Origin of the sequence: Cohaesibacter marisflavi, from assembly GCF_900115225.1 — a bacterium.
Classification (GTDB): Bacteria; Pseudomonadota; Alphaproteobacteria; order Rhizobiales; family Cohaesibacteraceae; genus Cohaesibacter; species Cohaesibacter marisflavi.
Map to the genome: position 1 here is coordinate 461,373 of NZ_FOVR01000002.1, position 115,343 is coordinate 576,715.

The 115,343-nt window shown below is 55.1% G+C and carries 106 protein-coding genes, 1 tRNA gene, 1 other RNA gene, 1 pseudogene and 1 riboswitch (2 of these 110 cut by a window edge); of the genes and pseudogenes, 64 read left to right on the top strand and 45 right to left on the bottom strand.

Going from position 1 to position 115,343, the window contains the following annotated elements; translation table 11 throughout:
• On the top strand, positions 1-3,082 hold the 3' portion of the coding sequence (locus tag BM258_RS05460; protein ID WP_090069774.1) for an efflux RND transporter permease subunit. 320 nt of this gene lie to the left of the window's left edge; 3,082 of the gene's 3,402 nt are visible here — the last part of the coding sequence; its start codon lies beyond the left edge, outside the window; its stop codon occupies positions 3,080-3,082.
• 204 nt (positions 3,083-3,286) lie between these two features.
• Here the strand turns inward: BM258_RS05460 and BM258_RS05465 are convergent, their stop codons facing one another.
• Together BM258_RS05465 and BM258_RS05470 are read right to left on the bottom strand one after the other, a co-directional pair.
• Positions 3,287-4,174 carry a DUF2189 domain-containing protein gene (locus BM258_RS05465; protein WP_175527933.1) on the bottom strand — a complete coding sequence of 296 codons (888 nt, stop codon included), beginning with the start codon at positions 4,172-4,174 and terminating at the stop codon, positions 3,287-3,289.
• Between the two features lie 296 nt (positions 4,175-4,470).
• Positions 4,471-5,217: an SDR family NAD(P)-dependent oxidoreductase gene (locus BM258_RS05470; protein WP_090069778.1), complete on the bottom strand. Its 747-nt coding sequence runs from the start codon at positions 5,215-5,217 to the stop codon at positions 4,471-4,473.
• Positions 5,218-5,298: 81 nt separating this feature from the next.
• On the opposite strand from BM258_RS05470, the gene BM258_RS24230 reads away from it, so the two are divergent.
• The 19 genes and pseudogenes from BM258_RS24230 (at position 5,299) to BM258_RS05570 (ending at position 26,253) form a co-directional block, all read left to right on the top strand.
• A complete protein-coding gene (locus BM258_RS24230) occupies positions 5,299-5,625 on the top strand; it encodes a (2Fe-2S)-binding protein (RefSeq protein WP_139229206.1) in 327 nt (108 codons plus the stop codon).
• Between the two features lie 233 nt (positions 5,626-5,858).
• A complete protein-coding gene (gene bfr, locus BM258_RS05480; protein ID WP_090069782.1) occupies positions 5,859-6,347 on the top strand; it encodes a bacterioferritin in 489 nt (162 codons plus the stop codon).
• 223 nt (positions 6,348-6,570) lie between these two features.
• Positions 6,571-7,860 carry an ABC transporter substrate-binding protein gene (locus BM258_RS05485; protein WP_090069784.1) on the top strand — a complete coding sequence of 430 codons (1,290 nt, stop codon included), beginning with the start codon at positions 6,571-6,573 and terminating at the stop codon, positions 7,858-7,860.
• Positions 7,861-7,941: 81 nt separating this feature from the next.
• Positions 7,942-9,639, top strand: coding sequence for an ABC transporter permease (locus tag BM258_RS05490; protein ID WP_090069787.1), 1,698 nt, complete (start codon positions 7,942-7,944; stop codon positions 9,637-9,639).
• 59 nt (positions 9,640-9,698) lie between these two features.
• The gene (locus BM258_RS05495) at positions 9,699-10,379 is read left to right on the top strand and encodes an ATP-binding cassette domain-containing protein (RefSeq protein ID WP_244544601.1); all 681 of its coding nucleotides are present in this window, start codon (positions 9,699-9,701) and stop codon (positions 10,377-10,379) included.
• A gap of 41 nt (positions 10,380-10,420) precedes the next feature.
• Positions 10,421-12,919: an ATP-dependent helicase HrpB gene (gene hrpB, locus BM258_RS05500; RefSeq protein WP_090069790.1), complete on the top strand. Its 2,499-nt coding sequence runs from the start codon at positions 10,421-10,423 to the stop codon at positions 12,917-12,919.
• Positions 12,920-13,444: 525 nt separating this feature from the next.
• Positions 13,445-14,443 (top strand): BMP family lipoprotein, encoded by a 999-nt coding sequence (locus BM258_RS05510; RefSeq protein WP_175527934.1) that lies wholly within the window; start codon positions 13,445-13,447, stop codon positions 14,441-14,443.
• Between the two features lie 346 nt (positions 14,444-14,789).
• Positions 14,790-16,283 (top strand): annotated as a pseudogene (locus BM258_RS05515) (ABC transporter ATP-binding protein); the annotation flags it as partial.
• A 101-nt stretch (positions 16,284-16,384) separates the two neighbouring features.
• Positions 16,385-17,503 (top strand): ABC transporter permease, encoded by a 1,119-nt coding sequence (locus tag BM258_RS05520; protein WP_090069794.1) that lies wholly within the window; start codon positions 16,385-16,387, stop codon positions 17,501-17,503.
• A 12-nt stretch (positions 17,504-17,515) separates the two neighbouring features.
• A complete protein-coding gene (locus tag BM258_RS05525) occupies positions 17,516-18,487 on the top strand; it encodes an ABC transporter permease (RefSeq protein ID WP_090069796.1) in 972 nt (323 codons plus the stop codon).
• 9 nt (positions 18,488-18,496) lie between these two features.
• The gene (gene cdd / locus BM258_RS05530) at positions 18,497-18,943 is read left to right on the top strand and encodes a cytidine deaminase (RefSeq protein ID WP_342029350.1); all 447 of its coding nucleotides are present in this window, start codon (positions 18,497-18,499) and stop codon (positions 18,941-18,943) included.
• A gap of 135 nt (positions 18,944-19,078) precedes the next feature.
• On the top strand, positions 19,079-19,894 hold the full coding sequence (locus BM258_RS05535; RefSeq protein ID WP_090069800.1) for a purine-nucleoside phosphorylase: 816 nt from the start codon (positions 19,079-19,081) through the stop codon (positions 19,892-19,894).
• A 67-nt stretch (positions 19,895-19,961) separates the two neighbouring features.
• The gene (deoC, locus tag BM258_RS05540; protein ID WP_090069802.1) at positions 19,962-20,720 is read left to right on the top strand and encodes a deoxyribose-phosphate aldolase; all 759 of its coding nucleotides are present in this window, start codon (positions 19,962-19,964) and stop codon (positions 20,718-20,720) included.
• Complete coding sequence (gene deoA, locus BM258_RS05545; protein ID WP_090069804.1) at positions 20,720-22,030, top strand: thymidine phosphorylase; 1,311 nt, start codon at positions 20,720-20,722, stop codon at positions 22,028-22,030. The genes deoC and deoA overlap by 1 nt, the downstream gene beginning before the upstream one ends.
• An 86-nt stretch (positions 22,031-22,116) precedes the next feature.
• Entirely contained in the window at positions 22,117-23,355 is a 1,239-nt protein-coding gene (locus BM258_RS05550) for a phosphopentomutase (protein ID WP_090069806.1), read from the top strand.
• 27 nt (positions 23,356-23,382) lie between these two features.
• Positions 23,383-23,691, top strand: coding sequence for a hypothetical protein (locus BM258_RS05555; protein ID WP_090069808.1), 309 nt, complete (start codon positions 23,383-23,385; stop codon positions 23,689-23,691).
• Positions 23,692-23,730: 39 nt separating this feature from the next.
• Complete coding sequence (gene add / locus BM258_RS05560) at positions 23,731-24,753, top strand: adenosine deaminase (RefSeq protein WP_244544602.1); 1,023 nt, start codon at positions 23,731-23,733, stop codon at positions 24,751-24,753.
• Between the two features lie 162 nt (positions 24,754-24,915).
• Positions 24,916-25,545, top strand: a complete 630-nt coding sequence (upp, locus tag BM258_RS05565) for a uracil phosphoribosyltransferase (protein ID WP_090069810.1) — start codon at positions 24,916-24,918, stop codon at positions 25,543-25,545.
• 126 nt (positions 25,546-25,671) lie between these two features.
• The gene (locus tag BM258_RS05570) at positions 25,672-26,253 is read left to right on the top strand and encodes a retropepsin-like aspartic protease family protein (RefSeq protein ID WP_090069812.1); all 582 of its coding nucleotides are present in this window, start codon (positions 25,672-25,674) and stop codon (positions 26,251-26,253) included.
• Between the two features lie 37 nt (positions 26,254-26,290).
• Here the strand turns inward: BM258_RS05570 and BM258_RS05575 are convergent, their stop codons facing one another.
• The gene (locus tag BM258_RS05575; protein WP_090069815.1) at positions 26,291-26,905 is read right to left on the bottom strand and encodes an HAD family hydrolase; all 615 of its coding nucleotides are present in this window, start codon (positions 26,903-26,905) and stop codon (positions 26,291-26,293) included.
• A 197-nt stretch (positions 26,906-27,102) separates the two neighbouring features.
• On the opposite strand from BM258_RS05575, the gene BM258_RS05580 reads away from it, so the two are divergent.
• Complete coding sequence (locus BM258_RS05580) at positions 27,103-28,191, top strand: phosphate/phosphite/phosphonate ABC transporter substrate-binding protein (RefSeq protein WP_175527936.1); 1,089 nt, start codon at positions 27,103-27,105, stop codon at positions 28,189-28,191.
• A 59-nt stretch (positions 28,192-28,250) separates the two neighbouring features.
• Here BM258_RS05580 and BM258_RS05585 read toward each other — a convergent pair whose 3' ends face one another.
• From BM258_RS05585 to BM258_RS05595, 3 genes are all read right to left on the bottom strand, one after another.
• Positions 28,251-28,817: a TadE/TadG family type IV pilus assembly protein gene (locus BM258_RS05585; protein WP_090069819.1), complete on the bottom strand. Its 567-nt coding sequence runs from the start codon at positions 28,815-28,817 to the stop codon at positions 28,251-28,253.
• 48 nt (positions 28,818-28,865) lie between these two features.
• Complete coding sequence (locus BM258_RS05590; protein WP_090069821.1) at positions 28,866-29,441, bottom strand: TadE/TadG family type IV pilus assembly protein; 576 nt, start codon at positions 29,439-29,441, stop codon at positions 28,866-28,868.
• Positions 29,442-29,637: 196 nt separating this feature from the next.
• Positions 29,638-30,066 carry a pilus assembly protein N-terminal domain-containing protein gene (locus tag BM258_RS05595; protein ID WP_244544622.1) on the bottom strand — a complete coding sequence of 143 codons (429 nt, stop codon included), beginning with the start codon at positions 30,064-30,066 and terminating at the stop codon, positions 29,638-29,640.
• A 533-nt stretch (positions 30,067-30,599) separates the two neighbouring features.
• On the opposite strand from BM258_RS05595, the gene BM258_RS05600 reads away from it, so the two are divergent.
• The 9 genes from BM258_RS05600 (at position 30,600) to BM258_RS05640 (ending at position 39,661) form a co-directional block, all read left to right on the top strand.
• Positions 30,600-30,776 carry a Flp family type IVb pilin gene (locus BM258_RS05600; RefSeq protein WP_090069825.1) on the top strand — a complete coding sequence of 59 codons (177 nt, stop codon included), beginning with the start codon at positions 30,600-30,602 and terminating at the stop codon, positions 30,774-30,776.
• 230 nt (positions 30,777-31,006) lie between these two features.
• Positions 31,007-31,531 (top strand): A24 family peptidase, encoded by a 525-nt coding sequence (locus BM258_RS05605; protein WP_175527937.1) that lies wholly within the window; start codon positions 31,007-31,009, stop codon positions 31,529-31,531.
• 311 nt (positions 31,532-31,842) lie between these two features.
• Positions 31,843-32,616 (top strand): Flp pilus assembly protein CpaB, encoded by a 774-nt coding sequence (cpaB, locus tag BM258_RS05610; RefSeq protein ID WP_175527938.1) that lies wholly within the window; start codon positions 31,843-31,845, stop codon positions 32,614-32,616.
• Positions 32,613-34,064, top strand: a complete 1,452-nt coding sequence (locus tag BM258_RS05615; RefSeq protein ID WP_090069831.1) for a type II and III secretion system protein family protein — start codon at positions 32,613-32,615, stop codon at positions 34,062-34,064. Before cpaB ends, BM258_RS05615 begins: the two co-directional genes overlap by 4 nt.
• 4 nt (positions 34,065-34,068) lie before the next feature.
• On the top strand, positions 34,069-34,818 hold the full coding sequence (locus BM258_RS05620) for a CpaD family pilus assembly protein (protein WP_175527939.1): 750 nt from the start codon (positions 34,069-34,071) through the stop codon (positions 34,816-34,818).
• The gene (locus BM258_RS05625; RefSeq protein ID WP_139229207.1) at positions 34,815-36,122 is read left to right on the top strand and encodes a CpaE/TadZ family protein; all 1,308 of its coding nucleotides are present in this window, start codon (positions 34,815-34,817) and stop codon (positions 36,120-36,122) included. Before BM258_RS05620 ends, BM258_RS05625 begins: the two co-directional genes overlap by 4 nt.
• A 26-nt stretch (positions 36,123-36,148) precedes the next feature.
• Complete coding sequence (locus BM258_RS05630) at positions 36,149-37,618, top strand: TadA family conjugal transfer-associated ATPase (RefSeq protein ID WP_090069834.1); 1,470 nt, start codon at positions 36,149-36,151, stop codon at positions 37,616-37,618.
• A gap of 12 nt (positions 37,619-37,630) precedes the next feature.
• Positions 37,631-38,635 (top strand): type II secretion system F family protein, encoded by a 1,005-nt coding sequence (locus tag BM258_RS05635; RefSeq protein ID WP_090069835.1) that lies wholly within the window; start codon positions 37,631-37,633, stop codon positions 38,633-38,635.
• Between the two features lie 60 nt (positions 38,636-38,695).
• Positions 38,696-39,661: a type II secretion system F family protein gene (locus BM258_RS05640; protein WP_090069837.1), complete on the top strand. Its 966-nt coding sequence runs from the start codon at positions 38,696-38,698 to the stop codon at positions 39,659-39,661.
• A gap of 148 nt (positions 39,662-39,809) precedes the next feature.
• Here the strand turns inward: BM258_RS05640 and BM258_RS05645 are convergent, their stop codons facing one another.
• Positions 39,810-40,604, bottom strand: a complete 795-nt coding sequence (locus tag BM258_RS05645; RefSeq protein WP_244544603.1) for a tetratricopeptide repeat protein — start codon at positions 40,602-40,604, stop codon at positions 39,810-39,812.
• A gap of 311 nt (positions 40,605-40,915) precedes the next feature.
• On the opposite strand from BM258_RS05645, the gene BM258_RS05650 reads away from it, so the two are divergent.
• From BM258_RS05650 to BM258_RS05660, 3 genes are all read left to right on the top strand, one after another.
• Entirely contained in the window at positions 40,916-42,316 is a 1,401-nt protein-coding gene (locus tag BM258_RS05650) for a leucyl aminopeptidase family protein (protein ID WP_090069839.1), read from the top strand.
• A gap of 177 nt (positions 42,317-42,493) precedes the next feature.
• Entirely contained in the window at positions 42,494-42,844 is a 351-nt protein-coding gene (locus BM258_RS05655) for a MarR family winged helix-turn-helix transcriptional regulator (RefSeq protein WP_090069841.1), read from the top strand.
• 65 nt (positions 42,845-42,909) lie between these two features.
• A complete protein-coding gene (locus BM258_RS05660; RefSeq protein WP_090069843.1) occupies positions 42,910-43,824 on the top strand; it encodes a C40 family peptidase in 915 nt (304 codons plus the stop codon).
• A gap of 12 nt (positions 43,825-43,836) precedes the next feature.
• On the opposite strand, the gene BM258_RS05665 is transcribed toward BM258_RS05660, so the two are convergent.
• Positions 43,837-44,778, bottom strand: a complete 942-nt coding sequence (locus tag BM258_RS05665) for a 2-hydroxyacid dehydrogenase (RefSeq protein ID WP_090069845.1) — start codon at positions 44,776-44,778, stop codon at positions 43,837-43,839.
• 117 nt (positions 44,779-44,895) lie between these two features.
• On the opposite strand from BM258_RS05665, the gene BM258_RS24235 reads away from it, so the two are divergent.
• Positions 44,896-45,141, top strand: coding sequence for a hypothetical protein (locus tag BM258_RS24235; protein ID WP_139229208.1), 246 nt, complete (start codon positions 44,896-44,898; stop codon positions 45,139-45,141).
• A 142-nt stretch (positions 45,142-45,283) separates the two neighbouring features.
• Positions 45,284-46,813: a S41 family peptidase gene (locus BM258_RS05675; RefSeq protein ID WP_090069848.1), complete on the top strand. Its 1,530-nt coding sequence runs from the start codon at positions 45,284-45,286 to the stop codon at positions 46,811-46,813.
• A gap of 24 nt (positions 46,814-46,837) precedes the next feature.
• On the opposite strand, the gene BM258_RS05680 is transcribed toward BM258_RS05675, so the two are convergent.
• The 8 genes from BM258_RS05680 to BM258_RS05715 all read right to left on the bottom strand — a co-directional run bounded on the left by BM258_RS05680 (position 46,838) and on the right by BM258_RS05715 (position 56,576).
• Positions 46,838-48,481 carry an ABC transporter ATP-binding protein gene (locus BM258_RS05680; RefSeq protein WP_090069850.1) on the bottom strand — a complete coding sequence of 548 codons (1,644 nt, stop codon included), beginning with the start codon at positions 48,479-48,481 and terminating at the stop codon, positions 46,838-46,840.
• Between the two features lie 12 nt (positions 48,482-48,493).
• Positions 48,494-49,633 (bottom strand): ABC transporter permease, encoded by a 1,140-nt coding sequence (locus tag BM258_RS05685; protein WP_090069852.1) that lies wholly within the window; start codon positions 49,631-49,633, stop codon positions 48,494-48,496.
• Positions 49,634-49,635: 2 nt separating this feature from the next.
• Positions 49,636-50,745 carry a microcin C ABC transporter permease YejB gene (locus BM258_RS05690; RefSeq protein ID WP_090069854.1) on the bottom strand — a complete coding sequence of 370 codons (1,110 nt, stop codon included), beginning with the start codon at positions 50,743-50,745 and terminating at the stop codon, positions 49,636-49,638.
• A 319-nt stretch (positions 50,746-51,064) separates the two neighbouring features.
• Entirely contained in the window at positions 51,065-53,014 is a 1,950-nt protein-coding gene (locus tag BM258_RS05695; RefSeq protein WP_090069857.1) for an extracellular solute-binding protein, read from the bottom strand.
• 331 nt (positions 53,015-53,345) lie between these two features.
• Positions 53,346-53,822 carry a YbaK/EbsC family protein gene (locus tag BM258_RS05700; RefSeq protein WP_090069860.1) on the bottom strand — a complete coding sequence of 159 codons (477 nt, stop codon included), beginning with the start codon at positions 53,820-53,822 and terminating at the stop codon, positions 53,346-53,348.
• Positions 53,823-53,851: 29 nt separating this feature from the next.
• Positions 53,852-55,147: a nicotinate phosphoribosyltransferase gene (pncB, locus tag BM258_RS05705; RefSeq protein WP_210186666.1), complete on the bottom strand. Its 1,296-nt coding sequence runs from the start codon at positions 55,145-55,147 to the stop codon at positions 53,852-53,854.
• Positions 55,148-55,232: 85 nt separating this feature from the next.
• Positions 55,233-55,847, bottom strand: a complete 615-nt coding sequence (pncA, locus tag BM258_RS05710; protein ID WP_090069863.1) for a bifunctional nicotinamidase/pyrazinamidase — start codon at positions 55,845-55,847, stop codon at positions 55,233-55,235.
• A gap of 207 nt (positions 55,848-56,054) precedes the next feature.
• Positions 56,055-56,576 (bottom strand): c-type cytochrome, encoded by a 522-nt coding sequence (locus BM258_RS05715; protein WP_090069866.1) that lies wholly within the window; start codon positions 56,574-56,576, stop codon positions 56,055-56,057.
• 388 nt (positions 56,577-56,964) lie between these two features.
• Here BM258_RS05715 and BM258_RS05725 point away from each other — a divergent pair, with 388 nt between their 5' ends.
• Positions 56,965-57,852: a prephenate dehydratase gene (locus tag BM258_RS05725; RefSeq protein ID WP_175527940.1), complete on the top strand. Its 888-nt coding sequence runs from the start codon at positions 56,965-56,967 to the stop codon at positions 57,850-57,852.
• 534 nt (positions 57,853-58,386) lie between these two features.
• Positions 58,387-61,014 (top strand): bifunctional diguanylate cyclase/phosphodiesterase, encoded by a 2,628-nt coding sequence (locus tag BM258_RS05730; RefSeq protein WP_090069871.1) that lies wholly within the window; start codon positions 58,387-58,389, stop codon positions 61,012-61,014.
• A gap of 99 nt (positions 61,015-61,113) precedes the next feature.
• Here the strand turns inward: BM258_RS05730 and BM258_RS05735 are convergent, their stop codons facing one another.
• A complete protein-coding gene (locus BM258_RS05735) occupies positions 61,114-62,037 on the bottom strand; it encodes an MBL fold metallo-hydrolase (RefSeq protein ID WP_090069873.1) in 924 nt (307 codons plus the stop codon).
• Between the two features lie 314 nt (positions 62,038-62,351).
• Here BM258_RS05735 and BM258_RS05740 point away from each other — a divergent pair, with 314 nt between their 5' ends.
• Positions 62,352-63,473, top strand: coding sequence for an acyltransferase family protein (locus BM258_RS05740; protein ID WP_090069875.1), 1,122 nt, complete (start codon positions 62,352-62,354; stop codon positions 63,471-63,473).
• Between the two features lie 16 nt (positions 63,474-63,489).
• On the opposite strand, the gene nudC is transcribed toward BM258_RS05740, so the two are convergent.
• Complete coding sequence (gene nudC / locus BM258_RS05745) at positions 63,490-64,488, bottom strand: NAD(+) diphosphatase (RefSeq protein ID WP_090069878.1); 999 nt, start codon at positions 64,486-64,488, stop codon at positions 63,490-63,492.
• Positions 64,489-64,604: 116 nt separating this feature from the next.
• Entirely contained in the window at positions 64,605-65,012 is a 408-nt protein-coding gene (locus BM258_RS05750) for an HIT family protein (protein ID WP_090069881.1), read from the bottom strand.
• Between the two features lie 88 nt (positions 65,013-65,100).
• Between BM258_RS05750 and ffs the strand changes: the two genes are divergently transcribed.
• The 4 genes from ffs to recR all read left to right on the top strand — a co-directional run bounded on the left by ffs (position 65,101) and on the right by recR (position 68,547).
• Positions 65,101-65,198: signal recognition particle sRNA small type (gene ffs / locus BM258_RS05755), an RNA gene on the top strand.
• A gap of 222 nt (positions 65,199-65,420) precedes the next feature.
• Entirely contained in the window at positions 65,421-67,427 is a 2,007-nt protein-coding gene (locus BM258_RS05760) for a DNA polymerase III subunit gamma/tau (protein ID WP_090069884.1), read from the top strand.
• A gap of 94 nt (positions 67,428-67,521) precedes the next feature.
• Positions 67,522-67,842: a YbaB/EbfC family nucleoid-associated protein gene (locus BM258_RS05765; RefSeq protein ID WP_090070420.1), complete on the top strand. Its 321-nt coding sequence runs from the start codon at positions 67,522-67,524 to the stop codon at positions 67,840-67,842.
• A gap of 60 nt (positions 67,843-67,902) precedes the next feature.
• Positions 67,903-68,547: a recombination mediator RecR gene (gene recR, locus BM258_RS05770; protein WP_090069887.1), complete on the top strand. Its 645-nt coding sequence runs from the start codon at positions 67,903-67,905 to the stop codon at positions 68,545-68,547.
• Positions 68,548-68,593: 46 nt separating this feature from the next.
• Here the strand turns inward: recR and BM258_RS05775 are convergent, their stop codons facing one another.
• Positions 68,594-69,949, bottom strand: coding sequence for a DNA recombination protein RmuC (locus BM258_RS05775; RefSeq protein ID WP_090069890.1), 1,356 nt, complete (start codon positions 69,947-69,949; stop codon positions 68,594-68,596).
• Positions 69,950-70,104: 155 nt separating this feature from the next.
• Between BM258_RS05775 and def the strand changes: the two genes are divergently transcribed.
• Together def and fmt are read left to right on the top strand one after the other, a co-directional pair.
• Entirely contained in the window at positions 70,105-70,623 is a 519-nt protein-coding gene (def, locus tag BM258_RS05780) for a peptide deformylase (RefSeq protein WP_090069892.1), read from the top strand.
• 42 nt (positions 70,624-70,665) lie between these two features.
• Positions 70,666-71,592 (top strand): methionyl-tRNA formyltransferase, encoded by a 927-nt coding sequence (gene fmt, locus BM258_RS05785; protein ID WP_090070422.1) that lies wholly within the window; start codon positions 70,666-70,668, stop codon positions 71,590-71,592.
• Here fmt and BM258_RS05790 read toward each other — a convergent pair.
• Positions 71,585-71,821, bottom strand: coding sequence for a hypothetical protein (locus tag BM258_RS05790; protein WP_090069895.1), 237 nt, complete (start codon positions 71,819-71,821; stop codon positions 71,585-71,587). The genes fmt and BM258_RS05790 overlap by 8 nt on opposite strands.
• 39 nt (positions 71,822-71,860) lie before the next feature.
• Between BM258_RS05790 and truA the strand changes: the two genes are divergently transcribed.
• Entirely contained in the window at positions 71,861-72,655 is a 795-nt protein-coding gene (gene truA / locus BM258_RS05795) for a tRNA pseudouridine(38-40) synthase TruA (protein WP_090069897.1), read from the top strand.
• Between the two features lie 16 nt (positions 72,656-72,671).
• Here truA and BM258_RS05800 read toward each other — a convergent pair whose 3' ends face one another.
• The 7 genes from BM258_RS05800 to BM258_RS05830 form a co-directional block, all read right to left on the bottom strand.
• On the bottom strand, positions 72,672-73,247 hold the full coding sequence (locus BM258_RS05800; RefSeq protein WP_090069900.1) for a hypothetical protein: 576 nt from the start codon (positions 73,245-73,247) through the stop codon (positions 72,672-72,674).
• A gap of 179 nt (positions 73,248-73,426) precedes the next feature.
• Positions 73,427-74,596 (bottom strand): succinyl-diaminopimelate desuccinylase, encoded by a 1,170-nt coding sequence (dapE, locus tag BM258_RS05805; RefSeq protein WP_090069903.1) that lies wholly within the window; start codon positions 74,594-74,596, stop codon positions 73,427-73,429.
• A 157-nt stretch (positions 74,597-74,753) separates the two neighbouring features.
• Positions 74,754-75,269, bottom strand: coding sequence for a DUF805 domain-containing protein (locus BM258_RS05810; protein WP_090069907.1), 516 nt, complete (start codon positions 75,267-75,269; stop codon positions 74,754-74,756).
• 90 nt (positions 75,270-75,359) lie between these two features.
• A complete protein-coding gene (locus BM258_RS05815) occupies positions 75,360-75,785 on the bottom strand; it encodes a carboxymuconolactone decarboxylase family protein (protein WP_175527941.1) in 426 nt (141 codons plus the stop codon).
• Positions 75,730-76,158 (bottom strand): MerR family transcriptional regulator, encoded by a 429-nt coding sequence (locus BM258_RS05820; protein ID WP_090069912.1) that lies wholly within the window; start codon positions 76,156-76,158, stop codon positions 75,730-75,732. The genes BM258_RS05815 and BM258_RS05820 overlap by 56 nt, the downstream gene beginning before the upstream one ends.
• A gap of 132 nt (positions 76,159-76,290) precedes the next feature.
• Positions 76,291-77,145: a 2,3,4,5-tetrahydropyridine-2,6-dicarboxylate N-succinyltransferase gene (dapD, locus tag BM258_RS05825; RefSeq protein ID WP_090070424.1), complete on the bottom strand. Its 855-nt coding sequence runs from the start codon at positions 77,143-77,145 to the stop codon at positions 76,291-76,293.
• A 294-nt stretch (positions 77,146-77,439) separates the two neighbouring features.
• Positions 77,440-77,964: a PAS domain-containing protein gene (locus BM258_RS05830; protein WP_090069915.1), complete on the bottom strand. Its 525-nt coding sequence runs from the start codon at positions 77,962-77,964 to the stop codon at positions 77,440-77,442.
• A 645-nt stretch (positions 77,965-78,609) separates the two neighbouring features.
• Between BM258_RS05830 and BM258_RS05835 the strand changes: the two genes are divergently transcribed.
• Positions 78,610-80,130 (top strand): L,D-transpeptidase family protein, encoded by a 1,521-nt coding sequence (locus tag BM258_RS05835; protein ID WP_090069918.1) that lies wholly within the window; start codon positions 78,610-78,612, stop codon positions 80,128-80,130.
• Positions 80,131-80,268: 138 nt separating this feature from the next.
• Here the strand turns inward: BM258_RS05835 and phoB are convergent, their stop codons facing one another.
• The 8 genes from phoB to apaG form a co-directional block, all read right to left on the bottom strand.
• A complete protein-coding gene (gene phoB / locus BM258_RS05840; RefSeq protein WP_090070426.1) occupies positions 80,269-80,967 on the bottom strand; it encodes a phosphate regulon transcriptional regulator PhoB in 699 nt (232 codons plus the stop codon).
• Between the two features lie 161 nt (positions 80,968-81,128).
• The gene (phoU, locus tag BM258_RS05845) at positions 81,129-81,800 is read right to left on the bottom strand and encodes a phosphate signaling complex protein PhoU (protein WP_090070428.1); all 672 of its coding nucleotides are present in this window, start codon (positions 81,798-81,800) and stop codon (positions 81,129-81,131) included.
• A gap of 77 nt (positions 81,801-81,877) precedes the next feature.
• On the bottom strand, positions 81,878-82,684 hold the full coding sequence (gene pstB, locus BM258_RS05850) for a phosphate ABC transporter ATP-binding protein PstB (protein ID WP_090069921.1): 807 nt from the start codon (positions 82,682-82,684) through the stop codon (positions 81,878-81,880).
• Between the two features lie 91 nt (positions 82,685-82,775).
• Positions 82,776-84,098 carry a phosphate ABC transporter permease PstA gene (pstA, locus tag BM258_RS05855; protein ID WP_090069923.1) on the bottom strand — a complete coding sequence of 441 codons (1,323 nt, stop codon included), beginning with the start codon at positions 84,096-84,098 and terminating at the stop codon, positions 82,776-82,778.
• Positions 84,098-85,645, bottom strand: a complete 1,548-nt coding sequence (gene pstC, locus BM258_RS05860) for a phosphate ABC transporter permease subunit PstC (protein ID WP_090069926.1) — start codon at positions 85,643-85,645, stop codon at positions 84,098-84,100. The genes pstA and pstC overlap by 1 nt, the downstream gene beginning before the upstream one ends.
• 268 nt (positions 85,646-85,913) lie before the next feature.
• On the bottom strand, positions 85,914-86,954 hold the full coding sequence (locus BM258_RS05865) for a substrate-binding domain-containing protein (RefSeq protein ID WP_090069928.1): 1,041 nt from the start codon (positions 86,952-86,954) through the stop codon (positions 85,914-85,916).
• A 258-nt stretch (positions 86,955-87,212) separates the two neighbouring features.
• Positions 87,213-88,553: an ATP-binding protein gene (locus BM258_RS05870; RefSeq protein ID WP_175527942.1), complete on the bottom strand. Its 1,341-nt coding sequence runs from the start codon at positions 88,551-88,553 to the stop codon at positions 87,213-87,215.
• A gap of 457 nt (positions 88,554-89,010) precedes the next feature.
• Positions 89,011-89,409, bottom strand: coding sequence for a Co2+/Mg2+ efflux protein ApaG (gene apaG / locus BM258_RS05880; protein ID WP_244544604.1), 399 nt, complete (start codon positions 89,407-89,409; stop codon positions 89,011-89,013).
• Between the two features lie 287 nt (positions 89,410-89,696).
• On the opposite strand from apaG, the gene BM258_RS05885 reads away from it, so the two are divergent.
• Positions 89,697-90,308 (top strand): CDP-alcohol phosphatidyltransferase family protein, encoded by a 612-nt coding sequence (locus BM258_RS05885; protein ID WP_090069938.1) that lies wholly within the window; start codon positions 89,697-89,699, stop codon positions 90,306-90,308.
• Between the two features lie 98 nt (positions 90,309-90,406).
• Here the strand turns inward: BM258_RS05885 and BM258_RS05890 are convergent, their stop codons facing one another.
• A complete protein-coding gene (locus BM258_RS05890) occupies positions 90,407-90,835 on the bottom strand; it encodes a VOC family protein (RefSeq protein ID WP_090069940.1) in 429 nt (142 codons plus the stop codon).
• A 339-nt stretch (positions 90,836-91,174) separates the two neighbouring features.
• On the opposite strand from BM258_RS05890, the gene BM258_RS05895 reads away from it, so the two are divergent.
• From BM258_RS05895 to BM258_RS05905, 3 genes are read left to right on the top strand one after another with little or no spacing between them, the layout of a single operon-like run.
• Positions 91,175-92,119: a sulfurtransferase gene (locus BM258_RS05895; protein WP_210186667.1), complete on the top strand. Its 945-nt coding sequence runs from the start codon at positions 91,175-91,177 to the stop codon at positions 92,117-92,119.
• 4 nt (positions 92,120-92,123) lie between these two features.
• Positions 92,124-93,251: a YeeE/YedE family protein gene (locus tag BM258_RS05900; RefSeq protein ID WP_210186668.1), complete on the top strand. Its 1,128-nt coding sequence runs from the start codon at positions 92,124-92,126 to the stop codon at positions 93,249-93,251.
• A gap of 4 nt (positions 93,252-93,255) precedes the next feature.
• Positions 93,256-93,444: a hypothetical protein gene (locus BM258_RS05905; RefSeq protein WP_090069944.1), complete on the top strand. Its 189-nt coding sequence runs from the start codon at positions 93,256-93,258 to the stop codon at positions 93,442-93,444.
• A gap of 80 nt (positions 93,445-93,524) precedes the next feature.
• On the opposite strand, the gene BM258_RS05910 is transcribed toward BM258_RS05905, so the two are convergent.
• The 4 genes from BM258_RS05910 to BM258_RS05925 form a co-directional block, all read right to left on the bottom strand.
• Positions 93,525-93,965, bottom strand: coding sequence for an acyl-CoA thioesterase (locus tag BM258_RS05910; RefSeq protein ID WP_090069945.1), 441 nt, complete (start codon positions 93,963-93,965; stop codon positions 93,525-93,527).
• A 135-nt stretch (positions 93,966-94,100) separates the two neighbouring features.
• Positions 94,101-95,297, bottom strand: a complete 1,197-nt coding sequence (locus tag BM258_RS05915; protein WP_090069947.1) for an O-succinylhomoserine sulfhydrylase — start codon at positions 95,295-95,297, stop codon at positions 94,101-94,103.
• 137 nt (positions 95,298-95,434) lie between these two features.
• Positions 95,435-95,514, bottom strand: a riboswitch (SAM riboswitch).
• An 84-nt stretch (positions 95,515-95,598) separates the two neighbouring features.
• The gene (locus tag BM258_RS05920; protein ID WP_139229209.1) at positions 95,599-96,270 is read right to left on the bottom strand and encodes a hypothetical protein; all 672 of its coding nucleotides are present in this window, start codon (positions 96,268-96,270) and stop codon (positions 95,599-95,601) included.
• Positions 96,271-96,472: 202 nt separating this feature from the next.
• The gene (locus tag BM258_RS05925; RefSeq protein ID WP_090069951.1) at positions 96,473-97,141 is read right to left on the bottom strand and encodes a hypothetical protein; all 669 of its coding nucleotides are present in this window, start codon (positions 97,139-97,141) and stop codon (positions 96,473-96,475) included.
• A 338-nt stretch (positions 97,142-97,479) separates the two neighbouring features.
• Between BM258_RS05925 and BM258_RS05930 the strand changes: the two genes are divergently transcribed.
• The 3 genes from BM258_RS05930 (at position 97,480) to BM258_RS05940 (ending at position 100,453) form a co-directional block, all read left to right on the top strand.
• The gene (locus BM258_RS05930) at positions 97,480-98,580 is read left to right on the top strand and encodes a 2'-deoxycytidine 5'-triphosphate deaminase (protein ID WP_090069954.1); all 1,101 of its coding nucleotides are present in this window, start codon (positions 97,480-97,482) and stop codon (positions 98,578-98,580) included.
• Between the two features lie 4 nt (positions 98,581-98,584).
• A complete protein-coding gene (locus BM258_RS05935; RefSeq protein WP_090069956.1) occupies positions 98,585-99,160 on the top strand; it encodes an IMPACT family protein in 576 nt (191 codons plus the stop codon).
• A 204-nt stretch (positions 99,161-99,364) separates the two neighbouring features.
• Positions 99,365-100,453, top strand: a complete 1,089-nt coding sequence (locus BM258_RS05940; protein WP_090069959.1) for a GNAT family N-acetyltransferase — start codon at positions 99,365-99,367, stop codon at positions 100,451-100,453.
• Between the two features lie 40 nt (positions 100,454-100,493).
• On the opposite strand, the gene BM258_RS05945 is transcribed toward BM258_RS05940, so the two are convergent.
• Positions 100,494-101,165: a glutathione S-transferase gene (locus tag BM258_RS05945; RefSeq protein ID WP_090070431.1), complete on the bottom strand. Its 672-nt coding sequence runs from the start codon at positions 101,163-101,165 to the stop codon at positions 100,494-100,496.
• Positions 101,166-101,299: 134 nt separating this feature from the next.
• Positions 101,300-102,106, bottom strand: a complete 807-nt coding sequence (locus tag BM258_RS05950) for an ion transporter (protein WP_090070433.1) — start codon at positions 102,104-102,106, stop codon at positions 101,300-101,302.
• Positions 102,107-102,418: 312 nt separating this feature from the next.
• On the opposite strand from BM258_RS05950, the gene BM258_RS05955 reads away from it, so the two are divergent.
• Positions 102,419-102,492 (top strand) — tRNA-Gly (locus BM258_RS05955).
• 43 nt (positions 102,493-102,535) lie between these two features.
• Here BM258_RS05955 and BM258_RS05960 read toward each other — a convergent pair.
• Positions 102,536-103,495 carry a DUF2332 domain-containing protein gene (locus BM258_RS05960; RefSeq protein ID WP_244544605.1) on the bottom strand — a complete coding sequence of 320 codons (960 nt, stop codon included), beginning with the start codon at positions 103,493-103,495 and terminating at the stop codon, positions 102,536-102,538.
• Between the two features lie 146 nt (positions 103,496-103,641).
• Here BM258_RS05960 and BM258_RS05965 point away from each other — a divergent pair, with 146 nt between their 5' ends.
• Positions 103,642-104,238: a LysE family translocator gene (locus BM258_RS05965; protein WP_090069964.1), complete on the top strand. Its 597-nt coding sequence runs from the start codon at positions 103,642-103,644 to the stop codon at positions 104,236-104,238.
• 91 nt (positions 104,239-104,329) lie between these two features.
• Here the strand turns inward: BM258_RS05965 and BM258_RS05970 are convergent, their stop codons facing one another.
• Positions 104,330-105,238 carry a nucleoside hydrolase gene (locus BM258_RS05970; RefSeq protein ID WP_210186669.1) on the bottom strand — a complete coding sequence of 303 codons (909 nt, stop codon included), beginning with the start codon at positions 105,236-105,238 and terminating at the stop codon, positions 104,330-104,332.
• Positions 105,239-105,453: 215 nt separating this feature from the next.
• Between BM258_RS05970 and BM258_RS05975 the strand changes: the two genes are divergently transcribed.
• From BM258_RS05975 to BM258_RS06015, 9 genes are all read left to right on the top strand, one after another.
• Positions 105,454-106,488 (top strand): ABC transporter substrate-binding protein, encoded by a 1,035-nt coding sequence (locus BM258_RS05975; RefSeq protein ID WP_090069970.1) that lies wholly within the window; start codon positions 105,454-105,456, stop codon positions 106,486-106,488.
• A 37-nt stretch (positions 106,489-106,525) separates the two neighbouring features.
• The gene (locus BM258_RS05980; protein ID WP_090069973.1) at positions 106,526-107,359 is read left to right on the top strand and encodes an ABC transporter permease; all 834 of its coding nucleotides are present in this window, start codon (positions 106,526-106,528) and stop codon (positions 107,357-107,359) included.
• Positions 107,356-108,147: an ABC transporter permease gene (locus tag BM258_RS05985; protein WP_090069976.1), complete on the top strand. Its 792-nt coding sequence runs from the start codon at positions 107,356-107,358 to the stop codon at positions 108,145-108,147. Before BM258_RS05980 ends, BM258_RS05985 begins: the two co-directional genes overlap by 4 nt.
• 11 nt (positions 108,148-108,158) lie before the next feature.
• Positions 108,159-109,226: an ABC transporter ATP-binding protein gene (locus BM258_RS05990; protein ID WP_090069980.1), complete on the top strand. Its 1,068-nt coding sequence runs from the start codon at positions 108,159-108,161 to the stop codon at positions 109,224-109,226.
• 1 nt (position 109,227) lies between these two features.
• On the top strand, positions 109,228-110,175 hold the full coding sequence (locus BM258_RS05995) for an N-carbamoyl-D-amino-acid hydrolase (protein WP_090069983.1): 948 nt from the start codon (positions 109,228-109,230) through the stop codon (positions 110,173-110,175).
• 15 nt (positions 110,176-110,190) lie between these two features.
• The gene (locus BM258_RS06000; protein ID WP_244544606.1) at positions 110,191-110,859 is read left to right on the top strand and encodes a helix-turn-helix domain-containing protein; all 669 of its coding nucleotides are present in this window, start codon (positions 110,191-110,193) and stop codon (positions 110,857-110,859) included.
• Positions 110,856-112,697, top strand: a complete 1,842-nt coding sequence (locus tag BM258_RS06005; protein ID WP_090069986.1) for an adenine deaminase — start codon at positions 110,856-110,858, stop codon at positions 112,695-112,697. The genes BM258_RS06000 and BM258_RS06005 overlap by 4 nt, the downstream gene beginning before the upstream one ends.
• A 36-nt stretch (positions 112,698-112,733) precedes the next feature.
• Positions 112,734-113,966: a Zn-dependent hydrolase gene (locus BM258_RS06010; RefSeq protein WP_090069989.1), complete on the top strand. Its 1,233-nt coding sequence runs from the start codon at positions 112,734-112,736 to the stop codon at positions 113,964-113,966.
• 356 nt (positions 113,967-114,322) lie between these two features.
• Positions 114,323-115,343: the 5' portion of a cytochrome-c peroxidase gene (locus BM258_RS06015; protein WP_090069992.1), read on the top strand. It continues 35 nt past the right edge of the window; 1,021 of the gene's 1,056 nt are visible here — the first part of the coding sequence; its start codon is at positions 114,323-114,325; the stop codon falls past the right edge of the window.

Below are 115,343 nucleotides of genomic sequence, written 5' to 3' on the forward strand. Positions count from 1 at the left end.
CGTGGACATGCCGCAGGCCTTGCGGGATGTGGAATCCGCTGTTGATCTGATCAACACGCTGCCTGATCTTGCCGATGATCCGACGGTTTCCTATCGCCAGTTCCGCGATGATGTGGCCCGGCTGATCCTGTCAGGCCCCTTTGATGAAGCTTCACTCCGGGGATTTGCCAAGGAGATCCGTGATGATCTCATTGACAGAGGCATCGACACGGTTGATTTCACCGGCTTGCGGGATGAGGAATTCTTTGTCGGGCTTTCCGATTATGACATGCGCCGCCTCGGGCTGACCGTGCAGGATATCGGCAGCCAGATTGCCTCCAACAGTCGCGATCTGCCCTCTGGCAATGTGCAGGACGGTTTCGAGAAGCAGGTCCGCACGCTGGCCAACGAAGAGACGCCGGAAAGCCTTTCGGACATCAAGATCATCTCCGGCATTGATGGCTCCAGCGTGGCTCTGGGTGATATTGCCCGTGTCGAGCGACGGCTGGACCCGGATCAGGTGCGAGGCATTATGCGCGGCGAGTCCGCGATCCAGCTGATCGTTCGACGGGCCCCGTCTGCGGATTCGCTGGAAGCCTCGGCTATCGTCAACGATTATCTTAAATCCATCGAAGGCGTTTTCCCGCCGACCCTGAAGATTACCCAATATGACGCCTTGGCCGAAGCGCTGGTGGATCGCATCCTGCTGCTGGTCAAGAATGCCGCATCGGGTATCATTCTGGTCATGGTTATTCTGGCGCTGTTCCTCAATCTGCGCACGGCCCTTTGGGTCACGGCAGGCATTCCCATTTCCATGCTGGCTTCGTGCGTTGTACTGCTGGCGTTGGGCCAAAGCATCAACATGATGTCGCTCTTCTCCTTCATCATGATGTTGGGGGTTATCGTCGATGACGCCATCGTCGTAGGGGAGGAAACCACCACCCGCTATCAGGCCGGAGATCCCGGACCCGTTGCCGCACAAGGGGGCGGCAGTCGGATGCTGTTGCCCGTCACGGCAGCCTCGCTTACCACGGTCGCTGCCTTTGGCCCCATCCTGCTGATCGGCGGGGTAATCGGCCAGATGATGGGCGTTCTGCCCTTGGTCGTTATCGCCGTGTTGACGGCAAGCTTTGTGGAGTGTTTCTTCATACTGCCCGGCCATCTGGCGCACTCCATGACACCCAGCCATAATCGAAACTGGAGCGTGCGACGGGTCATTACCATTGGCCTTATTCTGCTGCTACCGATGGTGCTCTTCTATGGTCTTTCGCCCGAGATGGTGGGTAAATTCGGCGGTGCTACCCAGTCTCTCTGGCAATGGCTGCATGGTCTGTTTGCGGAAGGCAGTATGGTCGCGCTTTTGGTGTTCATTGCCATTGCTGCGGTTATCTCAACCCTTATCGAAGCGCTGCATGTGCGCAAACTACGCCGCACCGATTTCCGCGCCAACCATGGCCGCATGAGTGAGAGCGCTTTTCGCAGAAAGTTCGATAAGGGCTTTAATGCGCTAAGGGACGGTCCGTTCCGCAAGATTGTGACCCTGTCCTATGATTGGCGCTACACGACGCTGGCCCTCTGCATTGCCGCAATGACAATCATGGGCGGCCTTGTGGCGGGAGGACGCGTCGGCTTTGTCTTTTTTCCTTCGGCAGAGGCGGAAACTGTCACCATTTCCATGACCTTCAATGTGGGCATTCTGGAAGAAGACGCAGTAAAAATTGCCAAGCGTGTGGATGATGTCGTGTATCAAACCGAGCGGGAAATCGGCAAGGGCGAAAAACTTGTGATCGCTTCCTTCGTCACGCTGGGCCAGTCTGGTCGCACCACTGCTGACAATGTTGCTTCCCTGCGCCTGCGCTTGACGCCATCGGAGCAGCGCAGCATCCGCACGCCTGCCTTCATTCGCGCCCTTAATCGCAACATGCCTGACATGGCCGGCTTGAAGCGTGCCTCCATTCGCGGTCAGCGCGGCGGCCCTCCGGGGGCTGACCTGGATATCCGCCTGACGGGCGGCAGTCCTGATGTGCTCAAGCGTGCGTCGCTTGATTTGCAGGAACGCCTTTCCGCCTATCCCGGCGTCAGCGAGCTTGATGACAACATGCCCTACGGCAAGCCGGAACTGACGCTGGCCTTGACGCCTCGCGGCCGTAGCCTTGGCTTTACTGCCCAGACGGTGGGTGAGCAGGTGCGCGACCTGATTGAAGGTCGCACGGCCCGTAAACTGGCTATTCTGGATGAAGAGGTGGAAGTGCGTCTGAAGCGGCTTTCCCATGCCAATGTAGACAGTCTGCGCAGCCTTTGGCTAAGAAGCCCGCAAGGCACCTTTGTGCCTCTCACCGAGGTGGTTCAGATCGCCGACCGGCAAGGCTTTTCCTCCATTCAGCGCTTTGATGGCAAGACCACCATTGCTGTTACGGCCGATGTGGACGCAGAAGTGGTAACAGCAACGGAACTGGTCGCCGAGCTGGATCGGACCCTGATGCCTCAAGTCGCCAACCAATATGGCATCGATTATCATTTCTCCGGTCGGAACGAAGAGCGTATGGATGCTTTTGCCGATCTTCGCATCGGTTTGATGATTGCGTTGGCGGCGATCTATATCATTCTGGCCTGGATCTTTGCCTCCTACACGCGCCCCTTCGCGATCATGATGATCATCCCCTTCGGACTGGTTGGCGCTATCCTTGGGCATTATCTGCTCGGCTTCCAGTTGACCATCCTGTCCCTGATCGGCCTGTTGGGTCTTGCAGGCATTCTGGTCAATGACTCGATCATTCTGGTCAGCCGTCTGGATGAACGCATCGCCCATGGACAGACCCTGCGTCACGCCGCGATCGGGGCAAGTTGCGACCGTTTGCGCGCTGTCGTGCTGACCTCGCTCACCACGGTGGGAGGTTTGGCGCCGATGCTGTTTGAGACCTCGCCGCAGGCCCAGTTCCTCAAACCCATGGCGATCACCATCGTCTTCGGGTTGGCTGTGGCTACCCTGTTCGTGTTGTTTCTGGTGCCGAGCCTGTTTGGTGTCGGGGGAGACATCAAGCGTGGCCTGACCTTCCTGTTGCATGGCAGCAAAAGGCCAGCCGAGCATAGTCCGGCGGAGTAGCGTAAGGCCGGAGCAGTCTCTGCTGTGATAAGGTCATTTTACATAAAAACGCGCGAGGTCAGTGTGAGCTGACCTGCGCGCGGCTGAGTGCTCGTCCATTCTGCCGGTTGGGCTTCGGCCCTTTCACCGCCATTTTGGGGACACGGAGGCTGTGTGAAAGGCACGGACAAGCCAGCGAAGTAAGAGAACGCCATTCGTCGTTTCTTATACTTGATCGGCAAGATCCGGGGCCGCTTCATCAAAGCGGACAGCGCGCCGGTAAAGATGCCATGTGGCATGACCGAGCAATGGCAGGATGACCACCAAGCCAAGCAGGAACGAGGCCAGGCAGATCATCATCATAAAACCGATGAAGATGCCCCAGCTGATCATGACCTTCTTGTTCGACATAACGCATTTGATCGACGTGATCATGGCGGTGATGAAATCCACATCCTTATGCAACAGCATGGGAAAGGAAATCGCCGTTATCGAGAAAACCGCGAGGCTCAGAAGGGCCCCGATCAGATTGCCCGCCAGTAGAAACATGGCCCCCTGAGGTGTCAGCAGGATCGTGTCGATCAAGGCCGCCGGATTTACCGGATGCAGCCCGAAAAAGATCACATAAAGGAAAATCGCGATATCGATCCAGATGATGAAGGCAAATCCGGTGATCAGGGCCATCCAGCGAAGCTCTTTTGAGCGTTCGCCAAAGACGGCGCCGAAAATCTGGGCCGGGGCAATCTCAAGCCCTTCTTCACGGCGGCGGCTGACTTCATAAAGGCCGGCAGCCACAAAAGGCGCGATGAGGGCAAAACCAGAGGCCAGCGGATAGACCAGATAGGGCATGTTGTACGCTGATAGCATCCAGAAGAGAAACCAGCCGCCCAGAGCATAAAACCCACCAAAGAACAGACCATAGGGAGCGCTGCCGCGAAAATCCCGCAAGCCCGCGCTAAGCGCTTCGGATAGATCATCCATGCTGAGCGGCTGCAACACCGGCTTTTTGGCACGGCTGTCTGTCGGCCTGCCCGGTGTGGACGATAAAGCTGAAAAATCCTGAGCAACGTCGGTCACGTTCATCCTCTCGCAAAATGCTGGCGGTGGCGACATGCTTGGCTTCCTGCGTGTCTTGTCCGCCATTCCCTCATGTTTGAAAGAGAAGGCTAACGCGAAACAGGTGCGACAGAAAGTCGCAATTGGTTCTAATCTGAACAAGATGCAAACAAAAAAGCAACGGAACCTCGATTCCGATTGGGCTTAAGCTATTGGGTAAAAATCATAAAAAGGAGAATGCGTCGCCAGCCGCAATCTGCAACTGGCGCTTGTGACTCACAAAAAGTTTATCTTTTCGGACGAGGTTCTGCCTGTGACGCGCAGGTGAAAGAGCCCGAACCTGGCCTCAGGCTTCAAACATGCTGGCCGCCATTGATATGGATTTCCGCGCCGGAAACATAGGAACTGGCCTCCGTGCAGAGATAATAAATGGTGTCTGCCACTTCTGAAGGCTGGCCCAGCCGCCGCATGGGGATCGTTTCAACAATCTTTTCCGTACCCGGAGAAAGAATGGAGGTGTCGATTTCTCCCGGCGCAATGGCGTTGACGCGAATACCGTGAGGGCCGAAGTCGGCGGCCATTTCTCTGGTCAGAGAGGCGAGAGCTGCTTTGGAGGTGGCATAGGCAGCGCCTGCATAAGGATGCACGCGCATGCCCGCAATGCTGGTTACATTGACGATGGACCCCTGTGCCGCCTTCAGTTCGTCGATCAGGCCACGGGCCAGCATGATGGGGGCAAAGAAGTTGATGGCAAACACCTTGTGCCAGAGGTCTAGCGGTGTCTGCAACGTGTCAAGCCGCTGGCTTTCCTCATCCTTGGGGCTGATGGCGGCATTGTTGACCAGCGCGTGCAGCTTGCAGTCATGGGTCTTCAGCCGTTCCTTGATCACGCCAATGGCCTCGTCAATGGTCGCCGGATTGGCCAGATCCACCTGAATATGGTTCTCTTCGCCCATCGGCCAGGGGCACTTGTCCGAGAAGGCATGACGAGAGCAACTGAAAACGCGCCATCCAGCGTCAGAAAAGCGTTTGACCGTTGCATGCCCGATGCCGCGGCTGGCGCCAGTGAGCAGCAGGGTTCTGTTTTCGGAAGGCTCCATGATGTTTCCTCATTGATGAGTGTGCCTTCATTCTAGATATGGTTCCGCTGCCTATTTGCCAATGGCTACCATTGACCCTATATGACACTGTACGCGACACGCACATGCAATCCGCCAGCAATAAACGGGCCTTTGATGTTCATTTGCCACTGTAACAAAATTACCGATCATGAGATTCTCGAGATAGCGGACAGGCTTGCCAAAGAGGATTCTGACGCCCCGATCCATTCCAACCAGATCTATCAGGGGCGCGGCTGTAAGGCCAAATGCGGCTGTTGCCGTCCGATGATTGAAGCAATTCTTCTGCAGAATGGTCATGATGTTGCCATTGCCCGTACCGATGAGATTGCCCGCGCCAAGCAACCCAGCTTCCATGGTGCGCCGAATGATTGCCCCGGCTTCTCCTGAAATCTTTGCCAGATTCAGGAGGGAGTTTTTGACCGGATCGTCAGGGCGTGGTTTAATTTCTTCTCGGTGACTCGGGCCAGGCTTCTTTGCGCATTGGAGTGTGCGGGCTGAAGGCTGCACATGCAGCTGACCGCGTAGGCGTGAGGCAAGCAGAGACATCGACCAGACACAAGACCGGCCATTTTCGCATAATTCGACCTTGAAACCTGACAATTACATTCAAAGGGACCATCATGAAGGGCAACGAGACAGTAATTGAATATCTAAACAAGGGCTTGCGCAGCGAATTGACAGCAGTCAGCCAATATTGGCTGCATTACCGTCTACTGGAAGACTGGGGCTTTTCGAAGATGGCGGCCAAATGGCGCGAGGAATCCATCGAGGAAATGCAGCATGCTGATAAATTCATCGAACGCATCCTGTTTCTGGAAGGGCATCCGAACCTACAGATGCTCGATCCCCTGATGATCGGCCAGTCCATCAAGGAAATTCTTGAAAGTGACCTGAAGGGCGAAGTCTCTGCACGGACCCTCTATAAGGAAGGGCGCGACGCCTGCAACGATGCTGGCGACTATATCAGCATGAAGTTGTTTGAAGAGCTGATGGCAGACGAAGAGGGCCATATCGACTTCCTCGAAACCCAGCTCAATCTGCTCGAAACGCTCGGCAAGGAAAAATACGCCCAATTGCAGGCTGATAACGCCGGAGCTGCGGAGGACTAAGCGCCTTTCGCTCAAGTCCCCTTTATCGATTGACCAAATGTCATCAAGCCCCGTTGCCTGTCTGGCTGCGGGGCTTTTCATTTGGTGTTGATACCAAAGGGAGAGATCAACCGCGTTTCAACCACTTGTGAATTGACCGTGTAGTGTGGAAGCTGAAACAAACAGCAAAGCAAAACACAAGCTACCGCAAGTATAATGCGGATCAAGAACAGGAGAGATTGCCATGATCGCACGGCCTTTGACTGCGGGCTATTCCAAGGCGCTTATCACTGCCCTTCCCCCCCGCCAAACGCGTTTGACTGTCTTGAAAAAGGCTGTGCTGGCCGCTGCCTTTGCGGCCTTACCATCCATGGTGCAGGCCGGAGCCGTCAATGTAAAAGACTGGCCTGCCGTGTTGGAAAAAGCCAAGGGGCAAACGGTCTATTTCCACGCATGGGGCGGTGCTGATCGCATCAATGCCTATATCGATTGGGCCGGTGCGAAGGTGAAAGGGCGCTATGGCGTCACCATCAAGCATGTCAAGGTGGGGGACACGGCCAATGTGGTTTCCCAGATCATCGCAGAAAAAGCAGCTGGCAAGGAAGACGGTGGCTCGGTTGATCTGGTCTGGATCAATGGCGAGAATTTCGCATCTCTTAAGGAAAAGGGATTGCTATTGCCCATGAGCTGGGCGCCGGATCTGCCCAATTATCAATTTGCCGATGTCAAAGGCAAGCCAACCCTTACGACAGATTTCACCGTGCCCACCGATGGGCTGGAAAGCCCCTGGGGTATGGCGCAGCTGTCTTTCTATTATGATAGCGCCATCACTAAAGAGGTGCCAAAGTCTGCCACAGCATTGCTCGATTGGGCCAAGGCGCATCCGGGGCGTTTCGCCTATCCGAAGCCGCCGGATTTTATCGGCTCCACCTTCCTCAAGCAATTGGCGCTTGAGCTGGCTGATGATCCGTCCGTGCTCTCCCGTCCGGTGACAGAGGAAAATTACAAGACCGTGTCCGATAAGCTCTTCGCCTATCTGGATGCGTTGCATCCCTATCTCTGGCGCGAAGCCAAGGCCTTTCCGGACAATGTGTCGAGCCTTAAGAATTTGCTGGCCGATGGCGAAATCGAAATCGCCTTCACCTTCAATCCCGGTGATGCCTCTGCTGCCATTGCCAATGATGAATTGCCCGACACGGTGCGCTCCTTCACCTTTGAGGGAGGCACTATCGGCAACAGCCATTTTGTGGCCATTCCCTTTAACGCCAATGCAAAGGAAGGGGCGATGGTACTCGCCAACTTCCTGCTTTCCCCCGAGGCGCAGGCTCGCAAGCAGGACCCCTCCATCTGGGGCGACCCAACGGTTCTGGATATCACCAGCCTCCCCAATGAGGACAAGGCTCGCTTTGATGCGTTGGAGCTTGGTGTGGCGACGCTGAAGCCGGAAGACTTCGGCCCCGCTCTGCCAGAGCCCCATGCCTCATGGATGGAGCGGCTGGAGAAAGACTGGACCAGCCATTACGGCGTGCAGTGATTGCACCAGGAGAAACAAACAAGCAGGTGCAAACTTGAGGCCAGCAATCCGGCCAGTCCCTGATCAGAACGAGACCCCACCATGCGCTTTCGGCCCCTTCATAGTGCCCCGATGCTGATCAGCCTGCTGATGCTTGGGCCGGTTTTGGCCGGATTGCTGGGCGCGCTGTTGCCCACCTTTGGCTGGTTGCCGGTGCTGGGGGGCGATAGCCTGACTTTGGAGCCCGTGCGGGCGCTTCTTGCGACACCGGGCCTTGCACGCTCGATCGCACTGAGCTTGGCAAGCGGACTATTGGCGACCCTGTTGGCCATGCTGATGGTGATCGGCCTGCTCAGTGCTTGGTCCGGTACACGGCTGTTTCGCTGGATGGTGCGGATGATCTCGCCGCTGCTCTCCATTCCCCATGCGGCGACGGCGCTCGGATTTGCCTTTTTGCTGGCCCCATCGGGCTGGATCGTGCGGATGATCTCTCCAGAACTGACCGGCTGGAGCCGGCCGCCGGACTGGTTTTTCCCTCATGATCCTTATGGTCTTGCCATGATTGCGGGACTGACGATCAAGGAATTGCCGTTTTTGCTACTTGTCAGTCTTGCCGCTCTGCCACAGATTGAGCCGCGCCGGACGCAAAATCTTGTCCGCAGTCTTGGCTATGGGCCGATGGTCGGCTGGGTGCATGCTGTCTGGCCGCGTCTCTATCGACAGATCCGCCTGCCGATCTTTGCTGTCATCGCCTATGCTTCGTCCGTGGTGGATGTCGCCCTCATTCTGGGGCCAACCAACCCGCCGCCGCTGGCGGTTCAGCTGGTGCGCTGGATGAGTGACCCGAACCTATCGATGCGTTTTCTGGCGTCCGCTGGTGCCATCCTGCAATTGCTTGTTACGCTGGCCGCGCTGGGGATCTGGTGGGGCGGAGAAAGGATGGCCAGCCGGTTGCTTGGCTGCCTTGTCCAATCCGGCTTGCGCTTTCAGCGAGACGAGTGGGCCCGACGCCTTGCTGCATCGCTCAATGTAGCTGCCGTGTTGTTGATGCTGTTAAGCCTTGGGGGCCTTGTGCTTTGGTCTTTTGCGGGCTTCTGGCGATTTCCCGATGCGGTTCCCGTCAGCCTTTCCCTTAATACATGGATGCGGCAGGGGCCGATGCTTATGGAGCCGCTCTACAACGCCGTGCTCATTGGTGGACTGGCGACCGTTGTCGGCATTGTCATGACCCTTGCCACGCTGGAAGCGCAAAGCCGCATGGGCAAACGATCCGGGCGCAGCGCCATGGTGATCCTCTATCTGCCACTGATCGTGCCGCAGGTCGCCTTTCTGTTCGGATTGCAGTTGATCCTGCTGACCGTCAACGCCAGCTATGCACTCTGGGCGCTGGTGTTCGGCCACCTGATCTTCACCTTGCCCTATATCTTTTTGTCGCTGAGCGACCAGTGGCATGTCCTTGATCCGCGCTATATGCAGATGGCAACGGCCCTTGGCCGCAGCGCGTGGGCCATTTTCTGGCGGGTGCGCCTGCCGATGTTGCTTCGCCCCATTTTGACGGCGGCGGCTGTAGGCTTTGCTGTCTCTATCGGGCAGTATCTGCCAACGCTGCTGATCGGTGGCGGACGCTGGGAAACCATCACCACCGAAGCTGTGGCCTTGAGCGCGGGAGGCAATCGGCGCCTGATCGGCGTTTATGCCCTCATGCAGATGCTGCTTCCTTTTGTGGGATTTCTCATTGCCACACTGATCCCGACCCTGTTCTATAAAGACCGGCGTGGTATGACACCGGCCGACCGCTGATCTGCTGCTTTTTCTAACAAAGCAGCGCAGCAGCAAGAGAAGATTTCAAAGAGACCTGTATGACGAACACACAGACCAACAGAATGCCGCAAGAGCCGATGATGCTCGAAGAGGTGAAAATTCGTCTTGCGGGCGATTGCCTGATCCATCTTTCTCTGTCTGTTGCCGCTGGCGAAGTGGTGACCATAATGGGGCCGTCCGGCTCAGGAAAATCCACGTTGCTGGCCTATATAGGCGGATTCCTGCCTCCCGCCTTTGAGGGGGAGGGGCGGGTGTGGCTCGATGGCAAAGATGTCTCTTCCTTGTCAGCAGAGCGGCGCCATATCGGAATTCTTTTTCAGGATCCCTTGCTCTTCCCTCATCTCTCCGTCGGCGGCAATCTGGCCTTCGGACTGACCCGTGCCGTCAAGGGACGGGCTGCAAGAAAGGCCAGTGTTTGCGAGGCGCTGGAGGCCATCAATATGGCTGGCTTTGAAGGGCGCGATCCTGAGACCCTCTCTGGCGGTCAGAAGGCACGGGTCGCCTTGGCGCGCACCCTGCTTTCCCAACCGCGCGCTCTGTTGCTGGATGAACCTTTCTCCAAGCTCGATGCAGATTTGCGCGTCCGTATGCGACATCATGTGTTCGAACGGGCGCGATCAGAAGGGCTGCCTACACTGTTGGTGACCCATGACGAGGAAGACGCCAGAGCAGCGCAAGGGCGCATCATTCGCCTTGCACCAAACGGCATGGTTGGATGAATTTGCTTGCCTTCTCTCCATGGAGCGGTTAGGGCCAACATATGACCGAGAAGCCTTCCATTTCATTGCCCGCCTTTCTGCCTGATCTGCCCATCCGGGAAGCATTGCCCGGCTTTCTGGCCGCGCTTGACACGGGGACACGGGCCGTGCTGATCGCGCCACCCGGTGCCGGTAAAACCACCTGCGTACCGCTGGCCTTGCTCGATCAGCCATGGCTTGCTGCCATGACGTCAGAGGGCAATGGCAAGATTATCATGCTCGAGCCGCGCCGTCTTGCCGCAAGGGCGGCGGCCCGTCGCATGGCACAGCTGCTTGGTGAGCCGGTTGGCAAGCGCGTCGGCTATCGGGTGCGCATGGAAAGCCGCATTTCCAAGGAGACCATCATCGAAGTGGTAACGGAGGGCGTCTTCGCCCGCATGATCGTGGATGACCCCAGCCTTGAGGGAGTTGCGGCGGTTCTGTTCGATGAATTCCACGAGCGTAGTCTTGATGCGGATATGGCGCTGGCCTTCACGCTTGAAGGGCAGGCGGCCTTGCGTGAAGATTTGCGCCTCGTGGTCATGTCCGCCACGCTGGATGGGGGGCGTGTGGCTTCCATTCTCGAAGGAGCGCCGGTTATCGAGAGCATGGGGCGCGCCTATCCGGTCGAGACCCGCCATCTGCCGCGCAAACCGCACGACAGGCTGGAAAGTGCCGTCTGCGATGCCGTGCTGCAAGCGTTGAACGAGGATGAAGGCTCGCTTCTGGTCTTCCTGCCCGGACAGGCCGAAATCCATCGCGTCGAGGATCGTCTGGCCGAGCGGCTCAAGAGGGACAAAGACATCATCCTTGCCCCGCTCTATGGCGCCATGGAAGGCAAGGATCAGGATCGCGCCATTGCATCGCCGCCAGAAGGCAAACGCAAGATCGTGCTGGCCACCTCCATTGCCGAAACTTCGCTGACCATCGATGGCGTCCGTATCATCATTGATGCTGGCCTTGTGCGACGTCCTCGCTTTGAGCCCAACCTTGGCATTTCGCGGTTGGAGACAGTGCGCGTTTCCCGCGCCAGTGCCGATCAGCGACAGGGGCGCGCCGGTCGCACCGAGCCGGGTGTCTGCTATCGTCTGTGGGACAAGGGGCAAACCGCCGCGTTGCCAGCCTTCGAGCCGCCTGAAATTCTTGAGACAGATCTCTCCCGCCTTGTGTTGGATCTGGCTCTTTGGGGCGAGAGTGACCCAACCAATCTCAGATGGCTGGATGAACCGCCCGCAGCCGGTTGGGCAGAAGCGGTCAAACTGCTGCAATCCTTCGGCGCGCTGGATGACGCAGCAGCGATCACGGCCCATGGCAAGGCGCTGGCCGCCTTGCCTCTGCCGCCACGGCTCGCGCATATGCTCGTCATGGCCCGCAAGGCAGGGGCTGAGGAACTGGCTGCGATGATGGCAGCACTGCTAAGCGAGGGGGGACGCTTGCGCCACAATGATATGCGCCGTCTGTTACAGGATCTCATCGCTGGGAAATTGCCGCGGGCAAGGGATATCAAAGCGCTGGCCAAACGCTGGACTGGCAAGAGCCGCGACAAGAGGGCGAATACTGAGGACGCTGGCCGCATTCTGGCGCTTGCCTATCCGGACCGGATTGCCATGCGACGCGGCGCCGAGGGGCGCTATCTGCTGGCTTCGGGCCGTGGAGGTGTGCTCCAGCCTGATGATCCGCTCAACGCGGAGACCTTCCTCGTTGTGGCCGATCTGCAAGGCGCTGCTGCCAACGCGCGTATAACGCTGGCTGCCCCCATTGCCCGCAAGGTCATCGAAGAGGAGTTCGCCGCTCTCATCCATCAGGAAGAAGCCATCAGTTTTGACCAGAATTCAGGAGCTGTTTCCGCCAAGCTGCAAACGCGGCTGGGGCGCATTGTGTTGGCCGAACAGCGCTTGAAAGAGCCCTCAGCCGACGCGATCCAGAAGGCGCTGATAGACGCGATTCGCAAAGGGGGGCTGCGGCTCTTACCCTTCACCAAGGAGCTTGAGCGCTGGCGCGGTCGTGTGCGCTTTGTTTCCGAGCGGGAAGATGGCTGGCCGGATCTTTCCGATCAGGGGTTGCTGGACGGGCTGGAAAATTGGCTTGCCCCTTTCCTTGCCGGCAAAATGGCGCTCTCGGATATCTCTGCCGGTGACCTTTCTGCGGCACTTAAAGCCATGGTGCCCTATGATCGGTTGGCTGCGCTGGAAACGGCACTGCCAACCCATTTTACCGTGCCCACCGGCTCGCGTATTCCCATTGATTATGCAGCTGAAAATGGCCCTGTTCTTGCCGTGCGCGTGCAGGAATTGTTTGGCCTTGATGTGCATCCGGCGATTATGGGCGGAAAGCTGCCGCTGCTGTTACATCTGCTCTCTCCTGCCCAGCGCCCCATTCAGGTGACGCGTGATCTGCCAGGCTTCTGGCGTGGATCGTGGAAAGATGTCAAGGCCGATATGCGCGGGCAATATCCAAAGCATGTCTGGCCGGATGATCCGATCAACACCGAAGCAACCCGCCGCGCCAAGCCCCGCAAATGATCCTTAGTGGTGGGAAGACCTGATAGCCGCTCATAGACATCAGATTTGCGCCAAAGGGTTAGTTATCAACAAATCATTTATGGCACGCTTGATAGCAAATCGGTTCTTGCTGTTCGTAAAATGAGAGCGGGGGTGAAAAAATCCCTCAAATTTATTCGGATTCGTATCACGATTTTTCAAAATGGCTCGTGTTTTTATCGCCAATTCTCTCTTAACAAGAGGCTGGGAAACGCTTTTTGCTTGCGGGGACTGATAAATGCAACAAAAGGCCTCATCCCGGTGGTGAAAAGCGAAGATTCTGGCTGCAAAGAGCATCAGACCGTGCAAGACTGTCCGCAATGTGTTGCAAGAGGCCCTCAGTTTGCCGACAAGTTGTTACGAATGGAACCGGTCGTTTTTCGACTTTATCGGTCTTCATGCTGCTTAAGCGCAATCCGGGGTCAGGGCAAAACATGATAGAACAACAGATCGTTGAAGCGATCGATTGAGCAATCGATACAGCATACCAATTAAAAGGGGTTAGACATGTTGCGTCAATTTTTCGGTGCTGCTGCACTGGCAACCATGATGGTTGTAGCACCTGCACTCGCTGCTGAAATCAAGCCTGCTGTGGTCTATGACCTGGGCGGTAAAAACGACCAGTCCTTCAACCAGTCCGCCTATAATGGTGCGGAAGCCTACCAGAAGGATACCGGCACTGACTATCGTGACTTCGAGATCCAGAATGATGCCCAGCGCGAACAGGCTCTGCGTCGCTTTGCCCAGCGCGGATATGATCCGATCGTGGCTATCGGTTTTTCTCAGGCTGAAGCCCTGAAGAAAGTGGCTCCAGAATTCCCGGATACGAAATTTGCTATCGTTGATATGGTTGTAGACCTGCCAAACGTGCGTTCGATCGTTTTCAAGGAGCATGAAGGCTCCTTCCTCGTCGGTCTTCTGGCAGCCAAAGCATCACAGACCGGCAAGGTCGGCTTCGTTGGTGGTATGGACATCCCGCTCATCCGCGCTTTTGCTTGCGGTTACAAGCAGGGTGCCAAGGCTGCCAATCCGGACATTGAAATCTTTGAAAACATGATTGGCACCACCGGTGCTGCATGGAATGACCCTGTGAAGGGTGGCGAGCTGACAAAATCCCAGATCGACCGTGGCGCTGACGTGATCTATCACGCTGCTGGCGGTTCGGGCGCTGGCGTTCTGCAGGCCGCAGCTGATGCAGGTAAACTGGGTATCGGTGTTGACTCCAACCAGAATGCCCTGCATCCGGGCAACGTCCTGACCTCCATGGTCAAGCGCGTTGATACCGCTGTTTACAATGCCTTCAAGGATCTGGCCTCTGACGACTGGTCTTCAGGCATCTATGTTCTCGGCCTGGCTGAAGATGGCGTGGCCTGGGCTGATGATGAAAACAACAAGGACCTGATCACCGATGACATGCGCGCAGCTGTCGATCAGGCATCCAAGGAAATCATTGATGGCAAGATCGTTGTCCACGATTACCGTGCCGACAACAGCTGCCCATTCTAAGTAGTTGACCCTGAAATGAAATGTGCCCCGTCCTCATTCCCGGATGGGGCGCATTTTTATTAGCATCAATAGCCAAGTGATCCCTTGGATCGCGAACTATCTACCAGCCGGCCGCGTCAGTGGCCCCTGAGTAACAAAGCCCACCCATACCACTGTGCCTTCGAGGTGAAGAGTGGGTCCCGGTTTCCCTGTCGGGCGGTCTGGTTAAAGACGCGCCCTGTAAGACAGGAATAGTCGGGAGGGGCTGATAATTGGGGAAGAGATCTTGCATCTGGACGAGAAAACAAAGGCGCAGGGCAACGATGGAACCGGGGCAAAAAGCGCCGGTGACGGGCAAAGCGAGCGCGTGCCCGCCATCCGTCTGGTCGGAATCGAAAAGCGGTTCGGCCCGGTTTATGCCAACAAGAATATCGATCTGAATGTCGCAAAAGGCTCCATTCACGGGATCATCGGCGAGAATGGCGCAGGCAAATCGACGCTGATGTCCATCCTCTATGGCTTTTATCAGGCCGATGATGGCGAAATCTATGTGAATGGCAAGCGAGAAACCATTCCCGATAGTCAGAAGGCCATCGCCATTGGCATCGGCATGGTGCATCAGCATTTCATGCTGGTTGATAATTTCTCGGTGCTCGAGAATGTGGTGCTCGGCGTCGAAGGTGGGTCCCTGCTGCAAAAGGGCGTGGACAAGGCGCGCGCCGAACTCAAGCGTCTGGCCGATGAATATGAACTCAATATCGATCCCGATGCCCTTATACAGGATCTCCCCGTTGGCTTGCAGCAGCGGGTCGAGATTCTTAAGGCGCTTTATCGGGGCGCTGATATCCTTATTCTGGATGAGCCCACGGGCGTTTTGACCCCGGCTGAAGCAGACCATCTATTCCGCATTCTCGGGCAGTTGCGCGATCAGGGCAAAACCATCCTTCTCATCACCCACAAGCTGCGCGAGATCATGGCTATCACCGATGAGGTCTCGGTCATGCGCCGCGGCGAAATGGTGGGGTCGGTGCACACCTCGGAAACCTCCGTTGAGCAGTTGGCTGAAATGATGGTTGGTCGCCATGTGTTGCTCAATGTTGAGAAAGGCCCCAGCAACCCGACCCGTGAAGTGCTCTCGGTTGAAAATCTGACGGTCACCGACAAGCGCGGCGTTGATCTGGTCAAGGATGTGTCCTTCAAGGTCTGCGCGGGCGAGATTGTTGGCATAGCAGGGGTCTCCGGCAATGGCCAGAGCGAGCTGATGGAAGCCATCGCAGGCATGATCACCGCCCGCTCGGGCTCCATCACGATCAATGGTGAAGTGACCACTAAGGCCGATGCGCTGGACCGACGCCATCGCGGCATGGCTCATGTGCCAGAAGATCGTCACCGCACCGGCCTTGTCACCAAATTCCCGGCCAAGGAAAATATGATCCTTGGCTATCAGGACCAGAAGAAATATGGTGAAGGCCTGTTTCTCGATCTCACTGCAATCCTGAAGGAAACGCAGGACTTCATGGTGGATTTCGATGTGCGTCCGCCCGATCCGCATTTGAAAGCGGCCAACTTTTCGGGCGGCAACCAGCAGAAACTGGTGCTGGCGCGCGAAATGGAGCGTGATCCGGATATCCTGCTCGTTGGTCAACCAACACGCGGGGTTGATATCGGCGCTATCGAATTTATTCACAAACGGCTTATCGAAATGCGCGATGCTGGCAAGGCTATTTTGCTGGTATCGGTGGAGCTGGATGAAATCCGCTCTCTGTCCGACCGTATCCTCGTCATGTTTGATGGCAAGATCGTCGGCGAGCGCCCCGCAGGCGCAAGCGAGCAAGAACTCGGCTTGATGATGGCTGGTATTGACGACCCGTCCGAAATGGGCTCCGACCCGATGGTCAGTGCAGAACTGGCCCGCGACAATACAGATGAGGCCCTCGTTGAAATGGCCAAAGGGGGTAAAGAATGAGCGCGCAATCTGAAAAGCTACCCCGTTGGGTCGATTATGGCCTGATCCCACTGCTCAATCTGGCAGCCGCCTTGCTGGTGTCCGGTCTGGTGGTATTGCTCATCGGTGAAAACCCGCTTGAAGCGGTTTATTGGCTGGTGCAGGGCTCGCTGGGCTATAGCGAGGGCATCGGCTTTACGCTCTATTACACCACCAACTTCATCTTTACCGGCCTTGCCGTTGCGGTTGCTGCCCATGCGGGCATGTTCAACATCGGCGGGGAAGGGCAGGCCTATGTGGGTGGTCTCGGGGTTACGCTCGCCTGTCTTGCGCTCGATCATTATGTGCCATGGTATGTGACATTCCCCTTCGCGCTCATTGGCGCGGCGGTGTTTGGCGCCGCATGGGCTGCCATTCCGGCCTATCTTCAGGCCAAGCGCGGCAGTCACATCGTGATCACCACGATCATGTTCAACTTCATTTCCTATTCGCTGATGGCCTATCTGCTGGTGCGTGTATTCAAGCAGCCCGGCTCCATGCAGCCGGAAAGCCGCACTTTCCTTGAAGGCGGCCGTCTACCCTTCATTCATGATGTGGCCGGATGGTTCGGCATCGAGATGGCCTCGTCGCCTCTCAATCTTTCCTTTGTGGTTGCGCTTTTGGCTTGTGTCTTCGTTTGGGCGCTCATCTGGCGCACGCGCCTTGGCTATGCCATCCGCACCTTCGGAACCAATCAGGATGCTGCTGTCTATGCGGGCATGAACCTTTCGCGCATCATCATCATCACGATGATGATCTCCGGCGGGCTTGCCGGGCTCATGGCGCTCAATGAGGTCATGGGCGCTCAGAACCGCCTGCTGCTGGATTATGTTACCGGCTACGGCTTTGTCGGCATCGCCGTGGCCCTGATGGGGCGGTCCCATCCGGTGGGCATCATCATGGCATCAATCCTGTTTGGCATGCTCTATCAGGGCGGCGCCGAGCTGGCCTTTGAAATGCCCAAGATCACCCGCGATATGATCATTTCTATTCAGGGTCTGGTGATCCTGTTTGCCGGTGCCATGGAGCATATGTTCCGTCCCGCGCTGGTGCGGATTTTCACATCAAGACATGATGATCTTGGACAAGAAGCGTAAGGGGGCGTGACCATGGATTTCTTTCAAACACTCATTCTTACGACAGATTCAGCCGTGCGCCTTTCTGTTCCGCTTCTTTTTGCCTGCCTTGCCGGGCTTTATTCCGAACGCTCAGGCGTCGTTGATATCGGTCTGGAGGGCAAGATGCTTGGCGGTGCCTTCGCGGCTGGCTGCGTGGCCGCCGTGACCGGCTCCGCATGGCTTGGGCTGCTGGCTGCCATATTGGTGTCCATTGGTCTGGCGCTGGTGCATGGCTTTGCTTCCATCACCCAGCGGGGCAACCAGATCGTTTCCGGCGTGGCCATCAACTTCGTTGCCAGTGGCCTCACCGCCCTGCTCGGGCAGGCATGGTTCAGCCGTGGCGGCAAGACACCGCAATTGCCCAATACGGCCCGCTTCAACGAAATCACCCTGCCGTTCACAGATAGCGTGCGGGGGATACCGGTGCTCGGGCCGATCTATTCGGATATCATATCCGGCCATTCTCTGCTGGTTTACGCCTCCTTCGTCGCCATTCCGCTGACATGGTGGGTGCTTTACCGCACGCGCTTCGGATTGCGTCTGCGCGCTGTGGGGGAAAATCCCGGTGCGGTGGATACGGCAGGTATCTCGGTTGCCTGGATGCGCTACCGGGCTGTTGTCATCACGGGTATTCTATGCGGTTTTGCAGGGGCTTATCTGTCCATTGCCCAGTCGGCAGGCTTCTCCAAGGACATGACGGCAGGCAAGGGCTTCATCGCACTCGCCGCTCTGGTCTTTGCCAAATGGAAACCCGTCAATGCGCTGGGAGCCTGCTTCCTGTTCGGCTTCCTTGATGCCGTTGGCATCCGCTTGCAGGGCACGCAATTGCCGGTTATCGGCGAGGTGCCCGTGCAGGCCATGCAGGCTTTGCCTTATGTGCTGACCGTTGTGCTGCTTGCTGGCTTTATCGGTAAGTCCATTCCGCCCAAGGCGAGTGGTGTGCCTTACACCAAGGAACGCTAGGAGAGACCCATGAGTGGGATGAGTGACAAGCCCATCGCTGTGACCGAAAAGACGCTGGCGCTTCTGACGCTGGCCACCAGCGCGCGCGAAAAGGCCCATGTGCCCTATTCGCGCTTTCCCGTTGGCGTTGCCTTGCGCACGCGCTCGGGCACGGTTCACACCGGATGCAATATCGAAAACGCCTCCTATCCGGAAGGTTGGTGCGCGGAAACCTCTGCCATCTCGGCCATGATCATGGCGAGTAACGAGGTGGCGGACAGCAGGGCGATCGAGGAACTGGTGGTGATTGCCGATCACACACCGCCCATTACCCCTTGCGGCGGGTGCCGCCAGCGGATCAGGGAGTTTGGCAGTCCGGACACCATCGTCCACGCTGCCGATCTGACCGGCATCAAGCAGAGCTTCACACTGGAAGCGCTTTTGCCTGCGGCCTTCGATCTGGAAGAAAACAGATAACCACACGTCAGGGGAAACCGGCCAAGGGCTCACACCTGCCGATACTGCATCGGCAAGGGCCGGATGACGTGACATTGAATTGCCACAGCATTGCATTACATTTCAATGCTCGAAACATGAGAGGGAGATGCGCACATGACCGTTATTGGTCTCGCTCAAGATGCAGCCAAACGTGTGCTGGAAAAAGTCGAAGGCCCTATTGAGGTCGGTATGGTTCTGGGTTCAGGACTGGGGGCCTTGGCCGATGAAGTGGAAGGCGCCGAGCGCTTTCCTTATCAGAGTTTGCCCGGCTTTCCCGTCTCCTCGGTTTCTTCTCATGCATCTGAACTGGTGGTCGGTACGCTGATGGGCGTCCGGGTTGCCATTCTGGCTGGCCGCGCGCACTATTATGAACATGGCGACGCCACTGTGATGAAGCAGCCACTGGCAACCCTTAAGGCTCTGGGCTGCGAGCAGCTTCTGCTGACCAACGCCGCAGGCTCCCTGCGCGAAGAGGTGGCTCCGGGGGAATTGATGCTGATCGATGACCATATCAACTGGTCTGGTCGCTCGCCGCTCATCGGCGTGGAAACGGATGATCGCTTTGTCGGGCTCACAGAAGCCTATGACGCCGAGATCCGCGCAGGCCTGACCCGTGCTGCGGCTTCTGCCGACATAAAGCTGGCGTCTGGCGTCTATGCATGGTTCTCCGGCCCCAATTTCGAAACGCCTGCCGAAATCCGTGCGGCCCGCATTCTGGGGGCTGATGCGGTTGGCATGTCCACCGTGCCGGAAGTCATCCTTGCCCGCTGGATGGGGATGCGCGTTGCGGCGGTGTCCACCATTACAAACTATGGGGCCGGCATGACCGGAACCGAATTGTCTCACGAAGAGACCAAGGAAGTCGGACCGATCGGCGCACAAAAGCTGATCAAGGTGATCCGCGCCTATTTGCAGGCATTGGCTGTCTAGAGCATCACGATCGTGATGCTTGGGGTGCCAGACTCTGCGGAGAATCCCTACTGGTAAAGAGAATAAAATGGAACAAAAACAACTGGCTCAAAAGGCCATCTCTCTGCTCGACCTGACCAATCTCAACGATGACTGCGATGATGCTGCCATCGAGGCGCTGTGTCAGCGCGCAAAGACCTTTTATGGCAACACGGCTGCGGTTTGCGTCTGGCCGCACTTTGTCAAAAAGGCAAAGGAATGCCTTGGTGGCACAACGATAAAGGTCGCAACAGTGGTCAACTTCCCCCATGGCGGGGAAGATCTGTTTGCCACGCTGGACGAAACAGCCAAAGCTTTGGAAGACGGGGCCGACGAGATCGATCTGGTCATCCCCTATGAGGCTTTTAAAGTGGGGCGTCGCGGCTTTGCCGAGACCATGGTGCTGAAGGTGCGAGAGGCTGTTCCCGCGCCAGCCAAGCTGAAAACCATTCTGGAAACCGGTGAGTTGCAGGATGCGGACATAATCCGCGCCGCCGCCGATATGGCCATTGAAGCCGGTGCCGATTTCATCAAGACCTCGACCGGCAAGGTGAAGACGAACGCCACCCCGGAAGCGGCTGAAATCATGATGGAGGCCATCGCCGAGAGCGGTAAGCCGGTCGGCTTCAAGCCCGCCGGAGGCGTCAGAACGCTGGAAGACGCTGGCACCTATCTGGCAATTGCCGCGAAATATATGGGCTCAGACTGGGCAACGCCGGATCATTTCCGTTTCGGCGCTTCTGGCGTGCTCGATGCTTTGCTCGCCACCATGCAGGGCCAAACCGCAAAGGCAGGAGACGGCTATTGATGCTGCCACAGGAAATCATACGCAAAAAACGGGACGGCGGCACGCTGAGTGCCGAGGAAATCGGCTTCTTTGTCTCGGGCATCACTGATGGCTCCGTGACCGAAGGGCAGATCTCTGCATTGGCGATGGCCGTGTTCTTTCAGGGCATGGAGCTGGACGAGCGCGTGGCACTGACATTGGCCATGCGCGATTCCGGCTCGGTGCTGGACTGGTCAGAGCTGGACGGCCCTGTGGTCGACAAGCATTCCACCGGTGGCGTGGGCGACAACACCTCGCTGATGCTGGCGCCAGCGCTCGCTGCCTGTGGTGCTTTCGTGCCGATGATCTCGGGGCGAGGCCTCGGACATACGGGCGGCACGCTGGACAAGTTCGATTCCATTCCCGGTTATGTCACCCAGCCGGACAATGCCCTTTTCCGCAAGGTGACAAAAGAGGTTGGCTGCGCCGTGATCGGCCAGACCGCAGATCTGGCTCCCGCCGATAAACGCTTTTACGGCATCCGCGATGTCACTGCGACGGTGGAAAGCATCCATCTCATCACCGCTTCTATCCTCTCCAAGAAGCTGGCGGCCGGGCTTGAGGGGCTGGTGCTTGATGTCAAATCCGGCTCGGGTGCCTTTATGCCAACCCATGATGAAAGTGTCGCGCTGGCCAAGAGCCTCGTGACCGTTGCCAATGGGGCAGGGGTGAAGACCTCCGCGCTTATCACCGATATGAACGAGCCGTTGGCGAGCGCTGCGGGCAACGCGATCGAAATGAAAAATGCGGTGCAGTTCCTGACCGGTGACGTGGTTGATCCGCGCAACTGGGAGATCACCGTCGCCCTTTGCGCAGAAATGCTGCTGATTGGTGGCATTGTTGCCAGCCGCGCGGAAGGCACAGAGAAGATAGAAGAGGCTTTCCGGTCTGGCCGTGCCGCCGAGAAATTCAGCGAGATGGTTGCCGCCCTTGGTGGCCCGACGGACTTCATCGAGAATATGGAAGATCATCTGACGCTTGCCCCGATGGTCGCCGACATCTACGCGCAGGAAGACGGCTTCGTTCAGGCTATCGATACGCGGGAAGTGGGCATTGCCGTGGTCGAGCTGGGCGGTGGGCGCATCCGCGCAGCTGATCCAATTGATCATTCCGTCGGTTTCGACGCGCTCGCAGGACTTGGCGTTTCTGTTGACGCCAACACGCCTATCGCGCGCGTTTATGCCAATAGTCAGGAGCAGATCGAAAAGGCAACCGCCCGCATTCGCTCTGCCTATCGCATCGGCGAAAAGGGGACGGAGAGCAAAACCGTCTATGACATCATCGATCAATGATCGATCATGCAAAACAAAAGGTCGAGCGGCGGTCGGGAGGCTCCTGCCGCTCCCTTTCCTGAATTATAAGATAAAGGGGGTGTCTCATGGCACGCGCATTCATTCTGGTTCTAGATTCCTTCGGCATCGGCAACGCGCCGGATGCGGAAAAATTCGGCAAGCCGACCTCCGACAAAGGCTCGGATACGTTGGGCCATATCGCCAGTGCCTGTGCACGCGGTGAGGGCGATAAAGAAGGTTTGCGTTCCGGGCCTCTGAGCCTACCAAATATGGACCGTCTGGGGCTTGGACTGGTCGCCCAGAAGGCAACGGGCAGCCGGCCCGCCAATCTCATCGACGAAGGGGAGCCAAAGGGGCTTTGCGCCAACGCGGTCGAGGTTTCCATCGGCAAGGATACGCCCTCTGGCCACTGGGAAATCGCCGGTGTGCCGGTGCCTTTCGATTGGGGCTATTTCCCAGAAACACAGCCGACCTTCCCGCCGGAAATGACCAAGGCCTTTCTGGAGAAAACAGGCCTGCCGGGTATTCTTGGCGACAAGCATGCCTCCGGCACGGTGATCATCAACGAGTTGGGCGAAGAGAGCATCCGCACCTGCATGCCGATCTGCTACACCAGCGCTGACTCGGTTTATCAGATCGCAGCCCATGAAGAGCATTTCGGGCTGGATCGCCTCTATGAAATTTGCGAAATCGCCTTCGATCTGGTTGCCCCATACAATATTGGCCGCGTCATTGCCCGTCCGTTCATTGGTGAGACACCCGCCGATTTCGAACGCACCGGCAACCGTCATGACTATTCGGTTCTGCCACCGGAGCCAACCTTGCTCGACCGAGCCAAGGATGCCGGTCGTCAGGTGCTGGCCGTTGGCAAGATCTCGGATATTTTCGCCGCCCAGGGAGTGACGAAAAAGATCAAGGCCACGGGCAATCCAATGATCTTTGATGAGACGCTGAAGGCCATCGCCGAGGCCAAGGACGGGGATCTGGTCTTCTCCAATCTTGTTGATTTCGACATGCATTATGGCCATCGCCGTGATGTGTCCGGCTATGCGGCTGCCCTTGAATATTTCGATGGCCGATTGCCCGAGTTGGAAGCTGTGCTTCAGCCCGGTGATCTGGTGGTGCTGACCGCCGATCATGGCTGCGACCCGACATGGCAGGGCACAGACCACACCCGCGAGCAGGTGCCGGTTCTAATGTTCGGGCCGGATATCGCAGGCCGCTATGCCGGTCAGCGTAACACCTTTGCCGATATTGGCGAGACGGTGGCCGAGCATCTGGGGCTTGCTTCGGGCAAGCATGGCACATCCTTCCTCAAAGCTTGATCAAGGACCTCGCGCATGTGGAGAGCGATGCTTCTTAAATCTTGTCTCACTCTGATGGTCGCAGCATACAGCGCTTCTGCAGCACATTCAGATGGCAGGGCAGATGGCAAGGGAGATGGTGAGAGCATACGGTCCATGATGCAGACAGAGGCAAGCGCCTGCCCGACGGATGCCCAAAAAGCGGGGGCGGACCTCTGGCCCATGGCCGATGGTTTCGGGCGGCAGATGAGCCGCCTTAAAGGCAAGCATCCATGCGGGCAGTGGCTCGTCTGCGAGCGCACCTATCCGTCCAAACGCTGGCAATGCCGATGGGAAAATGACACCAAGGGCTCCTGATGGAGCCGCCCGCATGCAAAGAGATTGAACAAGAAAACAATGATGCAAGCAAACTCCGCTCCCTCTGGCCAGAGGCTTTTGAAGGCCGAATTGCATGTCCATATCGAAGGCGCCGCACATCCCGAGCTGGTGCATAGGCTGGCCGAGCGCCATGGCAAGAATCTGGATGCCTTCATGCGTGAAGATGGCAGTTATATCTGGTCTGATTTCACCAATTTTCTTGAATGTTACGACAAGGTGGCCGCAGTCATCTGCACGCCTCAGGATTATGCGGATCTGACCGAAGACTATCTGCTACGCAACGCTGCTGAAGGCTGTTTCTACACTGAGTTTTTTCTTTCGCCCGATCATGTGGCGCTGCTCGGCATGAGCTATGAAAATCTGCTTGAAGGCATAAGTGAAGGCTATGAGCGTGCCAAAGCCAAGAGCGGCAAAGCAGGCTTTCCGATCGACGCGCGCTTTATCGTCACCTGCTTACGGCATATGGGGCCGGAAGCTGCCATAGAGGTTGCTAAGCGCGTGGTCGCCACGCCCCATCCGTTGGTAACAGGCTTCGGCATGGGCGGCGATGAACGCCTCTATAGCCAGCGAGCGTTCGCTCCGGCCTTTGAAATTGCGCACGATGCAGGCCTTGCCTGCACCACCCATGCGGGGGAATTTGGTGGACCGGAAAGCGTGAAAGATGCGCTCGATCATCTGCCTGTCATACGCATTGGCCATGGGGTGCGCTCCATTGACGACCCCGATCTCGTCAAGAGACTGGCCGATGATGCCATCTTGCTGGAGGTTTGCCCCCATTCCAACGTGGAGCTTGGGCTTTATTCTTCGCTCAGCAAGCATCCGCTCAAGGCCTTGATGGAGGCAGGAGTGCTGACAACCCTCTCATCGGATGACCCGCCCTTCTTCTCCACCTCCATTGGCAAAGAATATGATGGTATGCAGGCCGTGACCGGGTGGAATGACGCCACCATGCTTGGCTTTACCCGTCGCTCGCTTGACGCCGCTTTTGTGGATGAGGAAACCAGAGCCAGCCTTTTGGCGCGTCTTGAACCGGTTACGTGAGCGGGTGATATCAACACCCTCGGCCATATAAGGGACGCTTGTTCAGCTTAAGGCCAGAATCCGGTTCATCATTGGACATCCATTTGACTCGGTTGCTTGCTCTCAAAGCGCGGCTTAGGCTAAAAGAGGCAAAATTGCACCATAGATCAAAGGAATCGGGCCATGCAGCAGGTAACTGTCGTCGATCATCCGCTTGTTCAGCACAAGCTCACCATCATGCGGGACAAGGACACGTCCACGGCATCCTTCCGCCAGTTGCTGCGGGAAATTTCCCACCTGCTCTGCTATGAAGCAACGCGTGAGCTGGAAATGACCACCAAGATGATTGAAACGCCGCTCATGGAAATGAAGGCGCCAACTCTTTCCGGCAAGAAACTGGTGTTCGCCTCTATTCTGCGCGCTGGTAATGGCCTCTTGGAAGGCATGCTGGATCTGGTCCCTTCTGCCCGTGTGGCCCATGTTGGTCTTTATCGCGATCCGGTGACGTTTGAAGCGGTTGAATATTATTTCAAGGCACCTGAAGATCTGGAAGATCGTCTGGTCATCGCCGTTGACCCGATGCTGGCAACGGCCAACTCGGCTGTTCTCGCCATCAATAAGCTCAAGGAACGTGGTGCTCAGAATATCCGCTTTGTTTCTCTTCTGGCAGCACCTGAAGGCATCGAAGCCTTCACCGAAGCGCACCCCGATGTGCCTGTGATCACCGCAGCCATCGACAAGAAGCTCAACGAGAAGAATTATATTCTTCCCGGTCTTGGCGATGCGGGCGACCGCATGTATGGCACCAAGTAAGCATTTGCTTGCTGCATGATTGAATAGCAACAAGAACAAGGCCTGAATTCAGGCCTTGTTTACCATGCGCATTGAAAATGATGCGCGAGACGCGCGCCTTTAACGGCTTTTATTCTGAAATTTGCCATGTTGGCACCGGTTGTCGAAACCGGAGTTTTCTTTATCATGGCGCGTCTTATTTTCATGGCCATCGTCTTTGTTGTTCTTGCCACTCTGCTGCCGGGAGTGGCAACCGATTGGCTTGTAGCGAATGGCTATATGGACAGCCGTGATGCTTCCGTCCTTCTCAACACATCCTCAGCAGACAAGAGCAGCAAGACAACCAACTATAATGGCGTCAATCGCGTTGTACTAAAGCCCGGCCCAGGTGGCCACTTTTTTGCTCAGGCCTATTTCAACAACAAGACCGTGCGAACGCTGATTGATACGGGAGCCAGCACTGTTGCGCTGACCCATGAAGATGCGCGGCGCATAGGCATTCGCCCGAATGAAGCCGACTATAAGGAGCCAGTGCGGACGGGGAATGGCGTGCAGTATTATGCCCATGCACGGGTTTCCAGCGTAAGGATCGGACAGGTCAGAGTGCGCAATCTCGATGTGCTGGTTGCGCCAAAAGGAGCCCTCAGTGTCACGCTTATGGGGATGAGTTATCTGCGAAAGCTCCAGACCATCCGGGTTGAGCGAGGTCGGCTCATTCTGGAGAACTGACCCCGGCCCGGCGATCCTACCCAGCGCTCAATCACGTCTAGATGGCAAAGCCATACTTGCGCAGATCTTCAGCCAAACCGAACGGGCTTTTGAAATGATGCGCATGCATGCCAATGGAACGCGCCGCGTCGATATTCGGCATGGTGTCATCAACAAACAGGCAATCGGCTGCTTCCAGATTGTTGCGCTCCAGCAGAATATGAAAAATGTCGGTACCCGGTTTGACGGTTTTCTCCTCGCCGGAAATCACGATATCGCGGAACTGCTTGAGGGTGGGAAAGCGCTCCTGACATTCCCGGAAGGTGTCGCCGGCAAAGTTGGTGATCGCATAGAGCGGCACATTCATTTCCTGCAAGCGTTCCTTAATGAGTACGGTTCCGGAAATGACGCCCGGCACCATGTCATGCCAGCGCTCTCTGAAGGCACGGATTTCTTTTTCATAGCCGGGGTGTGCCTTGGTGAGCATTTCTATGCCTTCTGCCCAATCTCGGCCAAGATCCTGCTGCAAATTCCAGTCATGCAAGCCTGTTTCCGCAGTAAAGGCATCGATTTCTTCCTTGCTGGCGAAAAAAGATTCGTAGAGATAGTGCATGTCCCAACGGATAAGGACATTACCAACATCGAAAACCACAATGGATGGATTCTGTGACATGTGAGGCTCGCTATTCATCTGGCGTGAGTGTACGAAGGGTATTGTATTTGATCCGGGTGATTTATCACCACAAGATGTAGATTATATGATTCACACAAATCCTTGCTGGGGGATATTGAATTTCGATGTTGAATTCCGTTTCTGGCTGTTTGGTCGCATGTCAGCGTCCGTTTGGTGCATTGATCGGCATATGTGTTATGGCAACCCTATGCCTGGTCATGATGGGGGCCCCGAAGGTTAAGGCACAACAAGCCGTTGAACGTCACATGCTCGACACGCTGGGCAGCGATATGGCAACCAAACCCAGTGCCAGCTTCCCCATGACGCAAAGCGATGTGCGCTCCACGGATAATGCGCTTCAGCCGCTTCCTTCAGGAGAGGGGAATAGCACGCAAGTCAGTCCATCGATCACCCAGCTGGACGAGCCAAACACCGTTACGCTTCTAGACGACAAGCCACCATTGCGAGTAGGTCTGATCTCTGAGCAGGGCGCAAGCTATCTACAGGCGCGCATAGAGCCCTTCCGTCGCTATCTTCAGGAGAGCCTTTCAAGACCGATCGAGATTGTGGCCTACACCTCTATGCGTTCGCTTATGGCAGCCCATATCGGGCGACAGGTGGATTACTCCATCTATCCGGCCAGCATCTTTTCAATGGCCTATGCATCCTGCGGGTGCCTGACGCCAATGGTCGCGCCCATTTCCCGCGAGGCACCCGATGGCATTTATATGCTGCTGCTCGTTCGTGGCGCCAGCGGCATCCAGAATCTTGCCGATCTATCCGGGCGCTCCATGGCCTTGTCTTCCAAGGATGGCGCAATCCCCTTCTACATGGCGATGAATGAACTCAAGAAAGCGGGACTGAACCCCGAGCGGGATCTCGACTCTCTGGTTGGCAAGGATAGCCCGGATGAGGCTCTTGAACTGCTTGATGAAGGGGCCGTTGATGCCGCGTTGGTCTGGTCGACTACGCCTTACAACCAGAATATCTTCTCCAGTGAAGGAGCCGTTTCTGCTTATCTGCAAAAGAAGCATGGAGCCAGACAGGCGGACATCAGGCCCGATTTTCTCTCCATCTGGCATTCACCGGCCATTCCGGCAGGCCCACATGTGATCCATAATGAAGTGGACAAGCAGACCCGGGCAGATCTGATCAATGCGCTTAAAGAGATGAACCAGCACGATCCGGAAGCCTATGATGCGATTGAGCGGCGCTATGGCGGCGGCTTTAGAAGCGTCAGCCTGCAGGATTATGAACCCCTGATCGAAATTGCCACTGCGCGCTGATCGGCAGTATCTAACATCGGGAAGCGCAGGGGCCGCAATGGCTCCTGCCTGTGACGGCGCTATTTGCAAGATATCTCTTCAGTATTTCTGGGAGAGAATATAGCTGTATCCCTGAAAGTCATATCTCCGATGCCCGTGGTGACACCATAGGCCGAGAACGTGTCGGAAAAAGAGAGATAATCCACTTCGGCTGCCGTCATGATATAAAAGCGTTCGGCCACGCGCATACCCGTAGGCAGCGTAGAGGCATCAACCGGCGCAGAGCCATAGCGGCAAATAACATCGAGATTGCTGTTTTTGTCCACTTTGACTGCAATCATGCCGATTCTATGGGTGAGATTATCGTAGGGATACAGGATCTTCTCTGCGATATCGCCAAACGTGGTCCAGTCAGACGCGGTAATCTCGGAATCCTGTGTCGCCAGGTTGGCAATCGAAGTGGCAAGATTGGAATTCTTACGGCTGACCATGATGGCCTGAGTGAGCTCCCAAGTGCCAAGTGCCAAAAAAACCATCAATGGCAGGATGATGGCAAACTCAATTGCAGACACACCCTGTTGATCTCTGGAAAAGCGGCCGAGCTGATCCCTAACCTTGGAAAGAAGTCTGTTTGTCAATGCCTGCATGATGGGATGTCCGAAATTCAAGGATCGAAATAGGGCTCGCGATAGGCTTTATTCGAAAGGCTCGTTACGAAAGACTTCGACAGAAGACAAAATGAATTCTGGTGCCGTCCCGCTATTCAAAAGCGCAAACAACTCGCTCATGGACCCCAGAGGCAAATAGGTTTTCACAATGACATAATCATTGGCATCTCCCGGATCATAAGTTTCCTGCGAGCTGTCCAGCTGCCCGTTATTGGTCGGGGCGTCCGTATCAAGCTGGGAGAGGTCCGGATCGCTGGTCACATCAACGACCAGTTCACTCAGGCAAGTGGCTTCCGGAATAAGAACGCCACTGCAAACCATTTTCTTGAAGTCATTCTTGGAGAGGTCCACGGCCGCGACTTCGCCTGTCCGGATTTTCCGTCCGGCCTGCTGTGCGGCATCTTCAAGAATGGTTGCGTTGAGATAGATATAGCCGATTGCCAGCAGCGAATAGAGAAATGCAAAAAACGGGGCCGCCAGCAAGACAAATTCAATCGTGGTGGCGCCTTCTTCATCGCGGATAAAGGCGTGCCTGAAGGACTGCTTGTTTCCAAGCCCGATCGATTGTTTGGTAAAAAGGCCGTCTTTCAAGAACAGTCTCATTGGGAGTTCCTCTATTCAATGGCGCTGCGCCGAAGAGGACGGAAGAAAACCGAGCAGCCATGCAGATGGATCTGGTATGCTGCGAAAAACTCTCTCATATGCTTCGGATAACGCGCAGAAACACTGCCAGAAAAGCCTTTACGAATGATTGGTAAAACTGGTTAATCGCGAGGATCTAGCGCCTGATGCGGATCTCCTACTCAAGATTTGGGGCGGGGTCGCCGCCTTCGGAAAGCTGGCCACGGGACTGAATGGATGTGTTGAGCTCTGCCAGCTTGTCTTTCTGGTCACCAACCCGATAAACCGGCTCGCAATCGGGTGAGCAATGCAGGGTGAAGCGATCTGTGCCCTTATAGATAACGACATTGCTGTCCATTGCGGAGGACACGCTCAGAATTTCGTCGGCAATCGGCTCACCTTCAGCGTCCAGCACAATGAGGTTGGTTGTACCATATTGCTTGCCGGTGATGATCAGGGTCTGGCTATCCTTGATGGTGGCGTCTGCAATGGCAGGGTTTCCGATAATCACCATGGAAGCGGCGCGGGATACGCGCATAACTTTGGCCCGGTCCACTTTCACGTCGATCATGGGATAGGACTGGTCTGCCAGCGCGGTTTGACCCATTGACAAAAAAACGATTGCTAAAAAAGCGAAGGACGCTTGGGCGAATTTCATAATCTGTCTCCATGAGGCAGGCCGCCAGCACTCCTTTTGGAGGCAAGCCTTGTTCAGCTAAAGATGGAAAAAAATGGTGAAGGAAGCTTTAAGAGCAGAAAAGCGCAAGGATTGGCTAGCTGTGCTGTGGCACAAAAACAAGTGTGTCAGACCCGTGATTTAGCAAAAATGGAAATAGAATTTGAGTATTTTTTATATTAATAAGTTATTAGGTATGATTTTTCTTTATAATACAATGTATTTATAAATATTTATCAGAGTTGTTCTGTTTTGTGGGGTTGTGGTTTGTTGATTTTTTCGAAGTGATTTCTTAACCAAGAATATTATTCAGTTGGTTTAGCTATTGGTTTACCTATTCATTTAACGTGATGGAAAGAGTTATTCGATAAAACTGACATCGTTCCAATGATGCAATAAAAACGCGACAAGCGCTGATTGTTGGAGCAAGAGCTGTCAAAAATGTGGAATATTAGGAGTCCAAAATGAACAAGTTTACTCACTTTCTGAAAGACGAATCTGGCGCAACCGCTATTGAATATGCCCTTCTTGCTGGCCTCATCGGCGTAGGCATCATGGCTGCTGCCTCTACTCTTGCTGGCGGCGTATCCACGCTGATGACCAACGTTGGCAACAAGCTTTCCGGTATTACCCTGCCTTAATGGCATGACATTTCAAGGTATGGAGCTTGCGCTTTTCTCAAAAGAAAGTGCAAGCTACGATACAAAGGAAGGCTACCTGCGGGTGGCCTTTTCTTTATGAATTATCCAGGAAATACAATTGATTGGTAATATTTCTCTGGTAATTTGGTCCAAGTCGGGCGTGTTGCTTGAGAAGACTGCGAGGGAAGAGTTGTCTCACCCTCTTTGAGAGCATGGGGAAGGATGAAAGCATGATGGATTTTGTTTTTGGCTGGGGTCTTGTTCTGTTTGTCCCACTGGTCTTTGCCTATGCAGCCAGCTCAGATCTTTTCAGCATGCGTATTTCCAATCGTCTTGCCCTTGTTTTTCTTGCTGCTTTTCCCGTTTTTGCCTATGGCACTGGCATGGGCTGGCAGGATGCCTTCGCGCATCTGGGTGTTGGCGCTATCACGTTCGTCGCTGTTTACTTGTTATGGATGTTTAAATGCATCGGTGGTGGCGACGCCAAATTTGCAGCCGTTGCCGCGATCTGGATGGGACCGGAACTGACCATCATGTTCTTCGCGCTCACGTCCATTTACGGGTCCATCATGGCCTTTGCCTTTATCCTGATGCGCTCGCGTTTTCTGCCCGCCTTCATGGTCAAGATGGATTGGGCCATGCGTCTGCATTCGGTCAAGCGTATTCCCTACGGTTTGGCTCTCGGCGCCGCCGGGCTTCAGCTCTATTCAATCTCTGATTGGATGGATGCCGGTATTCGCCTTGCGATTTCTTGAGGATCGGCATTTGTTCGATAGGAAATTCTTCCAATAGATGCAGCACGGAATACCGGTCTTCTTCATAGAAGGGCGGTTTTCTTTCTTCTACTCTTGAAGTTATAAAATATTCACGTAACCAAGAACCCTCCAATTCCTTTTACGCGTCCAAATTTTGTTTCTGAGCGTTTATAATTACGGTTTTTTGCGAAATTAAGCTCATATTAAGCAAACACGCTTACTTGTCGTTAACCATAAGTGTTGGACACTGAACGCGGGTGCTTTTGCGCCCTGAAAGCGTCTAGTGCCTGAAACGCATGGGAAACGAGGACATGAGAGTAGCGCGTATTGCCGTCATTGTTGTCGCTTTGGTCGCCGGATTGTTTGCTTTGGTGTTGGCCAGATCACTTGGCACCCAGAAGCAGGAAGTCCAGGTGGAACCGGCTGCGCCAGTTGAGCAGATCGAGTTGGCTGAAGTGCTGACCGCTGCGCAGAATGTTTCGCTCGGCACAAATTTCACGGCCAATCTCTTTGCATGGAGCAAATGGCCAAGAGCCAATCTCGGCCCCGGCTATATTGTGCGTGATGAACGCCCCGAAGCCGATAGCGAACTGGTTGGTGCTGTTGCGCGCGGGTCTTTCCTGCAGGGCGAGCCCATTACCGAAGGCAAGCTGGCCATCGGAGGCAAAGGCATGATGTCTTCGGTTCTGCTCAAGGGCTATCGGGCCGTCGCAACGCCTATTTCGGCGGCAACGAGTGCGGGCGGCTTCATTCTTCCCAAAGACAAGGTTGATGTCATTCTTACCGAGCAAGGCAAAAATGGCGCCAGCTCTGAAACCATCCTCAATAATATCCGGGTTCTGGCAATCGACCAGACAACTGAAGAAAAGGACGGGGTGAAGGTGGTTGTCGGGGAAACCGCGACATTGGAGCTGTTGCCTTCACAGGTTGAAAACCTCTCAGCGGCTCAGGCCGACGGAACCATATCGCTTGTCTTGCGCTCTCTGGAAGATGCTGAAGACGATACCGAGGTCTCTCAGGCCAACAATGGCACCGTAATCATGGTGCGCTCCGGTATGATGAGCAAGAGGACAGTAAAGCAATGATCAGATTTTCGCTTGGTATGAAAATGGTCACACACCGCGGACTGTCTGGCAGGGCCCTGCCGGTCATGATGCTTGTCTGCCTGATGACCCTGCTTTGTCTGGCTCCCACGTCCGGAGCTTTTGCCGGATCTGAGATGCGCCTCAACGCCGCCAGTGCCAATGGGCGCAACATTGATGTCGGGCTCAACAAGTCTGTGGTGATCGAAACCCCGCGTGATGTGCGCGATGTGCTGGTTTCCAGTCCGTCTGTTGCAGATGCGGTGGTGCGCACGCCGCGCCGGGTCTACATCATCGGCATGGCGATAGGGCAGGCCAATGTGATCCTGTTTGATGGCAACGGCAATCAGATCGCCAGCTTCGATGTCAATGTTGCACGAGACAACGCCTCTCTTGCTGCTCTGTTGCGCCGCATGATCCCCTCGTCCAACATCCGCGTGGATGGTGTCGGTGAGGGGGTGGCGCTCTCCGGTTCGGTTGAGCGACCAGCAGATGCGGAAAAAGCCATGGATCTGGCTGCCACCTATGTTGGCGACCGCGAGAAAGTCAGCAACTATATTTCAGTCGAGGCCCGTGAGCAGGTTCAGATCCGCGTCACCGTGGCTGAGGTGGAGCGCAGTGTTATCAAGCAGCTCGGCATCAGCATGGGAGGTGCTCTTTCACGTGGTATCTTCACCAGTTCCGGGCAGATCTCCAACCCCTTCTCGGTTGCCTTGCAGAATATGTCTGAAAGCGCTTTGGGCATGAGCCTGGGAGGCACAGACAACTATTTGACCACGGTCGTTCAGGCCATGGAGCGCAACGGATTGATCCGCACCTTGGCCGAGCCCAACCTGACGGCCATTTCCGGCGAGAAAGCCGATTTTCTGGCTGGTGGCGAATTCCCCATTCCGGTCGGTCTGGACGATGGCAAGATCATGGTCGAGTTCAAGCAGTATGGTGTAGCGCTATCCTTCCGCCCGATTGTTCTGTCGGAAAATCGCATCAGCTTGCAGATCAAATCCGAAGTTTCGGAAATTTCGTCAGACCAGACGGTGACTGTCGGCAGCACCAATGCCCAGCTCTCCATTCCAGGCTTGAGAACCCGGCGTTCGTCAACCACGCTGGAATTGCCCTCCGGGGGCACCATGGCGATGGCTGGTTTGTTGCGTGATGACATACGCAAGAATATCGACGGCTTCCCTTATCTCAAGGATTTGCCGGTGCTGGGTGCTCTGTTCCGGTCTCGCGACTACAAGCGCAATCAGACCGAACTGGTGTTCTTCGTTACCCCTTATATTGTCCAGCCGGTGGCCAAATCGAAAGTGGCTCTGCCCACAAAGAATGTCGAGCCATCATCCGATATGAATGACATTTTCCTTGGTGCTCTGACCCGTCGTTACGACATGGTCGGCGGGAATGGACGCCGGGGTGTAAAATATAATGGCCGCTTTGGCTACAGTTATGAGTGAGGGCATGGCAATGTTCAAACATGGTGAGATCACGCCAATGCAACAATCCGGACGACAGCCAGTGGCAAAATCCTCCTTTTTGCGAGGGGCCGCTATTGTTGCGTGCGCCTTGGCGCTGGTCGGGTGCGAATCCAAGCGGGAAGTGACCGGCTCGGTTTCTCAGGACTATCGTTTGCGCCATCCGATCACCTTGCAGCAATCGGCTCGCACACTGGATATTCCGGTCGGTGTGCATAGCGAAAAGCTGACCCCGTCATCGCAATCTGCCATCGCGGCGTTTGCGCGGGACTTCAGCCGTGAACGTGCTTCGGTCATTCAGGTCATGGTGCCATCTGGAGCCGTCAACGAGATGAGCGCTGGCTTCATGGCAAGGGAAATCAGAATGGATCTGATGCGGCAGGGCGTACAGTCTGCCCAGATCGATATGCTTCCCTACACAGCAACCGATGCGAGCGATGCGCCGATCCGTTTGGCCTATCCGCGCATGGAAGCCAAGACACTACCTTGCGGAACCCACCCTGAAGATCTCGGACGCAGCATGAATAACAGGCAGCATTTCGACTTTGGATGTACGACACAGCAAAATTTCGCAGCAGCCGTTGCCAATCCGCAGGATCTGATCCAGCCACGCGGATGGGAACCGCGCGATTCCATGCTGCGCTCGGCCATGTCGGGCAAATATCGCGATGGCAAGGAAACCTGGTCAAGCAGTCTGGATACCAAATCCGGTTCTAGCTCGGAGGTCGGGCAATGAGTGATCAAACAATTCCAGCTATTGGCTTCGAGGATGATCCGGAATTGCAGGCATTCCAGCAGGAATTGTCTGGCCCCGGCTCCAATGACGCGATTGACATCCGTCCCTTGCCACGTGTGTCCATTTCCGCCTTTTGCGAGACGCCGCAAATTCAGGCCACCATTGATGCGATCAGTACAGATCGACGCCTGTCGCGGGTTCATTTGAAATCGGTATCGGGTGGAGTCCAGTCGGCGATTGAGTTTTTCTCCGATACGCCGACCCCGAATCTGCTTTTGCTAGAAGCGAACCAAAGCTACGAGATGCTGATCGAAGATCTCGACCGATTGGCTGAGGTCTGCGATGTGGGCACCAAGGTCGTGCTGATCGGCCATATCAACGATGTTCAGATGTATCGTGATCTGGTGCGCCGTGGCGTGTCCGAATATATCGTTGCGCCTGTCGGCCAGATTGAACTCATTCAGGCCCTGAGTGATCTGTTTGTAAGCCCCGACGCCGAGCCATTGGGCAAGACGGTCGCTTTCATGGGGGCCAAGGGCGGGGTTGGATCCTCGACCATGGCGCACAATATCGGATGGTCGATCACCACCAGCAACCAGCAAGATGTCATCATCTCTGACTTTGACGTTGCGTTTGGCACCGCCGGGCTCGATTTCAACGAAGATCCTCCGCAATCCATCGCTGATGCGATCAAGGCCGGCGAGCGTCTGGATGATCAGTATCTGGAGCGTCTTCTGACCCGGTGCAGTGATCGACTTCATTTGCTGACGGCCCCTGCCGTGCTTGACAATACCTGCGACTATGACGCCGAATTCTTCGTGCAGATGGTGGAGCTGCTGCAGAATAGCGCACCTTACACTGTGCTTGATCTGCCTCATGTCTGGACCGACTGGAGCAAGGCCCTGCTTATGGGAGCAGACGAAATCGTCATCACGGCGGTGCCTGATCTCGCCAACCTGCGCAACGTAAAGAACCTGTTCGACCTGATTGACCAGGAACGTCGCGGCGAACGGCCACCGCATCTGATCATCAATCAGACCGGCATGCAGAAACGCCCGGAGATTAAGCCAAAGGATTTTTCGGCAGCTCTTGAGCGTGACGCCTATATCGAGGTTCCCTTCGAGCCGGCGGTGTTCGGGCAGGCGGCCAACAATGGTCAGATGATCAGTGAATTGGGGTCTGGTGCAAAGCTGGTGGAGTTGTTCGACAATCTGGCCTCCGATATCACGGGGCGATCGGAAGCGCCCAAGACAAGCAAGTCCCTTTTCGCACCGCTTTTGCAGAAGCTGAAAAAGTCCAAATAGTATCGAGTTAGTCTGGTTAGTAAGATATGTTCGGAAAACGTGGAACAGAAGGCGCCAAAGTTGCGGTGCCAGTGAGCAAGCCAAAGGCGAGCACCTCAAAGCCTGCGCCTTCCAAACCTTCTGCCAAGAAGGACGAGGAAAGCTATAAGCAAGCGGTCGAGGTGAACTATCAGCCCATTGATGATGGTGCTGCCTCTGGCCGTTCCGAACAGTATTTTGACATCAAGACCTCGGTTTTCGGCGCGCTCATCGATACGATCGATCTGGCACAGATGGCGCGGCTGGACACGGATTCTGCGCGCGAGGAAATCCGCGACATCGTTTCCGAGATCATCGCCCTGAAGAATATCGTTCTCTCGATCGCCGAGCAGGAAGATCTGCTGGATGATATTTGCAATGATGTGCTGGGCTATGGCCCGCTTGAGCCGCTTCTGGCACGCGACGATATCGCCGATATCATGGTCAACGGCGCCGAGAAGACCTATATCGAAACTCAGGGTAAGGTTTATCTCACCAATGTTCGCTTCCGCGACAATGGCCAGCTGATGAATATCTGCCAGCGCATCGTGTCTCAGGTTGGTCGTAGAGTGGATGAATCAAGCCCCATCTGTGATGCCCGCTTGCCCGATGGCTCTCGTGTGAACGTGATCGCGCCGCCTCTGGCCATTGATGGCCCCACGCTGACCATTCGTAAATTCAAGAAAGACAAGCTGACGCTGGATCAGCTCGTGCGGTTTGGTACCATTTCGCCCGAAGGGGCTCAGATCCTCAAGATCATCGGGCGCGTACGATGCAACGTGGTGATTTCCGGCGGTACCGGCTCGGGTAAAACGACACTGCTCAATTGCCTGACCAACTATATCGAGAATGACGAACGTATCGTCACCTGCGAAGACGCTGCCGAATTGCAGCTACAGCAGCCGCATGTCGTGCGTCTTGAAACCCGCCCGCCCAATCTTGAAGGGGAAGGGCAGATCACCATGACTGATCTGGTCAGGAACTGTCTGCGTATGCGCCCAGAGCGGATCATCGTGGGCGAGGTGCGTGGCTTTGAAGCCTTCGACTTGCTACAGGCCATGAATACCGGCCATGACGGCTCCATGGGTACCTTGCACGCCAACTCCCCTAGGGAGGCTCTTTCTCGTCTGGAAGCCATGATCACCATGGGCGGCTATAATCTGCCAACCAAGACCATTCGCGAGATGATCGTAGGCTCCATTGACGTCATCGTTCAGGCTTCGCGCCTTAGAGACGGCTCTCGTCGGATCACTCACATTACCGAAGTGACCGGTATGGAGGGAGACGTCATCACCACTCAGGACCTGTTCCTCTATGAAATAACCGGGGAAGACGCCGCCGGCAAGATTACGGGCATGCACCGCTCCACTGGCATCGGCCGCCCGGCCTTTTGGGAACGTGCGCGCTATTACAACGAAGAAACAGCCTTGGCCGCTGCGCTTGACGCGTCCAACATCGAACCGGGCACTTTTGCCTGATCTGGAGGAGACATGGATTTTATCAGTAGTGATTTGATCTTTGCCATCGCGCTGGTTGTTCTGGTCGTCTTTTCCGTTATCGGAATCGCCTGGGGTCTTTTTTATCCGCGTCTTTCCAAGAATTATAACCGCGACCAGCGTATGCAGGCTGTCTCTATGAGCCGCATTCAGATTGCCGACAAGCGTCTGAAATCGGCCAACATAGACCGGCGCAAGGACATCGAGGCCAACCTCAAGCAGATGGAAGATCTGCAAAAGAAGGGCAAGGAGAAAAAGCAGTCTCTCAAGGCACGGCTAAGACAGGCCGGGCTCACGATAACGCCAAGGCAATTCTGGCTTTATAGTGCCGTGAGTGGTGTGGTTTTCTTTTTCATTGCCTTGCTGGGTGGCTCATCCATCACCATTTCCACAGGTGTCGGCATCGTTGGCTTTCTGGGCGTTCCCCATTTCTGGCTATCGCGCAAGCGCAAGAAACGCATGAGACAGTTCATTGCAGAATTCCCCAACGCGGTCGACGTTATTGTGCGCGGCATCAGAACCGGATTGCCTTTGGGCGACTGTCTGGCGATTGCCGCGACAGAAACCGCCGAACCCGTGCGCAGCGAATTCAAGCGTCTTGTTGATGAACAGGCAATGGGGCTACCGCTGGCAAAAGTTGTACCGCGTCTGCATCAGCGCGTGCCCTTGCCGGAAACCAACTTTTTCGCCATCGTTATCGCCATTCAGGTACAGGCCGGTGGCTCCTTGTCCGAGGCTCTGGGGAACCTTTCGCGTGTTTTGCGATCTCGTGCCCAGATGAAGGAAAAGGTGCAGGCCCTCTCGACCGAGGCCAAGGCGTCCGCAGCCATTATCGGCGCGATGCCGTTCATTATCGGCTTCATGACCTACCTCACCCAGAAGGATCTCATCATGATCCTGTTCCAGGAATCGATGGGGATCATGCTCGTGTGTGGGGCCTTGGTCTGGATGGGGATCGGGGTTCTGGTTATGCGGGCGATGATCAATTTTGATATTTGAGTGTTCGGTCGCTGCGACGCGAGTGTCCCAAGGCAGGGTGCAACAGTGAGGGAATGAAACATGGCAGGCTTTGAAGTTCAGGATCTGTTTGCGCTGCTAACGGCCATTGCTGTGATCGCCTCGATTCTTGCCGTGGCGATGCCTTTCCTTGAGAAGGATCGCCTCGGCGAAAGAATGCATGAGGTCGCAAGCGAGCGGGAACGCATTCGCAAGCGGGAACGGGCTCTTTTGAATAGTGGCGGCAAGGAAGGGCGCATTTCTTTGCGCCAGGAGCCTAAGGAACTGATCGTCAACATCGTGGATCGCTTCAAGATGCGCGATGCCTTTTCCGATAAGGAGACCCGCATCAAGCTCAAGCAGGCCGGTTTTCGTCTTGAAAAGCATGTCATGACTTTCACCTTCGCACGCATCATCGGGCCTTTCGCCGGCCTGCTGATATCGCTGTTCTATGTCTTCGTTATGTTGAAGCCTGACTATCCGCCGATGGTAAACCTGTTTATGTGCGTGCTGTTTGCCTATGCCTGTTATTATGCGCCTTTGCTCTATTTGCAAAATGTGAGAAACAAGAGGCAGGCGTCTATTACAAGGGCTTGGCCGGATGCACTGGACTTGCTTCTGATATGTGTTGAGTCCGGCATGACCGCCGAAATGGGCTTCCAGAAGGTGGCCACCGAGATCGGGACAGCCAGCGTAGAGCTGGCAGAAGAATTGACCATCCTGACTGCAGAACTGTCCTATTTGCAAGACCGGCGGATTGCCTATGAGAATATCTCCGATCGTACCGGGCTTGAAGGTGTTCGCGGTGTCATGACGTCGCTCATTCAGGCTGAGCGCTACGGGACGCCGTTGGGAGACGCTATTCGCGTGATGGCTGAAGAAAACCGCTTGGCCCGCATGACGGCTGCTGAGAAAAAGGCTGCTGCCCTACCGCCAAAGCTGACCGTGCCGATGATCCTGTTTTTCCTGCCAGCGATTTTCATCGTGGTTCTGGGGCCAATTGCCGTGCAATATTTCACGACCCACTAGCAGGATCAGCCCTTGGAAGGGCTATCCGCGGGGTAAGCAAGCAAAAGGAAGCAATATAAGAAAAGGGCCGTGAAGGCCCTTTATCATGTGTTCAGCCTGCTGTGTTAGCCGCGCACACCTTATTGCGGCTGCAACCCGAGATCTCAGATCAGCCTTGCTTCTTGATCTTGTCCCAATTGTTGCGCTGGCTGAGCATCTCTTTCAGATAGGCCATATTTTCGGCGGCTTGCTGAGGAGAAAGCTCGTTGCTGGCGATGGCCTCAGCTTCCCCGAATTTGCCTTGCAGCCCCAGCGCCAGCGCCAGATTTTGCCGAACGCGACTGTCTGCCTTGGGGTTCTTAGCCGCGCGGCGCAGATAGCTTTCAGCCGATACCAGATCGCCTTCCAGCAAGTAGGACAGACCATAGTTGCTCAAGACGCTGGGAGAGTCCGGAGCCTGCAGCAAGGCCTTGTCGTAATGGCCGCGGGCTTTTTGGAAGTTGCCGGTCTGGTCATAGATTGCACCCATGGCGCTATCCAGCCGCCAGTCAGGCGTCGTTGGGGTCTGGGCGGTCTGCAACACCTGTAGGGCTTGTTGGAAGCGTCCGACGGTGGCCAACGCCTTGCCATAGGCGGCCAGAATCACCCGGTCTTTCGGATGTTCGGTTGCCAGCTTTTCCAAAACAGCAAGCGCCTGATCGTGACGGCCGAGCAGACGCAGAGACTGCCCATAATTGAGGGCGGTCTTGGTATCCTTGTTATTGTTGCGATAGCGCTTTTCCCAATAGGTCACCGAGGCTCTGAGCGCTTCCTCAGTGGCATAGCTTGCACCCTGATGGGTCGAGGACGACGTGCTTTTCTTGTTCGAGGAGCACCCGGCAACGGCGATGACCAGAGCGATGGAGCCAGCGAGCATGATCTTGCGCATGGCGTGGGATGGTTTTGCATTCAATTGAGCATTCATGGAGCAAACCTCTGAAATCGGCACCGCAGGCGAAACCCGTAACAATCGCGCCATCTGCGGCGCGGGATCGCATATGTTCCAGAAATAAAGTATTAACCCTAATGCTTGGTTAATTCTCGCAATTTGCATGCATTTGGGCTGTGCGGATTTCTGAGTTTTTCTACCTTTTTGTGAGGATGCGCGAACTGGGCAGTGCCCTGTCATTGCCTTTGCGAAATTTGTCAAATGCATTAGGCTTGTTCGTCATTGGCGGATTGATTCCAGTCGCTCGAAAGCCCATCTTGATAACAAGCAATGATAAATGAGAAAGAATGACAATGCCGATTAAACCTGATTCCTGCCCTGTTTATTTCATCAATAGTGATTCCGGGGCGCTCTTGCCCAAGGCGCTGTCTGCTCCGGCGACCCAATGGATTGAAGCGACAGGCTTTGCCGCCAAGGAAGGTGAGGTTTGTCTGGTGCCCGGACCGTCCGGCACATGCGAAGCAGTGCTGTTTGGCCTTGGCAAGCAAGAGAGCAAGACAGCATCTCCCCTGCTGCCCGGGCTTTTGCCGGTCAAGCTGCCTGCTGGGCGCTATCATTTTGCAGATACTGACAGGTTTGTTGAAGATCCGCAGGCGCTGTTTCTGGCGACACTGGCCTGGCATTTGGGCTGCTATCGCTTTGATCGCTACAAGGAAAACGCCAAGGAAATGCCTCAACTCGATTGGCCCGAAGGCGTGGATAGTGATGAAGTCCTGCGTCAGGCCAAGGGGTGCAATCTGGCCCGCGACCTGATCAATGTACCATCCAATGATATGGGCCCCGATGAGCTTGAGGCGGTGACGCGCGGGTTGGTCGATACCCATGGCGCTAAGCTTGAAGTCACCACGGGTGACGCCCTGCTTGAGAAGAATTTCCCGATGATCCATGCCGTGGGCCGTGCATCCCCACGCGCACCCCGTCTGCTTGATTTCATCTGGGGCAAGGAGAGCGATCCGAAAGTGACTCTGGTAGGCAAGGGCGTTTGCTTTGATACCGGCGGGCTCAATATCAAGCCGGGCAACTCCATGGCGCTGATGAAAAAGGATATGGGCGGGGCCGCCAACGTTCTTGGGCTTGCGTCCATGATCATGTCCGCAAAGCTGCCGGTGCGGTTGCGCGTTCTGATCCCTGCCGTGGAGAACTCCATTGCGGGCGATGCTTTCCGGCCCGGAGATGTGCTGCAGAGCCACAAAGGCCTGACGGTCGAGATCGGTAATACCGACGCCGAAGGGCGCCTTATTCTGGCTGATGCCCTGTCCTTGGCTGACGATGAAGAGCCTGAAATGCTGATCGACATGGCCACCCTGACCGGCGCAGCGCGCGTGGCGCTTGGTCCGGATCTACCGCCATTCTATAGCGATGATTCCGAATTGGTGCATGCCATTGCCAGCGAAAGCCATCGGCAGTGGGATCCGCTCTGGAATATGCCGCTGTGGAATGCCTATGACGCCAAGCTTTCTTCCGATATTGCCGATGTGAACCACATCTCCTCTGACGGTTTTGCAGGCTCGATCACCGCCGCTCTGTTCCTGCGTCGTTTTGTGGCCAAGACCAAGAGCTGGGTGCATTTCGACATCTTCGGCTGGGCCCCTGCAGCTCAGGCGGCGCGCCCCAAAGGGGGCGAAGCGCAAGGTATTCGTGCGCTTTATAACCTCATCCGCAATCGCTACGATGTGAGTTGGTCATAACTGAGCAATACATCATCAAAGTTGTTATTTGCGGGAATTGAGCCTTTGGCTCGGTTCCCGCATCTTGCTTGCGGGCCATGAATCTGCATTAATTACACAGGGGCGCGCGCAGGAAGCCGGAATATACGTGGATTCCGGGATCGGGTTGGCCATGGTGCCCGGGGGTTTTGTGAATTGATGTCTATGGATATTTGCGCTGGCCAGGCGTTGAAATTATGGCACGACGTGACCCATGATATGGTGCTGGAAGATGAAAGCGACCTCTCTGCACGGCAGATGATGGTGCTTCTCACAGTCTATATGGAAACGCCGCCTCATACTGTGCGAGGCCTTGCGGCGAAGCTGGGAGTTACCAAGCCTGCCATCACCCGCGCGCTGGACACAATGGGCCGAAATGGCCTTCTGACCCGCCGCCGCGACGACATGGACAAGCGCAACGTGGTTATCTTGCGCACCGTCAAGGGTGCGCTCTATGTCGAAAAGCTCGGCTACAAGATCGTTCACAAAGCCCACCAGATAAGCTACTGACCCTCAAGGCCATCTCCCCACAAAGACAGCTCCTCTCTTGGAGCCTCAATGAGTAAAGAAAGTTCATGTTGAATTCGTCCCTGAATGCCTTCCGCCCGGATCTTGCCGACAAACGCCTTGAAGGGCAGGTGGAGGCCGAACGCTTCGTTGATCCCGTCATCAAGCGGGTGCAGGTGCCCGTCGCACCGCTCAAATCCGGTCCGGACGGGCGCAGTGGCCTTGATACGCAAGCCATGCTCGGCGAAGTGGTCAAAGTTTTTGAAGAAGGCGCTAACGGCTGGAGCTGGGTGCAGCTGGATGGTGACGGCTATGTCGGGTACATTCCTTCCAACGCGCTGGGGCCGTTTGGTGGTTCTCTCAATGATGAATTCATCGCCGGAGCGCCGACCCACAAGGTGAGCGCCGTGCGCACCTTTGTCTATCCGGGGCCGGACCTGAAATATCCTGCCGCGGTTTTCCTGTCGATGGGCACAGGGCTCATCCTTGGCGAAGAGCAGGAGGTGCGCGGCACGCACTATCGCAAGCTGCTAAACATGCCAACGCCCAACGGGGAAGCCGGTTGGGTGGTTGCCCAACATGTGTGCGAGGTCGAAAGCAAGGCGGAGGATTTCGTCGCCGTTGCAGAAAGCCTGATCGGTACGCCCTATCTTTGGGGTGGCAAAAGCTCGCTTGGCATCGATTGCTCCGGGCTGGTGCAATTGGCTGCGGAAATGGCAGGCATCGAGATGCTGCGGGACGCCTCCATGCAGGAAAAGGAAGCAGGCGTTGCGCTGGATATCTCCGCAGGGCTCCCCGAATTGGCGCGCGGTGACCTCATTTTCTGGCCCGGCCATGTGGGTATCATGACCGATCCGGACACTTTGCTCCATGCCAACGGCCATCATATGGCGGTGGCAAAAGAGCCGCTCGCCGGAGCGATTGAGCGCATAGCCCAGAATGAATATGGCAAACTCAGAACGATCCGGCGGCTGACAAAATAGCAAAGGGTGGGCTTAATAGCCCACACCCCGATCAACGATACCGACCATCGGCTCGCCCGCTTCGTTGCGCTTGATCTGCTCGACGATGCATTTCGTCGTGGCATATGGCGCGCTGACGGCAGCGATGTGCGGCGTGATGATGACGTTGGGCAGCTCCCACAACGGGCTGTCAGAGGGCAGGGGCTCCTGCTCGAACACATCCAGCGAGGCGCCTGCCAGAATGCCCTGATTGATTGCGGTGGCAATATCGTCTTCCACCTGAAGCTTGCCGCGCCCCGCATTGATGATCACCCCACCGCCAAGAGGGCCATCCTTGGCCAGCTTCTTGAACAGATCGAGATTGAGAATGCCTTCGGTCTCCGGCGTGTGCGGCAGCAGGGAGACCAGAATGTCGGTCTTGCCCAACATGGTGTCAAGGCCGTCTGCGCCATGATAGGTCTCAAGGTCTGCGATTTCTTTGGGGGACCGGCTCCAGCCGGAGACGCGATAACCTAAATTCTGCAGCTTGCGCGCCGCTGCCAGCCCCAGAACGCCGATCCCCAGCACGCCAACCCGGAAGTCTTCTGCGGCAGCATCCGGTATCTGTGTCCAGTCCTTGCGGGACTGAAGTTTAAGGCTGCGCAGGCTGTGGCGGTGATGCATCAGAACATTGAGCACCACATATTCGCACATGCGGGCGGTAAGATCATCGCCTATAACCCGTACAATGGGCACGTCTGGCAGGTTCGGCTCTTGTGTCAGGAATTCGACACCAGCCCCCAGAGAAAAGATGGCTTTCAGGTTCGGCAGATCATTGAGAAAGGCCGTGTCGCCCTTCCATGCGAGGGCATACTCGATCTCTTCAAGATTGCCAAGGTTGTCAGACAGGCGGACTTCAGCTTCGGGCAGCAATTTATTCAGATTTTCGATCCAGGCGGGAATCTCCCAGCCCTTGGCGGTCAGTGCAATTTTCATGAAATGGTGTCCTTTGGAAGGCTATGGCTCTTTTGGTCGGCACAATAAAGTTTGTTTGAACCCAATGGCAAGTCAAAGCGACCAAAAGGAAAGCACAGTTCACAAAAGGAGCCCACCATGACACGCAAGACTTGCAGTTTTCTCTTGATTTTACTTTTGGCAACCCCGGTTTCTGCTCGTTCGATAGTGCCCGCAGGAGATGCGGTATCAGATTTGAAACGCTGCGAGCAGATCCGCAAGGAAGCGATAAAACACGATGATCGGCATTTGATGAAAGAATATACCGCTTGTATGAACCGCATTCTCCGCGGAGAACCCGCTTTCCCCTCGGGCCCGGTCCAACTGCCAAGCGATGATGAATAACATGGTAGTGAAGGTGCAGAGCCGGATGCGAGATCAGCTTAGTAGCTTGTTAACCATGTCCAGATTGGTCGAAGGATATTAAGGTTGTTTAAAACTCGATGGTGCAATTTCAGGTGGTTTTGACCTCAGCTGACCTTTTGCCATGTTCTTTAAACAATTTTCCAATGTTCTCATTATTCCGGTCGCCCTGTTTGGCCTCATTGCCTTTGGGCTCGTGAATATCAACGGAGTCTGGCAGAAGAAGCTGGATGCAGAAGCCGAAGGTGTTCATCTAAGCCGCCAGCAAATGTCTGAAGAGCTTGATGAAGCCTACGACCTTCTCAATCGCTATCATCCTTACGCCCATCTCTACCGCTCAAGGAAAGAGCTCGATCTGGTCTATGCTGCGATCAAGAATGATATTCGCCAAGACAATGATCTGGCGACAGCCTACTTGCTGCATGCGCGCATGATGGCGTCTGTCTGCGATTATCACACGAGTATTTTCGTAGGCGAGCATCGGTTGCCACGGGCATTTGAGCTTTACCGCATCAAATCAACTCTTTGGCCGGTCAGGTCTCGACCGCTGGAGATTCGTGATGACGAGCTGATGGTTGAGGTCGATGGAGCCATGCGGTCGTTGGTCGAGATCAATGGAACATCGCAAGAGGCATTGCGCGACATGCTGCAGGCGGTTTGGCCCAAGGATGGTTGTCTTCCGCCAGACACCGTGAATACGCAGCATTTTCAACTGCTCTATGAAATGGTTTTGCATGGCATGTGGGGAGAGAGACGCGAGGCTGCTTATAGTTACACCGACCGTGACAGCACGGCCGAGATCAAGGGAAAGCTGGATTTTGAGGCAAAACGAAGAAGGCCAACGCGACAGAACAAATATATGTCCCAGATTCAATTGTTGCACCAATCCGGTTTTGAAAGGCCGCAAAGAAAATCGCAGCGGGGACTATCTGTTGCACAGCCCTATGCCTTCTTTTCCCCCCAGAAGGCGGCAGTCTATCTCCACCTGCCTGACTTCAAGAGTTATGAAGCTGTAGGCAACGATTATAAAGCGATATTCAGCACTATTCGTGCCCATGAGCCCAAAACCCTAATCCTGGATTTGAGAGACAGCGGTGGTGGAAATAGCCGGACTGAAATGCTGATAGCGGCACTGCTTGGCGTCGATACTTCCAAATTTGTGAGCTATAATGTCTATCGTCATGGAGCGCTTCATCTCCCTGAAAATTACGAGCCCGATGGAATGCTGGAAAATTGGGCTACTAGTTTGGAATCGGAAGTCGCTCAAACAGAGCCAAGGGTTGGCGACAATCATATGATTGCGATAAAACCGGAGACGTTTGATGTGCCGGGCCTTGAAAGCAAGCTTTATGTGCTGATCGGGCAACGCACTGCCTCAGCTGCCGGTATTTTGGCAGCGCAACTCAGGCAGTTTCGTGGAGCCACCCTTGTGGGCATGCCGACTACCGTACGCGCCAATCGCATGTGCGCGAGGGCTCCGGGCTCGTTCGAAATGCCCTATAGCAAACTGAAACTGAGGATCCCGATCGTCTGCCTGGTGGATGAGACTTTGCCTGACGGCCGGGTTGAACCGGACATCCTGATCGATGGCTATCCGGCCAGTCTCATCGATCGAGAGAGAAAAACCTTGGAATTTGTGCTTGATAAGCTTTAGCCCGCCTCTTTTTCCCCAGTCTCTTTAATCTGCCACCACACCTTCCGGCGCCGTTTCCATGCGCAAGGCGGCTGCCATGAGGGCCTTGGTATAGTCGGTTTCCGGTGCGTCGAAAATCCGCTCGACTATGCCTTCCTCAACCACCTTGCCATTGCGCATGACGATCACGCGGTTGGACAGGGCCCGCACCACCTTGAGGTCATGGCTGATGAACAGGTAGGTGAGATCATGCTTGGCCTGAAGATCGCGCAAAAGATCGACCACCTGTGCCTGCACGCTCATATCCAGCGCACTGGTCGGCTCGTCCAGCATGACGAATTTGGGTTCCAGCACCATGGCGCGAGCAATGGAAATACGCTGGCGCTGCCCGCCGGAAAATTCATGCGGATAGCGATGGCGGGTCTCCGGATCAATGCCCACTTCCTTGAGCACGGCGACAACCTTGGCGTCACGCTCTTGCGCACTGAGATGGGGAGCATGGATCTCAAGACCCTCATCTACGATCTGGGCAATGGACATACGCGGAGACAGGGAGCCGAAGGGATCCTGAAAGACGATCTGCAAATCACCGCGTTTCTCTCGCATGGCCTTGCTGTCGAGGCCATCAAGCGCGTTGCCCTGAAAGACAATCGGACCCTTCGATGAAATCATGCGTAACAGGGCCAGCCCAAGCGTTGTCTTGCCCGAACCGGATTCTCCCACGATGCCCAGAGTTTCGCCGGACCGAATGGCAAGGGATATGCCATCCACGGCTTTGATATGCCCCACGGTCTTGCGCAGGAAACCGCGCTTGATCGGGAACCAGACCTTGAGATCATCGGTTTCAAGCACGATCGGGGCATCATCTGCCACCGGTCGCGCTCGTCCGCTTGGTTCGGAATTGAGCAGATGCTTGGTATAGGCATGGGAAGGGGTGGAGAAAATCTGCTCGGTCGGGCCGTGCTCGACAATCTGCCCCTTGGTCATGACGCAGACCTTGTCTGCCAGCTTTTCAACGATGCCCAGATCATGGGTGATGAACAACAGCGCCATACCATGGGTCTTCTGAAGCTTGCGCAGAAGCTCAAGGATCTGGGCTTGAACCGTGACGTCAAGCGCCGTGGTTGGCTCATCGGCGATGAGCAGCTCAGGCTCGTTGGCAAGTGCCATGGCGATCATCACGCGCTGGCGCTGGCCACCCGAAAGCTGATGCGGATAGCTCTTCAGCCGCTTCTCCGGCTCACGAATGCCCACGTCATTAAGCAGCTCAAGCACCCGGGCGCGAGCCTGTTTTTCGCCCATGCCATGATGGATCGAGAGCACTTCGCCAATCTGCTTTTCTACCGTATGCAGCGGGTTAAGTGAGCTCATGGGTTCCTGAAAAATCATGGAAATGCGGTTGCCGCGCACCGAACGCAGCGTCTTGTCCGGCGCGTTGAGCAGGTCGACGCCATCGAACAGCACTTGCCCGGAAGGGTGAGACGCCGCCGGATAGGGCAACAGCTTGAGGATCGATAGAGCCGAGACAGACTTGCCCGAACCGGACTCGCCCACCAGTGCCATGGTCTCCCCTTTTTCCAGATCAAAGGAGATGCGATCAACGGCCAGCTGTTCCTTGCCCTCCTGCATGAATGCGACAGACAGATCCTTGACGGAAAGAAGCGGTGAAGAAGAATGGGTCTTGGTCATTGGCTTCCCTCCTTAGTGAAATGTCTTGCGCGGATCAAAGGCATCGCGCACCGCTTCGCCAATAAAGATCAACAGGCTCAGCATGATGGAAATGGACAGGAACCCGGTAATCCCGAGCCACGGAGCCTCGATATTTTTCTTGCCCTGCGCCAACAGCTCGCCCAGCGAAGGCGAGCCGGGAGGCAAGCCGAAACCAAGGAAATCGAGCGATGTGAGCGTCGTGATGGAGCCATTGAGGATAAAGGGCATGAAGGTGAGCGTTGCCACCATGGCGTTGGGCAGCAGATGCCTGAGCATGATGGTGCGGTTGGAAACCCCCAGCGCACGGGCCGCTGAAACATATTCGAAATTGCGCGCGCGCAGAAATTCGGCGCGCACCACCCCCACAAGCGCCACCCAACTAAAGAGCAGCAGGATGGAAAGCAAGATCCAGAAGCTTGGCGTGATGATGGCCGCGATGATGAGCAGCAGATAGAGCTGCGGCACTGAGGTCCAGATTTCGATGAAACGCTGGAAAATGAGGTCCGTCAGGCCGCCGAAATAGCCCTGAACAGCGCCTGCCGTCACTCCGATGATTGAAGAGAAGAAGGTCAGCGTCAAACCGAACAGAACCGAAATGCGGAAGCCATAGATGAGGCGAGCCAATACGTCACGCCCCTGGTCATCCGTACCGATCCAGTTCCAGTTGCCAATGGTGCAGTTGCGGTCATTGACCCCTTCATCAAAGGGCGCGCAACGCACCTCTTTATCAAGCATCCAGCTTGGCGGGGCAGGGGCCGGGACAGGCAGATCCATATTGACGGTCTTGTAGCTATAGCGGATCGGCGCCCACAAGATCCAGCCGTTGGCGTCAATCTCATCCTGAATGAACGGATCGCGATAGTCGGTTACCGGAAGGAAGCCGCCAAATTTGGTTTCCGGATAATCCGTCATCAAGGGTGAGAGGATCTCGCCCTTGTAGGAGACCAGAAGCGGCTTGTCGTTGGCAATCAATTCGGCAAACAGCGTCACCAGAAACAGGGCGAGGAACAGCCACAGCGAGATGTAACCACGTCGGTTGGCCTTGAAACTCTTGAGGCGCCGCTGGTTGAGCGGAGAAAGGCGATCACGAAAGCTTGGTTTGGCTGGTTTTGTCATGTCTTTGTTGCTCATTCCTATACCTCCCTGCTCTCGAAATCGATCCGGGGATCAATGAGCATATAGGTGATATCGGAAACAAGACTGATGAGCAGACCCATCAGCGAGAAAATGTAAAGCGTGGCGAAGACCACGGCATAATCGCGGTTGATCACGCTTTCAAAGGACAAAAGCCCCAATCCATCGAGCGAGAAAATCGTCTCGATGAGCAGAGATCCGCCAAAGAAGGCGCCAATGAAAGCTCCGGGGAAACCGGCGATGATGATGAGCATGGCATTGCGGAACACATGGCCATAAAGCACCTGATGTTCGGTAAGCCCCTTTGCGCGGGCCGTTACCACATATTGCTTGCGGATTTCATCAAGGAAAGAGTTCTTGGTCAAAAGCGTCGTGGTGGCAAAGGCAGAAAGCGCCATGGCTGTGAGCGGCAAGGCTAAATGCCAGAAATAGTCGAGGATCTTTTCCCACCAGCTGAGATCTGCGAAATTGTCCGAGACAAGTCCGCGCAGGGGGAACAGATCGAAGAAAGAACCGCCAGCAAACAGCACGATCAGCAAGACCGCAAACAGAAAGCCCGGAATGGCATAGCCGACGATGATGACTGCGCTGGTCCAGACATCAAATTTGGACCCATCGGATACCGCCTTGCGAATGCCCAGCGGGATGGAAATCAGGTAGGAGATCAGCGTCATCCAGAGACCGAGCGAAATGGAAACGGGCATCTTTTCCTTGACCAGCTGCAACACGCTGATATCGCGGAAATAGCTGTTGCCAAAATCGAAAGTGGCGTAGCTGCGCAACATGCCAAGGAAGCGTTCCAGAGGGGGCTTGTCAAAGCCGAATTGCTTTTCAAGATCCTTGATAAAATCCGGGTCCAACCCCTGTGCGCCACGATATTTGGAGGTGATATCCTCACCACCTCCACCGCCGCCGGTTCCCGTTCCGGCAAAATCGCTGCCGCTGCCGGAAATGCGCGCTGTGGCCGACACATCGGTGCCTGTGACCTGTGCGATAACGCGCTCGACCGGCCCGCCGGGGGCAAACTGGATGACCGCGAAATTGATTGCCATGATCCCGATCAGCGTCGGAATGATCAAGAGGAGACGTCGCAGAATATAAGCGCCCAAAAAGTCTCTCCATCCTCTGGTCCGGCTTTCTGTCTGATTGCTTGCCGGTTTTGTTTGGTCTCTATCGGGCTTTTTACCCGTTGTGGCTCTGGCGGATTGAAAGGGGCCATCGTGAGCCATAACCCTTTGGTAACCATAAATCAGAATTTGGTTACCGAATTGCTCAAAGAGACGAAAGAGAGGGCCTCCTGTCCACCACTCCATCTCGTTTGAGCCAAATCGCGCCCTTGTTCGGGCGTTTGTGCTGTTCCGCAAATGTGGCAAAGCACCAATCCATGAAGCCTTTTCTCCTCACAAAGCCTCATGGAAAATTGGACATCTACTGCGTCGCTTCGGCAGACCACCAAATCGTGGGGAAGCCCACCGTCATCATCGGCAACGGATTTGGATGCTTGAACTTGCTCCAATAAGCGATGCGCGTTGCCGGCATGGTCCAACCGGGAATGATATAATGGTTGGCCAGCAAAACCCGGTCCATTGCCTTGACGGCGTTGATCAGCCCTTCGCGATCCTTGGCATAGACAACCTTGTCGATGAGGGCGTCCACGGCTGGATTTTTGATGCCCGCATAGTTGGCTGAACCATCCCTGTCCGCAGAGGCGGACCCGAAATATTCGCGCTGCTCGTTGCCCGGAGACAGGCTCTGCCCCCAGCCCAAATACACCATGTCATAATCGCGGTTGCGCACGCGGTTGACATACTGGGCACTGTCCACCACACGTGGGATCAGTTTGATGCCAACGCGCTCCAGAGACGCCTGAAGACGCAGGGCAACCCTCTCGAAAGCACCACCATTGAGCAGATATTCGATCTCGAAGGCTTCGCCCTTGGCGTTACGCATGACGATTTTCGTCGGGTCGCTGGCGAGCCCTACGGCCACCATGATCTTATGCAAAAAGCCGTTGTCGCGCTTTTCCTCGTCCACTTCGGTGCGCGGCTCCCAGCCTGCTTCCTTGAAGAGATCAAGCGCCTTCTTGAGATTGTCGCGCAGATCTTCACGGCTTTCCACCTTGGGGTTGGTGTAAGGCTCAAAGGCCGAGGCAGGGATCTGGTCGCGCAGCGGTTCCAAAAGATCAAGCACTGTCCCATCGGCCTCACCGGAAGACGCCAGCTCGGTTCCGAAGAAATAGCTGTTGATGCGGCTATATTGGTCATAGAAGAGCGTGCGGTTCATTTCCTCGAAATTGAACACATAATTGAGCGCTTCACGAACCTTTGGATCCTGGAATTTTTCACGTCGCAGGTTCGGGATGAACCCAACCATCACGCCGGACGATTCATCGGGCACCACTTCCTTTATGACTTTGCCTTCTTCCAAAGCGGGGAAATCATAACCGGTGGCCCATGTCTTGGCGGTGGTTTCGATCCGGAAATCATAAGCACCTGATTTGAAGGCCTCGAACATCACCGTATTGTCACGGAAGAATTCATAGCGAACCTTGTCAAAATTATTCTCACCGACATTGATGTTGAGGTCTTTGCCCCAATAATCATCCACGCGCTCATATTCGACATATTTGCCGGGAGAGAAATCCTTGACCTCATAGGGGCCAGAACCAAGCGGTGGTTCCAGCGTTGCGTGGCTGATATCGCGCTGTTCGCCTTTGTCGTCGGTCTCGGTCCACCAATGCTTTGGCAGGATCAGCAATTCGCCAACGATGAAGGGCAATTCGCGGTTGCCGGTCTGATCGAAGGTAAAGGTCACTTCTCGCTCGCCTGTAATCTCGGCAGATTTGACGTGCGAATAGTAGAATTTGCGCTGGGGGTTCAGCTCGATGGATTTCTCGAAGGACCAGATGACATCTTCCGGCGTGACCGCAACACCATCATGCCAGCGGGCATTTTCGCGCAGGCGATATTTCACATAGGAAAAATCCGGTCCCACATACATGGCTTCAGCCAACAGGCCGTAGCTGGTTGAGACTTCATCATAGGAGGGAGTGAACAGGGTTTCATAAATAAGCCCCAACCCGGATGCCGCTTCGCCCTTGGTCAGGATCGGGTTAAAACTGTCATAGCTCCCTGTGACCGCAAGCCGTGCGGTGCCGCCCTTTGGGGCGTCGGCGTTGACATAATCAAAATGAGCAAAGTCGCCTTTATATTTCGGTTCACCCATGAGGGAGGAGCCACTGACCCATGTCTCGAATTCTACCGCGCTTGCCGTGCCGTCTCCGTCAATCAGGTTGAGTGCGCCGCTCGATAAAAGCGCAAGGGAAAGGAACCCGGCTCGGAGGGCCGAAAGGCCGCGACTAGGTAAAGATTGAGACACTCTGTTTCTCCTGTGGCACCTTCTTCATCTGGCATTGCGCTTCAAGCGCCGCTCCAGGAAGAAGTGTCGTTACATGATTACGTTGCATATCCAGACAAGCAAAGGCAATGAGCCCTTAGTCACCGCTCTGACGGTCTTTTGATATCATTCCGATTTGGACCACCTTAGCAAAGCTGACAATGGTCGAGTAGCCGCAATTTCAGGCAAATGCCGTCTTGAAAAAGTCAACGCATCAAATAATGAAAATGTTCAAAAGCAATAGGACCGGAATATGGCATTTTCTGCCATATTCCGTGAATTTTTCGTAATGATGTCAATAATCCGGCCGGTTTCAGCCAACGCTGAGCGGCTTGGCGTCTGTTGCCTTCATCAGCGCCTGAGGCTCAACCATGAACACGGCGTTGGGCGCGCCAGCTGCGGCCCAGACTGTCTCGAAAGTAAGCAGATGCGGGTCGATATAGACCTCCATGGGGCAAAGATGGCCCACTGGCGCAACGCCCCCGATGGCGAAGCCGGTTTCCGAGCGCACCTTCTTCGGGTCGGCCCTATCAAGCGTGGAACCGATCACTTTGGCGGCAAGGTCCATGTCAGCCCTGTTGCTCCCCGCGATAAGCAGAAGCACCAGATGCTGGTTGTCGTGACGTTCGAAAATGAGGCTCTTGACGATCTGGTCCACTGCGCAGCCGCAGGCAGCAGCCGCGTCTTCCGCAGTCCGTGTCGTATCCGGCATGGTGACCACTTCGCTTTCGAGCCCCAGGGCATCGATGGCTTCCTGAACGCGAACCTTTGAACTTTTCTTGCCTGCCATTATCAAAATCACTCCAAAATCAAACGGAATTATACAATTACATCCATGGCCTTCTGTTCGCCAACGTTAAACACACGCTTGTATCGTGTGATTTCGTCGGCAGGCCCCATGGCTTTATTCGGATTGTCCGAAAGCTTTACGGTCGGCTGGCCATTGGCGGAAATCGCTTTGCAAACCAGAGAGAAGGGCGAAAGCTCGTCATCGGGCACCAGCCCTCTGAAATCGTTGGTCAACAACGTACCCCAGCCGAAGGATACCCGCACCCGACCGTGAAATTTGCTATAAAGGGCGCCAATCTGATCCACATCCAGACCGTCGGAGAAGATGATCAGTTTCTTGCGTGGATCTTCGCCCCGATCCTTCCACCACTGGATGGCGGTTTCGGCGGCTTCTTCCGGCTGGCCACTATCCACGCGGATACCGGTCCAGCTGGTCAGCCAGTCCGGTGCTCGCTCAAGGAACCCCTTGGTGCCATAGGTATCCGGCAGGATGACGCGCAGATTGCCATCATGCTCGCGTTGCCAGTCCTCAAGCACTCTGTAGGGCGCATAGGCCAGCTCTTCGTCATTTTGCGCAAGAGCTGAATAGACCATCGGCAGCTCATGGGCATTGGTGCCAATGGCTTCCATCTCGCGGCGCATGGCAATGAGGCAGTTGGAGGTGCCGGTGAAGTTATCCCCCAGCCCTTCCTGCATGGCTTGTACGCACCAGTCCTGCCAGAGGAAGGAGTGGCGCCGCCGGGTGCCGAAATCTGCGACGCGCACATCGCCGATGGCCCGCAGGCGCTCGACCTTTTCCCATAGGCGGGTCATGGCGCGGGCATAGAGAATTTGCAGCTCGAACCGCTTCATCTTGTGTAAAACCGCTCGCGAACGCAGTTCCATGATAACCGAAAGGGCCGGAATCTCCCATAGCATGACCTCAGGCCAGGAGCCCTCGAAGGTCAGCTCATACTGATCGCCCACCCGTTCGAGATTATAGGGGGGTAGGGTGAGATTCTCGAACCACTCCATAAAATCGGGATGGAACATGGAACGCTTACCATAAAACATATTGCCGCGTAGCCATGTGCTCTCTCCGCGAGAGAGTTTCAACCCACGAATATAATCAAGCTGGGCGCGCAGCTCGCCCTCGTCGATCAATTTGGCGAGAGGCACATCCTTGGAGCGGTTGATCAGGCTGAACTCGACATGCACGTCGGGCTTGTTGTGAAAAACCGATTGGGCCATCAGAAGCTTGTAGAAATCCGTATCGATAAGGGATCGGACGATGGGGTCGATTTTCCAACGGTGACTATAAACGCGAGATGCAAGATCGATGGTCATGATCTATCCTGAATGAAGAAATACGCAGGCAGGCTGAACCGGCAGGGCCCGTTTTGCAAGCGCAAGCTTTGGCAATGGGTGAAGCCTATTGGCCAATGATGTGGATATTATGGGCTCGCATATCGTCCAGAGCGTTCTTGAGCGAACCATTAAGATCAATGGCGTTGCATGCGGAAAGATCGACCGACACATCAAACCCGAGTTTGGCAGCGTCTACAGCCGAATAGCGCACGCAGAAGTCTGTCGCAAGTCCTACGAAAAGCAAGGAAACCACGCCTTTGTCCCGCAAATAGCCCTCAAGCCCCGTCGTGGTCTGATGGTCATTTTCGAAAAAGGCCGAATAGCTGTCTATCAGCGGGTTGGAGCCTTTGCGCAGGATCAGATCGGCTCTGTCTGTTACAAGATCGGCATGGAAGGCGGCTCCAGAGGTACCCTGAATACAGTGATCGGGCCAGAGGACCTGATCGCCATATGGCATTTGCACCATGTCATAGGGGGATTTGCCGTCATGAGCGCTGGCAAAGGAGCTGTGAGACGCCGGGTGCCAGTCCTGTGTCAGGACGATTTGCGCATAGTTTTGCTGCATCAGGTTGATTTTGGAGATGATCTCATCTCCACCGGGCACAGCCAGAGCGCCGCCGGGGCAGAAGTCATTCTGAACATCAATAATGACAAGCGCTTGATGTTGTGAGCGTTCCATAATGGGCGCCTTTCCAGATACTCAACTGGTAACCTACAAAATTAGCGCTACTAAATCAAAGAACTGCGCCCGACGCCAGATGGTGCCCGCAAGAAAAAATAAAAAATTGCGCAAACATAAAAGCAGCTGAAAAAAGCAACCAAAGAAAAAGGCCGGATAATTCCGGCCCTTTGATATCGTCAGAATTTCTACTCCAGTGTAGAAGCACTATTCTGTCAACGTCTGCAAATAGCTGATCAGGTTGGCGCGATCTTCCGGTTTTTTCAGGCCAGCAAAGGCCATGGCGGTACCGGGCACCAGATCTTTTGGTTTGGTCAGATATTCATTGAGTGTTTCCGGGTTCCAGACCTTGCCATCGCCGAATTCGACCATCGCGTCAGAATATTTGAAATCGTCAACCGAGGCGATAGCGCGGTCGACAACGCCAAACAGATGCGGGCCGGTCTTGTTGGCCATTTCAGCGTCAAAGGTGTGGCAGGCTGCGCATTTCTTGGCTACGCGCTCGCCTCTTCCTGCGTCAGCAGAAGCAAGAAGGGTTGCAAAATCCACCTCTGGTTCGGGTTCCGTGGCAGCACCGCCGCCAGACCCGTCTGCAACTTCAATCGCATAGCCGGGCTGGTCCGGGGCATCATCACTGAAGATGTAGCCCGTTGCCATCCCTGTAACCATAATAAAAATAAGGGCCATCAAAACAGCGCCAGCCATTTTGTTGAATTCGAAAAAGTTCATAGGTCCTTGCTCCCGGTCTTTGAAGGACGAAACGGATTACCTAGGATTGGTCCTAAGGTTCACTCGGTAATTCTTCCTGCGGAAACTACTAGCTTTTCCTGATGGATGTCCATAGGAATAGCGGCTAACAGGGCTCGACTTTCGCCATAGACTGGGCCCTTTTCAACAACATAAGGAAGAATCCTTATGTTTGCAAAGGAGATAGGGGCAGGGCCTATCCTTTTGCTTTTTGTTTTCCCGTCCTGCCGGATTGCCTGCAAGAGAGGCATTCGTGGCCGTATTCTGCCATAAAAGGCGCGTGACATTGGCGCCTCCAAAGCGTAAAGCAGGCAGACGAAATACAGTCTATCCAAGGAAGGGGCACGAGGGTGCCCGGTAAGGAGCCATTATGATCGCCAAGAAAGTCGTTTTTCAGGGGGAACCTGGTGCCAACTCGCACACCGCCTGTAACAATGTATTTCCAGATGCAGAGGCGGTTCCGATGGCAACCTTTGAAGATTGCTTTAACGCGGTCCAAAATGACCTTGCGGATCTGGCCATGATCCCGATTGAAAACTCGGTGGCGGGTCGCGTGGCTGATATCCATCATTTGATGCCGACCTCCGATCTGCATATCATCGGTGAATATTTCCTGCCTATCCATCATCAGCTGCTTGGTCTGCGTGGGGCTCGTCTTGAGGATATCACGTCCGTTCAGAGTCATGTGATGGCGTTGGGGCAGTGTCGCAAGATCATCCGTGACCGTAAGCTGCAGGCGATCGTCGGGGCCGATACTGCAGGGTCTGCTCATCAGATTTCCAATCAGGGAGACAAGACCAAAGCGGCGATCGCTTCCGAGCTTGCCGCTGACATCTACGATCTGGATATCCTGAAAGCCGACATCGAAGATGAAGATCACAACACGACGCGCTTTATCGTGTTGTCGAAATATCCCATCAAGGCAGACAAGAGCACCGATCTTGTTGTAACCACATTCGTGTTCCGAGTGCGCAACGTGCCGGCTGCTCTCTATAAGGCTCTGGGCGGTTTTGCCACCAACGGCGTCAACATGACCAAGCTGGAAAGCTATCAGACCGGCGGCAAGTTTTTCGCAACGCAATTCTATGCTGACATTGAGGGACATCCTGACGATACCAATGTGCGTCTGGCACTTGAGGAGTTGCGCTTCTTCTCTGCCGAACTCAAGATTCTCGGCATTTATCCGGCGCACGAATATCGCAAAAGGAACCACGAACCCGAGGCCAACCGCGATTTGCGGCCGAGCCCCGACCTATGAAAGGGATAGGCAAAAAGCCTTCCTGAGTGGTGTGAATATGAAAAGGGCGCGTCCATATGGGCGCGCCCGTTTTTGTTGCAGATTGTTCTGTGTCCAGCTGAGCACAGGGTTTGAAACATATGGTGAGGGTAAATCGGTGCAGGTAAAGAGAAGAGGGAGGTGAACCGGGCTGCTTATGTCAATTCCTGAGGGGGCGGGAGAATTATTTTTGGAACTATGTTGGTCATCAACGCGTCTATAAAGTGTACTTTCTAAAAAGGCACTACCAAAAAGGGTATTTTGGAGAAAAACGAGTAATTTGTAGCTGCTTAATATCGACGCGACCATAGTTCTTGCTAAACAAAAAGTTAAACCGAACTTTGTCCAAAAACAAATCTAAGTACTTAAAATTAATGGAATTCGTTGCTCACCAATTCTCAACTTTTTCTGCGTAGTTTACTTTGGTAATAAACATCGGGACCAAACACATTGAACAATGAGCGGAATGAAAAGTGGTTGAAGAGCTGGGCTGCTTTAAGGGAGCGTTTTTGGAACGTGGCCCATCTGCCCGTTGTTGTCGCTACCCTTGTGATCGTGGCTGTTGCCCTTATTGCCGAAGATATCAGTAAGAACGCATATCTGGAAAAATCGCGCGCTGAACTGCGCAATAAAGCCACTCAGGTTGCTCTCACTATTCAAGGCGCGATCATTGCCAATATTGAAACGGGCCGAGGCCTGGCCAATGTGATCCGGACCGAACCGGATATAGACACTGAACGGTTCAACCAACTCGCCAAGCAGCTCTTTCACAATTTTTCTTCCATGAAGCTTATCGCCATCGCGCCAAATCTGGTTGTCTCCAATATCTATCCACTGGAGGGCAACGAAAGCGTAATCGGGCTCGACTATCGAGATGTGGAAGAGCAAAGAGATCTTGTTTTCGAAGCGAGAGACAAGAACGAGTTAACCATGGCCGGCCCGATCGATCTGGTACAGGGCGGTACCGGGCTCCTTGTGCGCTATCCGGTCTATATCGATTCTCTAGACAAGGGGCGCTATTTCTGGGGTATTGTATCAGCTGTACTGGATGTTGACTTCTTCTATCAATACGCGGGCTTGCTAGACGAGGACGCTGAGCTCGATTATGCTATTGTTGGCAAAGACGGGATGGGAGCATCCGGCGAGCAATTCTTCGGGTCAGAAGACATTAACGAGATGGATCCGATCAGGGTTCCTGTTGACTTCCGCATTGCTCAATGGGAACTGCGCGTTGTTCCTCATGGGGGCTGGAGCGTTCCATCATCGATCTTCTGGCTCATCCGGGCGATTGCCTTTGCTGCATTTTTGCTGGTGGTTGTTCCCATGGCCATCGTGTTCAAACTGTCGCGCGAGCGCATGGCGCACCTAGATGCCCATATCGAAAGTCAGCGACAGCTAGCCAGTGTTTCAAAACGCTTCGAATTGGCCGTGGATGCCCTCAAGCTCGGTGTTTGGGAGTTTGATCCGGCGGTACGCCGTTTCAAATGGGATCAACAAACCCGTGAGATCTATGGCATCGACCCTGATTGCGACGTTAATGAAGTGGACTGGAAAGAGCGCCTCTTCCCTGAGGACAGAGCACGTCTGTTTGATGACGGGCGCAAGGCCATTGCCAGTGAAGGAAAATTCTGCACAGACTATCGCCTTCAGATGCCAGACGGGACGATCAAGACCGTGCGTGTGTCAGCTTTGGGCTGGACAGATGACGATGGCAAGATGATTTATGTCGGGGTCAACTGGGACATTACAAAGCATGTCGCGCGCGAGGAAGCGTTAAAGGATGCGCGCGCCGAGAGCGAAAGACGCTATCAGGAACTCGTCAAGGCCAAGACGCGTATAGAGTTCAACGCCTTGCATGATTTCCTCACCAAGTTGCCCAACCGTCGCTATGTCGATGAGTTCCTCAATGGTGAAAATGGTGCGCCTTGGCCATTCGAGGATGCCGAGAATAGCTGGCTTTTGAAAGTCGATCTGGATGGCTTCAAGGAGATCAACGATAGTTTCGGCCATGCGGCCGGGGATGCCATGCTGCTCAAGGTGGCCGATATGCTGCGTTCTCTGAAGCAGGAGGAAGAATTCATTGCCCGTGTTGGCGGCGATGAATTCATCATGCTGTGCTCAAGTGCGCAGAACAGAAATAGACCTCAGGAACTGGCCGAAAATCTCATTGCCATGATGCCGGAGCCACAGAATTATAAGGGCCTTGCCTGTCGATTGGGCGCGAGCATTGGGCTGTCCAACTGGGCCGATGCCAAGGAAAGTCCTGACAAGCTGCGCTCCAATGCGGACCTCGCCCTGTATCAGTCCAAGCAGAATGGCAAGGGCTGCTTCACATTCTTCAGCCAGCCCCTGTTCCAGACGGCCAATGAAAAACGTCGCCTTGCCGACGATCTGCTGCGTGGCATCGAAAACCGCGAATTTATTGCCTATTATCAGGGGCAATATAATGCTGAGACCCATCGTCTTGTTGGGGCCGAAGCCCTGGCGCGCTGGGCGCACCCCAAGCGCGGGCTGGTCTATCCAGACATGTTCATCGATCTGGCTGACAGTCTAGGTGTAACCGGCGAGATCGACGCAATGGTCATGGAACATGCTCTGGAGACGAAACAGTTCTGGGCCGACAAGGGACTCAATATTGATCGTGTATCGGTCAATGTCTCGGCCAAGCGATTGAGCGACAGAGATCTGATCCCCGGCCTCAAGGCAATGGATTTCGATCCTTCGCATCTGACCTTCGAACTGATCGAGTCGACCTTCCTGGATCGCAGCGCACCACAAGTGGCTGCCAACATCCGTCGGCTAAGGGAGATGGGGATTGAAATCGAGATCGATGATTTCGGCACAGCCTATGCCTCCATCGTCAGCCTGACGCATTTGCTTCCGAACCGCTTGAAAATCGACCGGGAACTGATCCTACCGGTAACATCAAGCGAGCATCAGCGCGAGCTTGTGCACTCCATCATCCATATTGGGCGAACGCTGGGCATCGGTGTGGTTGCCGAAGGCATTGAATCGCTTGAGCATGCCGAAATCCTGCGTGTCATGGGAGCCGATATCTTGCAGGGCTACGCCTTCAGTCGGCCGATGACCCGCGAAAAATTCTTCACTCATCATGCCAAAGGCAGCCGGTTTCACGTCGCTTGATACAGTAGACTAGCCACCTGTCGTGGGTGACGGACCTTGAAGGGGGGGGGGCAGGCGGAGCTCTACCGTCCGCCTGCCAATAGGGAGCTACGGGACCGATTAACCGATCAATTGATAACTGACAGGCACAAAGTGGAAGCCTTGATCGCGGGTCTCAACGAAACCGGCAGCCGGGAAGGGCATGTGATAACCAATCAGCGGGATGCGGTCGGTTGCCAACATGTCCAGAACCTTGCGGCGGGTCTGCACGGCCATCGCCTTGTCCATGTCATATTTGACCTCCCAATCAGGATAGGCCAGCGACCAGACATAATGGTTTGCCAAATCGGCCATCAGCAGCAACTGCTTGCCCATGCTGTCCAGCATGAATGTCATATGCCCCGGCGTGTGGCCAAAGGCTGCCATGGCGGTGATGCCCGGTGCAACCGTGTCTCCATCCTTGAGGAAGGTCATCTTTTCAGCCAGTGGTTTGACATTTTTGGCGAAACCGGCGTTATCGGTTTTTGACCAAGCGTCATATTCAACCTGCCCGGTGAGATAGGCTGCATTGGCGAAAGTTGGGGCGCCATCCTTCATTAAGCCGCCAATATGGTCGCCATGCATATGTGTGATTACCACATGGGTTACATCCTCGGGCTTGTGGCCCGCCTGAGCCAGCGCCGCCGTGATGCCTTCGGCATTGAGGCCGGTGTCAAACAGGATGATAGCCCCTCCGGAGCGCACGAGCGTTGGTGTGAAGTAGAATTGAGCCATATCCGTGCCGATGAAATTCTTGGCGCTGACTTCGGCGAAAACATCATCGGAGACATTGATGCCGAAAATCTCATGCGGATTGTCGCGCGGGGCCGAGCCGGCCAGCAGCGTAATGACATCCAGCTCTCCGAGCTTGAAGCCACGGGCCTTGGCCATGGGCAGAGCCGGTTTCATCATGTCTTCAGCAAGGGAAACCTTGGGTGCAAGCACAAGCCCGGCGGCGCCCGCAGCGCCAATCATCGCCATGCGTCGATCAATAGAAATGGTCATAGTGTTTCTCCCCTGATCACTATTCGCGTCAAAAAACAGGTTCAAGGCAGGCCTTCTCGAGGCGTGCCCTCAATTGCCTTGGGCGTGAATGGTAGTCGAGGATACGGACACTGGCGAAACACTATCCTGTGATGAAATCGTGTTCAGTTTTTCACGCGGCTCAGTGTCGCAACTGTTTCCTTCTATTTCCGCCCTTAACGGGATTTCAATCGAATTGAGCTAAGACATAATACGCATCAAGCGATGGGGCTGCTTATGGAACACAGGGCGCGCCTCACGAACCTTTCGGCATCAGCAAAAAGCAGGAGCAGAATGTGAGCGGAGAAAAAAGGCCTGTTTTCGCCCTCTTTGCCGTCTGGCGCCTGCTCGCGGCACTTATGGTGATGCTCTATCACTTCTGCGCTTTCGGGCCGGAAGCCTACCGCCAGTTCGCGATGGATGCAGAAGTCTTCACTGCCTTGCTTGATCTGTTCTTCATCGTCTCGGGTTTTCTGATCTGGGTGCATTATTCCAAACGGCTGACGGGGCCGGGGGCCTACGGCGTCTTCCTGCTGCGCCGACTGGCTCGGCTCTATCCTTTGCATCTTCTGACATTGGGAATCTTCTGCATGGCCTGGCTGATCATCGCGGTTGCCGGGCTATCGGTCGAATTGACGGACTATTATTCCTTTCCAGAACTGGTGCGTCAGCTTCTTCTGGTCAATGCCTGGGGATTGTCGGACGGGCTCGCCTTCAACTTCGTTTCATGGTCATTGTCTGCGGAATGGTTCTGCTATCTCACCCTGCCGGTCATCGTGTTCATCTTCCGTAAAAGCGGACTATGGGGGCTCGTTGCTCTGCTCGCTTTCTGTGTGATAGCGCTTGAAGGGCTGACTTACTTTAAAGTCATCCCGTTCCCCACATGGCTGGATGCCAACACATGGGGTGCCTATCGCGTTTTTGCTGATTTCGTGCTGGGTGCCATCATCGCCATTGTCGCTTCCATGCGTCTGATCAGGGTGCAGAGCCACTGGTATGCATGGGGGGCGCTGCTGTTTGCCCTGCTGGTGATGTTCATGGATTTCCGCTTTGGCTATGCCAATATTGTGGCCATAACCATCGCACTCTATCTCGCCGCACAGGTGGAAATCAACGCGCCGGAACGCAGTGCCTATCTCATGCCACTGATGCCTCTGGCTGCCGTTTCCTTCGGCATCTATATGTGGCACCCGGTCTTTACCGTGTCCATTCTGGGGCTGGGCTGGCTGATGATTCTGCAACCCATGCAAATTATTGGCTTTGCGCCAGTGCTGGCCTTTGCCTTGATCGTAACGATTGTCACTGCCCTGCTGTCCGCACGTTTCTTTGAAGTTCCTGCGCGCAAGAAGCTTCTCTCGCTGGGGGCTGGCAATATGGTCGAGAGCATGGCCCTGCAGCCCTCCAAGAAACCTTCCTGATCAAAGGCCCGAGGGGCTATTCGACCATATCCACCCAGCTACGGATCAACCAGGCCGCTATGGAGAAGGGGCCCGGTGTATGGGGCAGATCGCTGTCAGTGCCGCGTTTCATCAGGGTGCGCACTTCGTCGCGCGTGAACCAGCGGGCATCGGTCAGTTCTGTCGGATCCACCGTGATCTCACTTGAGAGGGCTTCGCCATAACAGCCGATCATTAGGGACGCCGGGAAGGGCCATGGCTGGCTGGCCATATAGCGCACAGCCCCCACGCGGACCGCCGATTCTTCAAAGACTTCCCGGCGCACCGCCGCTTCAATTGTCTCGCCCTGCTCCATGAAGCCGGCGAGCGTGGTGTAGACTGGGCCTGTAAAGCGGGTGTGGTGCGCCAATAGGCAGCGCTCCACACCCTCATCATCCTTGTGCAGAACAAGCATGATGACGGCCGGATCGGTGCGCGGAAAATGAACGGCGGAACAGTTGGGGCAGTCACGACGGGCACCACCAAGGGTCACCACTGTCTTGCTACCGCATTTGGAACAGTAAGGGTGGTTGTCGTGCCAGTTCAGCAGTCCACGGGCCTGTGCGATAGCGCCCAACTGATCGTTTGGCAGCATGCCATGCAGACCAAGGGTTCGCACGGATTCAAACCGGTAGCCGTCTGTTCCTTCCAGCTTGTCTGCCGCCTCATCTGTAAGCAGCATGGCAAGGCGCGGCGCGGCTTCTTCTTCAGGATCGGTGCCAAGAATGATCGCTGTTTCCATGTCTGCGCCCAAGGTTTCAGCTTCTGCCTTGCTAAAGATGGCCCTGGAGGTCGCTTCCTTTGTGGCCAGCAGAAGAGTGTCCTTGTGAAACAGATAAAAACCCGCATGCTTCTGCGCCATCATTGCCGGGATGCTGTCCCCATCGCGATGCTCAGTGTCTCTGCTAAGACGGTTATGCATGAAGCCAACGCCCTCGACGGTAGGGGCGGAGCGAACGGCTGCAAACGGGTCGGATGAGAAAGCAAAATCATTCATGGTCAAGTGGTGTCCAGAAGCTGGTCAAAACGGGCAGCGGCCAACCTTTAGGCGAGCCGAAGAGAAGAAGGGGCGAGAGAAGAGCCGAGAAAAAGGCGTGTGGGTAGCAGATCTTTTCAAAGCAGGGCTGCGGCAATCCTTTCAATCAAAGTACACGCGGATGCCTTTTCATAAGGTCGGGCAGGCATCTTGCCCCAGATCGGGCCAGCCCAGGCCGCATCGCCTTCAAAGCGGGCAATAACATGAATATGGAGCTGGCGCACCTGATTTCCAAGGCTGGCAACATTGAGTTTGTCGCACCCGGTTTCAGCTTGCAGCACTTTGGAAACCCGCGCGATTTCATCCGTCAAACGGTGTTGGTCCTTTGGGGTAAGATCAATCAATTCCTCCGCGCCCGCGATCTGCGGTATCATCACCAGCCATGGAAAATTGGAATCATTCATGAGCCGCACAGTACAAAGCTTTAGCTCGGCCAGAGGCAGGCTATCAGCCTTCAGTTGGGGATCAAGTGTGAATTCAACCATCTTTTTGCTCCATATGCCCAATTTTGCTGACAAGGAATCGCCTATTGCCTCTTGCATTAGCATGTCACAAGTGACATATGAACAGACGGAAGGCTGGCAATGGACGTTCCCCTCGCCAATCGGGTCAGGTCCGGAAGGAAGCAGCCCTAACGAGTTTCAGAGCGGGTCATCTGTTCAGTCTTCCACTCTTCCCTCACAAAATTTGACCAGACGCACAATAGAGCGCTCTAAGTCCGTTCTCCAACGGTCCTTTTCGCATTGCTCCCTTGCACGGGCGGGAAATGACGCGTCTTCTGTATTCCTTTCAACAACAAAGACGCATCCGGCGACAAGATAGGTGACGCAGCGCGCGTTCCTCTGCTATGGATAGCGATATTCGTTTTTTGCAAGAAGCTGCGGGATTCCCTTATGGACGATCAAGAACATCAATCAGCTGAAGGTTATCGCGTACTGGCGCGCAAATACCGCCCTGCGAGCTTTGATGATCTGATCGGTCAGGGGCCGATGGTTCGCACCCTGACCAACGCCTTCAAAACCGGGCGCATCGCACAAGCCTATATGCTGACCGGTGTACGCGGGGTGGGTAAAACCACCACCGCTCGTATTCTGGCACGCGCCCTCAACTATGAAATTCCCGGCGAAATTAGCAGCCCCACCATCGATATGCCGCGCCTTGGCACCCACTGTCAGGCCATCATGGAAGGCCGCCATGTGGACATCATGGAGATGGACGCCGCTTCCCACACCTCGATCAATGATATCCGCGAGATTATTGAAGCAGCACGCTACAAGCCGGTGAGCGCGCGCTACAAGGTCTACATCATCGACGAGGTGCACATGCTTTCCACGGCAGCCTTCAACGGGCTGCTCAAGACGCTCGAGGAGCCGCCCGAGCATGTGAAATTCATTTTCGCCACCACCGAGATTCGTAAGGTGCCGGTCACTGTCCTCTCTCGCTGTCAGCGCTTCGATTTGCGTCGCATCGATGCAGGCGAAATGGCTGCATATATGCAGAGCATGTGCGACAAGGAGCAGGTGGAAATCGAGGAAGATGCCTTGCAGATGATTGCAAGAGCAGGGGAAGGCTCGGTGCGCGACTCGCTCTCGCTGCTTGACCAGGCCATTTCCCATGGAGCCGGCAAGATCACCGCCGAGACCACCCGCCAGATGCTGGGCCTTGCAGACCGGGCACGCATCATCGATCTGTTTGAAGCCCTGATGAAGGGCGATATCGCCAAGGCTCTGGAAGAACTCAAGAGCCAGTATGATATCGGCGCCGAGCCTGCGGTGGTTCTCTCCGACCTTGCCGACTTTGTGCATCTGGTTACCCGCCTCAAGCTGACGCCTGATGCCAGCTCGGAGGCGGCAGCGACCGAAGCGGAGAAGACCCGCGGGCGCGATTTTTCTACTCATCTATCCGTGCGCGTGCTCTCACGGGCCTGGCAGATGCTGCTCAAGGGGTTGGCTGAAGTGCAGTCTTCGCCACGCCCTCTGGCATCGGCTGAAATGGTACTGGTGCGCATGGCCTATGTGGCTGATCTGCCAAGCCCGGATGAAGCGCTGCGCATGCTCGCCAACCGAGATTTCAGACCTCCGATGCCCACCGGCGCGGGATCAGGCCCTTCGACCCCGCCGGATGCAACTCTTCCGGCCCATTCCGGCCCGCAGGACCAGCAGGATATGCCACCGCAAGGCATGCCCCATCAAGGGCCCTCCGACCCATCGCAAGGGGGCGGGCCGACGGCAATGCAGGCCGGGTCGGGCATGAATTCGGGTGTCAATCCGGCCAATCAGCCAACACCGGATTTGCAGCGTGGCCATGCGGATCCGGCACAGACGGAAAAAGCCAATCTTCGGCTGGTCTCCAGCCAGAGCGAAATGCAGGTGGCCCGTCAGGCCCGCGCCAATCCCCCGTCCGGTCATGAGAATACGGCCTCTCCGGTCAAACCCGTGATCACGCGCTTTGAGCAGATCATTGCGCTGGCCAAGTCTCATCGCGACATCGCGCTGCAATTCACGCTGGAATCGGCCGTTCGCCCTGTTAGCGTTGAGCCAGGACGCGTTGTGGTCGCCTATGATGGCGCCGATGGCGAGGCTTTCCAGACCAAACTGTCGCGCAAGCTTTCTGAATGGACCGGCGAACGCTGGCTCGTCGACCTTACAAGGGAAGGTGGCGGCGCAACCCTGTTCGAGCGCAAGGAAGAGCGCGAAAAGCAGGCTCGTGAAGAAGCCGACAACCATCCGCTGGTCGAAGCGGTGCGCAAGGCCTTCCCCGGTTCCAAGGTCGTTGACGTGCGCATCAATCGCGACTTTGAAGAAGAATTTCTGGCGCCGGTCATTGAAGACCCGGACGAAGATGGCGATATGTCTTTGACAATCGATGACGCGGACGAGTTCGGGCTCGACAATTTATAGAGGCCGCAATCCGTCCCCTACACAAGCCACAAATGTGAGAAAAGCCTTCTGGCGCTTGTAAGCCGCCGGGGCGGGAACGAAAAGGATGATCCCCATGGACATGATGAAGATGATGAAGAAGGCGAAGGAAATGCAGGCCAAAATGGCCGAGATGCAGGAAGAAGTCGCCGAAATGGAAGCAACAGGCGTAGCCGGTGGCGATATGGTCAAAGTAACCGTTACCGGCAAAGGGCAAATGAAATCTCTTTCCATCGATCCATCCATGATCAATGCCGATGATGCCGAAATTCTAGAAGACCTGATCATCGCTGCCCACAACGATGCCAAAGCCAAGGTTGAAGCCGCCATGCAGGAAAAAATGCAGGCAATGGCTGGTGATCTGGGACTTCCTGCTGGCATGAATCTGCCATTCTGATTGCGGTTGCAAAGACAAGTGCCGCAATGATGCAATCGCTGTATTGAGATGAGGTGTGGTATGGCAAGTCATGTTGCCGGTCCGGACATTGAAAAACTGATCAAGCTTCTGGCGCGTCTGCCCGGGCTGGGGCCGCGCTCGGCCCGTCGGGTGGCGCTGCATCTGATCAAGAACAAGGACCAGCTTCTGGTCCCGCTGTCCGAGGCGATGAGAGTTGCGGTTGAAAAGGTTCAGGTGTGCGAAACCTGTGGCAATATCGATAGCGCCAGCCCTTGCACCATCTGCACCGACACGCGCCGCGATCCGTCCGTTCTGGTCGTGGTGGAAGATGTCTCCGATCTCTGGGCGCTGGAGCGAGCCTCCGTCATCAATGCCGCCTATCATGTGCTGGGCGGAACGCTAAGCCCTCTGGATGGTGTGGGGCCTGATGATCTCAATATCGCCGGGCTCCTCAAGCGCACGGCAAAGGGCGAAATTCGCGAAATCATTCTGGCTGTCAATGCCACGGTGGAGGGCCAGACCACGGCTCACTATATCACCGATCAGTTGCAGGAGCAGGCCAAGGAGCTGAAGGTCAGCAATCCGGCCTATGAGCCGATCCGGATATCCCAGCTTGCCCATGGTGTGCCCATCGGCGGGGAGCTTGATTATCTGGACGAAGGCACACTGCTACAGGCGATCCGCAGCCGTAAAGCCTTTGAATAGAGACACGGGACGCGGCTTTCTCCAACATTCCCCCATCGTTCACCATTCAGCGCTCTTCCTCATCCATACTGAATAGGGAGCGCGAGGTGCCCGGCTCCGCAATCTTTGGGCCGGCAATGCCATAAGGTCCCTTAAAGGGAAAAGCGGGCGTATCCTCAACGGGGGCAGGCGTCTCGGTTTCTGGCGTTCCGGTTTCTGGTGTTTCCTCAGTCTCGCTTTTGTCGGCTATATGATCGGCATTGTCCCTTGCGGCCGCTTGCAGCTCGGCTTCGCTAACATCAATCTCCTCGATCTTGCGCCCGCGTTTGACGATCTTGCCGGTCGAGGTGAGAATCTGGTCGACATCCTTTTGCGTCTGCCCGAAATGGGCCTGTAGCTTTGAGACCCGATCATCAAGCCGCGTTACATCTTCCATCAGGAGGGTCACTTCGCGTTGGATGATATGAGCCTGTTCGCGCATGCGGGCATCCTTGAGGATCGACTGGATGACCTGAATGGACAGGGTCAGCAGGGAAGGCGAAACGATGACAATCCGCGCCCGATGCGCCGTTTGCACCACATCGTCAAATTGCTCATGCAGATCGGCAAACAGGCTCTCGGACGGAACGAACATGAAGGCCGTGTCCTGCGTTTCACCTACGAGGAAATAACGCTCTGATATATCCTTTATATGCTTTTTGACATCATTGCGAAAACGGCTTCGGGCGGCCTTGTCCTCATCCGGATTGGCCGCTTCCTTCACCGCCGTCCAGCCTTCAAGTGGAAACTTGGCATCGATCACCAACACGGCCGTGTCATTGGGAATATGGATCACGCAATCAGGCCGCTTGCCGTTTGATAAGGTAAACTGGAAATCATAGGCATGCTTGGGCAGGGCATCCTCGATAATGGCTTCCATGCGTCCTTGCCCGAAGGTGCCGCGCGCCTGTTTGTTGGCGAGGATCTGCTGCAGTTCGACCACCCGTCCGGAAAGCTCGGTGATGTTGCCTTGCGCCTTGTCGATCAGGGCCAGACGCTCATGCAGCGCCCGCAAATGGTCGCCTGTCATCTTCTGTTGATCACCAAGGCTCTTGGTTACCGTCTGGCTCAGCCGGTGGCCCATGCCGTCCATCCGGTTGGTCAGAGCCTGCGACATCTCTGTCTGTCGTGTCGAGAAGATCTCGGCCATGGTTTGCATGCGGCCCGTCATCTCGGCTTGAAGCCGGGAGAGTTCATCCACCTGTGCTCTTTGGCGGCGAGCCTGTTCCTGCGCGTCAAACAGCTCCTGCGCCCGCACATTATTCTGTCGCGACAGGCTGATGAGAAGCCAAAGCACCAGCAGCCCGATCAGCGCTAAGGCCCCGATCAGGATCTGGAAGGTCGTTATGCCATGCTGGCCCAGTGTGATCACAATGTCATTCATGGCGCGACTATAGAGCGATTCGGAAGCGTAGCGAAACAAAGTGTGAACATGGATGTGTGTGCTTTGGTCGGAATTGGTTAGAAAAGCATAGGAATTTCCTATTCTTTCGCGCCTTTGAGATTGACGCTTGAAGCTGAAAAGCTTATGTCAGCTTCATGGCTGTGATGGATATTGTAACATTGCCGGATCCGATCCTGCGAAAGCAATCGCTTCCGGTTGAGCGCGTAGACGATGATCTGCGCACTTTGATCGACAACATGATTGAAACCATGTACAAGGCCCCGGGCATTGGTCTGGCGGGCATACAGGTGGGCGTGGACAGACGCCTCTTCGTGATGGATGTCTCCCGCGAAGAGAATTCCCCCATCTGCATGATCAATCCAAAGATCATTTTTCAGTCTGAAGAGCTGAATACCCACGAGGAAGGCTGCCTGTCGATCCCTGAATATTACGCAGAAGTGGATCGTCCCAAACAGGTGACGATGGAATTTCTCGATCGTGATGGTAAGCCGCAGACCCTCGAGCTGGATGAGCTGGCAGCAACCTGCGCCCAGCATGAGTTCGACCATCTCAATGGGGCTCTCTTCATCGATTATCTCTCGAAGCTGCGCCGGGATCGGGTGATCAAGAAATTCACCAAGCTGGCCAAACAGAAAGAGAAGATCGTCCTGTAACGGTCTTCCATCATCACTGCAACGCAACGAGGGTATGCCATGCTGCGCGTCGTCTTTATGGGAACGCCGGATTTTTCCGTTCCGACCCTGATGGAAATTGTCGGGCAAGGCCATGAAGTGGTCGCTGTCTATAGCCAGCCACCGCGTCCGGCCGGTCGCGGCATGGAAGAACGCAAGACGCCGGTGCATCAGGCCGCCGATCAGCTCGGGCTTCCCGTTTTCACGCCAACGTCGCTGAAGTCTGAAGAGGAGCAGGAGAAATTCCGCGCCCTTGATGCGGACGTGGCTGTAGTTGTGGCCTATGGCCTGTTGCTGCCCAAGGCCATTCTTGATGCGCCCCATGAAGGTTGCCTCAATCTGCATGGCTCGCTTCTGCCGCGTTGGCGCGGGGCTGCTCCCATCCAGCGTGCCATCATGGCGGGCGACGCCGAAACCGGTGTTCAGGTCATGCGCATGGACGAGGGGCTGGATACCGGCGACATCTGCATGTCAGAGACCATCCCCATCACAGAACAGATGACGGCTGAAGACCTGCATGACAAGATGATGGTACTGGGAGCCGACCTGATGGTGCGGGCGCTCGGCGCCCTGTCGCGCGGGCTGCTTACCTCCCGGCCTCAGGCCGAAGAGGGCGTAACCTACGCCAAGAAAATCGACAAGGCCGAAAGCCGTATTGATTTTTCAATGAGCGCCAAGGAAGTCCATAACATCATTCGTGGCCTGTCGCCGTTTCCCGGTGCATGGGTCATGATGACCATTCGCGGCAAGGAGCAGAGGGTCAAGCTTCTGCGCTCCGAGCTGGCCGATGGGGCTGGCGTTCCGGGCACTCTGCTCGATGATGCCATGACCATAGCCTGCGGCGAGGGCGCGGTGCGCCTTGCCAAGCTGCAGCGCGCTGGCAAGGGCGCCATGAATGCAGATGAGTTCCTGCGCGGTGCCGATCTGACCATCGGCGACGTGATTACTTAAAGCCAAACTCTCGTTTCATCGTTTCGAATAGCTGAAATGCACTGTTTTGGTCAAATTGGATAGATTGGCTCGTTTTCCCTTTTATTTTTCGAGCCGGTGATCCGTAAGATTCAATTTGGAGGTAGGTATTACCTTCCTCGTCCCGAAGCGTGAAAAAAGATGCCTCGACTTCTTGGTGAATATTCTTAGTTTGAGGTTTCTTTTCCTCGAGCTTACGAACCAAAGCCATGACAGTATCCTTTCTGTTTTTAGCAATCTATGGTAGAAAATGCCTCGTTACAAGCTTTTGATCGAATATGACGGACGCCCCTTTTCTGGCTGGCAGCGGCAGGATAATGCGCCCTCTGTCATGGGCCTGATCGAGGAATCTCTGTTCAAATTCACGCATGAACGGGTGACGCTGTTTGGTGCGGGGCGCACGGATTCAGGGGTTCACGCCACTGGGCAGGTCGCGCATATGGATCTGGAGCGCGATTGGCACAGCCTCAAACTGAATGAAGCGCTGAATTTCTTCCTCAAGGAAACCGGCGTGGCCATTCTCAAGGTCTGGAAGGTGACGGACGCCTTTGACAGCCGCTTCGAGGCCGTCAAACGTTATTACCGTTACCGCATCTGCAATCGCCGTGCGCCGCTGACCTTCGAAATCGGGCGTGCTTGGCAATATAGCTACGCGATTGATGTGGAGCGGATGCAGGCCGGTGCCGACCTGCTGGTCGGGCATTATGATTTCACCACCTTTCGCGCCACGGCCTGTCAGGCCAAAAGCCCTTGGCGCACCATGGAGAAGCTCACCATCAGCCGCGAGGGCGAATGGGTCTATATGGATGCGATGGCACGGTCCTTCCTGCATAACCAGATCCGCTCTTTTGTTGGGTCTCTGGTGGAAGTGGGCTCCGGACGCAAACCGGTCGAATGGATCAGCGAAATTCTGGAGGCCCGCGATCGCCGCGCCTGCGGCCCTGTCGCGCCACCCGATGGGCTTTATCTCACGCAGGTCGATTACCGCCAAGACATCGATTATGTCATTCCGGAAGAGCCATGGCAGGGCCACGGTCACAAGTAAGGTTGCAGGAGGGTGCTTAGGCGCTGACTGTGGCCAGACTGACGCTATGCAGCCAGAAGGCTGAGGCAATGCCGATAATGACCATCAGAATAGCCAGGCCAAGCGCAGTGAAGGGCGGACATTCCAGCACGAAGCTATAAAGCCGATAGGCCACCCACATGGCAAAACCATAGATGGCGAGCATCAGCATGATGGAAAGCTGCGGCGGAATGAGTTGTGTTGTCATCATCGCACCGGGCAGCATGGTGATCAGAACCATGATCACGCTTAGCCAGTTGTAACTCACGATCAGCGGAATGAACCGGTCCCGGTAGCCCAGAACCGAAATGATTGCATAAAGGATCAGCGGCGGCAGGCCCCAATCCAGAAACAGCTGCAACAGATAAAGCGTGCCCCCACCAGAGCGAAAGAGCAGCACCTCATCGAGATAGCCGAACAACAGCGCATAGAACAGGCTGAGCGGCTCGACGATCAGCATCGCAATGAAGGAAAGCCAGAAGCCCCGTCGGGTGGCATCAATGCCATAAAGGGCGTCGTCTTTGCCGCGCACAAAAGACCACAACAGTTCAAGATGATAGAAAATATAGGTCATTGAGTGCCTGTCAGGTGAGGAGCAATGCGTTGAACACTATGGATAGATCAACAAGCGGCAGATGTCCAAACGCGGCCATTCTGCATACCCAGAAAAAACTGCACTATGCATTAGCTGATATAAAACGAGGTCAGCATAGCTGACCCCGTCTTTTAATCAACTTAAGAGCGCAAACGCGATCAACGCTCGAAATACTGCATCATGAATTCATAATAGACCTCGGCGAGTTGCTCGATGTCGGCCACGGCGACATGTTCATCCACCATATGCATGGTCTGGCCAACAAGGCCGAACTCGATCACCGGGCAATAATTCTTGATGAAGCGGGCATCCGATGTGCCCCCGCCGGTCGAAAGCTCCGGAACTTTGCCCGTGACGGTCTCGACCGCCTTGGAGAAGCGATCAATCAGGCTATCCGAGCGCGTCAGAAAAGCCTCGCTACCATCCGCTTCCAGCGAAACGGAGAGCTTGAAGGCACCGCCCGAGAGGCAGTCTGTGGCGTGCTTGGTAACAAATTGGCCCAGCGTTTCAGCAGTCCAGAGGTCATTGAAGCGCACATTGAAGCGGGCGGATGCCTGCTCGGGAATGACATTCCAGGCCGGATTGCCCACGTCGAAGGAAATGAATTCCAGATTGCTCGGCTGGAAAAAGTCCGTGCCCTCGTCCAGCGTCTGGGCGCTGACATGCTCGACGATTTTAGCCAGAACCGGCACTGGATTGTTGGCCAGATGTGGATAGGCCACATGGCCCTGCTTGCCGGAAATGGTCACCGTGCCCGACTGGCTGCCGCGACGACCGACCTTGATCATGTCGCCCATGCTGTTCGGGTTGGTTGGCTCGCCAAGAACGGAATCAGTGAATTTTTCGCCCCGCTCGGCCGCCCACTGCATGAGCTTGACGGTGCCATTGACCGCCGGGCCTTCTTCATCACCGGTAAGTACGAAGGAAACGGTGCCCTTCGGCGCGCCATGGGTCTCGACATAACGCAGAGCCGCTGCAACAAAGGCAGCGACGCCGCCCTTCATGTCAGCTGCGCCGCGTCCATACAGCTTGCCATCCTTCACTGCGCCACAGAAAGGCGGCTGCTGCCACATGGATTCCTCGCCCACCGGCACCACATCCACATGACCGGCAAAGGCCAGATGCGGCCCTTCACCACCGGAGATCTTGGCGAACATGTTCTCAACGTCTGGATAGCCATCTTGAGAAAAGGTCGGACGATGCACCTCAAACCCGAACGGGGAGAGCAAATCATCAAGCAGGGTGAGAACGCCAGCCTCAGCGGGCGTTACGCTGGGGCATTGGATCAGGGCGCTGGCAAGGTCCGTGGCTGTTGGAGCTTTTGTCATGTTGCAGGAGCGCTTTCTTTCGGATAGAAAAGATATGGAGGGCGTCGTCCTACGGATCAGGTCGGCAGGACGCAAGGTCTGGCGCGAGCATAGAAGACCGCGCAGCGGCCTTCAACCAGCTTTCTGCGATAGTGCGATCATGTCTGATGATAAGCGGCTAGATCGCTGTAATTTGCGGCTCTCCTTCCTCTTCAATGACCGCCTTTTTGGGCGCGCGCAGGCCCAGATCATAGAAATAGATCAGCCAGAAGGGAATGAGCGGCGCCAGAAACATCAGGCGGGTAGAAAAGCCAACCGAGCAGGACAGCGGAAAATGCGGTGCCAGAGCGCTTAAGGTAAGCAGGATGGGAATGGCATAGGCAAAGAAGCTCTTGTGGCCACGCCCCATCTTGCGCAGGCGCTTGATCACGAGGCAGTACCACATGAATAAAAAGACAAGGGCCATGACGCCAAGTGCGCCATAATAGGCCATGCCAAGAAAGGTAGACGGGTCTTGCGAGCAGAGCTGGTTTTGCGGCACTCGAAACAGATAGGCCGCTCCGATTTCCATGGGAAACAGGAACAGATGGCCAAACCAGAAGTCTCTTTTTCCGATCTCGCCGCGACTATCAAACAACAGGCCTTCAAACGTCATCTCATTTTCCCCCAAATCCCCATTTGAAGGCGTTGCCATGGCTTCGCTCTTCAAACGGATGATAAGACAAGCCTAGCGCGGCTCATCGTTCGGGACAAATGATAAGACGCTTTCCACCGGCGCGTTAGACTATCGCTTAGTCTGTTCTCTGGCCGAAAACACCTCCTTGGCCACGTTGAGGCCATTGATTGCGGCTGGCAATCCGCCATAGACGGCCATTTGCCAGATGACTTCGACGATCTCCTTTTCGCTCGCCCCTACGGCAAGGGTATGCTCGATATTGATCTTGAGCTGCGGCGCAGTCTGCCCGCCCAATACCGTCAACGCGGCGACGGTGGCCAGTTGGCGGCTTTTGCTATCAAGTCCCGGGCGGGAATAATGCCGACCATAGGCCCATTCGACCAGGCTCTCACCAAAGTCTGGCAGCATGTCGCCGAACCATGCGTTCAGATTGTCTTCAAGGCCGGGGTGATGCGCATCGCAATAGGTGCGGGCCCGTTCAAGAGCGCTTGTCTGGCTGTTGGATTCGGGGGATTGTGTTTGTGTCTCTTGCATGATCTGCCTCCATGACATGGGCTTTTTCCATGTCCTTGTAGATTTCGATTTTGTTATCGAGAACGGGAAGCGTCGCTTGCAGAGCGTCTATCTGTTGCTGAACGGTCCTGCGCTGATCTTCCAGCATCTGGCGTCGTGCCGCAGCAGTCTGTGGTCCTTCGGCCCTCAGTTGGGCATAGCGAACCATGCCCGATATACCCATGCCGGTGGCCTTGAGATGCTTGAGGAAGGTCAGCCAATTGGCGATCTCCATACCATATTGTCGACGTCCACCGGCATCGCGAGAGGCGTCGGGCAACAGGCCGATCTTCTCGTAATAGCGGATGGTATGGACGGACAGGCCGGTCAGATGTGCCAGATTTCCGATCTTCAAGGGTCAGCTCCTGTTTCGATAATTCGGGAGGCTAGATGTTCGAGTGCACTCTAGGTCAAGCGGTAAAATAAAAAAAGTCCCGCCATCAGTGCAATGGCAGGACTTCGTATATTTGTTTTTGCTTACGGACAGTTAGTCGCGCAGCAGCTCGTTGATCGAGGTTTTCGAGCGGGTGCGCTCGTCCACGCGCTTCACGATCACGGCGCAGTAAAGGTTCGGGCCCGGCGTGCCATCTGGCAGCGGTTTGCCCGGCATGGTGCCCGAGACAACGACAGAATAAGGCGGTACTTCACCCATGTAGATTTCGCCGGTGGCGCGGTCAACGATCTTGGTGGATGCGCCAAGATAAACGCCCATGGACAACACAGAACCTTCACGCACGATGACGCCTTCGGCCACTTCGGCGCGGGCACCGATGAAGCAATTGTCTTCGATCACCACAGGGCCAGCCTGCAGTGGCTCCAGAACGCCGCCGATGCCGGCGCCGCCGGAAAGATGCACATTCTTGCCGATCTGTGCGCAGGAGCCGACTGTTGCCCATGTGTCGACCATGGTGCCTTCATCAACATAGGCGCCCAGATTGACGAAAGATGGCATCAGCACAACGCCTTTGCCGATGAAGGCGGAGCGACGCACGGTGCAATTCGGTACGGCGCGGAAGCCAGCATTTTCAAAGTCGATGCCGCCCCAGCCTTCAAACTTGGAAGGAACCTTGTCCCACCATGTTGCTTCGCCCGGGCCACCCTTGATCACTTCCATGGCATTGAGCCGGAAGGACAGGAGCACGGCTTTCTTCAACCACTGATTGACAACCCAGTTGCCGTCTTCTGCCTTTTCCGCAACACGCGCATGGCCATTGTCGAGTAGGGTCAGCGCCTTTTCGACTGCATCCCTGATGTCGCCGGTCGTGTTGCTATTGATGGATTCGCGAGCCTCGAAGCCTGCTTCGATCGTGCTTTGGAGCGCGCTCAGATCAACTTGGGTCATGTCACTTGCTTTCAGCTTGTCATGTTGATGGTGATGAAGCTTGCAAGACCAATCCTGCCTCCGGCTGCCAAAAGGCACAAGGCTGGACGATCCCGCTGTCGCGCAAACCATAAGCAATGCGTTTGCGAAGTCAATCCGAGAAGTGGCAAAGACCTTGATTTTGATCAAACGGCTTGGCTGGAGAATGGACGACGGTCGCCCAAGGTGGGCCCTTTGCCCAGGGGGAGAAACGACAAAGGGCCGGCACGATGCGTGCCGACCCTTCTTTATGTCTGATCCGGTCGGGTGTTGGTCTTATAGAGACAGCACAAACCGCCGGTAGGAAGTCGACTTCTCCTGCAACAAGCCATTCAGATGAGCGCACCCTGCCTCAACGGCCTGCTCCTCATCATCAAACCTGTTTTCGATGTCGCAGAGTTTCTTGTAAAGAGGGGCGATAACTTCACGCACTGCTGTACGATTGGGTGCACGGCGCGATGCCTCGTAGCCGACCACTTCGCCTTTGTCATTCCGAGACGGAGTGACACGGGCAAAGGTCCAATAATGGTCTCCGGTGGTCGTCAGATTCTGCATATAGGCAAACATGTCTCGTTTCTCTTCAAGTCCATCCCAGAGGATCTTGAAGATGGAGCGAGGCATTTCAGGGTGGCGAACACAATTGTGGGGCTGACCAACCAGGCTCTTGTTGGCATAGCCTGTGATATCCCGAAAGAACGCATTGCAATAGGTTATGTAACCGTCCTTGTCGGTTCTGCTGACGAGAATTTCACTTTCGCCGAACTGCTTTTCTATACCGGTAGGAGAAATTGTTATTGTCATTTCGGTCTCCTTGGTTGCGATTTGGCAGACCCCGCTGGGAGGGGCGCAGTCTGCCGGAATGAGCGCCTGTCGTTACTGAAAAACGCCGACCCGGTTGCATTCGACAGGCGCATCGGGGGTCTCAATTTGGGTCTTGTTTTTAGAAGTTCTCAAAAATATAGATTATTTTCACAAAAGGAAATAAAAATCTTCGCGGACCCGTATTGATCAAACGGCACCATGCTTAACTGTCGCAATTTTAATCTGATAGTTGGTTTTTATTCCAGAAAAACACAGAATAATCTGACAAATTGATAATAATATTTCGTGATGCGAGAGGGGCGCACAAATTAATTGCAAGATATAGTAGCCTGATCAATTTGTGAGCAAGTAATAAGAAATTTTATGCAGAAAGGCGATTGGTATAGGCTTTTCTCTAAAAGCCATGGTTGCTTGCGCGATCTGGGTTAGTGCGTATCTTTATATATTAGGGCGATTTTAAGGCTCAGTGTGGCATAAACTGGGTTAACGATGATAGAAATGGTGCAATTATGCCAATCGTCACGAGTCTGTTCTCGAATGCCTTGATCGTTTTTAAATGGGATTTAACGGGAAAGACAGGCGTAGAATGAGCCTACAGACCGGGTTGGATTTTTGGGGGACGAAATGAATTATAAAGGGCGATTGCTGTTTACCGCAGGGTTTGTTTTGTCCGCAGGCGGAGCCGCACTGGCGACGGAAAAGCCGCTTGATCCGATGGCCGCGACGGACAGTCCTTCTCAGGCCGTTCAGACTGCTTTGGAAGCCGATCAGGAGGCACCCCTGCAGATCATTGTTTCGCGCAAAGACCAGCGCTTGCGGGTCTATCGTGGACAAGAGGTCGTCGCTACGTCTCGCGTGTCGACCGGCAAGGCGGGGCACTCGACGCCAACTGGTATCTTCTCCATTCTTGAAAAGAGAAGACAGCATTTTTCCAATATCTATGATAGCGCCCCCATGCCCTATATGCAGCGCCTGACCTGGTCCGGCATCGCTTTGCATGAGTCCGGCTCGGTGCCAAATTATCCCGCATCCCATGGCTGTGTCCGGTTGCCGCGCGGCTTCGCAGGCAAACTCTTCTCCATGACCGAACGCGGCGCGCATGTTGTCATCGCCAATCGGGAGGCCGAGCCCGAGTTGATCCATAACGCACGGCTGTTCCAGCCCGAAGATGTTCAACTGGCCAACAAGCTGACGGAATTGAGCCTTGGCCCGTCACAGCCGGTCAAGGGACACGGCAAAATCGCGCTTCTGGATGACCGCCCTTCAGAAGATCCGCTTGCCGCGAAAATTTCCATGCGTCTCAATCTGCTTGATCAGGTGAAACGCGATAACTCCCCCATTCGGGTGTTCATCACCCGCCAGCCGCGCGGCAATCTGGTGCGCGAAGTGCAAATCATGCTCAATGAACTGGGCTTTGATGCCGGTGAGCCGGATGGATTGGCTGGCAAGGCCACCTATGGGGCAGTGCGCGCCTTCATTAAATCCAGACAGGGCAGCATCGAAGACCAAGTCCAGCCGCTCAAGGCCGTGATCGACAAGACCCTACTAACCGCGCTTTATCATGCCGCAGGCAAGGGAGAGGTACCGACAGGCCACATCTATGTGCGGTCCCGTTTCAAGCCTCTGTTTGATGCGCCGATCATGATCAAGAATCCCGAGGCGCCTCTCGGGGCGCATCTGTTGACCGCGACCCACTCGCACACGCAAAGTGGCAAGCTGGATTGGCTGTCCGTCAATCTGACAGATCGCTATGACGATAGCATGCAGACCCGCCTTGGTGTTACGCAGGATATGGACAACGAGGCTCTGGTAGCCTCCAGCGCTATTCTTGACCGGATCGAAATTCCCGATGAAGTGCGCGCCCAAATTGATCTTCTGGTGAACAGCGGCTCTTCAATTACGATTTCTGACAGGGGCTTCAGCCGTGAGACAACCCCTGTAGGCACAGACTTCATTGTTCTGACCAAGCCGGATCTTCCTTCCTCCAGACCGATCCAGAAGACGGTGGAGCGAAAAAAGCCCGCTAAGCCCAAGCAGGTCGCCAGAAACAAAACCGAACCCGTGCAGGAAGCGCCCAAGAAGAAGGGGCTGTTCTCCATGCTCATCAATCGCGGTGCGCGTTTGACCGAGGTTAAAACCCGCTGATATGGGCCAGCTGCTTTCAGCGTTGCACGCTGATGATAATGCTGATTGCAAACTGAAGAAAAGCAAAAGGCCCTGTTTCTGTCGGAAACAGGGCCTTCTTTTTGAACACAAGAGGTCGCAGGGCTTTCTGGCGCCGTTCTATTCAACTGAGAACTGGTCGTCGAAGCTATAGCCAGAGCCGCGCACCGTGCGGATGGGATCTTTCGCCCGGCCGCGGTTGATGGTTTTGCGCAGTCGCCCCACATGCACGTCTACGGTCCGTTCATCGACATAGACATCATGCCCCCAGACGCCATCCAGCAATTGTTCGCGGGAATAGACCCGCCCCGGATTCTGCATCAGGAATTCCAGCAGACGATATTCTGTCGGTCCCAGAGTCACCTCGCGGTTGGCGCGCTTGACGCGATGGGTTTCGCGATTGAGCTCCAGATCCCCGGCCTTGAGAATGGTTGCGACTAGATCAGGGCTTGCCCGGCGCAGAATAGCCCGTACACGCGCCATCAATTCGGGAACAGAAAACGGTTTGACGACATAGTCATCAGCGCCGGTTGAAAGACCCCGAATACGCTCGGATTCCTCACCTCGCGCCGTCAGCATGATGACAGGCAGCTTGACTGTTTTGGGCTTGGCGCGCAGGCGTCTGCATAGTTCAATTCCGGATAGGCCCGGCAGCATCCAGTCCAGCAGAAGCAGGTCGGGCAGGGTTTCCTGCAACCGGCTTTCTGCTTCATCTCCACGTGCGATCACTTCAACCTGATAGCCTTCGGCTTCCAGATTGTAACGAAGAAGAAGGCTGAGGGCTTCTTCATCTTCAACGATCATGACTTTGGGGCTCATAACCACTTTTCCGCATTCTGCGATCCGGACGATCGACAGGATCGGATGTCGCTCGGATCTGACATTTGAAGAGGGCAGGCCGGCGGCAATCGGGCCGAACTGTTCCAGTGTGCGTGCCATCATGGCAAAGGATGGATCGGGCCAGAGCCCGATCCGTTACATTAAAAGGTGCCGTCTTCCAGAACCTTGCCGGTGTCCACATAGTAGACGCTTTCGGCAATGTTGGTGGCGTGGTCGCCCACGCGTTCCAGATGCTTGGCGGCAAACAGGAGATTGGCGCAGAAGGTAATATTGCGCGGATCTTCCATCATGTAGGTCAGGAATTCCCGGAACAGGGACTTGTAAATCGCGTCCACTTCGTCATCCCGTTTGACAACGGCGATGGCGGCGTTGGAATCCGATGTGGTGTAGGCATCCAGCACCATGCGCATCTGCTCCAGAACGATCTCGGCCATATGCTCGATGCCATGCAGCAGCTGTTTGGGAGGCGTCTTGCCGTCCATGGCGCTGATGGAGCGGGCGATATTCTTGCCAAGATCTGCAACGCGCTCCAGATCGGTCGCAATGCGCAAAGCAGCAATGATCTGACGCAGATCCTGTGCCATCGGCTGGCGGCGCGCGATGATCAGAACGGCGGTTTCTTCGATCTGCTGTTCCATCTTGTTGATGGCGCGGTCTTTGGCGGCGGTTGCCTGTGCCGCCTTCACGTCCTGACGGACCAGAGCGTTGATGGCATCCTCGACCATGCTTTCTGCCTGGCCACCCATCTCCGCAATGCGACCGGTCAGGTTGCGCAGGTCGTCATCATATGAGCTGACTGTATGTTCGGTCATCTCGAATCTCTCCTTAAATTCGCACATTTCTCAACAAGATAAAGCTTTTTGCCTGTTAGAGAAGGCGAACAAATTGCTTAGCCGAAGCGGCCGGTGATGTAGTCTTGGGTGCGCTTGTCTTTGGGGTTGGTGAAGATGTGGTCGGTTGGACCTTCCTCTACCAGATTGCCCATATGGAAGAAGGCGGTGCGCTGGGACACACGTGCTGCCTGCTGCATGGAGTGTGTCACGATGACGATCGTGTAATTCTCGCGCAGCTCATCGATCAGTTCCTCAACCTTCGCCGTGGCAATCGGATCAAGAGCCGAGCAGGGCTCGTCCATCAAAATGACTTCCGGGCTGACAGCGATGGCGCGGGCGATGCAAAGGCGCTGCTGCTGCCCACCGGAAAGACCTGTGCCCGGTTCATCAAGACGATCCTTGATCTCTTCGAACAGACCGGCCTTCTGCAAGGAGGTGACAACCACTTCATCCATTTCTGCCTTGGTGCGGCAGAGGCCATGGATGCGTGGGCCATAGGCCACATTCTCGAAAATGCTTTTCGGGAACGGGTTTGCCTTCTGGAACACCATGCCAACACGGGCGCGCAGCTCCACGACGTCCACGTCGGCATTATAGATGTCGGTGCTATCGAGCATGATCTTGCCGCCGACGCGGCAGATATCGATGGTATCATTCATCCGGTTAAGGCATCTCAGGAACGTGGATTTGCCACAGCCGGACGGCCCGATGAGCGACGTTACCTGATTTTCCTCGATCTTCAGATCGACATCAAACAGCGCTTGTTTGGCGCCATAATGAACGGTCACCTTCTCACCCGACATCTTGATCGGGTTGGAGCGGATATCGCTATCCTGCTTGAGGTTTGGGTTGGTATCCTGCATGGTCAAATGCTTTCTTTATCCTGTGAGCGGGGCGCCGTCTCTTTGGGGCTGCCCGGCCATTCAAACCGGTGGTTCAGTGCGTCGCTGGGGTTTACCAGCGGCGCTCAAAGCGGCGACGCAGAAGCACCGCGGAAATATTCATCAGCGCAAGAAACGCCAGAAGGATCAGGATCGCAGCGGATGTCCGCTCCGTGAAGGCGCGTTGTGCTTCCCCCGACCACATATAGATCTGCACGGGCAGGGCCGTTGCCGGATCAAGCGGCGTTGTCGGGAAGTCCTTGATGAAGGCCACCATGCCGATCATCAGCAGAGGTGCGGTTTCACCAAGTGCCTGCGCCAGACCGATAATCGTACCTGTCAGGATACCCGGTGTTGCCAGGGGCAGGACATGGTGGAAAATCGCCTGTGTCTTGGAAGCGCCCACACCAAGTGCCGCTTCACGAATGGAAGGTGGAACAGCCTTGAGAGCCGAACGGGTCGCAATGATGATGGTCGGCAGCGTCATGAGGGTTAGAACCAGACCGCCAACAAGCGAAGCGGACCGCGGCAGTCCGGCAAAGTTGATGAATACAGCCAGCCCCAACAGACCGAACACAATGGAAGGCACTGCGGCGAGGTTGTTGATATTCACCTCGATAAGGTCGGTCCAGCGATTTTTCGGTGCAAATTCTTCCAAATAAATGGAAGCGGCAACACCGATTGGCAGAGCCAGCACCAGCACGATGAGCATCATGAAAATAGAGCCCATGACGGCCACGGCAATACCGGCCGATTCCGGTCGGGAGGAGGGACCATTCACGAACAGGTTGGTGTTGAATTGCTTCTCCATCGCCCCGTCTTCAACCAGCTGATCGATATAGGCGATCTGTGCATCTTTGACCAGACGCTGTGTTTCAGGAATGTCGCGCGGGATCTGGCCTTTGACAAAGCTGTCGATGTCGCCATCTGCCAGTGCCCAATAATCTATCCGCGTGCCGATCAGATCGGGATTTTCAACAACCAGATCGCGCAGATCGACCGACGCCCCCTTGGAAAGCAGGCTCTTTGCCACACGCTGCTGTTTGCGTGTTGCTTTGTCATTGGGGTCCAGACCTACGGCCTTGGAAACAGCCCGCTCCAGAACCTTGTTGTAGCGGATCGGCATCTGGATGGTGCTGATGTCGCGGTTGCCGGACGGGTCAATCAGCTCGGCATTAAGGTAAAGATCGAGATGAATTTTAGTCTGCTGAAAGGCGGAATAGCCTTTCGTGACAATAGACAGGAACAGCATCACGAGGAACAGCACGCCCAGAATGATGGCTGTGATGCCCAGAGCCTGAAAGCGACGTTCTTTACTGTAGCGCTTTTTCAGTCCCAGATCGCGCTGCGTGCTCGTGGCGATGGTTTCGCCCTGTGTGTTGGTTGCATCAGTCATCAGTCATACTGCTCCCGATATTTCCGCACGATGTGCAGAGCAAAGATGTTGAGCCCCAGGGTGATGACAAACAGGGTGATACCCAGCGCAAAGGCCACAAGGGTTTGCGGAGAGTTGAACTCAAGGTCACCAGTCAACTGGCTGACAATTTTCACGGTCACTGTTGTCACCGCTTCAAACGGGTTGGCTGTCAGGTTGGCCGCGATGCCTGCGGCCATGACGACGATCATCGTTTCACCAATGGCGCGGGACGCTGCGAGCAGAACGGAGCCGACGATCCCCGGCAGGGCGGCGGGCAGAATGACTTTCTTGATCGTTTCCGACTTGGTCGCTCCCAACCCCAGAGAGCCATCACGCAGGGACTGCGGCACCGCCGTGATAATGTCATCGGACAGCGAAGAGATGAACGGGATCAACATGATGCCCATGACGAAGCCTGCCGTCAGCACCGAGGTAGCGGAAATATTCAGTCCGATAGCCGCACCGGCGTCATGAAGGAACGGACCGACGGTGACCAGCGCAAAGAAACCATAAACAATGGTCGGGATGCCGGCGAGAATTTCCAGAAGCGGCTTGGCAATGGCGCGGACCGAATTGTTGGCATATTCGGCCATATAGATGGCTGCGAACATGCCGATTGGAACCGCTACGAGCAAGGCGACAAAGGAAATATACAGAGTACCCCAGAGCAACGGAATAAGACCGAAGGAACCTTCGCCCCCGCCCTCGCGACCGGCGGACGTAAAGCGAGGATCCCACTCGGTGCCAAAGAAGAAGTTGAACGGATGCACCTGACTGAAGAAGTGGATCGCTTCAAACAACATCGAAAGCACAATGCCCACGGTCGTCAGGATGGCGATCGAGGAAGCCAGCACCAGCGCGACCTTGATGTTGCTTTCAACAAGGTTGCGTGCACGCAATCGCGGTTTGACGCGCAGATAGGAAAGGACAAACCCGAGAATGACCAGTAGGACAACCCCGGCGATCAGAACCATATTACCGGTCGCGTTGACCTCATTGAGCCGGTTTGCTGCATCCACCACAGCGCCGGGCACATCTTCAGCTAGCGCGACGCCAACCGATTTGAGAGTCGGGCGTACGGCGACAAGGCCATTGTGAAGCTTGGCAGCGGTGTCCTCGTCCAGAAGGCTGACACCAATTGCGACACTTTCAACAACGCTGCGCATCAGGGCGCGGCGGGTGTCGAGCGTTTCATACTGCTCTTTGTCTTCGCAAATGGCGGGGGTTTCCGCATCCGCGTCCCCTTCAATCCGCGCCAGCGAAAGATCGCAGGATTGGGTGTAGCCAGTGCGCAACTCGGTGTCGATCACTGAGCTGTTATAGAATGGCTGCGCAACAAGAATGGCCACCATGTAGAAAATTGCCGGAAGCGCGGTCCATATCAGTACATAGGAACCGTAATATCCGGGACGCGAATGAAGTGTAGCTATATTTCCGTTGACGCAGGAGACGGCGCGATTACGCCCCAGAACTGCACCGACCAGCGCGAAAACGATGATAGCTACCAAAAGCCATAACGGGCTCATAGCGATCTGCCCCTTGAGCGATTTCAATTATCGCATTGTAAATTTACTACGAGATTTCTCTGGTTGCCTGCATCCGACTTCATCTAGAAAAATCGGTAAGACGGAGAAAACCGCTCCAGACGTCTGCCCCATAATCGTGCGCCATTCCGTAGACGGAAAACGGGACTTCACTTTTTCCTTGCGGGTCAACTAACGGAAAAACCAGTTGACGGAAGTCAAAAAAAACCATGCGCAGGGAGCCCCCGCGCATGGCTCTAAAGAGCAAAGCTTAAAGGGTTTTACCTTCAGCGATCGCAGCTTTGATAGCTTCGCGTTCTGCTTCCGGAGCAGGAACCAGACCATATTCAGAGGTCGGGGAGCCTTCGCCGGTCATGTCGTCGGACATGAAGAAGTCAACATATTCTTTCAGGCCAGGGATAACACCCAGGTGAGATTTCTTGACATAGAAGAACAGCGGACGAGACACAGGGTAGGTGCCGTCAGCGATCACTTCAGCATTCGGGGAAATGCCGGACATGGTAGCCACTTTCAGCTTGTCCATGTTGTTTTCATAGAAAGCAAGACCGAACACGCCGAAGCCGGTTTTGTTGCTGTCGATGCGAGCGAGGGTTTCGGTGTAATCGCCGTCGATGTCGATGGCTTTACCGTCTTTGCGAACCTTCATGCATTCTTTGCCAGCGGCTTTCTTGTCAAGGCCGGAAGCAACATACAGATCGAAGGCGCCAGCGGCTTTACAGCCAGCTTCCAGAACCTTGGTTTCGAAAACTTCACGGGTACCGTGTTTTTCGCCAGGAATGTAAGCTGCGATTTCCCAGTCAGCAAAGTTGGCGTCAACGTCAGACCATTTGGTGTTAGAGTTGTCGACCAGTTTGCCGTCTTTAACGATTTTCGGAGCCAGAGCGTTGAACCAGTGAATTGGTTCGAAAGCGAAGTCCGGGCCGTTTACGTCAGAAGCGAACACGATGCCATCGTAGCCGATTTTGACTTCCATGATTTCCTTGACGCCGTTTTCAGCGCAGGTCGCGATTTCTTTGTCTTTGATCTTACGGGAAGCGTTGGCAACGTCGATGGTGTCTTCACCAGCGCCCTGACAGAACTGTTTCAGGCCAGCAGAAGAACCACCGGATTCAACAACCGGGGTTTTGAAGTCAGGGTAGTTTTCACCAAAAGATTCGGCAACGATGGTTGCATAAGGAAGAACGGTGGAAGAACCAGCAACCTGAACCTGGTCACGAGCCTGTGCGGCGGTACCAGCAAGAACGGCGGTGGCAGCAATAGCAGCTGCACTAGCAAAAGAAGCGAATTTCACTTGACCTCTCCATAAGTCAGTTTTTTCGAGCGACGAGCCACACAATTGGCTTTCAAAGTGCGCTCACGAATATGCCGACCTTCCCGTGAAAGACTTGCGCCTATCTGTGCAAGCATGATGACCGGGTGGCCGGGACAAGCGCGAACCTATCCTTCGTATGTGATGGGTATATGACATCTGTATTTCAGTTTTATGACAATTTAAGCAACTGAAATATATGGAGAATTTTTTGGACAATTATAAAACCGTCACAAAGTGTCACAAATCGGCAGAGTCGCTCACCGGCAAGCGGACCTGAAAGGTTGCGCCTTCGCCGGGCTGGCTTTCCACCAGCAGCTTGCCGCGGTGCCGCGTAAGAATATGTTTTACAATGGCTAATCCGAGTCCGGTGCCTTTCTGCTCTCTGGAAGAGGCAACATCCACGCGATAAAAGCGCTCTGTCAGGCGGGGCAAATGCTCCTGCGAAATGCCTGCTCCATAGTCCCTCACATTGAAGCAATGATAGGGCTTGCCGTCTGCTGAATCGATGACCCGACTATAACTGATATCGATCTTCTCGCCGTCCTTGCCATATTTAAGGGCATTCTCGACCAGATTCTCGAACACCTGCACCAGTTCATCGCGATCACCGGAAACCCAGAGATCGTCATCCAGCTGATTGGTTTTGATTGCGACATCCAGATCTTGCGCCAGCGGGCTGAGGCTATCGATGACGTGACGCATGATTTTGGAGAGATCGACGCGCGTGTCCGGCAACACATGCGCGCGCATTTCGATTCTCGACAGTGACAGAAGATCCGAAACCAGCCGCGACATGCGCTCGGATTGATCAAGCATGATGCGCAAAAAGCGGTCGCGTGCGACCGGATCATCCTTGGCCGGGCCCAACAAGGTTTCGATAAAGCCGATGACGGACGCCAGCGGCGTGCGCAATTCATGGCTGGCATTGGCCACGAAATCTGCGCGCATCCGGGCCATATTCTTCTGCTCTGTCTGATCATGCAGAAGCAACAGGATGAATTCGGGGCGATGCTCCCCTTCAGGGTCGGAATTCAGATGAATAGGTGTGACCCATGCCTCATAGAAGCGTTCGCTATGGCTCTTGAGGGTATAGTCCACCTTTTCAATAGGGCCACCATCGAGCACATTATCCAATGCGGCCAACATGTCCGGCTGTCTGATTCTGAAGGACAGCGGGTCGCCTTCTTTTACATTGCCAAAAATGGACGAGCCTGCATGGTTGGCAAAGCGGACGATGCCGCGCCGATCCAGAATGAAGCAGGGGTCCGGCAGGGCAGAGGCCAGTTTGCGCATGTTGACGTCAGGCACGATCGCACGACGGCGTGCTTCCACCTTGGCCTTGAGGCGCGTAACCTTACGGCGGCGTGGCAGAAACATCGTGGCCATGATCACAGCAACAAGAACAAGCCCCACATGCCACATTTCCCGCTCGTCCTGCATGGCAATCCAGCTTAGGCCAATGGCCATGACGATCAAAGACCAACGAGCGCCATACAACCGGTTCAGCGGGCCTCCGCCCAAAAGGCGGTCCAGATCGGCCGAAGTTCCAAGTCCTGCTTTGCGGTTGTCGCGTGCCATGTCGTTCATTCCAATTCAACAATAATAAAAAAAGCCGGGGGCCTTGTTTCCCCGATTGGCTGGCAAGCACCATGCCAAACAAAAGCAACCATTTTGCAACAACGACCTGCCGCACTTATTGCGCAAGGGAAATTCGAACAAAATTTCGCCAATCTGCTCGAAGATGCAACAGGGCAAGAGTGGTTCGATGAGCTGGCGATATCCGGGAAACCGTTCGGCCATTCCTGCTCATTGGCTGAGAAAACGTCGGTTATGCATTATTTTATAGAGCTTTAAAGAGAAAACACCGCATTCTCAAGAGGACCAAAACACAGATTGGCCGCTGGCGCAGGCGCAAGCAGCCGATAAAAGTTTGTTGTTGATATCTCACCGGCGGCCGTCTTTGACGACTGAGACCCCGAGACCCTCAGACCCTGAGGCATGCAGGCAGCGCATGCGCGTACAAAGCCAGAGGGTATCAGTTCAGAATTTTGGTCTGATCTGGAATGTCGAGCGAGAAAGTGGGAATGGTAACATCAAACTTCGTCCCGTCATCCAGTTCCATTTCATAATGGCCAGACATGAAGCCACTTTCGCTATCGAGCGGACAGCCCGAGGTATATTGGAAGCTGTTGCCGGCGCCAATATGGGGGCGCTCCCCGACCACGCCATGGCCATGGACTTCCTGTATTCGACCCTGACCATCCACTATTCGCCAGAAACGAGCCTGGAGCTGAATGTTGGATTGGCCGTTGTTGCAGATTTCAACATGATAGGTCCAAACATGTTGTCCTCTGTCGGGCGTTGATTGGTCCGGTTGATATTCCGGCACAACCATGACTTGAATCGATCCGGTTGTTGCTGTGTATTTCTGCACTTGGTCCTCATACTCCGGTGGAACGATGGTTCATGCTAGGCTTGGCCATCGGAATAGAATGAAGAAATCAGAGTTATGTTCCGGCAAAACTCGCGAAAAATTCATAGGAATTGTTTAGCAAAGCTTTGTCCAAATTAATATAACCTCCCTGCTGTATTATAGAACAGGCAGACCAGAAATTGTATTGGTAATAGTTCAATCCACAAACAGACATGTCTTACCAATACTAATTAGGTAATCAAATATAGGCGCACCTAAACTTTAAGAGAAGAAATGGAAGGATCACCATGCTGGATGCCCGGATAAAAGGAATCATAGACCCAACAATTGGGCATATCGGCAAGAGCCTGCATGCGTTTGGGGTAACTGCCAATCAAATAACGACGCTTGGCTTGATTATCGGTGGCGTCGCAGGCCTGTTTATCGCCTATGAGTTGTATCTTTGGGGTCTGCTGCTGATTGGCCTGAGCCGTTTGATGGATGGACTGGACGGTGCTGTCGCCCGAGCAGGGCGAAAAACCGATCTAGGCGGTTATCTCGACATTGTCTTCGATTTCATTTTCTACGGTCTTGTTCCGCTGGCATTCGCCTTCGCGCGCCCGGAGAATGCTCTGCCTGCCGCTGTACTACTGATGGTCTTTTATGCCAATGGGGCAAGCTTTCTTGCCTTTGCCATCATGGCCGAGAAGCGCAAGATCTCAACCGAGAGCCATGGCTCAAAATCGCTTTATTTTACCGGCGGGCTTGCCGAAGCGGGGGAAACATATGCGGTCTTTGCTCTGTTCTGCCTGCTGCCGGACTGGTTTGGCGTGATCGCCTATAGCTTTGCAGCCATAACCGCGATCACCACGGTCTCACGCATTCTGCTGGCCAGAGAGCTGTTCACCGATACGGATTAGCCCGATGGAAAGGCGCCTGAAAGTGATGCGCATCTCTGATCATTGCGCACCGCAAGCAACCGTGCCAAGGCAATCTTTGGCATTATAGGCAAAATGCCTCAAGGCAGAACCAGATGTCCGTCATCTCCAATGGGGAAGGCACCCCAGGCAACTTCCCAGAGATAGCCGTCGGGATCGGAGAAATAGCCGCTATAGCCGCCCCAGAAGGTGTCACTGGCGGATTTCCTGATCTCGGCCCCCGCTTTTTGAGCCAGCAGTAACACACTGTCTACCTCTTCTCGCTCACGACAATTATGCGCCAGCGTGATGCCACAAGCACCTGCCTGCGGTTTGAACGTTCCGCCGGGGATCTCCTCGGCCATTTTGTCGATTGGATAGAGTGCAAACACCGTGCCCCATGTCTTGAAAAAGGCAACGCCATCGCCCGACGTATAGCTTGTGGGCCAGCTTAGGCCATCGCGATAGAAACGCACGGATTGCTCAAGATCGGTGACGCCAAGGGTGACCAGTGATAACCGCGGGTCCATGCATATCCTCCTAATCGGGCAGAATGATCCTGTCCGCTATAATGCTGCGTTATAGGCCCTAGGATAATGCGCAATTGAGAAAAGCAATTTTCTCAATTTGGGAGCACGAGCCGACACTGTGGCAAAATTTATCAAGATACGCTGGCAAGGGCGCAGGATATTCTAATTTAAAAATGAACTTTAAGATCCTCTTTCTTGTAAAAACAGAGCGGAAAAGCACAATAGCCCCAACAAAAGCGCTGGGGCCGGGGAGGCTTCTGGCTGCTTGAGACATCACGTTCAAACAATTCGCAAATGCAGCGATGCTGATAGACCGAATTGGCTCACACGGAGACACTTATGAAAAAAATGCTATTCCAAGCCTTCGTTGCATTCGGGCTGTTTGTAACCCCGACCTTCGCCGCAACCTTCGGGCCTTTGGTTTCCCCACAGGATCTCAATGCTGTTGCAGATGCTGACAAGCCTCTGATCATCGATATTCGTGGTAACAGTAAAGACGGCGCCAGCCTGTTTGAACAGGGTCACATCGCTGGGTCGGTCAACGCACCTTATGGTCTGTTTCGTGGCCCCAAGGAAAATCCGGGCCAGCTGGTAACCGAAGAACACTTGGAAAAAGTGCTCGGTGACATCGGAGCGGAAAAAGACCGTGCCACGGTCATTGCCTATCAGGGGGCCAACATCTCTGATTTTGGTACGGCAGCCCGCGTCTACTGGACGCTGAAATCGGCAGGCTTTACAGATATTGCCATTCTCAATGGGGGACTGAACAATTGGGAGCAGCAGGGCCTTTCCTTCGAAATTGGCGCAGTATCTCCCCAGAAAACCACCATTGATGTGAGCTTCTCTGATGAATGGCGTGCTTCCCGCGAAGAGATCCTGAAGATTGTCAATGGTGAAGAGACGGCCCGTCTGGTCGACGCCCGTCCGGAAGAATTCTGGAAAGGCGAGAAAAAGCACCCTGCTGCGGCCAAGCCTGGCACATTGCCTCAGTCTGAATATTTCGTGCATTCAAGCTGGTTCGATAACAAGCCGGTCATTGCCGATGCGGCCAAGGTCAAGCAATTGGCCAATGAGGCTGGCTTCAAGGGTGGCGAAGAGCTGGTGAGCTTCTGCAACACCGGTCACTGGGCCGCAACCAACTGGTTCGCGCTTTCCGAACTGGCCGAGCTGGACAATGTGAAGCTCTATCCGGAATCTGTGGTGGGCTATTCCAACGCTGGCTATGATCTGGCCAACACGCCAGGCCTTGTTCAAACCCTCATCAAACAGGTAACCGGCGGCTAATCCAGTGACTGATATCAGCGCATCTTTTGAGACCCCTTCCAAGGGGTCTCGTCTGTTTATAAGGGCCGCTCTTATAGGTGTCGCCCTTATTGCCATCTTAACCCTGATTGCTGCTGCCGGCGTCCGCTACGGGCTTCTGCTGGCCATCGGCATCGGTTTCGGCCTGACGCTTGAGGGTTTGCGGTTCGGCTTTGCCGGACCATGGCGGGCCATGATCCTGCGGCGCGAACCGGCGGGCCTTCTTGCTCAGCTTATCGCCATTGCTTTGGTGGCTATAGTCGCGTTTCCGCTGCTCTCGGGAGACCATCCCGAATTGATCGGAGCTCATGCCGCCATTGGCTGGGCCATGGTCGGGGGCGCTTTTGTCTTTGGAGCGGCCATGCAGCTTGTGCTTGGCTGTGGCTCGGGGACGCTGGTCAATGCGGGCAGCGGCAATCCGGTGAGCGTGGTTGCGCTCCCCTTCTTCATCATCGGTGCCTTTACCGGATCATATCATCTGCTCTGGTGGACGGAACTGGGGCAGCTGCCACTGGTAACTCTGCAAGGCACAAGCGGTCTAGGTATCACCCTGTTGGGTCTGCTGATCGTGGGAGGCGTGGCTTTGGCTGTCGCGCCAAAGCAGGCACGCAAGGTGCCGCGCCGCTTGCTCGTTGCTGCCCTTTTGCTCGCCGCACTAGCAGTCGCCAACTTTGTCGTAGCCGGTCAGCCTTGGGGCGTCGTCTATGGCCTCGGGCTTTGGGGAGCAAAAGTCACCAGCGCGCTGGGCGCCAATCTGTCTGCCTCTCCCTATTGGGCAAGTGCAGCTCATCAGGAGCGGCTCGCGGCCAGTCTTCTGACCGACTACACATCGCTGACCAACCTCGGAATCATTCTGGGCGCCTTCATCGTGGCTGTCTGGCGGTCTGGCCTCTCGGCGAAACTGCCCTCCCTGTCTGCAAAGGCATGGATTGCCGCCATCGTGGCGGGGTTCCTGTTGGGCTATTCGTCCCGTCTGGCGCTGGGCTGTAATGTCGGCGCGTTCTTCTCGGGCATCTCCACCGGCAGCCTGCATGGCTGGGCCTGGTTTGTGGCCGCCTTTGCCGGTTCGTGGGTTGGCATCCGCTTGCGCAAACCGCTGGGACTGGAGGGGTAGAAACATGACTGGATTTTTCACAAGTCGGGCGTTGCCTGCATCAGCAACTCTGCTGGCACTTGGTGCGCTTCTGGTCTTCGATCTTCAGACAAGCCAGCCGCTCAATCCCTATACGGCGCCGGCTGCCATCATGCTGGGCTCGGATGAAGCGGCCAGCGGGGCCTTTTGTGCGCTGGTCCCGCCCAAAAAATGAGTTTTTAAGACTACACGGTGGCAAGCATGGTCCGGGCGGGTTTCTCGTCCGGACTTTTATATCAAAGATTAGTCAAGGGGTCAGGCAGGCTTGCGCCCCTTGGAATAGCGCCCAATCTGCTCTTCAGAGAGGCGAACCGTGCGCTTCGTTTCTTGACTGATCGGGCACCAAAGTGTTCTGACGCTGGCCATAATGCGCTTGTCGCTCAAGCGGATAATCTCGGTGAAGCGTTCGCATTTATGGTGCTCATAATAGCCAACCCATGTGCGGGCAACCAGCTTGTCACCTTCAAAAGCGGGGCGCTTGTAGTCTATTTCATGGCGGGTGATGAGCCAGACCATCGCAGTGTGATCATCTTCATGGGCAACAGCATCCCAATGCTCGGTCGCCGCTTCCTGAACCCAGCGCAAATAGATGGTGTTGTTGACATGTCCCATCATGTCGATATCGGAAGGCAGAACCTCGATCGGCATGTCATAGGGAATGGTCGGGTCTTTTTCAGAGGAAGAATTCTGGGACATCTATCTTTGCCTTTTGGACGTGATGCGGCCAGTCTATTCGAGGAAAGGGGGCAGCTTCAAGGCAATCGGCAAAGCAATAGGGGCGCTTCTGGAAAAGCGCCCCTGAAACTGGTGAATAGCTCTGTCGGGTGACGATCAGAGGCTGGCAAGTGCCTGCTCGAAATCTTCCCAAAGGTCTTCTACATTTTCAAGACCAACCGAGAAACGCAATGTGCCCTGACCGATACCGGCTGCAGCCAGCTGATCATCGGTGAGACGCTGATGTGTGGTGGTGGCCGGATGGGTGATCAGGCTCTTGGCGTCGCCCAGATTGTTGGAAATCTTGATGACCTTAAGGGCATTTTCCAGCTGGAAGGCCTTTTCCTTGCCGCCAGCCACGTTGAGCGCAACCATGGTAGAGCCGCCGCGCATCTGTTTCTTGCAGACGTCAGCCTGCGGATGATCCTCGCGACCGGGATAGAAAATGCGATCTATGGCTTTGTGCTCTGCCAGACGGTCGGCAAGGATGCCCGCGCTCAGTGTCTGTTCCTTCACGCGCAGAGGGAAGGTTTCCAGTCCCTTGAGCATGATCCATGCATTGAACGGAGAAAGCGACGGGCCGGTATGGCGATGGATATCCTTGAATTCTTCTTCCAGAAACTGTTCGGTCGACAACACGACACCGCCCAGACATCGACCCTGACCATCAATATGCTTGGTAGCAGAATAGATGACCACATCGGCCCCCAGCGCCAGCGGGCTTTGCCACATGGCCGTTGCAAACACGTTATCGACAACCAGCTTTGCACCAGCCTCATGAGCAATCTCGGCGACGCCAGCAATATCGATGACGGAGAGAACCGGGTTGGTCGGGCTTTCAAGGAAGCAGGCACGGGTGTTTGGCCGCATCGCCGCTTTCCATTCTTCCAGATTGGTGCCGTCGACCAAGGTGCATTCAACGCCGAAGCGGGGCAGCAACTCCGAAACGATATAAAGACAGGAGCCGAATAGGGCGCTGGCAGCCACCACATGATCTCCGGCCTTCACGCAAGAAAGCATGGCTGATGAAACTGCCGCCATGCCGGAGGCCGTACCGCGCGCGCCTTCAGCGCCTTCGAGCAGCGCCATACGGCTTTCGAACATCGAGACAGTCGGGTTGGCATAACGCGAATAGACATAGCCCGGTTCCTCGCCATTGAAGCGGGCCTCCTGAGCTTCTGCACTGTCATAGACGTAACCCTGCGTCATGAAAAGCGCTTCGGATGTTTCCCCCCACTGCGAACGCATAGCGCCTCCATGGACCATTTCGGTCGCTGGGCGATAACCGGTTTCGGGCTTTTTGGTCTCAGACATGGCTCAATCCTGTTCTTGTTTTGCCCACACGCCGTCCGGAGCAGAACACCGCGAGACGTCGGGCTCATTCTTCGTGGGTGGCCGGATTTTGGGCAAAATAAAACCCGGCGACATAGGTTAGTATGGCCGGGATAGACTGTTTTTCATCCCCGACCTTTTAGCAACATTCTTTTACGTGGCGGCAAGCCGGTCGGCTCAAATGACCACAAGTGCGACATTCTGTACGCTCAAAGACCTCACCTGTCAATGGCACGGCTCCGGGCACCAGTGTCCCGCCTAAGGCATGCCGCTGCAGGCCCGCTTATGAATCCGAGGAAACACAATATTGGTGATAGGATTTGATGACCCGTCCCAACTCTCTGGAATCACCACTCAGAATATAGGTTCCGAGCTTCTCGGGTAGATGGCGCATCTTCTTGCTGGAGCCGCAGGTCTGGGTGACATCATAGCTGCCCAGTTTGTCGAAGCCATATTGTTTGACAAGGCGTTGTTCTGCGGATTCCGCAAACTCGCCCCAGACAGCTCCGCGCAACCCGTGTTTGTCGCTCACATACTCCCAGATCTGCTGCTTGGCGCTCTGCACCTTCTGCTCGATCTCAGGGGTGAAGTGAAACTTCAGGAGGCTCTGACGACCCGGTTTGCTGGAAACCAGACTGGACTGGGTGACAGATGCTGTTTCCCTGATGTCGAGCCGAAATTCCTGCAGGCGAAGGGAATAGGGATCTGCGCAATTGCGTGCTGTTTCAACCCGATTGATGATCTCGCAATCCTTCACCACCAGATCACTGCCATAGGCGACATTGGATGTCTCTGAAAGCGCCTTTTGAATGATGCTTTCCATTCGCGCCACTTCTCTCTTGCTGAAAAGCGGTTTGATTTTGGCAAAGCTCTTTCCTTCGAAAAGGGCCAGAAAGCAGATGGCAACAATGATCACCGAGAATAGGGAAGTTAAGACGATAATATTCTTTTTCATTTTTTCGCAAAATGTCTGTGTCTGGTGGAACTAGTCAATGAGGGAATTTTGGTCGAAACTGTTTTAAACGCGCATAGCAGAAAGATTAAAATTGAATCTATTTCACGATTAATGTGGAAAATTTCAATCTAAAGTTTAGGTATTTTTGACAAGGGATTGGGTGTCGTTCGATTGCCGATGTGCTCAATCGTAAGCACAAGACTTAGCTGTTGATGCAGCTGGCGTGGTAATTTTTCAAACTGTAGGCGGCACCGCGATCCACCGTTGAGAGGCTGATGGTACCAAGCGTCTTGGGCAGGTGGAACTGCTGGATGCTGCGTGAGCAATTCTGCGTTTTGGCATAACTGCGCATGCTGGGCAGCCCTGCACCCTTCACGGCATTCTGTTCTGCCGAATAGGCTTCTTGTGCCCACATGGAACCGGTATAGCCATTGTTATGCTGATTATAGCGCTTGAACAGCTGCTTGGCGCGATCGAACCGCTTTTGCACGTCTTCGGTGAATTCGAAGCGGATGGACCCGGCAGCACCGGTGCCGCGACGCGAATTTTCAAAAATCCGCACCTTGCGAACATCCTTGAGATCAATCTGGAACTCGTTGAAGCGCGCCGTCGGAGAGCCTGCGCAATCGCCCGTGCTGTTCAGCCGGTAGGTGATCTTGCAATTGTTCACCTGCACCTGATCGCTGAAGGGATTGAAATAGGCCATATTCGATTCAAGGAAGGATTCAATCTTGCTTTCCGCTTCCTGCTTCTCGGCAGAAGTCAAACGTGTACCATTGAGCTGATTGGAGTTTGCCGGAGTCTCGTATGTGAGAATGATGCCTGTGATAAAGCAGGCCGTTAAAATGCAAACCGCGAGGAGCTTTTTCATCTAAGACACTATTGTTCCTGGTTGGCCATATAGCAATGGCGCCTGCTGTCGTCAGACGCCTTCTGTCAAGGTGTGTCCAATATTAGTAGACTTCCCTATTTCTGCGGTAAAAATAAAAGCTAAAATTTGAACCAACTGCCCATTTGTGCACAACTACAAATGTGTCTATGCATTTCTGGACTATCTGCTCACGCAATGAAGGCATGACGCTGCCGCTATGCGAGCATAGCGCAGGAGGTTCGCCCCTTCATGGGCCGGTTCTGGCCCGCTTTCTGGCTGGTTGCCCAAGGGCACTATCCCTGTTAAACAACATGAAAACGCAATGAACGGGCCTATGCATGACTGATTTCTCCTTTACCGGAAGCGGTATTCTCAATGACGCCGATATTACCCAACTGGTCGAAGGCGAGGGGATCCGGTTTGCCTGTCCTCCCGATGCCGATCAGATCCAGCCCGCCAGTCTGGATTTGCGCCTTGGAGCCACCGCCTATCGTGTGCGCGCCTCCTTCCTGCCCGGTCCCAACGAGACCGTTGAAGAGAAACTGGAGCGGTTGCAGCTCCACCAGATTGACCTGACAGAAGGGGCTGTGCTGGAAACCGGCTGTGTTTACATTGTGCCGTTGATGGAAAGTCTGGCCCTGCCAGATTTCATCGAGGCGGCCGCCAATCCCAAGAGCTCCACCGGACGGCTAGACATTTTTACCCGTGTCATTGCAGACAGGTCCCGCCAATTCGATACCATCCCAACCGGTTATCGCGGCCAGCTCTTTCTGGAAGTCAGCCCGCGCACATTTCCCATTGTGGTCCGTGCCGGTAGCCGCTTGACACAGATCCGCTTCCGGCAGGGGCGTTCGCGCCTCAGTGATGCCGAACATCTGGCGCTCCATAACAGCGAAAGCCTTGTCATTGCCTCCGATGATCCCTTTATCGACAACGGCATTGCAGTGTCGATCGATCTGGAAGGAGAAGGCATCATCGGCTATCGCGCCAAGCGCCATAGTGCTGTTATTGATGTCGACAAGCGCGATGCACTCGATATGCTCGATTTCTGGGAACCTATAGCGGGGCGCGGCAAGAATGCACTTATTCTGGACCCGGACCAGTTCTATATTCTGGTCTCGCGCGAAGCGGTGCATGTTCCCCCCTGTTATGCCGCCGAGATGGTACCGTTCGACCCGCTTATGGGCGAATTCCGGGTGCATTATGCTGGCTTCTTCGACCCCGGCTTCGGCGCCTCGGAAGCTGGAGGCAAGGGGAGCCGTGCCGTGCTGGAAGTGCGCAGCCATGAAGTGCCCTTCATTGTGGAGCATGGCCAGTTGATCGGACGTCTCGCCTATGAACGCATGCGGGCACGTCCGACCCGCCTCTATGGCACGGGCATCGGGTCCAACTATCAGGCGCAGGGGTTGAAACTGTCCAAGCATTTCCGGATGGCATGATGCCATGCTGCAAACAATCGAAACCGAATTCTATGCCGAGCTTGAGGAGAAAAAGTCCAAATTTCTGGCTTTCCTCGTGCCTATCGAGCAGTTCGAAGCCCGTCTCGAAGACTTGCGCATAGAGCATCGCAAGGCCAACCATCATGTAACCGCTTTCCGCCTCATTCATGAGGATGATCATATCGAGGAAGGTGCCAAGGATGACGGGGAACCTGCGGGTACCTCTGGCATGCCGATGCTCAAGGTGTTGATCGGGCGTGAAATCATCAATTGTGGCGTGATCGTTGTGCGCTATTTTGGTGGCACCAAGCTGGGGGCAGGGGGATTGGCGCGTGCCTATTCCGGTGTGGCCTCCATGGCACTGGACGCGGCCACGTTGGTGCCCTGGCAACGCATCGTTCAAAAGACCTTTACGGGCCGGTTCGACCAGACCAGCGAAATAGAGCGCCAGATCGCCATGTTGCAGCTGCGCGTGCTTGATCGCAGCTATCATGAAGCCGGTGTCGATATCTTGTTAGAAGGGCCCAAATCAACCATTGAGAGCATGGCTGCTTTCATGCATGAGCTTAATCTCTACTGACACTCTTGAACTTCTCCTCAAACTCCCTCGAATTTTCGTCGCAGTTACCGCGCGTATCTCAAAACGTGTATAAACAAGTAAATTAAATACCTATTATGCAACTTTCTGGTGTTTTTGCCTGAACGATTCACGATTGCTTATCTTCTCTATGAAATGGTTAGGCCGTAACACTTCTCATTGACCAAAAAGTTGCAGGCAATTGTTATGCTTGAGTTGAGCGTATGTTCAAGTTTTGATTTTCTTTCCGAGGAATATAAGGCCCTGTTTGATCAGGCCGATGTCACAGCTTTTCAGCATCCGCTTTGGCATCATGCTATGCAGCAGTATTTGAAGAATTTTCCGGACATTGAGGAGCGCACATTGCAAATGCGCTGCAAGAAATCCGGCTGTCTTGTTGGGCTCGTCCCTCTGATCGCTCGCAAAAAGCTCGGGGCGACCATCCTCGAATATGCCAATATGTGTCTGGTCGACTATGCTTTGCCGACGATGCACAAAGATATCGGAAACTGGATCCCTGACCCGGACTATCTGAGCAAACGACTCCTTGAAACGTTGGGTGCCTACGACGTGCTACGTGTCAAGCACATGCCTGTCAACGATCCTGCCGTGTTGCGACTGTTCCCTTCGGGGCATTTCCAGCGCGCGGAATTTTCCGCCTATATCACGCAACTCGGTCCGGACTATCAGGAATGGCGCCTTGCCAATATTTCCAAAAGCGAGCGCAAACATCGCGACAAGAAAAGGCGCGCGATGATGCGAGAGGGCAACTGGCAAATGCATCGCCTTGTCGATGAAGAGCCCATCCGGGTGGCCATGGATCATCTGAGAGAGTTCCATAAGGAGCGCTACAAGGATCGCCCCGGTGAGGACCTCATTCAGACACAGCACACCTTCGATTTTTATGTCAATCTGGCAATCGAGAATGCCGCAAGCGGCTATGTGCGCCTGTACCAGTTCACCTACGACGATCAGATCGTCGCCGTTCAATATGCCATTGAGCATAATGGTCGCTATCTGATGCTGATGATGGGACTCGATTTCGAGCGGGTGGGGCGCTATTCCCCCGGTCTGCTCATGACGGAAGACCTGATTGAGGAATGCGTCAAGGAAGGTATGAAGGTCTTTGACTTCACCGTTGGAGATGAGCCCTACAAGCTCAAGTTCGGCACGCGTAAAGTGCCCATCTTCACGCTTTGGCATACCCATTCCATGCTTGGCAATGTTGGCCTAACGGTTGCCGAAGCGGTGAACAGGACCGCCATGTCCGAGCGTCTACGTCGCTGGGTATCCTGATAGGGAAGGCAAGCGTCCTGCCCGCCTTTCGTCTTCATTGTCAAAGGTGCCTGGGGGCGGGAAACAGCGTAACGGGATCGCCTTCCTGCCACACAGGCCACTTGCAGAAAATACTCATGAACAATTCCGAGGTTTCGTGCCCGACGAGCCATTTGCGCAGGGCTATAGGTGCATTGGTGTCGAACCAGTCCCTATCGGTATTGGCAAATTGCCGCACAAACGGAAAAAGCGCGATATCGGCAAGGCTCGGGCGCGAGCCGAACAAATGAGGCGAAAGCTCAAGGCGCGCCTGCAGCGAGGCCAGAGCCACCATGGCCATGGACCGATGCACCACCTCATCGGCATTCTCATATCGACTTGAATATTTGTAGCGGTCCAGATGATGCTTGAAGGAGCCATCTAGCTCCCCAATCAGGGCCAGCATGTCATCCAACGTCTCTTCTTCTGGTGAGAGCCAGTCCTGCGGGTCATTCTGCTTGAGGGCCCAGAGCATGATATCAAGGCTCTCTTCGATCACCGTCCCGTCGGGCAAAAGCAGCACCGGTACCGTGCCCTTGGGGGAGATTTCCAGCATATGAGCCGGCTTGTCCCTTAGAACGATCTCTCTGAGTTCGACAGGAATGCCAGACGCAAACAGCCCCATTCGTCCGCGCATGGCATAGGGGCAGCGGCGAAAGGAATAGAGAATGGGAAGGGTATTGGAGCTAGGCATTCTGGTTGTAAATCCCGTCTTGTGGATGGTCCACTGACCAAAGCCCCCAATCAAGGCAGCAAAATGACTGCGCAAGGCAGGGTGTGAAAAGCCTGTTGCTTGCATTCTGCCTTTCGACCCCATTCTAGAAGCTGTTACTTGCCGCTGCCTTGCGCCTTGATCAGGGTACGCAGCTCGGAAATCTCGGTGCGTAGGGCCTTGACCTCGGCCATCACGCCTTCGGTTTCCGAATGCAGCGCCGCACGGTCGGCTTCTGCCGTGGCTTCATGTTCGGACTGCATCGCCGAAACGATGATACCGATAAAGAGGTTCAACACCGTAAAGGAGGTCGCAAGAATGAAGGGCACAAAGAAGAGCCAGGCATAGGGGTGGGCTTCCATAACCGGTCGCACGATGCCCATGGACCAGCTTTCCAGTGTCATCACCTGAAACAGCGTATAGGCCGACTCGCCAAGACTGCCGAACCAGTCGGGGAACTCTGCGCCATAAAGCTTGGTCGCCATCACGGCAAACACGAAATAGAGCAAACCCAGAAGCAAGGTGATCGACCCCAGCCCGGGCAATGCTTCCAACAATGCACCCACCACGCGCCGTAAGGATGGCACAAAACTGATGAGCCGCAGAACACGCAGCACTCTGAAGGCACGCAACACTGAAAGAGCGCCGGTCGTCGGCATAAGGGAAACGGCGACCACCGAGAAATCAAACAGGGACCATGGATCGGTGAAAAAGCGCTGCCGGTGAACCAGCAACCGCATGGCTATTTCCACCACAAAGACCACGAGAATGGTCCGGTCGACAATATGGAACAGGCCACCAAAACGGGCTTCCGCCGCAGGCCATGTTTCCAGTGCCAGAGTGATCGCATTCAGAACGATAAGCCCGGTAATGCCGAGTTCGAAGGGCCGGGAGCCGAGAATTGTTTTGATGCGGTCCAACATACGAATGAAATCCTGTCGCAAAGCCATTTAGGTTTGAAGAAACAAAAGCGTTAACTGGCAGAAATTGGGTACTTGAAAAGAGAATTCAAGATGGAAATAGGTAGTTTCATGCATAAGGCGCTGCGGTTTGTCAAATGACGTGCGCAAAGCCCGTTCTCTCCTTCGAGCGTTAAGCGAATGGGAGGCAGAAAAGAAAACTGTTCGCACCGTCAAAAAACTGACAAAAAAGCAGCTCTGCCATCTTGAGCAAATGGCTCAGTGTGATAGATACACTCTATCCTGATGCGATGCCCGATTGGGCGTTGCCAGAAGGCGGGTGTAGCTCAATGGTAGAGCAGGAGCTTCCCAAGCTTAAGACGAGGGTTCGATTCCCTTCACCCGCTCCAACCGGCTCTTTCCAAACAAGCAAACTCGGCTCAGTCATCCAGATCACAGCCACTCGATAAACTGGCCATGCGGACCGGTGCGGGCAATTGCATGTCCATTGCGGGACAAGACGAAGGCGCCGGGATGAGCCTCGAGTATTGCGGAGGGCGCCACATCGGGAAGCGTACGCACGCTTTCATTGGCCAGCCACTCTGCTCCCAAATCCTTCACCAGTACAGCAAATTCCTTTCGCGCCTCTGGTGAGACATAGGTCAGCACGGCCGTGTGAAAGATAACGAGACGCGTTCCCGACGGGGCCTCGGAGGCTAGAGCTTCAGTCTGCGCAATAAGATCTCCGGCGATGACGCGGGGCGGCTGGCTTTTCGCCATCTCAATCGCTGCCTCCAGTCTGGTGCGCCGTGTTTTCTGTTCTGGCCAGACAAGTGTCTTTAGCCAATCCATGTCTTCATCCTTGCCAACATCCAGTGGATTGAGATCCAGACCCGCTCGCCATGCGATTTGTGGATGGGCGTGCGGGAGTGGCGTTTGTGCCGAGGCTTGGCAAGGGAAGACAGGACCACCCTGTCTAGCCGGGGCCAGAACCGAGCGTCCATAGTCGTAGCCATAGAGGTCGGGCAACAGGCAGAGGCCAGCGGATGCTCCAACCTCAAGAATCGCCAGAGGCCCCTCGAGCTGGGCGAAAGCTGGAAGAAAACAGGCACAACGCCCCGGTTCATTGGTTTGCGTTGAGCGAGACAGAATAACCGGCACGATCGCGTCCCAGGCGCCCAGAGCATGTCGAGCGAAGTCCGTATCCTGATCGGGCAAGCCGATCACATGGCGTGTTGCGGCAAATAGCAGGTTAGGCTGTTGCTTGCCCGAAGGGAGCTGCAAAAGCAACTCGAGAAGTGTCCCGCTTTCGGCAACCGAACAGGCATAGGCTTCATAGGTTGGAGAAATGCCACTGGCTTCGCGCTTGGCAAAGGTACGGTAGCTATCGGCGAGTGTTTCCATCCTCATCATAGGCCTTGTCTTGTCCTTCATGGTGGTCCCGTAAATAAGGTGGGGCAATCGCTGCCTGTCTTTTCAGGCTTGGCTGCACAAGAAACGGGTCGCCTTCATGACCGGCTGACTGGGATAAGTAAGCACCAATTCAAGGGGTGTTTGCAATGATACAAACTGTGATGGAACTCGTCGTTTTCCTCTTTCCGCTCGCCTATAGCCCGGGGCCTGGCAATATGTTCTTTGCCGCAAATGGCGCAAGATTCGGCTTTCGGGCGACGATGCCGGCAAATCTCGGCTATCACATCGCCACATGGCTGGTTACTGCCGCAATCGGATTTGGCTTTCTGGCGGCAATGGAGCGGGTCCCCCACTTGCTGGCTTATCTGAAAGTGGCCGGATCTCTCTATGTTTTCTGGATTGCGTGGACCCTGCTAAGGGCCGGTGTCTTGAAGGGGAGTGCAACGCCAAAAGCTGCGGGCTTTGGGGATGGTGCATTGCTGCTGATTTTAAATCCAAAAGCCTACGTCATCATTGCCTTGATGTTTACGCAGTTTCTTGAAGGGGACAGCGGTGAGCAGATTGGCCAGATTATGCTCATAACGACCGTGTTCACGGTGAACAACATGGTCGCCTTTGTGCTTTGGACCCTGACGGGAGACACCCTTGGGGTCATCTTTCGTGCACCCCATAGCTCCAGACACCTGAATTTGGTGTTCGGCAGCCTCTTGGCCGGGGTTGCCTTATGGATGTTGGTCTCGTGAGGCCCATATACTCTGAGGGCCCCACGCAATTCCTGCGAAGCTTTGGGGTAAGGAGGCGCGTGAGCCAGCGTTTCGCCAAAGCTGGATAGCCTTATTGGTCGAACACGGAGAAAAAGGTGTGCCGAATTGCATCGGCATCGCAGCCGAGGGCGACGTGGGACGGCAATCGGGTCTTGGATTGACTGCGGCATGTTTGCCCGCTGGCTTCCCCTTCCATAACGGCTTCAAGCGCCATGGACTCCATGGTAAAAAGTCCCGGATAAAGAGCCGCGATGATCGCCATCGGATCATGCAGGCCGCAACCGGATAGGCCAATGCTTTTATAAAAGTCCAGATAGAAGGCCCCGAGCTCTTTGAGAAACGGGCCGACCGGGTGCTTTCTGGTGGCAATATGGCTGAAGTCCTGCTCATCAAGTAGCACTTTGAGCGTCACATCAAGACCCACCATGGTGACATTTGCCCCTGAGGCCAAAACGACGTCCAGCGCATGAGGATCATGGAAGGCATTGGCCTCCGCATAGGGTGAAACATTGCCGCGCACATCCAGCGCTCCACCCATGAAAACGATCTTGTCCACATTTCGTGCAAAGTTTGTATCCATTTGGAGAGCACGGGCGATATTGGTGATCGGGCCGATCGGGCAAATGACCAACTTCCCCCGGTGGCGCTCTGCCATCTCGCATAGAAACTGAGCTGCGGCCAGCGGGCTGGCTGTGCCTGTGGGGGCGGGAGCAGGCAAATGGCCCAGTCCTTCAAGGCCATGAACCCGTGTTTTGGGAGCAAAGGGAGGAAGCGTCAACGGCTTTTCAGCCCCGGATGCAACGGGAATGGAAAGTCCCATTTTTTCCGCAAGATAGAGAGCGTTACGAGTCGCCTGCGCTGTGGTCACATTGCCAAAAATCGTGGTCAGACCGAGCAACTCAATGTCTGGATGCAGGGCGGCATAGGCAATGGCCAGGGCATCATCAATGCCCGGGTCCGTATCAATAATCAGCTTCACAGAAGTTAAATCCCAAATAGAAATCGTCTTTGGGCACATCCTGCCTCCGGCCCCGTCAAAAAATGACAAGACGGACACAGCGAGGCCAAGAGCGCTACTTTGCACAGGATTTGGTCAAAATCAACGCTTGCACAATTCCGTGCATTTTGTATTTACTCGATATTTCCAACAGGAAAATTCTTTTCCAGCTCGAAAAAACAGGAACATTCCCCGCTATGCTGTCTTTTTCTTCTTCCATCCGCGCAACGACTGTTGCGATCGCTCTGACCCTTCCTGCTTTCGCGCATGCGCAAGATACACTGGTGGTCTCCAACTGGGGCTATTCTAACAATTTCTACCAGCCCTTCGTGTTTGAGCCATTTGAAAAAGCCCACAATGTCAAGATTGTCACGGAAAGCGGCGGCGCTCCGGAACGCCTGAACAAGGCTCGCATTCGCGGCGGTGTCGACGTTATCCTGCTGACCGATAAATTTTCCCAGATCGGCATCAATCAGGGCGCTTTCGAGACCATCGATTCTTCCAAGCTGACCCATCTTGATGAGCTGTATGAAGTGGCCAAGCATCCGCAGGGTGAATATGGTCCTGCCTACACCTTCGGTCGCTATGGCATTGTCTATGACAAGACCCGCACCGACACGCCGATCACATCCTGGTGCGATCTGTGGCGTGATGATTTCAAAGACTCCGTCGCCATGCCTGCCTTCAACACGACCGGTGGTCCGCTCACCGTGATGATGGCTGCGAAATGCGCAGGCACAGATGCCTTCAAGGATCCTGAAGCTGCTTTTGCCAAAATGGCCGAGTTGAAGCCGAATATCGTCAAGACCTTCTCTTCAGGCTCCGAGCTGACCAACCTGCTGTCCACCGGCGAAGCCTTTATCGGCCTTGCTCAGGATTATGCCTTCCCTGCCATCAAGGCAGCCAACCCGAATATCGGTTGGGCGGAGCTTGACGAAGGCGACTTCGCCATGATGAACACCTACAACATTCCGAAAAATTCCAAGAACAAGGAATTGGCGCTGAAATTCATCGATTTCTCGATCTCTGCACAGGTGCAGAAAGACGGAGCTGTCGAACTCGGTGCAGGCTCTGGCCCGATCAACAAAACGGTCGAGTTGACCGACGAACAGGCTAGCGGCCTGGTTTACGGACAGGACCAGGTTGAGAAAATGCAGACCACTCCCATCAAGCAACTGCTTGAAGTGAATGATGCATGGGAAAAACTCTGGAACAAGACATTCGGGTTCTGATTTGTCTACACAACCTTCTTTATCGATAACAAAGCGCATGGCCGCTTTGGGCCCATGGTTGCTGGTTCTGCCAGCAACCATGTTGCTTTTTCTGCTCCTTGTGTTGCCCGTTGCCGGCACGCTCAAGGAGAGCTTTGACGGTGCGTCAGGCGGCTTGTTGGACAACTATCAGGCATTCTTTGCCGATGAGTTCAATCGCGTTGTTCTGATCCGCAGCTTCAAGATTGCTTTCATGTCCACGTTCGTGTCACTCGTGGCGGGCTTTCTGGGCGCTTATATGATCGCCAATGCCTCACCCAACCTCAAGCGCGTGTTGCTGATCCTGTCGGTCTTCCCGCTGCTGACCAGTGTTGTTGTGCGGTCTTTCTCCTTCATGGCAATCCTTGGGCGTAACGGGGTGGTCAACACGCTCTTCCTCAAGATCGGACTGATCGACCAGCCGCTGGAACTGCTGTTCACGCAAGGCGCGGTGGTGGCCGGTCTTGCCTATCTCTTCACGCCCCTGATGATCCTGTCGCTGGTTGGTGTGTTGGAGAATATCGACGACGATCTTTATGCCGCTGCGGGCTCGCTTGGCGCCAGCCCGGTTGGTGTTTTCTTCCAAGTGACGCTGCCGCTTGCGGTGCCGGGCATGATCGTTGGTTCGATCCTTGTCTTTACCGGCAGTCTGGCGACCTTCGTTACGCCCGTTCTGCTTGGGGGCGAACAACAGATGACCCTGTCTACCCTGCTTTATCGCAAGGCCATGATTTCATTTGACTGGGCTGCGGCCAATACCATCGCTGCGATCATGATGGCCATCACCATCACATGCGTGATCGCCATGGGGGCACTTGCGAACCGGATCGCCGCGGGGAGGAAAATGCGATGAGCGCCAGAAAGATCAATCCTCTCTCCAAAATTGCAGGCTGGCTGGTGGTCTTCTATCTGGCCGGACCGATCATTATCGTGATCGGCACCTCTGTCAGTGATACGCCTTTTCTGGCCTTTCCGCCTCAGGGCTTTACGCTGAAATGGTATCACAAGGTTTTCGAGCTCAACAATTTCGTTGAAAGTTTCATCACGTCCATGGAAGTGGCGTTCGGCGGAACAATGATTGCGCTGATCGCAGGCCTCGCCGCTGCCTATGCCCTGTCGCGCTATAAGGTGCGGCTGCCCGCTTGGTATGGCTCTATCTTCTTCCTGCCCTTCTTCATCCCCGAGATCGTGTTCGGCTTTTCCATGCTCAAGACGCTGATCGTGCAGTTCGATTTACCGATCCTGCCTTCACTGATGCTGGGCCACGCGATCCTGTGTTTGCCCTATATCGTACGGGTCATCGGGGCGAGCCTTGCCGGGTTCGATTTCTCCATTCAGGAAGCGGCCGTCAGCCTTGGCATGCATCCGGTCAAGGCCTTCTGGTCCATCGTGCTGCCCAACATCCGCTCCGGCGTCATCGCGGGTGCCGTCTTGGCCTTCATTACTTCGCTGAACGACATGGCGGTGGCCCTGTTTCTTACGGGACCGGGGGTTTCCACCTTGCCGATTGAAGTCTTCACCTATGTTCAGCAGTTTTTCGATCCGACCGTCAGCGCCGTGTCCGTGCTGCTCATGGCCGTGACCATTGGTGTCATGGCTCTCATCGAGCGCAGTCTGGGCCTGTCCAAGACGATTAAATAACAGGAGCTGAAATGGCACAGAACGCCGTTATCCTACAAGATCTTGTTGCTCACTATGGCCCGACGCAGGTGCTGCACGGGCTTAATCTGACCATTGCCGAGGGCGAGCTGGTTTCCTTGCTTGGCTCTTCTGGTTGCGGCAAGACCACAACCCTGCGCCTGCTGGCGGGCTTCCTTCAGCCAACCAGCGGCCAGATCACCGTTGCGGGCAAGGATGTCACCAAGCTGCCGCCGCATAAGCGCGACGCGGGCATCGTGTTCCAGAATTACGCCCTTTTCCCCCATCTCACTGTGGCTGAGAATGTCGGCTTCGGGCTCAAACAGCGAAAGGTGGCCGCGCCGGAACGCAAGGCCCGTGTGGATGCCATGCTGGAGCGTGTGGGACTTGTTGACTATGCCAATCGCTTACCAGCGGCCCTTTCTGGCGGTCAGCGTCAGCGCGTGGCCTTGGCACGTGCTCTGGCCATCAATCCGCCGCTGTTGATGTTCGATGAACCGCTCTCGAACCTTGACGCAAAGCTGCGCGTGGATATGCGCGTGGAAATTCGCGAGCTGCAAAAGGCCAATGGCCGCACCGCAATCTATGTGACCCACGATCAGGAAGAGGCTTTCTCCATTTCCGATCGTGTTGCCATCATGAATGCAGGCCGCATCGTCCAGCTTGATACCCCCGAAGTGCTCTATCGTCGCCCCAACAGTGCCTTTGTCGCCCGTTTCGTCGGCTTTGACAATCTCATTGAGATGAAAGTGGTCAAACGCGAAGGCGATCTGGTCACCGCAGAAGTCGAGGGCGGGGCATTGATCACCCTGTCGCAAGCCGAAACCGGCCCGCTTGAGGATCGCTTCGTGGTTGGTGCCCGCCCCGAGGGCATAGAGCTTACGGCCGATCCTTCCAACGCCATCGCGGGCAAGCTTTTGACCCGCTCCTATCTTGGCCGCTCCTACCAATATAAGGTCGACACGCCGACCGGCATGCTGATTGCTAACGCCCCGCTGACGCAATTGCATGAAGAGGGCGGCGCCATCAATCTGAAATTCAATTTCGAGCATTGCTGCATTCTGCCGGTAGAGGAAAACTGATATGTCCCGTTCCATTGTTGCCGCCGCCGCACAGCTGGGGCCAATCCAGCGCAGTGATGACCGCAAGTCTGTCGTCAAGCGCCTCATTGCCTTGCTGGAAGAAGCTGCGAGCCGGGGCGCTGAGCTGGTTGTCTTCCCCGAACTGGCGCTGACCACTTTCTTTCCCCGCTGGCACCTGACTGACAGGGAAGAAATCGATGCCTTCTATGAAAAGCAGATGCCGGGGCCGGAAACCCAGCCCCTGTTCGATGCCGCCAAGCGGCTTGGTATTGGCTTCTATCTCGGCTATGCCGAAATCGCCGTCGAAGACGGAGAGACCAACCATTACAACACTGCCATATTGGTGGATCGGGCTGGCACACTTGTCGGCAAATATCGCAAGGTTCATTTGCCCGGATGGGACGAGCCGCAAGCCGATCTGGAAGCTCAGCATCTGGAGAAATATTTCTTCAAGCCGGGCAATTATGGTTTCAAGGTCTGGAAGACCATGGGCACCCGTATCGGCATGTGCATTTGCAATGACCGGCGCTGGGCTGAAACCTACCGTGTAATGGCCTTGAAGGGCGCGGAAATGATTCTTGTGGGCTATAACACTCCCATTGATCACACCGGCGTCTATGATTTTGACAGCTTGACGGAATTCCACAATCAGCTCTCCATTCAGGCCGGTGCCTACCAGAATTCCACCTGGGTTGTGGCAACCGCCAAGGCTGGTTTGGAAGAAGGCTCCAACATGATCGGGCAGTCGATGATCGTTGCGCCTTCCGGTCAGATTGCTGCCATGGCTCTGGGCACGGGCGACGAGGTGATCACTGCGCGGTGCGACCTTGATATGGCTGCGCTCTACCGCCGGACCATCTTCGACTTTGCCCGCCATCGCGAGCCAAAGCATTATGGTATCATCACCCAGACCAAGGGACCGATCATCAGCGATGATGACGAGGCCTGATCAAGGATGGCTCTCATGAGCCGACACAAAGGGGATAGAACCGTGTCCGTGGACCAAGACATGTCATTTGTGAAACCGGAGGAGAGACAATCTTCCGTGTCCCAGATCATCTCGGACTTGCGTAAGAAGAATGGTTGGACCCTGGCTGAAATGTCCAAGCGGACTGGTGTTTCCATCTCCTCTTTGTCGAAAATCGAAAATGGTCAGAGCCAACCGGCCTATAGCGTTCTGACCCGTCTGGCCTCCGGCCTTGATGTCGATTTTGCCGAGCTGGTGGGAGCAGAAGCCCCCAAGCAGCGCTGTGTTGGCGCGGCACGCACCATCAGTCGGGCAGGGGAGGGCAAGAAGCTCTCCAATGACATGGGGCTCTATGAATTGCTCTCGACCGAGCTGGCGGCCAAGCTGCTCCAGCCCATGGTCATCGAGGTCAATCCGCGCGTCAGCGGACATCCGGCTCCGCAAAGCGCCCATTCGGGCGAAGAGTTCGTCTATGTGCTCGAAGGGGATGTCATTTTCGAGATGGACCCTTATGCACCGACGCTGATGTCGACCGGCGACTCGGTCTATTTCGATGCAGCCCAGACCCATAGCTTCTATGCTGTGGGCCCCAAGACAGGGCGTATCCTGTCCATTTGCTCGGCCGATACCGTTGACCTGCTGACAAAAAATCTGGATAAAAAATGATCACAGCAAAATCCGAAGTTCAAATCCGCCAGCAACTGACCCTCGTTGCGCTGGGCAAAGCGCCTGCCGATCTTGTGCTGCATGTGGGCAAGCTGCTCGACACTGCCACGCGCACATGGTCGAGCGCACAGGAAATCGTAATCAAGGGCGACCGGATCGCCTATGTCGGTCCTATTGGCTCGTGGACAGGGGCTTGCGAAACCATCGTCAAACGCCCTGACCTGATGGCCATTCCGGGGCTTGGCGAAGTGCATAAGCATATTGAAAGCTCGCATTTGACGCCGGAGTGGGAAGCCGCCCTCGTGTTGCCTCGTGGCAATACATGGACCTGCGAAGCCAGCCACGAATTCTCCAACGTGCGCGGGTCGCGCACCGTGGAATTCTGGCTTGAAGCCCGCAAGCAGGGTTCACCCCTCAAGATTTTCCCTCTTCCCGGCTCTGCTGTGCCCCCCACCGCCTATGAACATGGCGGCGGATATCTGGGCTATGACGAGCAGAAAGACTTCATCGGCAATTCCATGATGGTGGCGGGCTTGGACGAAGTCATGGACTGGCCAGCCGTCTGGAACCCGGAAAACGCCTCTCACAAGCGGCTCTGGGGTATGATCGAAGCAACCTTTGAAGCCCGTGGCGTGGTCGAAGGTCATGCAGCAGGCCTCAAGGACCTGCCCACCATCAATGCCTTTGCCGCAGCAGGCCTTGCTTCGGACCATGAAGCATGGACCGCTGAGGAATTCTGGGACAAGCTGACCCACGGTCTGTTCATCGAATTGCGCCCCCATTCCATGCCGGAGGTCTTGCAGGGCCTCATCGAAAAGGGGCTTGGAGACTGGTCCCAGATTGCCTTTACCACCGATGACCGTTCGGCCTCGGAAACACTGGAAAAAGGCGCAACCGATTACAATGTTCGTCTCGCTATCCAATCTGGCCTGAAGCCGGAAATCGCCATTCAGTGCGTGACCATCAACCCGGCGCGCCACATGCGGCTCACCCCATGGGTGGGCTCTCTTACGCCGGGGCGTTTTGCCGATATCGTGCTGCTCTCCGATCTGGAAAGCTTCGAGATCGCTGAAGTCTGGGCCGATGGACGGCAGGTCTCTGAAGGCAAGCGCTTCACTGACCCTGTGCCCGAAATCAACTGGCCGGACTGGGCGCGCAACACGGTGCAAGTCGGCGGCACACTCAGCGCTGCGGATTTTGCCATTCCCGCGAAGGCCGGACGGGAAACGATGTCAGCGGCGGTGCTGCGCCCGTTCCATTGGGAGGAGGACTTCCTCACCTATGAGCTGCCGGTGAAAGACGGTTTGGTTCAGCGGGATGTCAGCCGCAACATCACCAAATTTGCCATTGTTGACCGGTTCTCCGGCACAAAATCCCTCTCGAAAATGTTCTGGGCAGGCACTGGGCCGAGCACGCCCGATTGCGCGCTTGCCAGCTCTCTGGCGCATGACAAGCATAATGTCTGGTGCGTTGGCTCGTCCGATGAAGCGATGGCCATGGCCGTCAATGCCTTGTCAGAAATCGGTGGCGGCTGGGCTCTAGTGCGGGACAACAAGGTCGTTGCCACCGTGCGCTATGAGGTGGCCGGGCTGATGTCCTCCCGCTCCGCAGAAGCGCTGGATGCGGACATGCAAAAGCTCTATGCGGAGGGCGCAAAGATCGACTGGATGTTCGAGCCCTCTTCTTCGCCGCGCTGGTGGGCTGGTTTCCCCGAGCGGTTAGCCTTTGCCACCCTTACCTGTGCTCCATGGCGCTGGGTGCTGGTTGCTCCCGCTGAGGGCATCCCGGAGGGGCTCGTCAATGTTGCGACCGGTGAAACCCATCCGGTGGTCTGGTAATCGGGTGCGCAGCGAACGAGCAAGAAGCAAGAGACTATGACAAGTAACCTTCATATCAATTCCGACCGCCTGTGGCAGAGCCTTGAAGACATGGCCAAAATCGGCCCCGGTGTGGCAGGCGGCAACAATCGCCAGGCCGTGACGGACGCAGATGGCGAGGCCCGAACCCTGTTTGCCGATTGGTGCAAACAGGCTGGCCTGACCATGGCTGTCGATACAGTCGGCAACATGTTCATGATGCGACCGGGAACCGACCCTGACGCCTTGCCCGTTTATCTTGGCTCTCATCTGGATACCGTTCCTGCAGGGGGCCGTTATGACGGTGTACTCGGGGTGTTGGCCGGGCTTGAACTGGTGCGCACGCTCAATGAGGCTGACATCAATACCAGACACCCAATCGTGGTGGTCAACTGGTCCAACGAAGAAGGCGCTCGGTTTCATCCAGCCATGCTTGGCTCGGGCACCTTCATCGGCAAGCAGGATCAAGCCTTTGCCTATGGGCGCGAAGATATGGATGGCAAACGCTTTGGCGATGAATTGAAGCGCATCGGCTGGGCGGGGGATGAAGCCCCCGGAAACCGCAAGATGAAATCCTATTTCGAGCTGCATATCGAGCAGGGGCCGGTGCTGGAAGCTGCGGGCAAGGAAATCGGCGTCATCACCCATTGTCAGGGCATGAAGCGCCCGCAATATACTCTCACTGGCAAAGCGGTGCATACCGGCTCGACCCCGATGCATATGCGCATCAATGCGGGCCTCGCTGCAGCCCGTATCACCGAAGTGGTGCAGGAAGTCGCAATGGCCGAGCAGCCGAACGCCGTGGCCGGGATCGGCAAGATGGTCTATGAGCCTTGTTCACCCAACGTGCTGCCGTCGACTGTGCTCTTCACCATCGATATTCGCACTGTGGATGCTGCCAAGCTGCAACGCATGTATGACACCATCTGGCAAAGAACGGAAAAAATCTGCGCTGACCTGGGTGTTGGCTGTGCGGTGGAAGAGGTCGGCTCTTTTGATCCGGTCACCTTTGCACCAGAGCTGGTGGATATCGTGCGGACCTCCGCCGAGGGGTTAGGGCATGAGCATATGGATATGGTGTCCGGCTCAGGCCATGATGCCTGCTGGATTGCCGAAGTGGCTCCCGCAGCGATGATCATGTGTCCCTGTGTCGATGGCCTGTCACACAATGAGGCCGAATCCATTTCGCCTGAATGGGCCGCTGCCGGTGCCGATGTGCTGCTTCACTCGGTGTTGAAGGTCGCAGGCTAAGCCGATCAACCATGATCCTTTGTTGCGGAGCCAGAGATGGGAGTGTTTCGCGTAATTCATTAAGCGAAATGCCAAGAAATAAATTTCATCGGGTTGGGGAAAGATTGGGGGGGCTTCAGGCTTCAAGCGGGGCATTTTGAGGTTTTTCAGCGCGGTTTAAGAAAAAGCGGACAAAGAAAACCGCAGCGCAAAAACAAAATTGAATTTCGCGCAAAGCTATCCGTCGACTGAAAAAGTCGCCTGCAAACATGTCTTGTTTATAGCTATTCTAATATCATAAGTCCATTGCCTGGCACAATGCGACAAAGTTTCCCTCCCGCTAGAATAGGCGTGTCATAACCGACTGGGAGGACCTTATGACCACAAAAAGCCTAAGGTCAATGCTTGCCTGCGCTGTTTTCCTGGCAGTGCCGACAGCTGCATTGTCCAACGATCTGTTGGAAGAAGCAAAAGACTATTTCGAACCGATCCCGTCTGTTGTTCCTTCAGTGAAGAACAACGCCGTAACGGGTGACAAGATTGAATTGGGCAAAATGCTCTTTTTCGATCCGCGTCTCTCCTCATCGGCCCTGATTTCTTGCAATACTTGTCACAATCTGGGCATGGGGGGCGACGATAATTTGGAAACATCGATCGGTCACGGTTGGCAGAAGGGACCACGCAATGCACCCACCGTGCTGAATGCCGTGTTCAACATCGCCCAATTCTGGGATGGCCGTGCCGAAGATCTCAAGGCTCAGGCCAAGGGGCCGGTGCAAGCCGGTGTTGAAATGGCCTCCTCGCCAGCTCGTGTCGAAGCAACGCTTAAAAGCATGCCTGCTTATGAAGTCGCGTTTGCCAAGGCATTCCCGGGAGAAGACAGCCCGATCAGTTTCGACAATATGGCCAAGGCCATCGAAGCCTTCGAAGCAACCCTGATTACGCCCTATTCACGCTTTGACCAGTTTCTGGAAGGAAACACAAAGGTGATGAATGAGGAGGAGCAGGCCGGTCTGCAGCTCTTCATCGATACGGGCTGCGCTTCCTGCCATGCAGGGGTCAATCTCGGAGGCGAAGGCTACTATCCGTTTGGAGTTGTCGAAAAACCGGGGGCAGACGTTCTGCCCGCAGGTGACAAGGGCCGCTTTGCTGTGACACAGACAGCCGATGAAGAATATGTTTTTCGCGCTGGACCGTTGCGTAATATCGAGTTGACCGCACCTTATTTCCATTCCGGCAAGGTTTGGGATCTTGAACAGGCTGTCGCCATTATGGGGACAAGCCAGTTGGGTGAGGATTTGTCTGATGACGAGATCAAGAAGATCACGGCCTTCTTGAAAACGCTAACCGGAGAACAGCCAAGAGTAGATTATCCAATTCTTCCGGTTGAAACATCTG

Excerpts from the sequence above, each read along its gene's own strand:
- BM258_RS05465 (WP_175527933.1), bottom strand. The coding sequence starts at position 4,174 with ATGTCGCCACCGCCAGCATTTTGCGAGAGGATGAACGTGACCGACGTT.
- BM258_RS05470 (WP_090069778.1), bottom strand. The coding sequence starts at position 5,217 with ATGGAGCCTTCCGAAAACAGAACCCTGCTGCTCACTGGCGCCAGCCGC.
- BM258_RS24230 (WP_139229206.1), top strand. The coding sequence starts at position 5,299 with ATGACACTGTACGCGACACGCACATGCAATCCGCCAGCAATAAACGGG.
- bfr (WP_090069782.1), top strand. The coding sequence starts at position 5,859 with ATGAAGGGCAACGAGACAGTAATTGAATATCTAAACAAGGGCTTGCGC.
- BM258_RS05485 (WP_090069784.1), top strand. The coding sequence starts at position 6,571 with ATGATCGCACGGCCTTTGACTGCGGGCTATTCCAAGGCGCTTATCACT.
- BM258_RS05490 (WP_090069787.1), top strand. The coding sequence starts at position 7,942 with ATGCGCTTTCGGCCCCTTCATAGTGCCCCGATGCTGATCAGCCTGCTG.
- BM258_RS05495 (WP_244544601.1), top strand. The coding sequence starts at position 9,699 with ATGACGAACACACAGACCAACAGAATGCCGCAAGAGCCGATGATGCTC.
- hrpB (WP_090069790.1), top strand. The coding sequence starts at position 10,421 with ATGACCGAGAAGCCTTCCATTTCATTGCCCGCCTTTCTGCCTGATCTG.
- BM258_RS05510 (WP_175527934.1), top strand. The coding sequence starts at position 13,445 with ATGTTGCGTCAATTTTTCGGTGCTGCTGCACTGGCAACCATGATGGTT.
- BM258_RS05520 (WP_090069794.1), top strand. The coding sequence starts at position 16,385 with ATGAGCGCGCAATCTGAAAAGCTACCCCGTTGGGTCGATTATGGCCTG.
- BM258_RS05525 (WP_090069796.1), top strand. The coding sequence starts at position 17,516 with ATGGATTTCTTTCAAACACTCATTCTTACGACAGATTCAGCCGTGCGC.
- cdd (WP_342029350.1), top strand. The coding sequence starts at position 18,497 with ATGAGTGGGATGAGTGACAAGCCCATCGCTGTGACCGAAAAGACGCTG.
- BM258_RS05535 (WP_090069800.1), top strand. The coding sequence starts at position 19,079 with ATGACCGTTATTGGTCTCGCTCAAGATGCAGCCAAACGTGTGCTGGAA.
- deoC (WP_090069802.1), top strand. The coding sequence starts at position 19,962 with ATGGAACAAAAACAACTGGCTCAAAAGGCCATCTCTCTGCTCGACCTG.
- deoA (WP_090069804.1), top strand. The coding sequence starts at position 20,720 with ATGCTGCCACAGGAAATCATACGCAAAAAACGGGACGGCGGCACGCTG.
- BM258_RS05550 (WP_090069806.1), top strand. The coding sequence starts at position 22,117 with ATGGCACGCGCATTCATTCTGGTTCTAGATTCCTTCGGCATCGGCAAC.
- BM258_RS05555 (WP_090069808.1), top strand. The coding sequence starts at position 23,383 with ATGCTTCTTAAATCTTGTCTCACTCTGATGGTCGCAGCATACAGCGCT.
- add (WP_244544602.1), top strand. The coding sequence starts at position 23,731 with ATGATGCAAGCAAACTCCGCTCCCTCTGGCCAGAGGCTTTTGAAGGCC.
- upp (WP_090069810.1), top strand. The coding sequence starts at position 24,916 with ATGCAGCAGGTAACTGTCGTCGATCATCCGCTTGTTCAGCACAAGCTC.
- BM258_RS05570 (WP_090069812.1), top strand. The coding sequence starts at position 25,672 with ATGTTGGCACCGGTTGTCGAAACCGGAGTTTTCTTTATCATGGCGCGT.
- BM258_RS05575 (WP_090069815.1), bottom strand. The coding sequence starts at position 26,905 with ATGTCACAGAATCCATCCATTGTGGTTTTCGATGTTGGTAATGTCCTT.
- BM258_RS05580 (WP_175527936.1), top strand. The coding sequence starts at position 27,103 with ATGGCAACCCTATGCCTGGTCATGATGGGGGCCCCGAAGGTTAAGGCA.
- BM258_RS05585 (WP_090069819.1), bottom strand. The coding sequence starts at position 28,817 with ATGCAGGCATTGACAAACAGACTTCTTTCCAAGGTTAGGGATCAGCTC.
- BM258_RS05590 (WP_090069821.1), bottom strand. The coding sequence starts at position 29,441 with ATGAGACTGTTCTTGAAAGACGGCCTTTTTACCAAACAATCGATCGGG.
- BM258_RS05595 (WP_244544622.1), bottom strand. The coding sequence starts at position 30,066 with ATGGGTCAAACCGCGCTGGCAGACCAGTCCTATCCCATGATCGACGTG.
- BM258_RS05600 (WP_090069825.1), top strand. The coding sequence starts at position 30,600 with ATGAACAAGTTTACTCACTTTCTGAAAGACGAATCTGGCGCAACCGCT.
- BM258_RS05605 (WP_175527937.1), top strand. The coding sequence starts at position 31,007 with ATGATGGATTTTGTTTTTGGCTGGGGTCTTGTTCTGTTTGTCCCACTG.
- cpaB (WP_175527938.1), top strand. The coding sequence starts at position 31,843 with ATGAGAGTAGCGCGTATTGCCGTCATTGTTGTCGCTTTGGTCGCCGGA.
- BM258_RS05615 (WP_090069831.1), top strand. The coding sequence starts at position 32,613 with ATGATCAGATTTTCGCTTGGTATGAAAATGGTCACACACCGCGGACTG.
- BM258_RS05620 (WP_175527939.1), top strand. The coding sequence starts at position 34,069 with ATGGCAATGTTCAAACATGGTGAGATCACGCCAATGCAACAATCCGGA.
- BM258_RS05625 (WP_139229207.1), top strand. The coding sequence starts at position 34,815 with ATGAGTGATCAAACAATTCCAGCTATTGGCTTCGAGGATGATCCGGAA.
- BM258_RS05630 (WP_090069834.1), top strand. The coding sequence starts at position 36,149 with ATGTTCGGAAAACGTGGAACAGAAGGCGCCAAAGTTGCGGTGCCAGTG.
- BM258_RS05635 (WP_090069835.1), top strand. The coding sequence starts at position 37,631 with ATGGATTTTATCAGTAGTGATTTGATCTTTGCCATCGCGCTGGTTGTT.
- BM258_RS05640 (WP_090069837.1), top strand. The coding sequence starts at position 38,696 with ATGGCAGGCTTTGAAGTTCAGGATCTGTTTGCGCTGCTAACGGCCATT.
- BM258_RS05645 (WP_244544603.1), bottom strand. The coding sequence starts at position 40,604 with ATGAATGCTCAATTGAATGCAAAACCATCCCACGCCATGCGCAAGATC.
- BM258_RS05650 (WP_090069839.1), top strand. The coding sequence starts at position 40,916 with ATGACAATGCCGATTAAACCTGATTCCTGCCCTGTTTATTTCATCAAT.
- BM258_RS05655 (WP_090069841.1), top strand. The coding sequence starts at position 42,494 with ATGTCTATGGATATTTGCGCTGGCCAGGCGTTGAAATTATGGCACGAC.
- BM258_RS05660 (WP_090069843.1), top strand. The coding sequence starts at position 42,910 with ATGTTGAATTCGTCCCTGAATGCCTTCCGCCCGGATCTTGCCGACAAA.
- BM258_RS05665 (WP_090069845.1), bottom strand. The coding sequence starts at position 44,778 with ATGAAAATTGCACTGACCGCCAAGGGCTGGGAGATTCCCGCCTGGATC.
- BM258_RS24235 (WP_139229208.1), top strand. The coding sequence starts at position 44,896 with ATGACACGCAAGACTTGCAGTTTTCTCTTGATTTTACTTTTGGCAACC.
- BM258_RS05675 (WP_090069848.1), top strand. The coding sequence starts at position 45,284 with ATGTTCTTTAAACAATTTTCCAATGTTCTCATTATTCCGGTCGCCCTG.
- BM258_RS05680 (WP_090069850.1), bottom strand. The coding sequence starts at position 48,481 with ATGACCAAGACCCATTCTTCTTCACCGCTTCTTTCCGTCAAGGATCTG.
- BM258_RS05685 (WP_090069852.1), bottom strand. The coding sequence starts at position 49,633 with ATGAGCAACAAAGACATGACAAAACCAGCCAAACCAAGCTTTCGTGAT.
- BM258_RS05700 (WP_090069860.1), bottom strand. The coding sequence starts at position 53,822 with ATGGCAGGCAAGAAAAGTTCAAAGGTTCGCGTTCAGGAAGCCATCGAT.
- pncB (WP_210186666.1), bottom strand. The coding sequence starts at position 55,147 with ATGACCATCGATCTTGCATCTCGCGTTTATAGTCACCGTTGGAAAATC.
- pncA (WP_090069863.1), bottom strand. The coding sequence starts at position 55,847 with ATGGAACGCTCACAACATCAAGCGCTTGTCATTATTGATGTTCAGAAT.
- BM258_RS05715 (WP_090069866.1), bottom strand. The coding sequence starts at position 56,576 with ATGAACTTTTTCGAATTCAACAAAATGGCTGGCGCTGTTTTGATGGCC.
- BM258_RS05725 (WP_175527940.1), top strand. The coding sequence starts at position 56,965 with ATGATCGCCAAGAAAGTCGTTTTTCAGGGGGAACCTGGTGCCAACTCG.
- BM258_RS05735 (WP_090069873.1), bottom strand. The coding sequence starts at position 62,037 with ATGACCATTTCTATTGATCGACGCATGGCGATGATTGGCGCTGCGGGC.
- nudC (WP_090069878.1), bottom strand. The coding sequence starts at position 64,488 with ATGAATGATTTTGCTTTCTCATCCGACCCGTTTGCAGCCGTTCGCTCC.
- BM258_RS05750 (WP_090069881.1), bottom strand. The coding sequence starts at position 65,012 with ATGGTTGAATTCACACTTGATCCCCAACTGAAGGCTGATAGCCTGCCT.
- BM258_RS05760 (WP_090069884.1), top strand. The coding sequence starts at position 65,421 with ATGGACGATCAAGAACATCAATCAGCTGAAGGTTATCGCGTACTGGCG.
- BM258_RS05765 (WP_090070420.1), top strand. The coding sequence starts at position 67,522 with ATGGACATGATGAAGATGATGAAGAAGGCGAAGGAAATGCAGGCCAAA.
- recR (WP_090069887.1), top strand. The coding sequence starts at position 67,903 with ATGGCAAGTCATGTTGCCGGTCCGGACATTGAAAAACTGATCAAGCTT.
- BM258_RS05775 (WP_090069890.1), bottom strand. The coding sequence starts at position 69,949 with ATGAATGACATTGTGATCACACTGGGCCAGCATGGCATAACGACCTTC.
- def (WP_090069892.1), top strand. The coding sequence starts at position 70,105 with ATGGCTGTGATGGATATTGTAACATTGCCGGATCCGATCCTGCGAAAG.
- BM258_RS05790 (WP_090069895.1), bottom strand. The coding sequence starts at position 71,821 with ATGGCTTTGGTTCGTAAGCTCGAGGAAAAGAAACCTCAAACTAAGAAT.
- truA (WP_090069897.1), top strand. The coding sequence starts at position 71,861 with ATGCCTCGTTACAAGCTTTTGATCGAATATGACGGACGCCCCTTTTCT.
- BM258_RS05800 (WP_090069900.1), bottom strand. The coding sequence starts at position 73,247 with ATGACCTATATTTTCTATCATCTTGAACTGTTGTGGTCTTTTGTGCGC.
- dapE (WP_090069903.1), bottom strand. The coding sequence starts at position 74,596 with ATGACAAAAGCTCCAACAGCCACGGACCTTGCCAGCGCCCTGATCCAA.
- BM258_RS05810 (WP_090069907.1), bottom strand. The coding sequence starts at position 75,269 with ATGGCAACGCCTTCAAATGGGGATTTGGGGGAAAATGAGATGACGTTT.
- BM258_RS05815 (WP_175527941.1), bottom strand. The coding sequence starts at position 75,785 with ATGCAAGAGACACAAACACAATCCCCCGAATCCAACAGCCAGACAAGC.
- dapD (WP_090070424.1), bottom strand. The coding sequence starts at position 77,145 with ATGACCCAAGTTGATCTGAGCGCGCTCCAAAGCACGATCGAAGCAGGC.
- BM258_RS05830 (WP_090069915.1), bottom strand. The coding sequence starts at position 77,964 with ATGACAATAACAATTTCTCCTACCGGTATAGAAAAGCAGTTCGGCGAA.
- BM258_RS05835 (WP_090069918.1), top strand. The coding sequence starts at position 78,610 with ATGAATTATAAAGGGCGATTGCTGTTTACCGCAGGGTTTGTTTTGTCC.
- phoB (WP_090070426.1), bottom strand. The coding sequence starts at position 80,967 with ATGAGCCCCAAAGTCATGATCGTTGAAGATGAAGAAGCCCTCAGCCTT.
- phoU (WP_090070428.1), bottom strand. The coding sequence starts at position 81,800 with ATGACCGAACATACAGTCAGCTCATATGATGACGACCTGCGCAACCTG.
- pstB (WP_090069921.1), bottom strand. The coding sequence starts at position 82,684 with ATGCAGGATACCAACCCAAACCTCAAGCAGGATAGCGATATCCGCTCC.
- pstA (WP_090069923.1), bottom strand. The coding sequence starts at position 84,098 with ATGACTGATGCAACCAACACACAGGGCGAAACCATCGCCACGAGCACG.
- pstC (WP_090069926.1), bottom strand. The coding sequence starts at position 85,645 with ATGAGCCCGTTATGGCTTTTGGTAGCTATCATCGTTTTCGCGCTGGTC.
- BM258_RS05870 (WP_175527942.1), bottom strand. The coding sequence starts at position 88,553 with ATGGCACGCGACAACCGCAAAGCAGGACTTGGAACTTCGGCCGATCTG.
- BM258_RS05885 (WP_090069938.1), top strand. The coding sequence starts at position 89,697 with ATGCTGGATGCCCGGATAAAAGGAATCATAGACCCAACAATTGGGCAT.
- BM258_RS05890 (WP_090069940.1), bottom strand. The coding sequence starts at position 90,835 with ATGGACCCGCGGTTATCACTGGTCACCCTTGGCGTCACCGATCTTGAG.
- BM258_RS05895 (WP_210186667.1), top strand. The coding sequence starts at position 91,175 with ATGAAAAAAATGCTATTCCAAGCCTTCGTTGCATTCGGGCTGTTTGTA.
- BM258_RS05905 (WP_090069944.1), top strand. The coding sequence starts at position 93,256 with ATGACTGGATTTTTCACAAGTCGGGCGTTGCCTGCATCAGCAACTCTG.
- BM258_RS05910 (WP_090069945.1), bottom strand. The coding sequence starts at position 93,965 with ATGTCCCAGAATTCTTCCTCTGAAAAAGACCCGACCATTCCCTATGAC.
- BM258_RS05915 (WP_090069947.1), bottom strand. The coding sequence starts at position 95,297 with ATGTCTGAGACCAAAAAGCCCGAAACCGGTTATCGCCCAGCGACCGAA.
- BM258_RS05920 (WP_139229209.1), bottom strand. The coding sequence starts at position 96,270 with ATGAAAAAGAATATTATCGTCTTAACTTCCCTATTCTCGGTGATCATT.
- BM258_RS05925 (WP_090069951.1), bottom strand. The coding sequence starts at position 97,141 with ATGAAAAAGCTCCTCGCGGTTTGCATTTTAACGGCCTGCTTTATCACA.
- BM258_RS05930 (WP_090069954.1), top strand. The coding sequence starts at position 97,480 with ATGACTGATTTCTCCTTTACCGGAAGCGGTATTCTCAATGACGCCGAT.
- BM258_RS05935 (WP_090069956.1), top strand. The coding sequence starts at position 98,585 with ATGCTGCAAACAATCGAAACCGAATTCTATGCCGAGCTTGAGGAGAAA.
- BM258_RS05940 (WP_090069959.1), top strand. The coding sequence starts at position 99,365 with ATGCTTGAGTTGAGCGTATGTTCAAGTTTTGATTTTCTTTCCGAGGAA.
- BM258_RS05945 (WP_090070431.1), bottom strand. The coding sequence starts at position 101,165 with ATGCCTAGCTCCAATACCCTTCCCATTCTCTATTCCTTTCGCCGCTGC.
- BM258_RS05950 (WP_090070433.1), bottom strand. The coding sequence starts at position 102,106 with ATGTTGGACCGCATCAAAACAATTCTCGGCTCCCGGCCCTTCGAACTC.
- BM258_RS05960 (WP_244544605.1), bottom strand. The coding sequence starts at position 103,495 with ATGATGAGGATGGAAACACTCGCCGATAGCTACCGTACCTTTGCCAAG.
- BM258_RS05965 (WP_090069964.1), top strand. The coding sequence starts at position 103,642 with ATGATACAAACTGTGATGGAACTCGTCGTTTTCCTCTTTCCGCTCGCC.
- BM258_RS05975 (WP_090069970.1), top strand. The coding sequence starts at position 105,454 with ATGCTGTCTTTTTCTTCTTCCATCCGCGCAACGACTGTTGCGATCGCT.
- BM258_RS05980 (WP_090069973.1), top strand. The coding sequence starts at position 106,526 with ATGGCCGCTTTGGGCCCATGGTTGCTGGTTCTGCCAGCAACCATGTTG.
- BM258_RS05985 (WP_090069976.1), top strand. The coding sequence starts at position 107,356 with ATGAGCGCCAGAAAGATCAATCCTCTCTCCAAAATTGCAGGCTGGCTG.
- BM258_RS05990 (WP_090069980.1), top strand. The coding sequence starts at position 108,159 with ATGGCACAGAACGCCGTTATCCTACAAGATCTTGTTGCTCACTATGGC.
- BM258_RS05995 (WP_090069983.1), top strand. The coding sequence starts at position 109,228 with ATGTCCCGTTCCATTGTTGCCGCCGCCGCACAGCTGGGGCCAATCCAG.
- BM258_RS06000 (WP_244544606.1), top strand. The coding sequence starts at position 110,191 with ATGAGCCGACACAAAGGGGATAGAACCGTGTCCGTGGACCAAGACATG.
- BM258_RS06005 (WP_090069986.1), top strand. The coding sequence starts at position 110,856 with ATGATCACAGCAAAATCCGAAGTTCAAATCCGCCAGCAACTGACCCTC.
- BM258_RS06010 (WP_090069989.1), top strand. The coding sequence starts at position 112,734 with ATGACAAGTAACCTTCATATCAATTCCGACCGCCTGTGGCAGAGCCTT.